General features: G+C 43.5%; 116 protein-coding genes, 8 tRNA genes, 1 rRNA gene and 1 pseudogene (1 of these 126 cut by a window edge). 54 read left to right on the forward strand and 72 right to left on the reverse strand.

Features of this window, described 5'->3' with window-relative positions:
- Together FYJ39_RS10705 and FYJ39_RS10710 are read right to left on the reverse strand one after the other, a co-directional pair.
- Positions 1-624: the 5' portion of a carbohydrate ABC transporter permease gene (locus FYJ39_RS10705; RefSeq protein WP_154472460.1), read on the reverse strand. It extends 267 nt beyond the left edge of the window; the window shows 624 of its 891 coding nt (coding positions 1-624); the start codon lies at positions 622-624; its stop codon lies beyond the left edge, outside the window.
- A gap of 154 nt (positions 625-778) precedes the next feature.
- Positions 779-2,128, reverse strand: a complete 1,350-nt coding sequence (locus tag FYJ39_RS10710; protein ID WP_154472461.1) for a carbohydrate ABC transporter substrate-binding protein — start codon at positions 2,126-2,128, stop codon at positions 779-781.
- A gap of 630 nt (positions 2,129-2,758) precedes the next feature.
- On the opposite strand from FYJ39_RS10710, the gene FYJ39_RS10715 reads away from it, so the two are divergent.
- From FYJ39_RS10715 to FYJ39_RS10760, 10 genes are all read left to right on the forward strand, one after another.
- Positions 2,759-3,031: a TnpV protein gene (locus FYJ39_RS10715; RefSeq protein ID WP_268890671.1), complete on the forward strand. Its 273-nt coding sequence runs from the start codon at positions 2,759-2,761 to the stop codon at positions 3,029-3,031.
- A gap of 225 nt (positions 3,032-3,256) precedes the next feature.
- The gene (locus FYJ39_RS10720; RefSeq protein WP_235919800.1) at positions 3,257-4,396 is read left to right on the forward strand and encodes an AAA family ATPase; all 1,140 of its coding nucleotides are present in this window, start codon (positions 3,257-3,259) and stop codon (positions 4,394-4,396) included.
- On the forward strand, positions 4,389-5,039 hold the full coding sequence (locus FYJ39_RS10725; RefSeq protein ID WP_154472463.1) for an RloB domain-containing protein: 651 nt from the start codon (positions 4,389-4,391) through the stop codon (positions 5,037-5,039). The genes FYJ39_RS10720 and FYJ39_RS10725 overlap by 8 nt, the downstream gene beginning before the upstream one ends.
- Before the next feature lie 209 nt (positions 5,040-5,248).
- Positions 5,249-6,142, forward strand: a complete 894-nt coding sequence (locus FYJ39_RS10730; protein WP_154472464.1) for a Fic family protein — start codon at positions 5,249-5,251, stop codon at positions 6,140-6,142.
- A gap of 110 nt (positions 6,143-6,252) precedes the next feature.
- Complete coding sequence (locus FYJ39_RS10735; RefSeq protein WP_154472465.1) at positions 6,253-6,618, forward strand: hypothetical protein; 366 nt, start codon at positions 6,253-6,255, stop codon at positions 6,616-6,618.
- A 111-nt stretch (positions 6,619-6,729) separates the two neighbouring features.
- Entirely contained in the window at positions 6,730-9,042 is a 2,313-nt protein-coding gene (locus tag FYJ39_RS10740; RefSeq protein WP_154472466.1) for a TrlF family AAA-like ATPase, read from the forward strand.
- Positions 9,043-9,076: 34 nt separating this feature from the next.
- Positions 9,077-9,733, forward strand: a complete 657-nt coding sequence (locus FYJ39_RS10745) for a GIY-YIG nuclease family protein (RefSeq protein WP_154472467.1) — start codon at positions 9,077-9,079, stop codon at positions 9,731-9,733.
- A 73-nt stretch (positions 9,734-9,806) separates the two neighbouring features.
- The gene (gene hsdR, locus FYJ39_RS10750) at positions 9,807-13,085 is read left to right on the forward strand and encodes a type I restriction-modification system endonuclease (protein ID WP_154472468.1); all 3,279 of its coding nucleotides are present in this window, start codon (positions 9,807-9,809) and stop codon (positions 13,083-13,085) included.
- On the forward strand, positions 13,082-14,512 hold the full coding sequence (locus FYJ39_RS10755) for a class I SAM-dependent DNA methyltransferase (RefSeq protein WP_154472469.1): 1,431 nt from the start codon (positions 13,082-13,084) through the stop codon (positions 14,510-14,512). The genes hsdR and FYJ39_RS10755 overlap by 4 nt, the downstream gene beginning before the upstream one ends.
- Positions 14,512-16,083, forward strand: a complete 1,572-nt coding sequence (locus FYJ39_RS10760) for a restriction endonuclease subunit S (protein WP_154472470.1) — start codon at positions 14,512-14,514, stop codon at positions 16,081-16,083. The genes FYJ39_RS10755 and FYJ39_RS10760 overlap by 1 nt, the downstream gene beginning before the upstream one ends.
- On the opposite strand, the gene FYJ39_RS10765 is transcribed toward FYJ39_RS10760, so the two are convergent.
- A complete protein-coding gene (locus tag FYJ39_RS10765; RefSeq protein WP_328597542.1) occupies positions 16,076-16,684 on the reverse strand; it encodes a restriction endonuclease subunit S in 609 nt (202 codons plus the stop codon). The genes FYJ39_RS10760 and FYJ39_RS10765 overlap by 8 nt on opposite strands.
- A gap of 61 nt (positions 16,685-16,745) precedes the next feature.
- Between FYJ39_RS10765 and FYJ39_RS10770 the strand changes: the two genes are divergently transcribed.
- Positions 16,746-17,555 carry a tyrosine-type recombinase/integrase gene (locus FYJ39_RS10770; RefSeq protein WP_154472471.1) on the forward strand — a complete coding sequence of 270 codons (810 nt, stop codon included), beginning with the start codon at positions 16,746-16,748 and terminating at the stop codon, positions 17,553-17,555.
- 42 nt (positions 17,556-17,597) lie between these two features.
- On the opposite strand, the gene FYJ39_RS10775 is transcribed toward FYJ39_RS10770, so the two are convergent.
- Positions 17,598-18,905, reverse strand: a complete 1,308-nt coding sequence (locus FYJ39_RS10775; RefSeq protein WP_195840415.1) for a restriction endonuclease subunit S — start codon at positions 18,903-18,905, stop codon at positions 17,598-17,600.
- A 421-nt stretch (positions 18,906-19,326) separates the two neighbouring features.
- Between FYJ39_RS10775 and FYJ39_RS10780 the strand changes: the two genes are divergently transcribed.
- The 13 genes from FYJ39_RS10780 (at position 19,327) to FYJ39_RS10825 (ending at position 28,998) form a co-directional block, all read left to right on the forward strand.
- Positions 19,327-19,713 (forward strand): hypothetical protein, encoded by a 387-nt coding sequence (locus FYJ39_RS10780; RefSeq protein ID WP_154472473.1) that lies wholly within the window; start codon positions 19,327-19,329, stop codon positions 19,711-19,713.
- Positions 19,710-19,859, forward strand: coding sequence for a hypothetical protein (locus FYJ39_RS20490; protein ID WP_195840416.1), 150 nt, complete (start codon positions 19,710-19,712; stop codon positions 19,857-19,859). Before FYJ39_RS10780 ends, FYJ39_RS20490 begins: the two co-directional genes overlap by 4 nt.
- Positions 19,860-20,109: 250 nt before the next feature.
- Entirely contained in the window at positions 20,110-20,376 is a 267-nt protein-coding gene (locus tag FYJ39_RS10785; RefSeq protein ID WP_235919801.1) for a hypothetical protein, read from the forward strand.
- 138 nt (positions 20,377-20,514) lie between these two features.
- Positions 20,515-20,841, forward strand: coding sequence for a hypothetical protein (locus tag FYJ39_RS21675; RefSeq protein ID WP_456236683.1), 327 nt, complete (start codon positions 20,515-20,517; stop codon positions 20,839-20,841).
- A gap of 9 nt (positions 20,842-20,850) precedes the next feature.
- Positions 20,851-21,123 (forward strand): hypothetical protein, encoded by a 273-nt coding sequence (locus FYJ39_RS21680; RefSeq protein WP_456236684.1) that lies wholly within the window; start codon positions 20,851-20,853, stop codon positions 21,121-21,123.
- Between the two features lie 43 nt (positions 21,124-21,166).
- Positions 21,167-21,517 carry a hypothetical protein gene (locus FYJ39_RS21685; RefSeq protein WP_456236685.1) on the forward strand — a complete coding sequence of 117 codons (351 nt, stop codon included), beginning with the start codon at positions 21,167-21,169 and terminating at the stop codon, positions 21,515-21,517.
- Between the two features lie 347 nt (positions 21,518-21,864).
- The gene (locus FYJ39_RS10795) at positions 21,865-22,530 is read left to right on the forward strand and encodes a PBECR4 domain-containing protein (RefSeq protein WP_154472474.1); all 666 of its coding nucleotides are present in this window, start codon (positions 21,865-21,867) and stop codon (positions 22,528-22,530) included.
- A gap of 1 nt (position 22,531) precedes the next feature.
- Positions 22,532-22,846 (forward strand): transposase, encoded by a 315-nt coding sequence (locus FYJ39_RS10800; protein WP_154472475.1) that lies wholly within the window; start codon positions 22,532-22,534, stop codon positions 22,844-22,846.
- A gap of 78 nt (positions 22,847-22,924) precedes the next feature.
- Positions 22,925-23,704, forward strand: a complete 780-nt coding sequence (locus FYJ39_RS10805) for a hypothetical protein (protein ID WP_154472476.1) — start codon at positions 22,925-22,927, stop codon at positions 23,702-23,704.
- Positions 23,646-24,542 carry a hypothetical protein gene (locus FYJ39_RS10810; RefSeq protein ID WP_154472477.1) on the forward strand — a complete coding sequence of 299 codons (897 nt, stop codon included), beginning with the start codon at positions 23,646-23,648 and terminating at the stop codon, positions 24,540-24,542. Before FYJ39_RS10805 ends, FYJ39_RS10810 begins: the two co-directional genes overlap by 59 nt.
- Before the next feature lie 15 nt (positions 24,543-24,557).
- Positions 24,558-24,812, forward strand: coding sequence for a hypothetical protein (locus tag FYJ39_RS10815; RefSeq protein WP_154472478.1), 255 nt, complete (start codon positions 24,558-24,560; stop codon positions 24,810-24,812).
- Positions 24,813-25,292: 480 nt separating this feature from the next.
- Positions 25,293-27,368, forward strand: a complete 2,076-nt coding sequence (locus tag FYJ39_RS10820) for a hypothetical protein (protein WP_154472479.1) — start codon at positions 25,293-25,295, stop codon at positions 27,366-27,368.
- Between the two features lie 388 nt (positions 27,369-27,756).
- Positions 27,757-28,998 (forward strand): IS256 family transposase, encoded by a 1,242-nt coding sequence (locus FYJ39_RS10825; RefSeq protein ID WP_154472480.1) that lies wholly within the window; start codon positions 27,757-27,759, stop codon positions 28,996-28,998.
- A 336-nt stretch (positions 28,999-29,334) separates the two neighbouring features.
- Here FYJ39_RS10825 and FYJ39_RS20910 read toward each other — a convergent pair whose 3' ends face one another.
- The 3 genes from FYJ39_RS20910 to FYJ39_RS10835 form a co-directional block, all read right to left on the reverse strand.
- Complete coding sequence (locus tag FYJ39_RS20910; protein WP_235919802.1) at positions 29,335-29,736, reverse strand: DUF4357 domain-containing protein; 402 nt, start codon at positions 29,734-29,736, stop codon at positions 29,335-29,337.
- 9 nt (positions 29,737-29,745) lie between these two features.
- Entirely contained in the window at positions 29,746-30,156 is a 411-nt protein-coding gene (locus FYJ39_RS20915; RefSeq protein ID WP_235919803.1) for a GIY-YIG nuclease family protein, read from the reverse strand.
- 252 nt (positions 30,157-30,408) lie between these two features.
- Positions 30,409-32,469, reverse strand: a complete 2,061-nt coding sequence (locus tag FYJ39_RS10835; RefSeq protein WP_154472566.1) for a glycoside hydrolase family 13 protein — start codon at positions 32,467-32,469, stop codon at positions 30,409-30,411.
- 220 nt (positions 32,470-32,689) lie between these two features.
- On the opposite strand from FYJ39_RS10835, the gene FYJ39_RS10840 reads away from it, so the two are divergent.
- Complete coding sequence (locus FYJ39_RS10840; protein ID WP_328597547.1) at positions 32,690-32,971, forward strand: transposase; 282 nt, start codon at positions 32,690-32,692, stop codon at positions 32,969-32,971.
- A gap of 194 nt (positions 32,972-33,165) precedes the next feature.
- Here the strand turns inward: FYJ39_RS10840 and ftsH are convergent, their stop codons facing one another.
- The 20 genes from ftsH to FYJ39_RS10940 form a co-directional block, all read right to left on the reverse strand.
- On the reverse strand, positions 33,166-34,980 hold the full coding sequence (gene ftsH / locus FYJ39_RS10845) for an ATP-dependent zinc metalloprotease FtsH (RefSeq protein ID WP_154472481.1): 1,815 nt from the start codon (positions 34,978-34,980) through the stop codon (positions 33,166-33,168).
- Positions 34,981-35,011: 31 nt separating this feature from the next.
- Positions 35,012-35,545, reverse strand: a complete 534-nt coding sequence (gene hpt / locus FYJ39_RS10850; RefSeq protein WP_154472482.1) for a hypoxanthine phosphoribosyltransferase — start codon at positions 35,543-35,545, stop codon at positions 35,012-35,014.
- Positions 35,546-35,549: 4 nt separating this feature from the next.
- On the reverse strand, positions 35,550-37,043 hold the full coding sequence (gene tilS, locus FYJ39_RS10855; protein WP_178258447.1) for a tRNA lysidine(34) synthetase TilS: 1,494 nt from the start codon (positions 37,041-37,043) through the stop codon (positions 35,550-35,552).
- A gap of 122 nt (positions 37,044-37,165) precedes the next feature.
- Entirely contained in the window at positions 37,166-38,584 is a 1,419-nt protein-coding gene (locus FYJ39_RS10860) for a SpoIIE family protein phosphatase (protein WP_178258436.1), read from the reverse strand.
- A gap of 106 nt (positions 38,585-38,690) precedes the next feature.
- Positions 38,691-39,008, reverse strand: a complete 318-nt coding sequence (locus FYJ39_RS10865; RefSeq protein ID WP_154472483.1) for a septum formation initiator — start codon at positions 39,006-39,008, stop codon at positions 38,691-38,693.
- A gap of 3 nt (positions 39,009-39,011) precedes the next feature.
- On the reverse strand, positions 39,012-39,392 hold the full coding sequence (gene yabQ / locus FYJ39_RS10870) for a spore cortex biosynthesis protein YabQ (protein WP_154472484.1): 381 nt from the start codon (positions 39,390-39,392) through the stop codon (positions 39,012-39,014).
- Positions 39,393-39,511: 119 nt separating this feature from the next.
- Positions 39,512-39,799, reverse strand: coding sequence for a sporulation protein YabP (gene yabP / locus FYJ39_RS10875; RefSeq protein ID WP_154472485.1), 288 nt, complete (start codon positions 39,797-39,799; stop codon positions 39,512-39,514).
- A gap of 82 nt (positions 39,800-39,881) precedes the next feature.
- Complete coding sequence (locus FYJ39_RS10880) at positions 39,882-40,121, reverse strand: RNA-binding S4 domain-containing protein (protein WP_154472486.1); 240 nt, start codon at positions 40,119-40,121, stop codon at positions 39,882-39,884.
- A 3-nt stretch (positions 40,122-40,124) separates the two neighbouring features.
- Complete coding sequence (locus FYJ39_RS10885) at positions 40,125-40,400, reverse strand: HU family DNA-binding protein (protein WP_154472487.1); 276 nt, start codon at positions 40,398-40,400, stop codon at positions 40,125-40,127.
- A gap of 98 nt (positions 40,401-40,498) precedes the next feature.
- Positions 40,499-40,879, reverse strand: coding sequence for a MazG family protein (locus FYJ39_RS10890; protein WP_154472488.1), 381 nt, complete (start codon positions 40,877-40,879; stop codon positions 40,499-40,501).
- A gap of 14 nt (positions 40,880-40,893) precedes the next feature.
- On the reverse strand, positions 40,894-41,514 hold the full coding sequence (locus FYJ39_RS10895) for a V-type ATP synthase subunit D (RefSeq protein ID WP_154472489.1): 621 nt from the start codon (positions 41,512-41,514) through the stop codon (positions 40,894-40,896).
- 93 nt (positions 41,515-41,607) lie between these two features.
- A complete protein-coding gene (locus FYJ39_RS10900) occupies positions 41,608-43,005 on the reverse strand; it encodes a V-type ATP synthase subunit B (RefSeq protein WP_154472490.1) in 1,398 nt (465 codons plus the stop codon).
- A 15-nt stretch (positions 43,006-43,020) separates the two neighbouring features.
- Positions 43,021-44,787 (reverse strand): V-type ATP synthase subunit A, encoded by a 1,767-nt coding sequence (locus tag FYJ39_RS10905; RefSeq protein ID WP_178258440.1) that lies wholly within the window; start codon positions 44,785-44,787, stop codon positions 43,021-43,023.
- 1 nt (position 44,788) lies between these two features.
- On the reverse strand, positions 44,789-45,370 hold the full coding sequence (locus tag FYJ39_RS10910; RefSeq protein ID WP_154472491.1) for a V-type ATP synthase subunit E: 582 nt from the start codon (positions 45,368-45,370) through the stop codon (positions 44,789-44,791).
- Between the two features lie 68 nt (positions 45,371-45,438).
- Complete coding sequence (locus FYJ39_RS10915; RefSeq protein ID WP_154472492.1) at positions 45,439-45,747, reverse strand: V-type ATP synthase subunit F; 309 nt, start codon at positions 45,745-45,747, stop codon at positions 45,439-45,441.
- A 4-nt stretch (positions 45,748-45,751) separates the two neighbouring features.
- Positions 45,752-46,186 (reverse strand): ATP synthase subunit C, encoded by a 435-nt coding sequence (locus FYJ39_RS10920; protein ID WP_154472493.1) that lies wholly within the window; start codon positions 46,184-46,186, stop codon positions 45,752-45,754.
- Positions 46,187-46,230: 44 nt separating this feature from the next.
- Positions 46,231-48,171, reverse strand: coding sequence for a V-type ATP synthase subunit I (locus tag FYJ39_RS10925; protein WP_328597544.1), 1,941 nt, complete (start codon positions 48,169-48,171; stop codon positions 46,231-46,233).
- Positions 48,164-49,207 carry a V0D/AC39 family V-type ATPase subunit gene (locus FYJ39_RS10930; RefSeq protein WP_154472494.1) on the reverse strand — a complete coding sequence of 348 codons (1,044 nt, stop codon included), beginning with the start codon at positions 49,205-49,207 and terminating at the stop codon, positions 48,164-48,166. The genes FYJ39_RS10925 and FYJ39_RS10930 overlap by 8 nt, the downstream gene beginning before the upstream one ends.
- Before the next feature lie 4 nt (positions 49,208-49,211).
- Positions 49,212-49,523, reverse strand: a complete 312-nt coding sequence (locus FYJ39_RS10935) for an ATPase (protein ID WP_178258442.1) — start codon at positions 49,521-49,523, stop codon at positions 49,212-49,214.
- Positions 49,524-49,696: 173 nt separating this feature from the next.
- Positions 49,697-50,740 (reverse strand): SH3 domain-containing protein, encoded by a 1,044-nt coding sequence (locus FYJ39_RS10940; RefSeq protein ID WP_154472495.1) that lies wholly within the window; start codon positions 50,738-50,740, stop codon positions 49,697-49,699.
- A 265-nt stretch (positions 50,741-51,005) separates the two neighbouring features.
- Here FYJ39_RS10940 and trmB point away from each other — a divergent pair, with 265 nt between their 5' ends.
- From trmB to FYJ39_RS11025, 18 genes are all read left to right on the forward strand, one after another.
- Positions 51,006-51,653, forward strand: coding sequence for a tRNA (guanosine(46)-N7)-methyltransferase TrmB (gene trmB / locus FYJ39_RS10945; RefSeq protein WP_154472496.1), 648 nt, complete (start codon positions 51,006-51,008; stop codon positions 51,651-51,653).
- Positions 51,654-51,760: 107 nt separating this feature from the next.
- Complete coding sequence (locus FYJ39_RS20495; protein ID WP_178258444.1) at positions 51,761-51,910, forward strand: hypothetical protein; 150 nt, start codon at positions 51,761-51,763, stop codon at positions 51,908-51,910.
- A 109-nt stretch (positions 51,911-52,019) separates the two neighbouring features.
- Positions 52,020-52,092: transfer RNA gene (locus FYJ39_RS10950), tRNA-Lys, on the forward strand.
- A 492-nt stretch (positions 52,093-52,584) separates the two neighbouring features.
- Positions 52,585-53,001, forward strand: a complete 417-nt coding sequence (cdd, locus tag FYJ39_RS10955; RefSeq protein WP_154472497.1) for a cytidine deaminase — start codon at positions 52,585-52,587, stop codon at positions 52,999-53,001.
- An 18-nt stretch (positions 53,002-53,019) separates the two neighbouring features.
- A complete protein-coding gene (locus FYJ39_RS10960; protein WP_154472498.1) occupies positions 53,020-54,552 on the forward strand; it encodes an ABC transporter ATP-binding protein in 1,533 nt (510 codons plus the stop codon).
- On the forward strand, positions 54,542-55,660 hold the full coding sequence (locus FYJ39_RS10965) for an ABC transporter permease (RefSeq protein WP_154472499.1): 1,119 nt from the start codon (positions 54,542-54,544) through the stop codon (positions 55,658-55,660). The genes FYJ39_RS10960 and FYJ39_RS10965 overlap by 11 nt, the downstream gene beginning before the upstream one ends.
- Complete coding sequence (locus FYJ39_RS10970; protein WP_154472500.1) at positions 55,657-56,610, forward strand: ABC transporter permease; 954 nt, start codon at positions 55,657-55,659, stop codon at positions 56,608-56,610. Before FYJ39_RS10965 ends, FYJ39_RS10970 begins: the two co-directional genes overlap by 4 nt.
- A gap of 27 nt (positions 56,611-56,637) precedes the next feature.
- Entirely contained in the window at positions 56,638-57,963 is a 1,326-nt protein-coding gene (locus FYJ39_RS10975; RefSeq protein WP_154472501.1) for a pyrimidine-nucleoside phosphorylase, read from the forward strand.
- An 11-nt stretch (positions 57,964-57,974) separates the two neighbouring features.
- Positions 57,975-58,640, forward strand: coding sequence for a deoxyribose-phosphate aldolase (gene deoC, locus FYJ39_RS10980; protein ID WP_154472502.1), 666 nt, complete (start codon positions 57,975-57,977; stop codon positions 58,638-58,640).
- A gap of 42 nt (positions 58,641-58,682) precedes the next feature.
- Positions 58,683-59,816 carry a BMP family lipoprotein gene (locus tag FYJ39_RS10985; protein WP_154472503.1) on the forward strand — a complete coding sequence of 378 codons (1,134 nt, stop codon included), beginning with the start codon at positions 58,683-58,685 and terminating at the stop codon, positions 59,814-59,816.
- A 130-nt stretch (positions 59,817-59,946) separates the two neighbouring features.
- The gene (gene add / locus FYJ39_RS10990) at positions 59,947-60,921 is read left to right on the forward strand and encodes an adenosine deaminase (protein ID WP_154472504.1); all 975 of its coding nucleotides are present in this window, start codon (positions 59,947-59,949) and stop codon (positions 60,919-60,921) included.
- 4 nt (positions 60,922-60,925) lie between these two features.
- Complete coding sequence (locus FYJ39_RS10995) at positions 60,926-61,654, forward strand: Crp/Fnr family transcriptional regulator (protein ID WP_154472505.1); 729 nt, start codon at positions 60,926-60,928, stop codon at positions 61,652-61,654.
- 19 nt (positions 61,655-61,673) lie between these two features.
- A complete protein-coding gene (locus FYJ39_RS11000) occupies positions 61,674-62,498 on the forward strand; it encodes a purine-nucleoside phosphorylase (protein WP_154472506.1) in 825 nt (274 codons plus the stop codon).
- A 218-nt stretch (positions 62,499-62,716) separates the two neighbouring features.
- Positions 62,717-62,789: transfer RNA gene (locus FYJ39_RS11005), tRNA-Lys, on the forward strand.
- Between the two features lie 99 nt (positions 62,790-62,888).
- Entirely contained in the window at positions 62,889-63,587 is a 699-nt protein-coding gene (locus FYJ39_RS11010) for a TIGR01906 family membrane protein (protein ID WP_154472507.1), read from the forward strand.
- A 144-nt stretch (positions 63,588-63,731) separates the two neighbouring features.
- Positions 63,732-65,279 carry a D-alanyl-D-alanine carboxypeptidase family protein gene (locus FYJ39_RS11015; protein WP_154472508.1) on the forward strand — a complete coding sequence of 516 codons (1,548 nt, stop codon included), beginning with the start codon at positions 63,732-63,734 and terminating at the stop codon, positions 65,277-65,279.
- Between the two features lie 86 nt (positions 65,280-65,365).
- Positions 65,366-66,475 (forward strand): sensor histidine kinase, encoded by a 1,110-nt coding sequence (locus FYJ39_RS11020; protein ID WP_154472509.1) that lies wholly within the window; start codon positions 65,366-65,368, stop codon positions 66,473-66,475.
- Positions 66,476-66,477: 2 nt separating this feature from the next.
- Positions 66,478-67,170, forward strand: a complete 693-nt coding sequence (locus tag FYJ39_RS11025) for a response regulator (RefSeq protein ID WP_154472510.1) — start codon at positions 66,478-66,480, stop codon at positions 67,168-67,170.
- A gap of 68 nt (positions 67,171-67,238) precedes the next feature.
- Here FYJ39_RS11025 and FYJ39_RS11030 read toward each other — a convergent pair whose 3' ends face one another.
- Complete coding sequence (locus FYJ39_RS11030) at positions 67,239-68,201, reverse strand: 3'-5' exonuclease (RefSeq protein WP_154472511.1); 963 nt, start codon at positions 68,199-68,201, stop codon at positions 67,239-67,241.
- 225 nt (positions 68,202-68,426) lie between these two features.
- On the opposite strand from FYJ39_RS11030, the gene FYJ39_RS11035 reads away from it, so the two are divergent.
- The gene (locus tag FYJ39_RS11035) at positions 68,427-68,981 is read left to right on the forward strand and encodes a biotin transporter BioY (RefSeq protein ID WP_154472512.1); all 555 of its coding nucleotides are present in this window, start codon (positions 68,427-68,429) and stop codon (positions 68,979-68,981) included.
- Between the two features lie 17 nt (positions 68,982-68,998).
- On the opposite strand, the gene FYJ39_RS11040 is transcribed toward FYJ39_RS11035, so the two are convergent.
- From FYJ39_RS11040 to FYJ39_RS11095, 12 genes are all read right to left on the reverse strand, one after another.
- The gene (locus FYJ39_RS11040; protein ID WP_154472513.1) at positions 68,999-69,826 is read right to left on the reverse strand and encodes a MerR family transcriptional regulator; all 828 of its coding nucleotides are present in this window, start codon (positions 69,824-69,826) and stop codon (positions 68,999-69,001) included.
- 221 nt (positions 69,827-70,047) lie between these two features.
- Positions 70,048-71,181, reverse strand: a complete 1,134-nt coding sequence (locus tag FYJ39_RS11045) for an NAD(P)H-dependent flavin oxidoreductase (protein WP_154472514.1) — start codon at positions 71,179-71,181, stop codon at positions 70,048-70,050.
- Entirely contained in the window at positions 71,181-72,911 is a 1,731-nt protein-coding gene (locus tag FYJ39_RS11050) for an acetyl-CoA carboxylase carboxyltransferase subunit alpha (protein WP_154472571.1), read from the reverse strand. Before FYJ39_RS11050 ends, FYJ39_RS11045 begins: the two co-directional genes overlap by 1 nt.
- Before the next feature lie 65 nt (positions 72,912-72,976).
- Entirely contained in the window at positions 72,977-74,335 is a 1,359-nt protein-coding gene (locus FYJ39_RS11055) for an acetyl-CoA carboxylase biotin carboxylase subunit (RefSeq protein ID WP_154472515.1), read from the reverse strand.
- Positions 74,336-74,386: 51 nt separating this feature from the next.
- Positions 74,387-74,812, reverse strand: a complete 426-nt coding sequence (fabZ, locus tag FYJ39_RS11060) for a 3-hydroxyacyl-ACP dehydratase FabZ (protein WP_154472516.1) — start codon at positions 74,810-74,812, stop codon at positions 74,387-74,389.
- 89 nt (positions 74,813-74,901) lie between these two features.
- A complete protein-coding gene (gene accB, locus FYJ39_RS11065; protein WP_154472517.1) occupies positions 74,902-75,387 on the reverse strand; it encodes an acetyl-CoA carboxylase biotin carboxyl carrier protein in 486 nt (161 codons plus the stop codon).
- Positions 75,388-75,420: 33 nt separating this feature from the next.
- Entirely contained in the window at positions 75,421-76,659 is a 1,239-nt protein-coding gene (fabF, locus tag FYJ39_RS11070; RefSeq protein WP_154472518.1) for a beta-ketoacyl-ACP synthase II, read from the reverse strand.
- 25 nt (positions 76,660-76,684) lie between these two features.
- Positions 76,685-77,425 (reverse strand): 3-oxoacyl-[acyl-carrier-protein] reductase, encoded by a 741-nt coding sequence (gene fabG / locus FYJ39_RS11075; RefSeq protein WP_154472519.1) that lies wholly within the window; start codon positions 77,423-77,425, stop codon positions 76,685-76,687.
- A 34-nt stretch (positions 77,426-77,459) separates the two neighbouring features.
- The gene (fabD, locus tag FYJ39_RS11080; RefSeq protein WP_154472520.1) at positions 77,460-78,401 is read right to left on the reverse strand and encodes an ACP S-malonyltransferase; all 942 of its coding nucleotides are present in this window, start codon (positions 78,399-78,401) and stop codon (positions 77,460-77,462) included.
- A 12-nt stretch (positions 78,402-78,413) separates the two neighbouring features.
- Positions 78,414-79,364 (reverse strand): enoyl-[acyl-carrier-protein] reductase FabK, encoded by a 951-nt coding sequence (gene fabK / locus FYJ39_RS11085; RefSeq protein ID WP_154472521.1) that lies wholly within the window; start codon positions 79,362-79,364, stop codon positions 78,414-78,416.
- A gap of 189 nt (positions 79,365-79,553) precedes the next feature.
- Positions 79,554-79,787: an acyl carrier protein gene (gene acpP, locus FYJ39_RS11090; RefSeq protein ID WP_154472522.1), complete on the reverse strand. Its 234-nt coding sequence runs from the start codon at positions 79,785-79,787 to the stop codon at positions 79,554-79,556.
- 47 nt (positions 79,788-79,834) lie between these two features.
- On the reverse strand, positions 79,835-80,797 hold the full coding sequence (locus tag FYJ39_RS11095) for a beta-ketoacyl-ACP synthase III (protein WP_154472523.1): 963 nt from the start codon (positions 80,795-80,797) through the stop codon (positions 79,835-79,837).
- Between the two features lie 272 nt (positions 80,798-81,069).
- Between FYJ39_RS11095 and FYJ39_RS11100 the strand changes: the two genes are divergently transcribed.
- Positions 81,070-81,339, forward strand: coding sequence for an AbrB/MazE/SpoVT family DNA-binding domain-containing protein (locus FYJ39_RS11100; protein WP_154472524.1), 270 nt, complete (start codon positions 81,070-81,072; stop codon positions 81,337-81,339).
- Positions 81,340-81,386: 47 nt separating this feature from the next.
- Here FYJ39_RS11100 and rsmI read toward each other — a convergent pair whose 3' ends face one another.
- The 14 genes from rsmI to FYJ39_RS11170 form a co-directional block, all read right to left on the reverse strand.
- The gene (rsmI, locus tag FYJ39_RS11105; RefSeq protein WP_154472525.1) at positions 81,387-82,238 is read right to left on the reverse strand and encodes a 16S rRNA (cytidine(1402)-2'-O)-methyltransferase; all 852 of its coding nucleotides are present in this window, start codon (positions 82,236-82,238) and stop codon (positions 81,387-81,389) included.
- Positions 82,239-82,305: 67 nt separating this feature from the next.
- Positions 82,306-83,121, reverse strand: coding sequence for a tRNA1(Val) (adenine(37)-N6)-methyltransferase (locus tag FYJ39_RS11110; protein WP_154472526.1), 816 nt, complete (start codon positions 83,119-83,121; stop codon positions 82,306-82,308).
- Positions 83,111-84,040 carry a PSP1 domain-containing protein gene (locus FYJ39_RS11115; protein ID WP_154472527.1) on the reverse strand — a complete coding sequence of 310 codons (930 nt, stop codon included), beginning with the start codon at positions 84,038-84,040 and terminating at the stop codon, positions 83,111-83,113. Before FYJ39_RS11115 ends, FYJ39_RS11110 begins: the two co-directional genes overlap by 11 nt.
- Positions 84,041-84,206: 166 nt before the next feature.
- Positions 84,207-85,196, reverse strand: coding sequence for a DNA polymerase III subunit delta' (gene holB, locus FYJ39_RS11120; RefSeq protein WP_154472528.1), 990 nt, complete (start codon positions 85,194-85,196; stop codon positions 84,207-84,209).
- A 326-nt stretch (positions 85,197-85,522) separates the two neighbouring features.
- Positions 85,523-85,738 (reverse strand): transposase, encoded by a 216-nt coding sequence (locus FYJ39_RS11125; RefSeq protein ID WP_328597545.1) that lies wholly within the window; start codon positions 85,736-85,738, stop codon positions 85,523-85,525.
- A gap of 79 nt (positions 85,739-85,817) precedes the next feature.
- On the reverse strand, positions 85,818-86,759 hold the full coding sequence (locus FYJ39_RS11130) for a sugar-binding transcriptional regulator (protein WP_154472529.1): 942 nt from the start codon (positions 86,757-86,759) through the stop codon (positions 85,818-85,820).
- A 34-nt stretch (positions 86,760-86,793) separates the two neighbouring features.
- Complete coding sequence (locus FYJ39_RS11135; protein ID WP_154472530.1) at positions 86,794-87,447, reverse strand: L-ribulose-5-phosphate 4-epimerase; 654 nt, start codon at positions 87,445-87,447, stop codon at positions 86,794-86,796.
- A 69-nt stretch (positions 87,448-87,516) separates the two neighbouring features.
- Positions 87,517-88,530, reverse strand: coding sequence for a transketolase family protein (locus FYJ39_RS11140; RefSeq protein ID WP_154472531.1), 1,014 nt, complete (start codon positions 88,528-88,530; stop codon positions 87,517-87,519).
- A gap of 2 nt (positions 88,531-88,532) precedes the next feature.
- Positions 88,533-89,447, reverse strand: a complete 915-nt coding sequence (locus FYJ39_RS11145) for a thiamine pyrophosphate-dependent enzyme (protein WP_287847599.1) — start codon at positions 89,445-89,447, stop codon at positions 88,533-88,535.
- Positions 89,448-89,461: 14 nt separating this feature from the next.
- The gene (locus FYJ39_RS11150; RefSeq protein ID WP_154472532.1) at positions 89,462-90,121 is read right to left on the reverse strand and encodes an orotidine 5'-phosphate decarboxylase / HUMPS family protein; all 660 of its coding nucleotides are present in this window, start codon (positions 90,119-90,121) and stop codon (positions 89,462-89,464) included.
- Positions 90,122-90,160: 39 nt separating this feature from the next.
- A complete protein-coding gene (locus FYJ39_RS11155; RefSeq protein ID WP_195840417.1) occupies positions 90,161-91,096 on the reverse strand; it encodes a phosphotriesterase family protein in 936 nt (311 codons plus the stop codon).
- Between the two features lie 73 nt (positions 91,097-91,169).
- On the reverse strand, positions 91,170-91,472 hold the full coding sequence (locus tag FYJ39_RS11160; protein ID WP_154472534.1) for a PTS sugar transporter subunit IIB: 303 nt from the start codon (positions 91,470-91,472) through the stop codon (positions 91,170-91,172).
- 30 nt (positions 91,473-91,502) lie between these two features.
- Entirely contained in the window at positions 91,503-92,846 is a 1,344-nt protein-coding gene (locus tag FYJ39_RS11165; RefSeq protein WP_195840418.1) for a PTS transporter subunit IIC, read from the reverse strand.
- Between the two features lie 50 nt (positions 92,847-92,896).
- Positions 92,897-93,358 carry a PTS sugar transporter subunit IIA gene (locus FYJ39_RS11170; RefSeq protein ID WP_195840419.1) on the reverse strand — a complete coding sequence of 154 codons (462 nt, stop codon included), beginning with the start codon at positions 93,356-93,358 and terminating at the stop codon, positions 92,897-92,899.
- 697 nt (positions 93,359-94,055) lie between these two features.
- On the opposite strand from FYJ39_RS11170, the gene FYJ39_RS11175 reads away from it, so the two are divergent.
- From FYJ39_RS11175 to FYJ39_RS11185, 3 genes are all read left to right on the forward strand, one after another.
- Positions 94,056-95,015 (forward strand): FecCD family ABC transporter permease, encoded by a 960-nt coding sequence (locus tag FYJ39_RS11175; RefSeq protein ID WP_154472536.1) that lies wholly within the window; start codon positions 94,056-94,058, stop codon positions 95,013-95,015.
- On the forward strand, positions 95,016-95,774 hold the full coding sequence (locus FYJ39_RS11180; protein ID WP_154472537.1) for an ABC transporter ATP-binding protein: 759 nt from the start codon (positions 95,016-95,018) through the stop codon (positions 95,772-95,774). It abuts the gene before it with no gap.
- Positions 95,775-95,946: 172 nt separating this feature from the next.
- On the forward strand, positions 95,947-97,059 hold the full coding sequence (locus FYJ39_RS11185) for an ABC transporter substrate-binding protein (protein WP_154472538.1): 1,113 nt from the start codon (positions 95,947-95,949) through the stop codon (positions 97,057-97,059).
- 14 nt (positions 97,060-97,073) lie between these two features.
- On the opposite strand, the gene FYJ39_RS11190 is transcribed toward FYJ39_RS11185, so the two are convergent.
- Positions 97,074-97,865, reverse strand: a complete 792-nt coding sequence (locus tag FYJ39_RS11190) for a helix-turn-helix domain-containing protein (protein WP_154472539.1) — start codon at positions 97,863-97,865, stop codon at positions 97,074-97,076.
- A 263-nt stretch (positions 97,866-98,128) separates the two neighbouring features.
- On the opposite strand from FYJ39_RS11190, the gene FYJ39_RS11195 reads away from it, so the two are divergent.
- Positions 98,129-98,812: an alpha/beta hydrolase-fold protein gene (locus FYJ39_RS11195; protein WP_154472540.1), complete on the forward strand. Its 684-nt coding sequence runs from the start codon at positions 98,129-98,131 to the stop codon at positions 98,810-98,812.
- Between the two features lie 39 nt (positions 98,813-98,851).
- Here the strand turns inward: FYJ39_RS11195 and FYJ39_RS11200 are convergent, their stop codons facing one another.
- The 6 genes and pseudogenes from FYJ39_RS11200 to thrS form a co-directional block, all read right to left on the reverse strand.
- Positions 98,852-99,448: a nucleoside/nucleotide kinase family protein gene (locus tag FYJ39_RS11200; protein WP_154472541.1), complete on the reverse strand. Its 597-nt coding sequence runs from the start codon at positions 99,446-99,448 to the stop codon at positions 98,852-98,854.
- 47 nt (positions 99,449-99,495) lie between these two features.
- Entirely contained in the window at positions 99,496-100,959 is a 1,464-nt protein-coding gene (locus FYJ39_RS11205) for an aminotransferase class I/II-fold pyridoxal phosphate-dependent enzyme (protein ID WP_154472542.1), read from the reverse strand.
- 280 nt (positions 100,960-101,239) lie between these two features.
- Complete coding sequence (gene pnuC / locus FYJ39_RS11210) at positions 101,240-101,956, reverse strand: nicotinamide riboside transporter PnuC (protein WP_235919805.1); 717 nt, start codon at positions 101,954-101,956, stop codon at positions 101,240-101,242.
- 196 nt (positions 101,957-102,152) lie between these two features.
- Positions 102,153-102,629: a pyridoxamine 5'-phosphate oxidase family protein gene (locus tag FYJ39_RS11215; protein WP_288215818.1), complete on the reverse strand. Its 477-nt coding sequence runs from the start codon at positions 102,627-102,629 to the stop codon at positions 102,153-102,155.
- A gap of 501 nt (positions 102,630-103,130) precedes the next feature.
- Positions 103,131-103,760 (reverse strand): superoxide dismutase, encoded by a 630-nt coding sequence (locus tag FYJ39_RS11220; RefSeq protein WP_154472545.1) that lies wholly within the window; start codon positions 103,758-103,760, stop codon positions 103,131-103,133.
- A gap of 261 nt (positions 103,761-104,021) precedes the next feature.
- A pseudogene (gene thrS / locus FYJ39_RS11225) lies at positions 104,022-105,722 on the reverse strand (threonine--tRNA ligase); the annotation flags it as partial.
- An 872-nt stretch (positions 105,723-106,594) separates the two neighbouring features.
- On the opposite strand from thrS, the gene FYJ39_RS11230 reads away from it, so the two are divergent.
- Together FYJ39_RS11230 and FYJ39_RS11235 are read left to right on the forward strand one after the other, a co-directional pair.
- Entirely contained in the window at positions 106,595-107,008 is a 414-nt protein-coding gene (locus FYJ39_RS11230; protein ID WP_154472547.1) for a DUF3842 family protein, read from the forward strand.
- Positions 107,005-107,238, forward strand: a complete 234-nt coding sequence (locus FYJ39_RS11235) for a hypothetical protein (RefSeq protein ID WP_178257865.1) — start codon at positions 107,005-107,007, stop codon at positions 107,236-107,238. The genes FYJ39_RS11230 and FYJ39_RS11235 overlap by 4 nt, the downstream gene beginning before the upstream one ends.
- A 153-nt stretch (positions 107,239-107,391) precedes the next feature.
- Here FYJ39_RS11235 and FYJ39_RS21510 read toward each other — a convergent pair whose 3' ends face one another.
- Complete coding sequence (locus FYJ39_RS21510; protein WP_154472548.1) at positions 107,392-107,508, reverse strand: IS3 family transposase; 117 nt, start codon at positions 107,506-107,508, stop codon at positions 107,392-107,394.
- Positions 107,509-107,720: 212 nt separating this feature from the next.
- Positions 107,721-109,523, reverse strand: a complete 1,803-nt coding sequence (locus tag FYJ39_RS11245) for a DUF5050 domain-containing protein (protein WP_154472549.1) — start codon at positions 109,521-109,523, stop codon at positions 107,721-107,723.
- Between the two features lie 315 nt (positions 109,524-109,838).
- On the opposite strand from FYJ39_RS11245, the gene FYJ39_RS11250 reads away from it, so the two are divergent.
- The gene (locus FYJ39_RS11250; protein WP_154472550.1) at positions 109,839-109,988 is read left to right on the forward strand and encodes a hypothetical protein; all 150 of its coding nucleotides are present in this window, start codon (positions 109,839-109,841) and stop codon (positions 109,986-109,988) included.
- A 209-nt stretch (positions 109,989-110,197) separates the two neighbouring features.
- Here FYJ39_RS11250 and FYJ39_RS11255 read toward each other — a convergent pair whose 3' ends face one another.
- Together FYJ39_RS11255 and FYJ39_RS11260 are read right to left on the reverse strand one after the other, a co-directional pair.
- Positions 110,198-110,449: a coiled-coil domain-containing protein gene (locus tag FYJ39_RS11255; protein WP_154472551.1), complete on the reverse strand. Its 252-nt coding sequence runs from the start codon at positions 110,447-110,449 to the stop codon at positions 110,198-110,200.
- 199 nt (positions 110,450-110,648) lie between these two features.
- Positions 110,649-110,810 (reverse strand): Arc family DNA-binding protein, encoded by a 162-nt coding sequence (locus tag FYJ39_RS11260; protein ID WP_154472552.1) that lies wholly within the window; start codon positions 110,808-110,810, stop codon positions 110,649-110,651.
- A 192-nt stretch (positions 110,811-111,002) separates the two neighbouring features.
- On the opposite strand from FYJ39_RS11260, the gene FYJ39_RS11265 reads away from it, so the two are divergent.
- Positions 111,003-111,179, forward strand: coding sequence for a hypothetical protein (locus tag FYJ39_RS11265; protein ID WP_154472553.1), 177 nt, complete (start codon positions 111,003-111,005; stop codon positions 111,177-111,179).
- 280 nt (positions 111,180-111,459) lie between these two features.
- Positions 111,460-112,074 (forward strand): site-specific integrase, encoded by a 615-nt coding sequence (locus tag FYJ39_RS11270; RefSeq protein ID WP_154472554.1) that lies wholly within the window; start codon positions 111,460-111,462, stop codon positions 112,072-112,074.
- Positions 112,075-112,276: 202 nt separating this feature from the next.
- Here FYJ39_RS11270 and FYJ39_RS11275 read toward each other — a convergent pair.
- The 7 genes from FYJ39_RS11275 to FYJ39_RS20500 form a co-directional block, all read right to left on the reverse strand.
- Positions 112,277-112,349 (reverse strand) — tRNA-Phe (locus FYJ39_RS11275).
- Positions 112,350-112,355: 6 nt separating this feature from the next.
- Positions 112,356-112,428: transfer RNA gene (locus FYJ39_RS11280), tRNA-Lys, on the reverse strand.
- Positions 112,429-112,460: 32 nt separating this feature from the next.
- Positions 112,461-112,534 (reverse strand) — tRNA-Met (locus tag FYJ39_RS11285).
- A gap of 51 nt (positions 112,535-112,585) precedes the next feature.
- Positions 112,586-112,667: transfer RNA gene (locus tag FYJ39_RS11290), tRNA-Tyr, on the reverse strand.
- 43 nt (positions 112,668-112,710) lie between these two features.
- Positions 112,711-112,783: transfer RNA gene (locus tag FYJ39_RS11295), tRNA-Val, on the reverse strand.
- Between the two features lie 38 nt (positions 112,784-112,821).
- Positions 112,822-112,895: transfer RNA gene (locus FYJ39_RS11300), tRNA-Asp, on the reverse strand.
- Between the two features lie 69 nt (positions 112,896-112,964).
- Positions 112,965-113,073, reverse strand: a 23S ribosomal RNA gene (locus FYJ39_RS20500); the annotation flags it as partial.

A 113,073-nucleotide genomic window follows, 5' to 3' on the forward strand; every position in this document is an offset into this window, starting at 1 on the left:
TGTAATCGTGAAAAACTGAGTGATCTTACCCGCTCCCTCAAGACTTGCGGACTCATACAGGCTCTCCGGCACATTAGCCATACTCGCCATATACATGACCATATAATATCCGATCGCCTGCCAGACCATCGCGATCACAATGCTGTAGATAACGATCTTTTGATCCCCCAGCCAGAGTACCGGATTGTTCGCTCCTCTGAACAGATTGAGAAATGAATTTAAGAGTCCCTGATTCGGATCATAGATGGCTGAGAAAATAGCGCTGATAACAACAACGGACAAAATATTCGGTATATAGAAAATCACACGGAAGAATGTCTGCCCTTTCAGTCTTTCTCTCGATAAAATATAGGCGAATATCAGAGCCAGCGCAAATGTAATGATCGTAACCATAACAATCAGCAAAATAGAATTCTGAAATGCCTGATAAAACCTGTCGCTCTGAAACAGCATCTTGAAATTGTCAAGCCCTACGAACTTCTTATCCGCCGTGTAGCCTCCCCATTTAAACAACGACATTCTAAAAATATCTATCGTAGGGATAATCATAAACACGATAAATAAAATCGCTGCCGGGGCAAGACAGTAGAAAACGAACAACCCCTTACCTTTTCTTTCTTTCATTGGCTCATCTCCAATTCTTTCTTCTCACTCCCAACTGCAAAATTGCCGTGGGATAAAAACAGGCGGTGAAACTGTTTCACCGCCTGCCTCACCTATAAGCCTTCTTTCAAACTTTGTGTCAAACCTTTTGGAACATCCGGAAACTTATTCAGTTTTACTGCAATGCCGCGCGAAGCTTATCGCTGTCAGTCTTGATCCGATCGATCCATTCCTGCTCTGTCTTATCGCCTGTTACCAGTGAATTGATCGGATCAAAAAATGTTGTCCTTGTAGTAATCCCTTCTACCGGCTCCGTAGTTGCAAATGCATCCATAACAGCAACCGCGCCCGTGTCATAGATAGAATAGTAAAGTTTTGCGTCTCCGTCCAGTTTGTCCGACATACCTTCGATCGGCTGTACTGCTCCGCCTTTTTCTGCAAAGATTGAAGCCGCCTCGTCAGAATACATATATGCGATGAACTCTTTTCCAAGTTCCTGGTTCTCCGCTCCTGCCGGCATCCATATCTGCTCGAAGAATGTGTAGGAAGCTCTCTCTCCGCCTGCTTCTGCTGCCGGAAGAGCTGTGAATCCCCATTCAAACCCATCTGCTCTCGGCGCGTCTGCCATCTCGCCGATCACCCAGTTACCGTTCGGCATGAACAGCGCTTTGTTGTCAAGCACAAGCTGCTGGTTCTTACGGAAATCATTGTCGTTTGCGTTTGCCGGAGTTGTCTGCTCTGTATATGAAGCAAGTTTTACCACGATATCAAACGCCTTTTTCGCCCCATCTGTATCCCAGATCCCTTCTTCATATTTCAAAGCTTTCTGGAAATCGTCCGCTCCCATTGTTTCATGCAGCAATGCATAGAGGAATGCATCGGAATAACCGGATGTAGGATATGTAAACAGCGCGATTCCTTCCTCTTTCGCCTTGTCGCCAAGTTCCCACATCTCTTCCCATGTCTCCGGTACTTCCCAGCCTTTTTCTTCAAAAATTCCCGCGTTGTAGAACAGACCGCATGGTCCGTAGAACATTGGCATCAAGTATGTCTTTCCGTCTCCGTATGGATTCGTAATGGAGTTTTCCACAAAGCCCGGAAGAATCTTATCCTTTACGGCAACATCCTCGCCCGGCACTGTCATATCAAGCACGTCTGTCATTTCGACAAGGTTTTTGTCTTTTATAAAAGTCTCTGTCAAACCTGACTCTGCACCAACCGCTCTTAAGATTACATCCGGATAATCTCCTGATTTCATCTGTGGAGTGATGATATCTTCAAGCTTTTTATCAATCGTCAGTTCAACTGTAACGCCCTCATGAGATGCCTCGAACGCAGCACATACAGCTTTCCACATATCCTGTCCATATGCCGTCTCTACCGCAGAGACCTTCAACACTTTGTTCTCCTCTAAGCCGCCTTTGTCCGCATCGTCTCCCCCTTTGTCCCTGGAAGAACTGCATGCCGAAAGCCCGAATGCCATAGAAGCTACAAGTAGCAAACTGATCAGTTTTTTCTTTTTCATAATTTTTTCTCCTTCACTGATTCATTTGTCATAACTATTGTATCTATAATAGATAATATATTACTTTCCTACTTGTTACAATCTTCTTTCTTGTTCTATTTTTTATAAATCTTGCTTTATTCATTTTTGTCAAAATTCTACCCGCCGCTTTTTCAAAAACGTAGACTCCTTATTTCTTGTTTATATATTTTCTTTAAATTTACGCTTGTATGCTTATTTCGGGTTGCAAACGTACAGATGATATAATGGACATAGAGAAAACAAGGCGGTCACAGCCCACGAAAGAGCCAGGAGAACGCCTGCGGATATTGCGTGAGAGTGTTAAGCTGTCACGGCAAGATATCAACCGACCCTCGAAAAAGCCTTTAAAATCAACGTTTTTCGGCACTCAAGACCCCTCAAGTACGCCATTTTGTACGCCAAATTTTTTGAAAATCCCTGATATGACAGTACCTGTTTTGAACATAAAAATCCGGTATTTCGCCGTGAAAAAATCATAAAATCACGGAGGATTTCAACATGAAAGAACATAAAAATTATGAAGTTTTAAAGTACAATGAGCCTGCATTTGCAGGGGCAGGAGACTATTTGATTCCGTTAATCAAGTTACAGCCTGTTGAAGAAAAGTAGCTGGGAAAATACGGACGAATGCGCAGAGCATTCCTGAAGGAACATAATCCAATACTTTTTGATGACTTGGTACTGACGGAGCAGCTGTTTCCTCATCTGTGTGAAGTACAGGAGATTGCGGAGAAAAGAGTGGAAGTCATTATGAATGGACTGCTTGAAAAGAATCCGGCACCGGATAAGGAAACGGATGCTATGGCTTGGGTAAGGCATATAAATATGCTGAAAGCAATGGCGGAGGAAGTTGTGGTTAGAGAAGTAATTTATAGCGAATAAATCATTTTCAGAGCCGGCTCTGTGTAGTAAATATGGAAAATCAGACTTTGGTTAATAAAAATGTCTATAAAACGAATAAAAACTTGCGACTAAAACAAAAATGTGGTTTACAAACGATATTTTTGAGATATAATATAAGTGAATAAGCAAATTGCGAGGTGCTGTATGCTGATATATTATCGTTTTAATAATTTTTGTTCATTTAATTGTGAAAGTGAGTTTTCCATGAGCGCACCAACCGGAAAGGTGAAAAAGCGTTTTCCGGACAACTACGTGGAAACTGCAGAAGGATTTGATCTGCTGAAATCTGCAGTGATCGTTGGTGAGAATGCCGGTGGTAAATCTAACTTTATCAATAGCTTAAAATATTTGAAGTCTTTGTTTGTAACCAACAGTCAGGTGAAGTCTGTTCGTCCGTATGTCAATGCGGCAAGTCTGAATGAGGAAAAGAATCCTGTTCAGAAGTTTGAACTGTGTTTTAGAGCAGAGAATGGGAAGGTCTATATTTATGAGCTTCATATCAACGAATATAGTATTCTTCTTGAAAAGTTGCAGGTTTTGAAAAAGAGAAAAGGAACTCCGGATACAATCTTTGAAATCAGAAGAACAGAAGACGGAGCATGGAGAACGATAGCTCAAAACATCAATGGCTTATCTGCAAGCATGAACAAGTTTTTGCTTGGAGATGGTACAAAGGCGGGAATGAATATCGGTCTTATTGTTTCCAGATATGCGTTGCTTGGTAATGAAGATGCAATGTCTGTAGTCAACTGGGTAACAAACATGTTGTATCCAGAGGCTTTGGTTGCTGAACAGTCAGAAGATGTAATCAAGCAGGATGCCGATATGCGTATTCTGGAAGATGAAAGATACTTGGAAATATTCCGTATGGTAGACTACAGTATCTGCGGTATCGAGCTTGATAAGGAAAAGCCATATAGCAAGACAATCATTATCCGTAAGGATGAGAATGGCAATCTTTTCAGAAGAGAACTGCAGATGGATTCTACCGGTGTTCGTGAGTTCTTTGCATGGGCGGTACACATTTTCCGTGTGGTATATGAGAATAAGATTGTGTTTGCAGATGAAATGGATCGAGTGCTGAATCCGATTCTTTCTGACCGAGTGATCGCATTTGTGAACGGAGCAGAGCATAATGGCCAGTTTATTTTCTCTACCCACAATGTGCTGCATCTGGATTTGAAGACCTACATGAAAGAGCAGATTTATTTCGTTACAAAGAACAGAGAGCAGCTGACTTCGGAAATGTATTCTTTGTCTGATTTTCCGGAAGTTCGTTATGAAACGACTAAGATTTATGAGTTTTATATGAAAGGCATTCTGGGAGGTACAGCATTTGAGTAGACCGGAACGTAAATTACAAAAACGATTTGTTGTTTTCTGTGAAGGCGATACAGAATACAACTATATTGATAAAATGAGAAAGCACCAGGATGTGCAGATTGCATTGAAGCCAATCAATATGCACGGTGGCGGTTATACTAACTTCTTAAAGAAAATAAAGACAGAATCACAGACAAATTGTTTGGCAAAATTCATCATCGTGGATGCCGATCGTCTGATGAAGCATCAGGGTGAAAAGGACAGTTTTCTGCAGTTGGCTGAGTATTGCAGACTACAGAATAAGAAGGGAACGATTCCTCATTTCCTGATTGTGAACAATCCGGATTTTGAGTATGTAGCTTGTCTGCATGTGCCAGAGTACAAGGGACAGGAAGTGACAAGGTTCCTGCAGACGGTTCTTGGATTCCAGTCTTTGGAACAGTTTAAAAAGAACACGGAAGTGTATGAGTGCCTGAATAATGGCGAACGTTCTTATCAGGTCCTGATTCAGAAGATTCAGGGCAAAGATATGTTCGTAAAGAATACATATTCTGTGAAGAAAAAGAATTTTGAAATTGCTATCAGTCGAACAGATGTAAAATGGGAACTGCTTGACCGTAAGGGCAGCAACATGGAAGAATTTTTCAATGTGATAGACTGGTAAAAGATGATAAGCTTCTGATTGATAGTGTTTACTGCCAGTCAGAAGCTTTTTATTTGGGCTGCGGATATTTGGAGAGAAAATTAAAAATACCGGAAACGGCAAAAACAAAAGAAACAATGGGATAAAAGTTTGATATATTGCCGATGATGTGATATACTATATCATAGTAAAATGTAAATTTTGATTTGATTTATAACGGAGAAGAGCAGATGCGATACCTTTCAGTTACTGAAATAGCGAAAAAATGGGATGTGTCGGAGCGCAGCGTAAGAAATTACTGTGCTCAGGGACGTGTGAACGGTGCATTTCTTACCGGTAAGACTTGGAACGTTCCTGAAAATGCAGAAAAACCAGAACGTTCCAACAAGAAAAAAGAACAGCCAATTACATTGCTGGATATTCTGCAGGAGCAGAAAGCGAGCAAGTATTCCGGCGGCATTTACCATAAGACACAGATTGATTTAACATACAACTCCAATCATATCGAAGGTAGCCGTCTGACCCACGATCAGACCAGATATATTTTTGAAACCAACACCATCGGCGTAGAAAAAGAAGTGCTGAATGTGGACGATGTGATTGAAACAGCAAATCACTTTCGCTGTATTGATATGATTATTGATAATGCAAAGGCAGCTTTGACAGAGAAGTTTATCAAAGAACTGCATCTGATCCTAAAGAATGGAACCAGTGATTCCAGAAAAGATTGGTTTGCTGTAGGCGATTATAAAAAGGTACCAAACGAAGTCGGTGGTATGGATACTGCACTTCCGGAAGAAGTTGCCGATAAAATGAAAGCGCTGCTGACAAAATACAACGGAAAAGAAAAAAATACTTTTGAAGATATTCTGGATTTCCATGTAAAGTTTGAACGAATCCATCCATTTCAAGATGGTAATGGTCGTGTAGGCAGACTGATTATGTTTAAGGAGTGCCTGAAATATAATATTGTTCCGTTCATCATCGAAGATAATCTGAAAATGTTCTATTATCGTGGATTGAAAGAATGGAACAATGAAAAAGGCTATCTGACAGATACTTGCCTGACGGCACAGGATAAATATAAAGCATATCTGGATTATTTTAGGATTGAATATCGTTAATAAACAGTTAGTTGTTGTAATATTTGCAATAAGTGTGAAAATTCATTGGTTATTAGTGATGTTCGCCATAGTTTTAGGGAATGTTTGCGCTAAAAAAGGAGAATAGTTTTATGGAACATTACAATAGAGGTTCTGAATGGAGAAGATGGGATCTGCATATCCATACACCTGAAACACAAAAGAATGATCAATATCAAGGTGAGACAGTAGAAAAAAAGTGGGATAAATACTATAAAGATATAAATGATTATATTGGAGATGGAACAGATCCGTTGAAGAATATTGCGGTGCTCGGAATAACGGATTATATGTCCATTAAAAATTATAAAAAAGTAATAAAAGATGACAGGTTACCTAAAAGTGTAAAAATGGTAATTCCTAATGTGGAAATGAGGATTGCACCGATTGCAAAGAATTCACCGATTAATATTCATTGCTTGTTTAATCCTTGTATAGCCGATCAATTGGAAAGTTGATTTTTTTCACGTTTAAAATTCAGATACAATGATAGGGATTGGGGAGCTACAAGCAGTGAGTTGATTGCTCTTGGACGAGAATATTCAGAAAATCCTAATTTGGCGGAGGACGTGGCATATAAAAAAGGAATAGAACAATATGTTTTGTCGTCAAGTACATTAGTAGAGGTGTTCGAATCGGATCCACAATTAAGAAAAGATACTATTATTGCTATTTCAAATAGTGATAATGATGGAGTGAGTGGGCTAAAAACGCATTCCGAATTTTTGACAGACAGTGGATCCCAGCTGGATGCGACTCGAACTCAGTTGTACCGATTAGCGGATATGATTTTTTCGTCAAAGCAAGCTGATCGAGACTATTTTTTAGGCAAAAAGGTAGATGATGAAGCTACTGTTATAAAAAAATATCGTTCCTTAAAACCATGTATCCATGGATCTGATGCGCATACAAATGATAATATATTTGAGCCGAGTCAGAATAAATATTGCTGGATTAAGGCAGATCCTACATTTAATGGATTGTGTCAGTTGCTATATGAACCAGAGCAGCGTGTTCGTATTTCTCAGACGAAGCCGGAGGTAAAGGCTGATTATCAGGTGATTGAACATGTTGAAATAGAAGACGAGGACTTTGCTAAAGAAGCAATTGTGTTCAGTGATAAACTAACTTGTATTATTGGGGGTAAATCAACAGGAAAATCTTTGTTGTTAAATAATATTGCAAGGACTATTGATAAAACTCAAGTTGATGATAAAACAGAAAAAACCAAAGCAAATGGAAAACTGATATCAGAAATGAAAGTATATTGGGCAGATGGTTCTGTTGTATCTACATCAAAGCCAGACTCAAAACACAAAATCGTATTTATTCCACAAACGTATCTTAATCGCTTGAGTGATGAGCATGAAGAATTAACGGAAATTGACGAAATTATCCATGATATTCTTATGGTAAACCCTGAAATGCAGAAATCATATCACATGATGGAAAAGGAATTGTCAGAATATAAAGTGACTCTTGATGGGAAAATATTTGTGTTGCTTCGAGCATATTCGGATTGCAAAAAAGTGCAGGAAGAAATAACAAATATTGGTACATATGATGGGATTATAAAGGAAATTGAAAAATTAAAGAAACAAAAAGATGGTTTATCTGCGGGAACATCATTGACGGAAGATGATATACAAAAATTCGATAAAGCTCAAAGTACCTTAACTCAGATTAATGCAAAGTTGAAAAAATTAGAAGCGGATATAGAGTTTATTTTGGCTACAGATTCGGTTGTGGAAATCATTTCTGTTCCAAGAGATATTTCAGATGAAACAAAGAAAATGTTTATTGATACCGCTGAAAATATTAAAGCAGTTGCAATAAAAGAGTGGAACGTTCATAAAGAGAAAATACATAAAGAACTTGAATTTCAAAAAATGCAATTACTTGATGAAAAAAATATCAGTGAAGGAATTATTAAATTAATAGAACCTAAAATTGCAGAGAATAGTGCAATTAAAGAATTGACGGAAGCAATTTTGAAGGAGGAGAAAAAGCTATTTGATTTTAATGAAAAAACAAAACGTTTAAAAGAATTAAAATCATTCTATGAGTCTCTTGTAATGGAAACATCAGAAGCATTTACATCATTTATGGCTATACATCAAAAATATGCGGAAGTTGTTAATAGAAATAAAGATATATCAACAGATGGACTTGAATTCTCTGCTTTGACACAATTTAGAGGAGAAGCTTTTTCAAAAAAATTAGGTGAGCTTTTTGACAGAAGACAGTTAAAAGCTCATAGAGACCTATTTGATATTGATGATAGAATTCTGATAGAAATGATAACTGTTGATAAACTAAAAGCTTTAATTGCATTTACTGTAGAAGAAAAAATAAAGCTCACAAAAGGTCGTACTACAGAAAGTGCTCTAAGAAATTTGCTGGACGATTGGTTTAATACAGCATATCAGGTTAAAATGGATAATGACGGAATCGAAGAAATGTCGCCAGGAAAAAAGGCATTAGTGCTTCTTAAAATGTTGATTAATTTAGCCGAAAGTGAATGTCCAATATTAATTGATCAACCAGAAGATGATTTGGATAATAGATCTATATTTGATGAACTAATTCCTTTTATCAGAAAAAAGAAGGCTGTACGTCAGATTATTATTGTTACTCATAATGCAAATGTTGTATTAGGAGGAGACGCAGAAGAAATAATAGTTGCAAATCAAACAGGAAAAAATGCTCTGAATAAAGCATATCGATTTGAATACAGAAGTGGTTCAATTGAAAATGATTTGCCAATTATAGGTGAAGAGAAATATGTTTTAGGATCACGAGGTATACAACAACATATTTGTGACATTCTCGAAGGTGGTAAAACGGCATTTGATTTGAGAATGCATAAATATCGTATGTAAACTGTAGTATACGAAACGAGTAGGAGAAAAGAATATGAGTAATAAAGGTGTAATATACATTCTCACAAATCCTTCTTTCCCAGATTATGTGAAAATAGGATATGCAGATGATATAGACAAACGATTGAAGCAATTAAATCGCAGCGAATGTATTCCGTTCGCATTCCGAGTATATGCTACATACGAAGTGAACTCAAGATTGTCAGATTTGAAGCTTCATGCGATTATTGATAAGTTGAATCCGGACTTGCGATCTATTGATGATTTTAATGGACAGAAAAGAATTCGTGAGTTCTATGCAATGAAGCCGGAAGAAGCCTATGCAATTTTGGAAGCAATGGCAGAAATCCACGATTGCAAAGAAAATCTGAAACTGGTTGCCCCAAGTGATGTAGAAGCACAGGAGGAACAGTTGGCACAGGAAATTGACACAGAAAGCCATGAAAAAGCGGAGAATTTTTCTTTTACTAAATGTCAGATTCCTGTTGGAGAAGAAATCGAATACTATGATGATCCAAATATTAAGTGTAAGGTTGTTGGTGATAGAAAAGTTGAATATCAAGGAAAGGAAATGTCGTTGACAGCTGCTGCAAAACTTATATCTGGAAAGAAGTATTCCATAGCTGGCCCGAGGTTCTTTAAATATAAAGGCGAGTGGCTAAATGATATTAGAGCACGAATAGGATTTTAAATTTTTTTACAAATGATGTTCCGATAATATTTTATTATCAGAACATAAGATAAACGGGAGGAGGACTAAGTAAATGGCTTCCAATTTCAAATTTTTAGAAACAGAATTTCCGGTTCTTGCTAATTTTGGTGATTTGGCGGAACAGTATTGTTATACAGATCCGAACTCATGCTTGATGAAGCTGGGTATGATTGGCGAAACAATCGTAAATTTAATGTTTACATATGATAAGATTCCTGTGCCTTATGATAATTCTGCAGTGAACCGTATCAATGTGTTATCGTCTGAAGGTCTTTTGACAAGAGATTTGACTGATATTTTGCATGCGCTTCGTAAAGTGAGAAATAAGGCTGTTCACGAAAATTATGCTGAAAGCTCAGACTGTCCGGTTTTCTTACAGATGGCACACAGCTTGTCTGAATGGTTTATGCAGACTTATGGTGACTGGAATTACCAGCATCAAGATTTTGTTATGCCTGTAAAGGAAGAACAGAAAACAGAGAAGATTATCGTTTTGAGCAAAGTCCAGGAAGAAGAAAAAGAAGAAGAACTTACAAAAGCAGCTATTGCCTGTGCTGAACAGGCTGAGCAGGTAGATAAGAAAGTTCGTCTGAAACAGGCTAATAAAATGGCAAGTCAGCGTCAGAAGTCTGAGGTTGAAACTCGCTATATGATTGATGAACAGCTGCGTCAGGTGGGCTGGGAAGCCAATACACAGGAAATCCGTTATGCAAAAGGCGCAAGACCAACGAAAGGTCATAACATGGCGATCGCTGAATGGCCAACAGATTCTACTGTTAGCAAAAAAGGCTATGCAGATTATGCACTGTTTGTAGGGACAAAACTTGTTGGTATTATTGAGGCGAAAGCTGTACATAAGGATATTCCATCTGTAATTGATTATCAGGGTAAAGATTATCCAAGAAATATCCGTAAAGAAGATGTTGAATATCAGATTGGCACTTGGGGAGAATTTAAGGTTCCGTTTACTTTTGCAACAAATGGAAGACCTTATTTGGAGCAGTTCAAAACAAAATCCGGCATTTGGTTTCTGGATTTAAGAGAGCCATCTAACGTTCCTACTGCATTACACGGTTGGATTAGCCCGGATGGTATTATGGAACGTCTGGAAATGGATATTCAGGCGGGCAATGATTCGTTGAAGGCAATGCCGTATGACTTATTAACAGATAAAGACGGTCTGAATCTGCGTGAATATCAGGTGAAAGCAATCAAAGCAGCCGAAAAAGCAGTTATTGATGGTCAGAGAGAAGTTCTGATTGCTATGGCAACAGGTACAGGTAAAACTCGTACTGTTCTTGGCATGATTTACCGCTTTTTAAAGACAAATCGTTTCAAACGTATTTTATTCCTTGTTGATAGAACTTCTCTGGGAGATCAGGCTTCAGATGTTTTTAAAGAAGTAAAACTTGAAGAACTGATGACCCTTGATGAAATCTATAATATTAAGGGATTAGACGAGAGAACAGTAGATAAAGAAACTCGTATTCAGGTTGCTACTGTTCAGAGCATGGTAAAACGTATTCTTTATAATGAAAGTGATGTAATGCCGGCGGTAACAGATTTTGACTTGATTATTATCGACGAGGCCCATCGTGGTTATATTTTAGATAAAGAAATGGGTGATGTAGAAGTTCTGTATCGTGACCAGCGAGATTATCAGAGTAAATACCGTACAGTAGTAGAATATTTTGATGCTGTAAAAATCGCACTTACTGCGACACCAGCATTACATACAACAGAAATTTTCGGACAACCAGTATTCAAATATACTTACAGAGAAGCTGTTATAGAAGGGTATCTGGTAGACCACGATGCACCGCATCATCTGGAAACAAAACTCAGCACAGGTGGTATTCATATTAAAAAAGGTCAGACAGTAACAATCTATGACCCTAATACTGGAGAAATAACCAACAGTGAATTATTGGAAGATGAACTGGATTTCGATATCGAAAACTTCAACAAGCAAGTTATTACTGAAAATTTTAATAGAACTGTACTGGCTGAAATAGCAAGAGATATTGATCCGGAAAATCCAGAAGAGCAGGGAAAAACTCTTATTTATGCGGTTGACGATCAGCACGCAGATATGATTGTTTCTATTTTGAAAGAAATATATTCAGAAACTGGTGTTGATAATGATGCTATTATGAAGATAACTGGCAGCGTTGGCGGTGGTAATCCTAAGAAGGTAGCAGAAGCAATCAAGCGCTTTAAAAATGAGCGTTTTCCAAGTATTGCTGTTACCGTTGATTTGCTGACAACCGGTATTGATGTTCCGGAAATCACGACATTGGTATTTATGCGTAGAGTAAAATCCCGTATCCTTTTTGAACAAATGTTGGGACGTGCTACAAGATTGTGTCAGAAGATTCATAAAACACATTTCGAGATTTACGACCCTGTCGGTGTTTATGATTCTTTGGAACCGGTAAATACTATGAAGCCTGTTGTTACAAATCCTACAACTACATTTACACAGCTGCTGGATGGCTTGGAAGAAGTGGAAGATAAAGATGTTGTGCAGGCTCAGATCAACCAGATTATTGCAAAGCTCCAGCGTAAAAAGCGCCGTATGAGTGAAAAGACTATGGAGCAGTTTATCAGCATGACTGATGGAATGGATCCGACTCAGTTTATTATTGATATTGAAAGACGAAATCCAGAAGATGCAAAAAAACGTCTGCTTGCATATAGAGAAATGTTTGCATATATTCAGCAGACAAAAGCTAATGGCGGTAATCCGGTGGTTATTTCCGAGGAAGAAGATGAATTAACTGGCCATACAAGAGGTTATGGTAATTCTGAAAAGCCTGAAGATTATCTTGATGCTTTTTCTGAATATGTTAAAACACATATGAATGAAATTGCTGCATTGAGCATCGTTTGTACCAGACCGAAAGATCTGACAAGGGATGCGCTGAAAACATTAAGATTAACTCTTGACAGAGAGGGCTTTACAACACAACAGCTGAATACGGCAATATCAGAGCTTACCAATGAGGAAATTGCTGCTGATATTATTAGCCTTATTCGTAGATATGCTATTGGTTCTGCGTTGATTAGCCATGAAGCAAGAATACGCAGAGCAGTAGATAAATTGAAAAAAGCTCATAACTTCTCAAAACAGGAGATGAGTTGGATTGGACGTATGGAAAAATATTTGATGGAAGAATCCGTATTGAATGTCCAAGTATTTGATGAAGATAGTCGTTTCAAGAGCTTCGGTGGATTTGCGAAAATCAACAAAGTGTTCCAGAATAAGCTGGAAAATATCGTTCTTGAATTAAACGAATATCTTTATGATGACGGAGGTAGAGTTGCATGACAACACAAGAAATTGTTTCAAAGCTGTGGAATCTCTGTAATGTGCTCAGAGATGACGGTATCACATATCATCAGTACGTAACCGAATTAACCTATATTTTATTCCTGAAAATGGCGAAAGAAACCGGTGCGGAATCCCAGATTCCAGAAACCTATCGTTGGGATAATCTTACATCCAAAAGCGGTATTGAACTGAAAAAGTTCTATAAAGAACTGCTTTCTCATCTTGGTGAAAACTGCACCGGTCGTGTGCGTGAAATTTATCAGGGGGCGGCAACAAATATTGATGAACCGAAAAACCTTGAGAAAATCATTACAACTATTGATGGTCTGGACTGGTTTTCTGCAAGAGAAGAAGGTCTTGGTAATCTTTATGAAGGTCTCTTGGAAAAGAACGCTAACGAAAAAAAATCCGGCGCAGGCCAGTATTTCACCCCTCGTGTACTGATTGATGTAATGACAAAACTGGTGAAACCACAGCCGGGTGAACGCTGTAATGACCCTGCCTGCGGTACATTTGGTTTCATGATTTCTGCCAGCCAGTATGTGCGTTCACAAACTGATGATTTCTTCGATTTGGATGCAGATACCGCTAAATTTGAAAGAGAAGAAGCATTCACCGGTTGTGAGTTGGTGCATGATACACACCGTCTGGCACTGATGAACGCCATGCTGCATGATATTGATGGTAAAATCACTTTAGGCGATACTCTGTCCAGTTCAGGTATGAGCATGAAAGATTATGATGTTGTATTAACCAATCCCCCGTTTGGTACTAAAAAAGGTGGTGAGCGTGCAACACGTGATGACTTTACATTCCCTACAAGCAACAAGCAGCTGAACTTCCTTCAGCATATTTACCGTAGTTTGAAAACTAACGGCAAAGCACGTGCTGCAGTAGTTCTCCCGGATAATGTTCTTTTTGCTGATGGCGATGGTGAACGAATCCGTCTCGACTTGATGGATAAATGTAACTTGCATACAATCTTACGTCTTCCTACTGGGATTTTCTACGCTCAGGGTGTTAAAACTAACGTACTGTTCTTTACACGTGGTAAAACAGACAAGCATAACACCAAAGAGGTTTGGATTTATGACTTGAGAAATGATATGCCATCTTTCGGCAAGACAAATCCTCTGAAATCAGAACATTTCGATGATTTTGTGGAATGTTATGCTGATGGTGATCTGAGTAAACGTAAAGAAACATACAGCGAAGAAAATCCAAACGGCAGATGGCGTAAATTCACTATTGAAGATATTCTGGCTCGTGATAAGGCAAGCTTGGATATCACATGGATGAAATCAGATTCCGGAACTGATGATTATACTCTTGCTGAATTGCTCGATATGATTAAAGAAAAATCTAGCAATATTGCAAAAACAGTTGCAGAACTGGAACAGTTAATAGGAGAGGTGGAAGAATAATGGATACCAAGGCATTAAGACAAAAGATTCTTGACCTTGCTATCCGTGGTAAACTTGTGCCACAGGATCCTAATGACGAACCGGCATCGGTTCTTCTGGAAAGAATCCGTGAGCAGAAGAAGCAAATGGTCAAAGAAGGGAAACTCAAAGCAAAGGATATTAAGAACGATTCTGTTATCTTTGTTGGTGAGGATAGTTTGCATTATGAGAAGTTCGCTGACGGTAGCGTGAAATGTATTGAGGATGAAATCCCTTTTGAGTTGCCAGATGGGTGGGCATGGGCGAGAATATTTTCTATCACAGAAGATTTACCGTATGGAACTGTAAAAAAATCAATGCAAACAGGTCTTGTTGCAGTATTGCGCATGGGAAATATTCAATCCGGTGAAATTGACTATTCAGATCTTGTGTATTCCTCAGATATTGACGATATTAAAAAATATACCCTTGTAAAAAATGATTTACTTTTTAATAGAACAAACAGTGCGGAATGGGTAGGCAAAACTGCTATATATCGTGGAAATATGCCTGCAATTTATGCGGGTTATCTCATAAGGGTGAGAGCATTTATTGATTCAGAATACTTGAATGTAGTAATGAATAGCAGTTATGCAAAGGCTTACTGCAATTCAGTAAAAACAGATGGTGTAAATCAATCGAATATTAACGCACAAAAATTAGGAAATTTTTTAGTGCCTATTCCGTCTCTTGTCGAACAGAAGCGTATCTCATCCAGTATTGTTGAATTTATTCCAAGAATTTCGATGATTCAAGAAGAAAAAGAGCATATAGCAGATTTGGTTCTGCAAACAAAATCCAAAATTCTCGACCTTGCCATTCGTGGTCAACTTGTACCACAGAATTCGGATGATGAGCCTGCTTCTGTTCTGTTGGAACGTATCCGTGCAGAGAAAGAAGAACTCATCAAACAAGGCAAAATAAAGCGTGATAAGAAGGAATCTGTCATCTTCAAAGGTGAGGATAACTCTTATTATGAGAAGATAGGAAAAACAATCAAGTGTATTGATACAGAAATTTCTTTTGAAATACCAAATTCATGGTTGTGGTGCAGGCTTGATTCTATCGGGAATTGGCAAACTGGTTCTACACCAAGTCGAAGAAATGATGAATACTACGGTGGAAGTATACCATGGATAAAAACAGGTGACTTGAACAACGGATATATTATTGATATTCCAGAATATATAACAGAAAAAGCACTTAATGAAACTGCTGTAAAATTGATCCCTGCTGGTACGGTACTTATCGCAATGTATGGAGCTACTATTGGCAAAGTAGGCATAACCACTTGCGAAGCGACCACTAATCAGGCTTGCTGTGCTTGTTGCAATCTATACGGTGTATTGTCTGAATATCTTTTTTACTATTTACAATCACAAAAAGAAAACTTTATAAATATGGCAGAAGGTGGAGCGCAGCCCAATATATCAAAAGAAAAAATAGTCGCTACACTTATACCTGTTCCACCGTATGAGCAACAGATACAAATAATAAACATAATCAAAATATTTAACAAGCATATAGAATCAATAGAAAAAAGCCTCAACTGAGGCTTTTTTCTATTGGTAGAATTGTATTAAATAACAATTCAATTTGGTTTGCAATTACTTGTTGCTCTTTTAATGGCGGTATCGGAACAAGAAGTGATTTAACACTATCTAATTTAAGATTTTTGACTGTTGACCCCACCGCCAGCGAACTTAATGAATTATACATTGTAGACGAGCTAAGAAGATAATAAAGATAATCTTGTTCAAATGCGTCCTCTGTATTACCAATAACAAGCCAACCGTCATGAATACAACCCTCCGTTTTGAGAATATATGGTCGTCCAAAACTCATAGAATTAGTTAATAAGAAATCACCACTTTTTACATATCTTGTTTTTGTTAATCCGTCAGGACGAATTTTTTCTTTAGTGCAATAAATATACTTGCCACCTTGTTCTGTATCTCCTATTTTAATCCAATTCAAACCATTATCATCATTGGTTAAAAAAGCTTCTATAGGGCGTGGTGACCCACCTCTGGCGACTGTGCATATATTTCCTAAACGTTCATATTCCCATCCGTCAGGTAAATCAAATGGAATCTCATTATTGATACAGCGACTTTTACCATCGAAGAACTTCTCATAATAAGAGGAGTTCACACATTGCACCTCTATAATTTATTCAGCGAATTATCGCAAATAAACTATGGAGGTGTCTTTTATGAAGACAAAAATTACATTTGAGGAATATCTGAAAAAGGATAACCTCGCTGAAAACAGCATCGAATCTTACCTGTGGACAGTAAATTATTTTACTGCCAACTATGAACAGATATCATCGGAAAATCTGCTTGCATACAAAGGTTATCTGATGGAACATTTCAAGCCTAAGACTGTCAATTTAAGAATACAGGCTATGAACAAGTATCTGGATTATCTGGAAAAGCCACAGCTCAGGCTCAAAGCTGTAAAAATTCAGCAGAAAAGCTTCTTAGAAAATGTAATCAGCAACGCTGATTACAAGTTCCTGAAGCGTCAGTTAAAGAAGGACGGGAATATGGAATGGTACTTTGTAGTTTGGTATCTTGCTGCTACTGGAGCACGTGTGAGCGAGCTTATTCGTATTAAAATCGAACATGTGGAACTTGGCTATTTTGATTTATATACGAAAGGTGGAAAGCTTCGTCGATTGTTTATTCCTAAGAAATTGAGAGAAGAAACTATTGCATGGCTGGAGGAAACAGGACGTTCTTCCGGCTATTTGTTTTTGAATCGTTATGGTGATCGCATCACTACCCGAGGTATTTCACAGCAGCTGAAGAACTATGCTGATAAATATGGCCTTGATAAAAAAGTGGTTTATCCTCATTCATTCCGTCACCGCTATGCAAAGAACTTTCTCGAAAAGTATAATGATATTGCTTTGCTTGCCGATCTTATGGGGCATGAAAGCATTGAAACCACCCGTATATATTTGCGCCGAACCGCCAGTGAACAACAGGCTCTTGTAGACAAAATTGTAACATGGTAAAAGCACAGCCGCCCTTGCAACATGAGGGCGGCTGTAGCATTTTTATAATAATGATTTTTCTATTGTGTTGAGTATTTGAAACAAAATTTTTACTTTTTCAACGATTCTCAATTGTTCATTATATGGCGGTAATAAAATTTGTATATCCTCTATAAATTTCGAACTTATATTAGGTTGCGCTCCACCATATGCATTTTTTAAGATGAAATCTTGCATTCCTCGTAAATAGATATCTCTGTATCCAACACAAAGAATTGTATCGTCTTTTATCCTAACGTTGCCAACACGTTGATTTAAATATGCAGGGAGATCGCTTTTGTATACTCCCATCTTTCCGGTTGTAGCACCAGACATTGCAATAAGCAAATCGCCTTTTTCAATCACAAAACGTTTATCAACCTCTTGATTCCAATAAACACACTCTTCTATAGAAATTGTTTCATTTTGTATATCGGAGATTCGAATAATTGGAGTTCCATTTTGTGAGAAATTAGAGCTTTTAAATGCATATCCATTTCTCACTTCACAAACATCTTTTAAAGCAATTTCACTCCATCCATCTGGAATCTCATCATAATAAGAGTTATCCTCACCTTTGAAGATGATGGATTCTTTCTTATCACGCTTGATCTTACCCTGTTTGATGAGTTCTTCTTTTTCTGCACGGATACGTTCCAACAGAACAGAAGCAGGCTCATCATCCGAATTCTGTGGCACAAGCTGTCCACGAATGGCAAGGTCGAGAATTTTGGACTTGGCTTGCTTAATTGTTTCGTGGAGAGAACTTTTTTCATTCTCCATTGTAATGACAAAATTAAATATCAAATTAATTTTATTAACAATACGAATTTGCTCATTATGCGGTGGAATAGGAATCAAATACTGTGAAAAAAAATCTTTGCCGACACGTTGTTGACCGACTGCACCAGAAAATGTCTGAACTCCTCCTTGAATAAATGATTCCATTTTAGCAATCCATAACAGGTATTCATTTGATATAGTTCCATCAAGCGTTCTTAAAATATGAAGTTCAGTTGTTCCAGCACCATAGCCATTTACTAATTTTTTAAAAATAACCGATTTTCTATTTTCAAAACATGGCGTAATTTTAGCAATACCAATATCATTTTCTGCAAAATGAGTAAATCCACTTTTTACATTATTCCAAGTTCGAACTTCATAGGTGTGAGTATTAACATATCCTTCAGAAATCATAGGCATAGGAATAAAAGAAACTTCTAAATCATCAGCAATATTATTTCGTGGATTTATGATACAAATTGTTCCAATTCTCGCCCATGCCCACCCATCTGGCAACTCAAAAGGGATTTCATCCTCAATACATTTCACGCTACCGTCAGCGAACTTCTCATAATGCAAACTATCCCAGAGGAATCATCCAAGATATGTTCACGAGTTATAATGGGAGCAACAACAAGAAAGCTAGTAAAATAAAGGGTTTCTTGATGTTCTAGTCCTATTTCATTGACCACGAAATAGTGTACTCTTGCGCAAGATACAACAGAATACTTACTAACCAATGTATTCAGAAGATGAGGTGTTTTTACACATAGAATGCAAGGTAGGACTAGTTGGTAAATATAGTGGAACAACCACGCAATTTGATATTTGCTGATTAGGTCCTGCCTATTTTTGATTATACAAAAGAATTAGGCAATTATAAAGAAGAAATTTTTAAGACCGAATTAGCTCTGATAAATCTATCAGCGTATCCGGTCCTATTTTATTGGGAAGGAGAGAGCAGATAGCAATGACAAAACGAGAGTTAATTCAGTTCATGAACGAGCTGGTGGAATTAGCCAGCGAGGAAAACAAGTCAAGGGTAATCTTGGTAAAGGAAAAGTTTATCAATGACTTTGAAAGAAGCTATGAGTACGAAAAGGAGGTTCAGACAGAGATTACAGAACTGTCACCATACTATATGGCGGCAATGCCGGATTTGATACAGGAAGAAATCAAGGCAAAGGTAATCGCTGCATTGTCAGAGTATGGTGAGTGTACCCCGGAAAATGTGGAAAGAGCAATGAATTCCAAAATCTATGACTTAGACGACTTGATTAATATTAAGGAATATGTCAGTCGTATGGAGGAGGAACAGCGAAAGAAAGCAGAGCAGAAACGGGGGAAAGGCAGATGATAAAAGCAATTATCGGTATCGGAGTTGTATTAGTGTGGATTACATTCTTTGCGCTTGCTAAAGCGGCAGGTATGGCAGATAGAAGGTTAGAAGAAATACAGAGGCTTTACGCCGAGCGAGAGGCGGGTGTTATCTGTGGGAATTAACATAAGAGTGCAAAAATCTCCGAAGCCGAGAACTGTTGTGACGGCAGCGACAAAACTGGAAAAAGATTTGAGAAGTTGTATGCGATGCGGATATTTTCATGGTAACAATCGTCAATGCATAGCAAAGAAATGTGTTAAGGAAAATGTGAAACAACCGGTCATAACGGAGGAAGAAAAGCAAAATGTATGAAAGCGGTATTAGGACTGATTAAGAAGAAACCAAGAGTTATCGAACAGGAGGAAAAGAAAGATGGATAGACATATTGAAGTTGTAGGTGTGGATCACGGCTGGCCGGGAATGAAAACAGTTAGTCAGGTATCCACAACCGGAGTAAAGGAAATCACAACGGAACCCGCTTTTTACAATAATGTGGTAGAGTTCAATGGTTCTTGTTACAAAGTAGGTGGTAAGCGACCCGTAGGGTTGCCTCTTACAAGATTTGGAGCTGAGAAGCAGGATTTTATCGACTACTTATCAAAGGAAAAGGAAGTTGCTTTTAGATTTGATAATGAATAGTATCGTATCAAACTTGCAAGATCTTATGGTATCAATCAGGTATCGAAAAATATCAATATCGAAAACCGTAAGAAGCTGATTAACGGTAACGGGTTTGTGTTTGGTGTACCGGGTAGTGGTAAGTCGCACTTCTGTAAAATGGAATTGGGACAGGTCTTTCTCGGTGAGGAAGATGAGATTATCCTTATCGATCCGATGAATGAGTATTTTGACATCGCACACACCTATGGGGGAACGGTAGTAAATATGTTTACCTACACGGACAACTACGTGAACCCTCTTGATATGGATGTCTGGAGTCTTGACTTAAACGACAGTAAGGGAATGATCCGCGAAAAGGGTGAGTTTATGCTCGATCTTTGTGAGCAGTGTATGGGTGAGAGCCTTAACTCTCGTCAGAAGTCCATTATTGACCGATGCGTAAGAAAGCTCTATATCGAGATTGCAAGAAGCAGGGAGAAATAGGTGCCTGTTATGCCAGACTTTTATGATATTTTGATGAACCAGCCGGAGGAGGAAGCAAAGGATATAGTGCTTTCCTTAGAGCTTTTTGTAAATGGTTCGTTAAATATCTTCAATCATCAGACCAATGTGGATGTGGATAATCGTTTTACAGTTTATGGTATCCGTGACTTGGGTACGGAGCTTAGTCCTATCACAATGCTTGTTATGATGGAGAGTATCCGGAACCGTATTATTGAGAATGGTAAGAGAGGAATTGCAACTTGGCTCTATATTGACGCTTAATTCAGAGTATTCTGCGAAGTATTTGCAGCAGCTCTGGAAGAAAGTGCGTAAGCAGGGAGGTTTATGCACAGGTATTCCTCAGAATGTGATCGATCGTTTGCAGAACTACACAGCAACCACAATGCTTGCAAACTCTGAGTTTGTGGCTCTCTTAAAGCAGGCAAACACAGACAGTTCCAAAATGGCAGAGGTTATTGGTGTGTCAGAGGCACAACTTAGATTCGTAACCAATACCCAGAGTGATATGGGACTTATGAAGTGCGGAAATGTAGTGATTCCTTTTGATAATACCATTGAAAAGGGTACAGACCTTTATAATCTCCATAACACCAACATCCATGAAAAAATCGCTATGGAAAAAGCAAAAATGCAGTTGACAACGGTTGATTTTTAGGTAAGATGGCAGGTGATAAGACGGAGTAAATCATGCAGGAAAAGTAACCAAAGTGTATATATTCCGGCGTATCAGCATAGAATAAAAATGTAATTGCATTTTTGCTGGTTTTAGTGTAGAATGTAATTAGGAAAGCTGTGCATCAGCGGTGGGTTGACACCTAAAATCTGATACGTTTTCCGAACGTAGGTGTCGGAGGTTGGCAGGCAACGGAAAAACCTGTTATTTTCCAGACATAGGTGCTGGAGGTTGGCAGACAACGGAAAAATCAACCATGATAAGGGAATGTTTGGTGCTGCGGCATGAACATTCCCTTTTCTAAATATTACGGAATTAAGGGTTTGGTTATGGACAAAAGACGTGCAATTCATATAATGACAAAAGCGGCTGAAATATACAGGGACAATCTTGAGGATCAGAAGGTATTATTTCTTTATGGTCTGCCTTCGGATGTGAAAAAGCAGTTGCAGACAGAAGGAAAAATTTTGTCATCCATACAGGGGTACGAGGTGGCTTTTCACAGATACAATTTCCTGCATTTAACCGGAGTTAAACTAAATAAGGGTGGAACAGCTTCGGCAATCCATTTTTACCAGAAGTGTTTGGATAAGAGATTGACAGAAAATGATTTTGCTTTTGCAAAGGACGGTTCTACGGGACAGAAACTGGATATATTGGAAAGTATGATGCAGATAAAAAAGAATGTAACAATGATAGGAGAATTTACAGACAGAGGTCCTAAGTTGTATGCAGAAAAGGCAGCTGGTAATGTGTGTGGGTGTATCGGCTTTGTGCAGGATAAAAACACAAAACTGAATGTGCCTAATACGCTGTTGAAAAAAGATATAAGAGATGTGACAGCACAGCCTACTTATAAGGTGTTTGCTGTAATATCAAAGCATTATACGGATGATAAGTATTCACAGCTTGCCAAACTTGATAAGAGGATTGATTTAAGCGAATGTCACTTTAGAGAGGAAATAGAAAATCTAATAGAAAGAGACAGGTTGTAGTATGTCAGGCAAAAATCATAAGATGGTAAATGGCAGACTGCTTCAGACGGATAAAAAGTTTTCTTCCTTAAAGGAAAAGCAGAAAATAAAAATTGCGGAGTGGATTTATGAGGCATACCGTAAATGTTATGTGCAGTCAGGGAAGATACCTGCTAAAAAGAATGATAGTGAAATTTTGTCCGATGTATTTGTCAAAATTGAAGAAGAACAGATTTGGATTCCGGATAGGGAAATATATGCTTATTACCATAAAAGAAAAGGTAAGCTGCAAAAACGCTTGGAAAAGGAATTTTCCATAGAACAATTAACAGAATAAGGGTAAGAATCAACGCATCTAAGCCAAATGGTTTAGGCGCTATTTTTTTACCCATTTTTAAGGCAGGTGAGAGAGAAGTTGGACATTAAAAAAGTGGATGACAAGCCTATGGTCATTCATACCAAAGAAAAGACAAAGCTGCATATTAAGCAGGAGCCGGAGGCAAAAATCAAAGGCAGAAATGTACTTGTGGTTGATAAAACTCCTAATGCTGCGGGTGTGGATAAGGAGGTTATTAAAAAATCATCCGCAAAAGAAGCTGTCAAAAAATCCATGCAGAAGGAAAATGAAATGTATGCACAGGTGCGGAAGGCAAAGCAGGATAGGGAAAAGGCTATCGGAAAAAAGAATGAAACTGTGAAAATGGTTGCTTCTGCTGGCGCAATGGCAGCTCTAGACCAGATGGAAGGCGGTAATGAAGTCTATGAGTCTTATCAGGTAGCAAGAACGCTTTTAGCTCCGGCAGAAAGTGCAGCAGATGCAGGCAGACGGTTATACCGTTCTCAGGTAGCCAAAGCACAGGCAAAGAAGATTAAGAAGGTACAGGCTGGGAAGAAAATCGGTAAAAAGACCGTCAGGGATAGTGCTACGAAAACTGCAAAATATACAGTTAAGAAGGTGGCAAAAGAGGCTGCGAAAGAAACAGCCAAAGAGACTGCAAAAATTGCAGCAAAGGAAACAGCCAAAGCCACAGCGAAAGTGGTAACTACCACAGCTACGACAACAGCAGGTACAGCCATTTCGCTCGGAGTGGGTACAGCAATCGGTCTTGCGGCTGGTGTTGTAGGTTATGCAGACGGTGTGGAAATTAACAGAGAATTGGAAAGGCACAGAAAAGAACAGCCTTATGACGATTGAGGATTATTTCAAGTATTTAGACCTCGACAAATTTGAAAGCAGAAAAGATGTGGCAGAAGCAAAGTTGGAGCTTGGAAAGACATTGGGAGATGAAAAGGAATGGAGTGAACATTACTTTGTGGCAAATGTATCGGTATCTGCAAGATTCTGTACGGATGATGGACAGCTTGCAAGATTTCTCGGAGGTTTTTATAACAGTACGTACCAGCAGGTTTTGTTTGATAAAAGTATGTGTTCCGGAGAGTGTCTGGATAAGCTTTCTGAGCTTGGTATGGATGTAAAAGGCAGGGTAAGCATTGGTAGTCTGTCTTATACCAGAATGGATGCAGTTTTTGAGCAGGGGCAGACACTTCACAATCTAAACAGAACTGACTACCGTGTAATGGAAAAGCTGTCTGATAAGAATCTGCTGCTTATGGATATTAAGACGGGGAATTTTGTGGTGGCTCAGGGAACCAACCTATTTGCAAGACATCCTCGTGGAGAAAAAGCTGCGGAAACTAACAGTCTGATGGGAATTGAATGGGGACAGGGCTTGTATTTAGGCAGTACACCGTTAACCATAGATTTCCGTCATATCAGACAGGAGTATGGAACGAAAAGAACCATAGAGGACATCTATCAGTATCGTGAGATGTTGCAGGACAGATTTCGTCTTTATACCAGAATGGAAAAGGACGAGCTTTTAAGTGATGAGGCGAGGGAAGCCATTATGCTTGTGGGCTGTAAAGAGTTTGGGACAAGTGATTATGAGCATTTCAGAAAAGGCTTGCAGGAAGGTCTTTACGACAAAGGGGTTTCCGAAATGATGGAAAATCAGAAAGAAAAATCAAGATAGTGGAGGATGATGAAAATGGAAAAGCAGATTACAGCAAAGGAAGTCCGTAAGGATATGGAATATCTTGTGAAACTGCTTCACAAGGAATGGGAGCGTAGCGGTAAGACAAAGGCTGTTGTTACGGTACAGCTTGAAGATGTGCCGGAGATTAAAAAGCGTATGGCGGGAGTGATTGCGGATAAGCAAAAGCACCTTGATTTCTGGGAGTTTAATCCACCTCGAAACCAAGTACCGGTGTTGTGGTATGTTGCCGTAAAACAACCGGTCTAATTTGTTGTTAACGTCGATATTTTTTTGTATAGGCACTAGCGTAAAGAAATGGGGAAAGAAAGCGACGCTATAAGTATCGCTCCTTGCAACCCCCATGAGGTGTCCAAGTTGTTCCTCAGCATTGCACTATTCTCCCCATCAAGGTCTTTCCGCACCATTCTGTCGTCAATAATGGTGTGGCGGTTCTGGCAGGTTTGACCCCGACATCATATTTATATAGAAAAATGTGATAGACTAATGGGAAAGATATTTAAGAAGAATGTCTTGACAAAAATAACTTCTGTATGATAGTCTAAATAAGTATATATTTACAGATTTCAAATTATGTAGCTACTCGCTACTGAAATGACTAAATTCTGTGCAATGGGTAAAAATAATAATGGGGCAGTGTACCCATTAATTTGAGTTATATATGTCCATAGCGTCTAATTTGGTCGTTTATGGACTTTTTTATTGTGAAAAATTACGGAGGTGAAGCTTGTGAGTATTTATAAGAATTTGCAACCACATGTGCATGTACTAAAGTTGACCGGTGGTACGGGAGATGGTAAGACAGAGATTGCAACGGTGTTTGCATCCAAAGAAGCCAGAACGGTATTATTAAGAGGTGTTGGGCGGACAAATTCAACTTTGAAGGAACGTTTATTAGTATATTCCGAGGAGTATGCAGATAAGCTTTTAGTTGCTGTAAAGTTAAATGTGGAACCATATGACAAGTTGAGTATGAGCGATCTGTTTGTTTCATCTGTGGCAAAGGTAGTTAGAAGTCAGGGAAAAGTAGTAGATTCTGTTGTTGGAAAAGACGAAGAAGAATTGAAGAAATATTTGATTCAAGAAATGCAGGCAAAGAATAATGCAAAAGCTGTACTATCTTTTTTGACAGAGGAACAGAAAACAAAGATTATAAATGATTTGGTAGATATATACCATAGTTATTATATGTCAGAATACAATTATGAAATATATAACAGTGTTAGAAATAATCTGCCAGAAGGCGAAGCGAAGGATAATTCCACAAAATTTTTATCGGCATTAAAAAATGAAGTAGAACGAATGATTGATATACAGGGAGAAAAAGTACGTGAAAGCCTGTGGGATGTTCTGGATGAAATAAATCAATCGCTCCATGAAGTGTTTTTTGAGTATTTCTGTAAAAGTGATATTTCAGAAGATGGCTATTATTATAAGGAAATTTATTTAGACAGTCCGGATGAGGCATTTATAGATGCAATGTTTACCGCCAACGATATTCAAAATGGTCAGAGACTTTCTTTGGAAGTGTTTTGTAATGATATAGTTATTTACATTCCGGTAAGTCAGGCGATAACTAAAATAATCAGATCAAACGGGAAAACAAATGCTGTTTTTAAGGATAACAGGGACAAAGTTGTATTTGGTATTTTTGACACGAGGGGACTTTTCCATGCAGAAAATACAGAAGACGATAATGCCGATTATCTGAATGATTTATTATATCAGGGAGATGCGGATGCATTATTAATGGTAGTTCCTCTATTTGGAGATTCTAATGAGAAAAAAATACAGGAATTGTATAAAACTGTTTTTGCTACTTACAGTAAACAGATACCTGCTTTTATGATACATAATAAGGTGGATTTGTTTGTAGACTCCATTCGAAAAGATAGCTATATGGATGATCCTCTTTCAATGGATATGGAGTTGGGGCAAGAGTTATCAAGTAAAGAAATTATAAGCGCTATATCGGCAAGAGAACAGGAGCTGCGAGAGGAAATACAAAATGCCCAGACAAAATCCAGACAAAATTTGAAGATTAAGTCATTATCCTGCTATTTAAAAAGAGATGGCTCAATGCAGGAAGAAATTGTCAAAAGATATAACATATCAAATGTAATCATGACCATATTTGCAGATACAGCCGATTATCTTGAAAAATCAGCAGTTAAAATTCCGGTAAAAACAGACAGACCGGAAAGCGAAGTGGTTGTCAGAATTGATAAAGCAAGATTAGCTGAAATTGTTCATGAGTATCTGTTGAAGGATGTAACGAATAAGAAAGTGTTTGCACCGGGACTTGAAGATTTAAGATTAAGTATTGGGAAAACACCACATGGAAATTCCTATTATGCATTACGTAGAAGGTTGAAATATGGAGATGGTTATACATGTAATATTGACGAATCGTATTATTATAATTGCAAGTCCTTTTCCATAAATTTTACAGCCAATTTACGGAATTTTGTTTCTACAGATATGGCTAAAAGGATTGTAAAGGAAACCATGAAATTATCCGGTGGATATTTTACAAAGGATAAGGATGAAGAAGAATTCTATTATATTGTAGAAGGCAGAATATTCCCGAAGATGTTTGTGGGACAGATGTTATATCATAAAGCAATGCTAAGTGCAGAGCAGGAAGCAGTAGGATTTATGGCGCGATTCCAAAAGTTTCTGAAGAATAGTCAGCGATTTTTTGATAGTGGAAATTTGGACGAGCAAGCATATGTAGATGCTATGTATCATGTAGTCTATGAGGCAGCTCAGAGAGCATTGAATATGAATGTAACTTTGAGGTAGCTTATTATAGAGCCTAATCTTTGTCACGAGTACGAAACTACCCGTTTCGGAAAGAAGGGGATGAAAACAAATTAGGATTAATAAGAACGAGTGTTCGATATATTATATGAGTATGACGTAGTATATACCGTCAATTTTACGATCAGCACTGCCAGGGCATTTTTGGATGCGTCGGAACTCCTGACAGAATAGCTTGCGAAGGTTTATTCCCTTTCCTTTGACAAATACAAAGATGTGAAAAATTTTTGTATCAAAAGGAGAGATAACATGTCAGATTATCAAGAAGTGGTAGAATTTAGGTGTAGGAGAGTCTATGAAAGTTTTTCTGTAAATAAAGATTTAAAAGGTCTTCTATGATAAAATATTAAATTATAGGAGGCCTTTTAGTATGGCAAGAGAAAAGAAACCCGTACACAAAGTACAAATGACTGAGGGAAAGCGTAACATCATCCAGATGCTCCTGCAAGAGTATGACATTGGATCCGCACAGGATATCCAGGATGCCCTCAAAGACCTTCTTGGTGGAACCATCAAGGAAATGATGGAAGCTGAAATGGATGACCATCTGGGATATTCCAAATCAGAACGCTCCAATAGCGACGATTACCGTAATGGCTACAAATCCAAGCAGGTAAACAGCAGCTATGGCAGCATGGAAATTCAAGTTCCTCAGGACCGTAAATCAACCTTTGAACCGCAGGCAGTGAAGAAACGCCAGAAGGACATTTCTGACATTGACCAAAAGATTATCTCCATGTACGCAAAGGGAATGACTGCCAGGCAGATTTCAGATACACTGGAGGATATCTATGGATTTGAAGCATCGGAAGGCTTTATTTCTGATGTGACGGATAAGATTATGCCACAGATTGAAGATTGGCAGAACCGACCTCTTTCAGAGGTATATCCGGTATTGTTTATTGATGCCATTCACTACTCAGTCAGAAATAATGGGGTTATTCGCAAGTTGGCAGCATATGTAATCCTTGGTATTAACAATGATGGTTACAAGGAAGTTCTTACCATCGAAATCGGAGAAAATGAGAGTGCCAAGTATTGGCTTTCTGTTTTGAATGGCTTAAAGAACCGAGGCGTAAAGGATATCCTGATTATCTGTGCAGATGGTCTGACTGGTATTAAAGAAGCCATTTGTGCAGCTTATCCAAAAACGGAATATCAGCGCTGTATCGTCCATCAGGTCAGGAATACCATGAGATATGTGGCGGATAAGGATAGAAAGCCCTTCTGTACGGATTTGAAGACTATTTATCAGGCACCCACAGAAGAAAAGGCATTGGAAGCCCTGGAGCGTGTTACTGAAAAATGGAGCGAAAAATATCCGAATTCCATGAAAAGCTGGAAACTCAACTGGGATGCCATTTCTCCGATTTTCAAGTTTTCAGCGACTGTCCGAAAGGTTATCTATACGACTAATACCATTGAAAGCCTGAATGCAACATACCGGAAATTGAACCGTCAGCGCAGTGTTTTTCCAAGTGACACAGCATTGCTGAAAGCCCTCTATTTGTCCACCTTTGAAGCAACGAAAAAATGGAGTATGCCCATTCGGAACTGGGGACAGGTCTATGGTGAACTGAGCATTATGTACGAAGGCCGACTACCGGAATAAGAGAATTCACCTTAGTTTCACAGGCGGATTTTCCGCCTGTTCTTGACATGCAGCGATAGTTGTTGTTATAAATAAAACAAGGGCTGAACATCCCAAAAGGTACTTTCAGCCCAGTTATATCATAGAAGATCGTATTTACAGACTTTTCTTCACACACTCTCTGGGTTTTTAACTCTGGAAGAGTGATTTAACCTTGGAATATGCCCTGATATTCGATTTTATTTTTATCCAAATCCATCTTTGCGACAATCTTTTGCGGTTGACTGTCTATATATTTTTTAATTAGGGTGCAGTCGATTTTATGCCCTCCGTTATCAAATAAATGTACACATACTATCACTTGCGGAACAACTCATCCAATATTTTTCCGTCCTTGTTCTTCCATTCGACCCAACCATTTGTGCTACCGCCAAGAACGAACATGGCAGCAGAGCTGGGAGAGGTAAAGGAAACAGATACATTCAACTTGTGCTTACCATCAATGTCAGAAATATTACCGTTTTGAATTGCAATCTGCCGCTGTTTTTCAACGTTGTGGGAGTGGCATCTACGACTCATATCAACTTCAGAACCTTCCAGAACATCAAATTTTTCTCCATCGTAAACCCCAAATGCTTTAATTCCATTTCTGGTCGTGTGCAGAATATTTACTTCGTTCAACCTTGTTTTAGAATTCTCCATCTTATAGCCCTGCGTAGCCATGATAAACTTGATTTCTTCGTATACTTCTTTAATCAAGGGCAAATCTTATTCATCGATTTCGTACTTTGGATTAATTGTGTTTTCTACCTTGTACCGCTTGGATTCCGTGGCCTTATTGATGGCATAAGCTTCAAGACCGCTTATCATATCCAAGGAGAAGGTTTTGCTGTCTGCCAGGAACATAATTGCCTTATTCCAGAAATCTTTGGAACGATTGTGATCATCCAGTCTGCTGACACCGTTTCTTGTTTGACCTACATAGATCTGAGCAATCTTGTTATCGTCATTTTCGCTGATGAGGTAGTAAATTCCGGGGCGATTGATGCCAGCTAGCTTTTTGGCTTCTGAGAGCAGCGGACGAGGAATTACATAGGTAGTCATTGTAGATAAATGGCGACGAATGGATCTAATACCATCCGGCTGACCATTGTGATATATAATTTCAAGCCATATCATGAAAGTATTCCGTTATTATCGTTGTGTGAATATCAAGAAAAAGAAACTCTACGACAAGAAAGCGGTCAAGAAAGACTGGATTGAGATTTAGTTGTCAGCTACACCACAAAAGCGATTATGAACGATACCGCCATGGAACGTCTGATTGATACGCTTATGGAATTGCAAAAAAGAGAGCACCCGGCTGCCAGGAGTACTGGAGCTGCCGCAGGATAAGCCTGAAATCAGAGGCAGCTTGAAACGATCGGTCTTCTACAGATCCGGCTCATCCGCAAACCGCGTATTCACCACGGGATAGAAATCCTCTGGCCTAGAAATCAACACAGCCGCGCTATGGGCCGGCATTTCTATTGTTAATAACCCTCTCCTTACGTGGTACATCATAATTCCCGCGTTGTATCCCTCCTCCACAGTAAGCATAGGTCTTCCCAATACCATATCATCTGTGATTCCCAGCTGCCACACTGGAACCTCCACCCTACGGCTGTCCGGACTGTTGCTGACAATTACTACGCCATGGTACTGCCTGTACATACGGCCATATGCGATCAGGTGATGCTCTGCCAGAAGAGGCTTTATAGAGCCCAGCCGGAAAACGGGAAGCCTCTTGTGTATTCCCGCCATATACCGGTGGAACTCAATCAGCTCCAAATTCTCATGCCCCCATGGATAGGTTCTCCGGCTGTCCGGGTCCGTCCAGCCGCATACCCCAGCCTCGTCCCCATAATACAGAGTTGGCGCACCCGGCCAGGTCATCTGAATCACCACGGCCTCACGAAGCACACAGAGCTTTACATTTTCCTCCGCCTGTCTGCCCCCCATGGTTCCTATTCTTCCCACTGTCTGATTGGTTCTTGTAAGGAACCGGGAATGGTCATGGTTGGACAACTGATTCATGGCTGTCATGACCGTATTGGTCTGCATCCGGCTCATATGGTAGCTCATAGCATTAAAAAAGGCTTCCCCATCTCCCCAGAGACTGTCATTATAGCTGTCACTGTGCTTTTCCATTCCTGTCAGAAACCAGGTCAACGGCTCCATAAATGCATCGTAATTCATGATGGAATCCCACTGGTCTCCCTCCAGCCAGGGAGCCGGATCTCCATAGTGCTCCGCCAAAATCAGAACATCTGGATTCACCGCTTTAACCGCCCTGCGAAACTCCCTCCAGAATTCATGATTATACTCAGCCGTATGGCCCAGATCCGCAGCTACATCCAGTCTCCAGCCATCTACCGAGTATGGAGGCGAAATCCATTTCCTGGCTATATGCAACACATATTCCACCAGCTTTTCCGAATTTTCATAATTCAGCTTTGGCAGGGTATCGTGCCCCCACCATCCGTCATAGGTTCGATTATCAGGCCAGGCCCCCTGGCTCTCATCATGGAAACGAAAAAAGCCGCGGTAAGGACTGTCTCCTGACTCATAGGCTCCTGGCTCATAATCCCCAGCGCGGCGGTAAATCCCCTCCACATCCAACCATTTATTAAAGGAACCGCAGTGATTAAACACGCCGTCCAGAATGATCCGCATCCCTCTCCTATGGATTTCCTCTACAAACCTGACAAACAAATCATCGCTGGCCTTCAGATTATCCTTTCCCGCACTGCGTACCACATATTTCTCCGCTTTTTCATTATCCACGGCATTTTCATCCACCAGACAGCCCCCATCCCTTATGATTCTTCCAAAATGAGGGTCAATATGCTCATAGTCCTGACAATCATACTTATGGTTGGAAGGTGATACGAAAACAGGATTCAGGTAAATAACCTCCACACCCAGACTCTTGATGTAATCCAGCTTATCCCATACTCCCTGTATATCTCCGCCATAAAAGCAGCCCACATCCATGGCAGAGGGAAGTTTATTCCAGTCCTCTATGTGCTGTACCGGCCTGCCGATATAAACATACTCGCAGGTTTCCACATCATTGTTTGTATCTCCGTTGCAAAACCGATCCACAAAGATCTGATACATAATCGCACCCTTGGCCCAGTCCGGTGTATGAAAGCCTGGGGTTATTTTAAAATCAAAACAAGCCTGGCTGTCCATGGTTGCTCCAAGCCTGTTAAACAGACAGACATCCTGTCCGGCCTCAACCTTAAAGTGATAACGTACCTGTTCAGTGCCTGCTGTAATCTTATACTCATAATAATCAAACAACTGGTCAGACTCCGCCTTAGTCATCTCAGCCTGGGTATTGTCCGTCACATAGTATACATGCTCAGCATTGCCCCTGGCTGTCCTCATACGAATTTTTACATCCTGATAAGCATCTGGCTCCATCGGACATCTGTAATCCTCCATCTCAGAAGAAAAAAGAGCGTCTCTGTTAATCAATCCTTTTATATTGTCTCCCACGGCTGATATCCTTTTCTGTGTTTAGTCAACTATCCACGACCTAAAGGTCTGGAAACTTTTATTCAGGGTCATTGAACTGCCAAAATGCAGATACATTGCGGTCTTTCGTCATAACAGGCTCTGCAGCATTGCGAACAACGGTCAGGCCCTCTAAGGCTATGAGATTATCGCTATGGAAACAGACAAAGACCACCTTGATTTTCTGTTAAGCTACGATACTACTGACAGAGTACGCAACATTGTTAAGCCTGTTAAGCAGGAAACTGCACACCATCTATGGAAGAAATATCCTGATTTCTTGCCGGAACAATACTGGAAGAAGAACATCTTTTGGTCTTACGGATATTTTGCCTGTAGCATATGGGAAGAATCATCTGCAGCCATAGAAGGATATATTGTAAGCCAAGGTTATTTTTCTCAGAGGACTCCAACACACTCAACTGGCTAACGTCATTAAATTGAAAAGCCTGGCGGGGTAGCCAGACTTTTCAGGAGAAGGTATTTCGTTTCTTATGGGGTGTAGCAAAAACTATATAATGTATTGGGGGGGTTACGTCTATTATAATAGCACAGGACAGATAAAAAGTGTGCACAAAGATAAAAAATTTTACGCACACTTTATAGTCAAAAATAACAATCCTGTTAGGAAGCCGGTGTAAATAAAGCCTCAAATTCCTGCTGGTTAATCTTTTCCTTCTCTATCAAAAGATCCGCGCAGGCGTGAAGCACATAATCATATTCCTTGATAATACTCCTGGCCTTCGTATAGCATTCATCAATAATCCGTTTTACCTCGCTGTCAATGGTGTCTGCCACCTCATTGCCGTAAGATTTGGTATGTGCCAGATCGCGGCCAATGAATACCTCATTTTCATCCCCGCCATACTGGATCATGCCTACCTTGTCAGACATGCCGTACTGAGTCACCATGGCTCTTGCAATCTGGGTTGCCTGCTTTATATCCTGGGAAGCGCCGGTGGTAATATCATCAAATACCAGCTCCTCCGCAATTCTGCCGCCCAGATCCACCATAATATGCTGCATCATACGCCCCTTTGTGTTAAAGGTCTCATCCTTCTCAGGCAACGGCATGGTATAGCCAGCTGCTCCCACACCTGTAGGAATAATAGAAACCGTATGAACCGGCCCAACCTCAGGCAGAACATGGAACAAAATGGCGTGACCTGCCTCATGATAAGCAGTGATCCGCTTATCCTTATCAGAAATTACCTTGCTGCGCTTTTCAGCTCCGATTCCCACCTTCACAAAGGCACGGTCAATGTCACTCTGCTTAATAAATCTGCGGTTCTCCCTGGCTGACAGGATAGCGGCCTCATTCATCAGATTCTCCAGATCCGCTCCTGTAAAGCCAGAGGTGGTCTGAGCCACTCTGTGAAGATCCACATCCTCGCTGAGGGGCTTTTCCTTGGAATGAACCTTTAAAATATCCTCACGTCCTTTTACATCCGGGCGCCCTACCGCTACCTTCCGATCAAACCGTCCCGGACGGAGAATAGCCGGATCCAAAATATCCACACGGTTAGTGGCAGCCATTACGATAATTCCTTCATTCACTCCAAAACCATCCATCTCCACCAGAAGCTGGTTTAGTGTCTGCTCTCTCTCATCATGACCACCGCCCATACCCGTTCCTCTGCGGCGGGCAACTGCGTCAATCTCATCAATAAATACAATGCAGGGGGAATTTTTCTTGGCGTCCTCAAACAGATCCCGGACTCTGGAAGCGCCCACGCCTACAAACATTTCCACAAAGTCGGAGCCTGAGATAGAAAAGAAGGGAACCCCCGCCTCACCGGCTACCGCCTTAGCAAGAAGGGTTTTACCAGTTCCGGGAGGCCCTACCAAAAGCAGTCCCTTAGGGATTCTGGCCCCCACGCTGGTGTATTTCTGGGGATTTTTAAGGAAGTCCACTACCTCCTCCAGCTCCTCCTTTTCTTCAACCAGCCCTGCCACATTTCCAAAATTCACCTTGCTGTCCCGGCTCATTCGAGCCCGGCTTTTTCCAAAATTCATCATCCTGGCATTGGCTCCGCCCCCGCTGGCATTGCGGTTCATTACCATGATAATGATCACCACTACAATGATGGAAAGCGCAAAGGGCAGGATAATCGTCACCAGATAATTCTCCTGGGGAACATCTAATACCGTATATTCCGTATTATGATCGTTTAAAAGCTTCTCCGTATCCTTTACATCTGTAACATAAAGACGCTTCACCTCGCCAGTTGCCAGCGTCACCGCCACTTCTCCCGTAGGAGTTTGAGGATTCTGGCGAATGACCGCTTCCGCCACCTGGCCATTTTCCAGCATCGCGATAAAATCCTGATTGCTGACCTTATCCGCCTGTCTTGCATAGGGCAGCCGCACTGCCGTGACGATTAAAATCAGCATCAGGAGAATAAATATAAAACCTCTGAATGTCTGCTGCTGTCTCAACAAATTGCCTCCTTAGACCTTACTTTTCTGTTTATTTACCAACCAGCTCCACCACTCCGATATAGGGCAGGTTACGGTATTTCTGGTCATAGTCAAGACCATATCCCACCACAAATTCATCTGGTATGGTAAAGCAGGTATATTTCACTGTCACCTGCTTCTTTACCCGTCGCTCCGGCTTATCCAAAAGCGTACACAGGGTTATGCTCTTTGGCCCTCTCTGCTTGAGAACCTCAATTAAATAGGCCAGGGTTCTACCAGAATCAATGATGTCCTCCACGATGAGTACATCCTTTCCCTCCAAAGGTTCATCCAAATCCTTTACAATCCGCACCACACCGCTGGACTCCGTCCCTGCCCCATAGCTGGAAACAGACATAAAATCCATAGATACGGGCACAGTCAGCCTTTTTGCCAGCTCACAGGTAAAGAAAACCCCGCCCTTTAAAATACAGATAAGGTGAATCTCCCTGCCTGCATAATCCTCACTGATTTGTGCCGCTACTTCATTGATGCGTCTATCAACCTCCTCCTCTGTCAGCAATACATGAATTTTATCTGCCATCCTCTTATCCTCCGTTATTATTGTTTACTTCTTTAGCCGGGTAAATGGCGCAGGCCTCAAATATACGCTTTGTATCTGCCTCTATCTTATAGAACTGGCTGATACGGTAGCCCATAATCCACATCACATGGCTCCCATCTGCCAGAAGAGGAATCTCATCCCGCATCTGTCTGGGTATTTTTTCATCAATCATAAACCGCTTTACTGTCTTGGTTTTTCCGTCTGACAGAGTAATAAAATCCCCTGTTTGCCTGGTTCGCACCACGGGCGTATCTTTTATTTTATCATAGTCGAACCATTTCGTATACATTTTTTTCGGAAATTCTGCTCCTTTTTCACAAGAAAATATCCTGGTCTTTACCTGGGGGCATATGAAGCCGCGCTGCTTCCCCTCGAAAAAAGAGAACCCCAGGAATACCCCCTCATATTCTTTCCTGGCAGTAAGATAGTATGGAAGCTTTACCTTCCTGCCCACAGGACGCAGAAAAAGCTCCAGAACCTGCTGTACATGGCGCTCTCCCAGGTTCCTGGCATGCCCCGAAAGGGTTTTTAAAAGCTCCAGGACAATATAGGAGCGGATAATCTCCGGCTGGGCGAGGAACTCCTTTGCAGGGATCAAAATCCCCTCTGCCCCAGCGTCTCCGGCCTCCCCCAAACTCTCTGTATTCAGTTTCTGGCTCTGCCCTCCATCAAAAGAAGCCCTTACAGGTACAGCAGGCTCTCCCCCTCTCACATAGCGTTTAATCCACAGATCGGCCTGCTCCCTCAGGTATTGATCCGCCTGGTCCGCCAGCCGTCCCAGACGCAGTATATTTCCTACTGCGCCTTGGTTTACCTCACTCTCGATCTGGGGCAGAATCCTGCTTCGAATACGGTTACGGGTATAACAGCCTTCGCTGTTGGTAGAATCTTCCACAAAGGAAAGCCCCTTTTCGGACAGCCACTGAAGAATCTCCCCCCTTGGTTCGTCCAGCAGCGGACGGATAATTCTTCCCCTTACATAAGGGATACCTCGAAGGCCATGAAGCCCGCTTCCCCGAAACATATTATGGAGAATCGTCTCCGCCTGGTCATCCCTTTGGTGGGCCACAGCCACCCGTACCAGGCCCGGTCCTTCCTCCGGCTCTTCTTCCTCCCAGGCCGCCGCCTCCCGCTCAAAAGCCTCATACCGTAGATACCTGCCCGCTTCTTCCTCAGACATCCCTTTTTCCTCTGCCAGTTTTCTCACATCCACTCTTATGATATGACAGGGGACACCCAAGGCGGAACATAGCTCAGAAACGAATTCCGCGTCTCTGTCTGCCTCCCCCTCTCGAAGCCCGTGATGGACATGAACCGCCCGAAGGCAAAGCTTAAGGCTTGCACGCATCTCTTTTAACAGAGCTAAGAGGCAGACGGAATCTGCCCCTCCTGAAACTGCCGCAATAACCCGGTCTCCCGGCTCCAGCATATGATATTCCTTCACGGTTTTCCTGAACTTCGCTTCAAACCCTTCCACTTCATTCCACCTGCAAATACGCTTAATTACCAAGTCTCTCTTCCATAAACAGAGCTTTCCTTATATCATTCCTATACTATACCCGCATTTTCCTCTCTATGCAAGACCGGCCAGGAGAAAATTCAGCTCTTTCTTCTCCACAAGCCTGCCACCAAAGCCGTCATATCATCTCTTGGGGCCGGTATGCAGGACACAGCAAACTCCAAAATCCGATCTGCCAGCTCCTGGGGCGTCATCTCCCCCAGACTTTCCAGAAACGCTCCCATAGCCTGCTCTTTATCATCTCCTGGCAGAGCGTCCAGCACCCCGTCCGTTACCATTACAACCTGATTGCCCTCCCACAGCTTTCTGGACAGCAGCACAGGCTCCACTCCATTCATCACTCCTACAGGCACCTCCCCTGCCGCCAGTATCTCCACCCCCTCCTCACCAAGGATAAATGTAGGAACCGCTCCCAGCTTCATCACCTCAAGAACACCCGTATGAAGATCGATGCAGCTCACATCCAGAGTAGCAGGATGCTGCTCCGCCCCTGCCAGCAAAAGAACGGTATTCACCAGCTTAAGAGCCGCCCTGGTAGAAAATCCGGTTTCCAACAGCTGCTCTGTCAGCTCCACCACCTGCCTGCTCTCCCTGGAAGCAGCTTCCCCGCACCCCATACCGTCAGAAAGACTCATAACCACCTGACTTCCCTGGCTCTCACAGAAGGTATAGTTATCCCCGGAGCACTTCTCGCCCTGCCTGGGAATTCTGGACGCGCCGAACAGAATCCGGTAGCCTCCGTCCTCCAGAAAGCGCACAGTTCCATACTGCCTGGTGATAATACTCCGGCTGTCCCTGGCCGGACTCCACCTGGTTCCCTTCATCACATCGCTCATAAGCTCCGCAGCGTCTCTGGCCGTAATACACCGTCCGCCGCTTGTCCTGACTGTGAGAAAAGCTTCCTTCTGTCCATTCTCATACTGGAGCAGCAAAAGCTTTCCTACTGTCATATGATAACGCCGGAACTGCTTCTTCAATATGTATTCGTACTCCGCCGAAATATCCGTAGCCTGATCGATCTGGTGGGAAAATTCCTCTAATATCACTGCCATCTCACGAAACTGGGATATCACCGCGTCTCTACTCTCCAGAAACCGGTTCTTCCAAGACAGGTTCATGGTAGCCCGTCCTAGGCTCCGGTTCAAATGTCCCAGATAGGCCTCCCGCTTTCTGCACCTGGTCTGAAACATCTTAGGCATGTCCTCAAAATCGATCCGTCCCTTTTGCTCAAAGGCTCTCAGAAGGTAATACAGATAATAACTATCTTCCTTTTCGCTGTCTGCATATAGGTTGCACTTACTGCAATCCTCGCACACTAAGGCAGCAGAGGACTGCAGTGCTGACAATCCATCCTCCCTGGTAAGCTGTCCCTGGCTCTCTATTTCGTCATCAAAGGCTTTGGCCAGCTGGCTTAAGGACTGAGCCATATCTCCCAGTCTTCTGGCAGTATAATAATTCACATCCGAATTAACCGATACTTCCTTCTTCCTTGAAAACACAAAAAATCCCTCCTCGCTTTGCGTAACATACAGTATACGCACCAGGAAGGGAAATAAATGTCGCTTTATGTACTGTTTTTCTGAAAATTATTCGCCGTTTTTCGCATTACCGGGAGGGCTTTAACAAAAGCTCATCCGGCTTTACTAGCCCCAACTTTTCCTTGGCTACTTCCTCGGCGTACTGCTTGGTCTTTACATATACTTTGTATTCCTGAAGCTCTTCGGTTCTTTTCTTTTCTAGGCCTACCTGGGAATTTAGATTTTCTTCCCTTATACGGTAGCCTTCATCAGACCGCTTTAAATCAGCCCCCTTTATATTAATAGCAATGGCAAGGCACATCACAACTAAGGTAATCCCCATAATCGCCATCCGGTTTGCCCACTTGTCACGCCTTACACGCCTCGATTTTCCATAGGATTTCATCTATCACTCACCAGTTCTTCCCGACTTCTGTCTCTGCTCCTTGTCCATTGGATTCTTCTTACATTTCATTTTAAAGCATTTTCCAAGCATTTTCAAGCACTTAAAAAAAAATCTGCTGACCAGGCGGTCATATAAAAGCATGCCTCCGAACACTCCTATAATCACATAGGCTCTGAATACTCCGTCATTTTGTTCATACAGAAGGATAAATGTCACAAAACCTGCATAAAGCCAATACAGAAAATCCTCCAGCCCTGTCCAAAAAGAGCCGTGCCTGATAATCAGACGGAATACCCGCAGCGTATCATAGGCCAGCATCAGCCAGGCCCCTGTTATCAAACTCAGCACCATCAGCCAGCCTTCATACTGAATCCTGACGCTCATATTCTGAAACTCCTCCTTATGAACACTTAATGACTTTTAACGGACGGCATTTCATAGCTTTGCACAACAGGTCATGATGTGCCTTTGCCGCCTCTGCCTTAAAGCTTTGCTTCCATTCACTACTTAAATAAGCGTGTAAACAAGGACTCGCCTGATTTTCTCAAAGCCTCGTTAGAGCTATACACCATACTATCAATGGTTCCTTCAATATCCACCTCACCTTTTTCCAGAGTTAGACGGCTGACATGAAGCTCTTTTCCTTTAATCGTCAAAAGCCCCATATCCGTGTCCAGAACAACGGCATTTTCATCAAAAGATACCACATCACAGATACCTGTTATATTTCCCGCAGACCGGTTCTGCAATATAAGCTTATGCTGGCGGCTGCCTCCGATTTTTTCTTCCATGCAAAAACCTCCCCATATATCTAACCTAAGTTAAATATATGGGGAGGTTGGCCATTCTATGACTTTTAATTGAACTTCAGTCTCAAATATAACGGTAAAGCTCCTTGACCTCATCCTTCTTCACAGTCTCCTGCACCTCCAGAACCTCCACTCTCACAGCTTTGGTCCCAAACTGAATTTCAATGATATCACCAGGCTTTACATTAAGGGATGCCTTGGCCGGCTTGTCATTCACCAGCACGCGTCCGGCATCGCAGGCCTCATTCGCTACTGTTCTGCGTTTAATTAAGCGGGAAACCTTCAGAAATTTATCCAATCTCATGGATTATTTGTTAACCTCATCCTTTAAAGCCTTGCCAGCTTTGAATTTTGGAGTCTTGGAAGCAGCAATCACCATTGTGTCTCCGGTTTTGGGATTTCTTCCCTCTCTTGCCGCTCTCTCAGCTACCTCAAATGTACCAAAGCCTACCAGCTGAACCTTGCCGCCTTTAACCAGTTCTTCAGATACTGCATCAGTAAAAGCTTTAACTGCCTTCTCCGCGTCTTTCTTAGAAAGCTCTGCTTTCTCCGCTACTGCTGCGATTAATTCTGTCTTGTTCATCAAATTTTCCTCCTAAATATGGTCGGGGCAGGCCCCGGATTCGTTACCCTTTAATGTCTAGTGTACTTAATCATTTATAGCCTTTTTACTATAATTTGTCAAGGTTTTTTGGCTTTTTCCTGCATTTTTATCTGATTCCAAAGAGCCACTCCCTCCTCCACTGAATTTACCTTCATATTTCCGAAAACATGGGGATGTCTGCGCACCATTTTCCGGCATAATCCGTCAATCACCTGGCTGATGGTAAATGCCCCCTGTTCCTCCGCTATCTGGCTGTTTAACATTACCTGAAGAAGCACGTCACCCAGCTCCTCACAGAGGTTGTCCATGTCCTTATTATCCACAGCCTCAAACACCTCTCCGGCCTCCTCGGCCAGGCATTTTTTAAGACTTTCAAAGGTCTGCTCCCTGTCCCAGGGGCAGCCATCCTCAGAACGCAGCCTGGCAATAATCCTTCGAAGATCATCAAACGTATACATAGGAACCTCTCCCTTCACCCCCTGACCTTCGTCCTCTTAATTACCTTCAATCTGGTAAATTCCTCTCTCTCCTTTTCCTCCAGGGCATTGGAAATGGATTTACTTAACTCTGTATAATGAGGAATCGTAATATTTTTCAGGGCATTGGCCCGCTTCTGTGTTTTTTTTATGGAATTAGCCAGGCGGTAGGCAGAATTTTCCACCATAGACAGCCTTATGGTCAGCTCCTTTACTTTCTCAAAATGATATCTGGCCTCGTCCAGGGACTCGGTAGTGTTGTAAAAGCCATAAGTTAGCGTCATAGGCTGCTCTTCATGCTGCACCAGGGGAATCTCCGTTCCCATAATGCTTCTGGCTTTAATTCTTACCCGCTTATCCACAGGTACAGAAGCGCCGATTTCCTGAACATAATGAATACCCAGCTCAATGTTAGCATTTTGAAGGGCTGCATAGGCTGCCTTAAAGGTGGTATCAATCTCCGACTGAATACCCTTGGCCTCGTCTATCAGGCTCATCAGCTCTCGAATTAAGATATTCCGCTTTTTGTCCATAAGCCCATAGCCCATATTGGCCAGTTTTAGGGAATTCCTGGCCAGTATAAGGTTGCCCTTTGTAGGAAACGTATTCGGATCCATTTACATCCTCCTTCATAATGCGCAGGCTGCGGCCTCTCTTGCCACCCGCCCGCGATGCATGTCACTGGCTCTTAGCGGGCGTCTCTTGACCGCTTAGTGCAGTGACTCCCCCTCCTGCTCCGGCTTATAATACTGATCCAAAATCTTAGTATCTATACGATCCAGCTCTGCTCTGGGCATCATCCCCAGCAGTCTCCAGCCGATGTCCAGAGTTTCCAGAACCGTCCGGTTCTCATGGGGAGACTGGCCCACGAACTGCTCCTCAAAGGCCCTTCCAAACTCCAGGTACTTCTTATCAATGGGCGACAGCTCATCTTCACCAATAACAGATGCCAGGGCTCTGGCGTCTCCTACCTTGGCATAGCAGGAGAAAAGCTGATTCGCCACATCCTGGTGATCCCCTCTGGTATAGCCCTCGCCGATACCATCCTTCATAAGACGGGACAGGGAAGGCAGCACATTAATAGGCGGATACACATTCTGGCCGTGTAACTGGCGATCCAGTACGATCTGACCCTCTGTTATATACCCGGTTAGGTCAGGAATGGGATGGGTAATATCATCGTTGGGCATGGTAAGAATCGGAATCTGGGTCACTGAGCCCGGCCTTCCTGCCACAATTCCCGCTCTCTCATAAAGCGAAGCCAAATCACTGTAGAGATAACCTGGAAAGCCCTTTCTGGAAGGAATTTCCCCCTTGGAGGAGGAAACCTCACGCATAGCCTCCGCATAGGAGGTCATATCCGTAAGTATAACCAAAATATGCATTCCCTTTTCAAAAGCCAGATATTCCGCTAAGGTCAGGGCTATCTTCGGCGTAATCAAACGCTCTACCACCGGATCATTTGCCAGATTTACAAACATGGCCACATGCTCCGACACACCGCTCTCCTCAAAGGTTCTTCGGAAAAAATCAGCCACATCATACTTAACGCCCATCGCCCCAAATACGATGGCAAACTTCTCGTCGGAATGTTCCCCCAGGGAAGCCTGCTGTACAATCTGGGCGGCCAACTGGTCATGGGGAAGGCCGTTTCCTGAGAAAATCGGCAGCTTCTGCCCCCGTATCAACGTAGTCAGTCCGTCGATGGCGGAGATACCGGTTCTGATATAATCCCTTGGGTACTCTCTTGTCACCGGGTTTAGGGGCTTTCCATTAATATCCAGCTTCACATCGGATATAATATCCCCCAGCTCATCTATAGGCTGTCCGATACCATTGAAGGTTCGGCCCAGCATTTCCTCCGATACCTGAATTTCCATGGGATGCCCCGTAAGCCTTGTATGGGTATTTCTCAACGCCATGCCTTCCGTACCCTCAAAGACCTGTATGATAGCCTTATCACCGTAAATTTCAATAATACGTCCGATTTTTTGGACATTGCCCCCTACAGTCATCTCCACAATCTCGTCATAAGCCCCATTCTGAACGCCCTCCAGGACGACCAAAGGGCCATTGATCTCACTTAAACCAAGATATTCTATTGCCATGCGTCCGTCCCTCCTCTATGCATTCCGCTCCATTACACGATTGTAGAATTCATCGATCAGCTTCATATATTCCTGAAACATCTGCGGCTTGTCATTCGGCACATCATATTTGATGGAAATAATTTTATCAAAAATATCCTCCTCCTTAAGGACAGACATAGGCATACCCATAGAAATCAAGGTTCTGGATCTCTTATAAAGGTACAGAATTACCTCCATCATTTTAAATTGCTTCTCCAGCGGCACACAGGTATCGTCCTTATGAAATGCATTCTGCTGCAGAAAGCCTACACGGATTACCTTGGCTATTTCCAGCACCAGCTTCTGGTCGTCCGGAAGAACATCCGCCCCAATCAGCTTTACAATCTCCATCAGGCTGCTCTCTTGGTTCAGAATTGCCATCAGGCGGTTTCTGTTATGCACAAATTTTTTATCTACATGATCCATATACCAGGGGGCCAGATCGTTTATATACTCTGAATAGCTGGTAAGCCAGTGGATGGCAGGAAAATGCCTCGCATAGGATAGAGATTTATCCAATCCCCAGAAGCAGCGCACAAAGCGCTTAGTATTCTGAGTCACCGGCTCGGAGAAATCACCTCCCTGAGGAGACACCGCTCCGATAATTGTCACAGAGCCTTCCGTTCCATTCAGATTCTGCATCATGCCCGCCCGCTCATAGAAGGCCGACAATCTGGATGCCAGATATGCGGGAAAGCCCTCCTCAGCAGGCATCTCCTCCAGACGTCCTGACAGCTCACGCAGCGCCTCTGCCCACCGGGAGGTAGAATCGGCCATAATAGCCACATGATATCCCATATCCCTGTAATACTCAGCCAGTGTAAGCCCTGAGTAGAGGCTGGCCTCACGGGCAGCCACAGGCATATTAGAGGTATTGGCTATTAAGGTTGTCCTGTCCATAAGAGGATTGCCGCTTTTAGGATCTATCAGCTTTGAAAACTCTTCCAAAACCTGGGTCATCTCATTCCCCCGCTCGCCACAGCCAATATAGATAATTACATCCGCATCCGCCCACTTCGCCACCTGATGCTGGGTCATGGTCTTTCCTGTACCAAAGCCGCCCGGAATGGCAGCCGTCCCTCCCTTAGCCAGAGGGAACATGGTATCCAGAATACGCTGTCCTGTAATCAGCGGCTTCACAGCAGGAAACCGTTTGGCTGCAGGCCTTGGAATACGGATGGGCCACTTCTGAGTCATCGTCAGCTTTCTCTCGGTTCCATCCATCAGCTGCAGGGTTAAAAGCGGCTCCTCAATGGTATACAGTCCATCCGAAACCACATCCAGCACATAGCCCTCAGTATCAGGAGGAGCCATCACTTTATGAACGATGGCTCTGGTCTCCTGAACTTCCGCGATGATAGCGCCCGGCATGAGCCTCTCGCCCTTTTTCACCGTCAAATGTGTATCCCATTTCTTATCCGTATCCAGACTGTTTACCGATATACCTCTGCTTATATAATAGCCGCTGCCCTTTGCAATCTCCGTTAAGGGCCGCTGAATGCCGTCAAATATATTGTTCAATATTCCCGGAGCCAGGGTTACAGATACGGGAGAGCCTGTGCCTATCACTATTTCCCCCGGCTTAAGGCCGCTGGTTTCCTCGTAAACCTGAATGGTCGTCTTTTCCGAAGTAAGTCCAATGACCTCCCCCACCAGATTTTCCCTGCCCACATAAACCATCTCGTTCATCTGAAACCCAGGATCTCCCTGGAGGGAAACGACAGGACCATTGATACCGTATATCACACCCGTCTTAGCCACTTTACTTACCTCCTAATTCAAATTTAAACTCATGGCGGGCCTCACGAAGCTTAGTCTCAAATGAGTTATCAATGAGTATGTGCTTATTAGGCAGAACCGCTCTGGTACCGCCTGAAAAGGAATACTCACTTATTTTGATCATAGCATTATGATGAAGGGCTATCCGCTGTACCTTGTCCGCATCAGACGGATCCATGTAAATCACCACTTCCTCATCTCCCGCAAACTCCTTGGCAGCCTTCACCTGCCGCTCCAAAAGCTGCTGATACTCCTGGGTTTCCATAAAGTTAGCCAGCCTGTCCCTCAGCTCCACGAAAAGCTTATCCTTAAGCTCCTCCTGCCTGCGGCTCAGCTCACGCTTCAAATCCAGCTGTCCGATGGAAAGCCGCTTATTGATCTCCCGCTCCAGCTTTTCCGTCTCAGCCTCCACCTGCATCCTGGCCCGGCGCTTCCCGTCGGCAACATGCTCCTCATAGGTAGTCTCCAGGGCGCTCATATAATCATCCAGCATCTTCCCGCTGCGCTCTCTGGCATCCGTCATACAAATTTCCTGAAAATGCTTTAGCTTCTCCTCTGTTGTCAAGCCCCTCACCTGCTTTCTATTTAAATAATGACGCTTAGGCCCCTCTGCCCCCCTCCGGAAAGGAACATTTACAGCTTAAGCCCTATGGCCTCATTTACATAAGAGGTGATAAAGTCCGCCTTGCGGCCGGTCCCATGGCGGTCGGGAATCTCCACAATCAGAGGAAGCTTTCTCTCCAGCTTCACATTATCAATTATCTCCGGAAACTCCCTGCCGAACTTCTCAGTCAGCAATATAATGCCGATGGATTTATCAGCCAGAACCTTATCAAGAGCCTCTTTTAGCTCCTGCCTCTCATGAACCACCATGCCCTCCACCCCGGCCAGCCTCATGCCAGTCAGAGTGTCAATATTGTCACTTATGAGATACATCTTCATAGTCTTACAGCTGACCCAGAATCATAAAAGAAATAATCAGGCCATAGAGACACACACCTTCGGCAAGACCTACGAAGATTAAGGATTTACCAAGTATGGAGCTGTCCTCGCTGATTGCTCCCAGGGCAGCAGAAGCTGCCGCAGACACAGCGATACCGCCTCCCAAGCAGGAAAGCCCTGTGGACAAAGCGGCAGACAGATATCCCATCCCAGCGGCAGAAGCCTTTCCAGCTGCTGCCGCTCCCTCAGCCGCCATGGCATTCCCGGAAAACATAAGCACAGCCGCAAAGGCCAATGTTCCAAAAAACATAAGCAAATTCACAGCCAGAGCCGTCTTATACCTTCCCTTCGTCCTCTCTCCCGCCGCAAAGGCCCCGAAGGGAACTGCTACGCTTAAAACCAGCGCTGCCGTAAGTGTCATCTTTACCAATAAACTCATCTCTCATATCTCCTTTTCATATCCTATTTTTTACCGGTCTTTGTCTACCGCTGCTGCACCGCTTTTCCATATGGCTCAAAGGCACGTCCGCTTCCCCGGTAAAACCGGCTGAACAGCTCATAGTATTCCAGACGAAGCACCTGGATGCCTACAATCAGCCCCTCCATGCCGCAGACAAACAGGTTTCCTCCAATTACGATTCCCCAGTTTACCGAACCGCCTGCCTCTGCCCCTGCAAGCATCAGCACTACCTGCATCATAGCCGCATGGCTCACCGCAAAAGCGCCCACCCGGACAAATGACAGAGTATTTGAAAAATAGCTTAAAAGCACCTCAAACAGCTCAAAAATCCCCTGGGTAATGAACATGCCCACACCGCCCTCGATTCCTTCCGACTTCTTTTCTACAAATGCAGTCAGCGGCTCCTTAAAAAATATAATAAGCAGCGGAATCACAAACATTACCACCAGGATGAAAGCAGCCGGAAGGGGCTTGCCTGTCATAAACAGCACAACCACAGAAGCCAGCGCAAAGTAGAACACCAATCCCGCCACGCCGTTGGTATCAAAATAAGTTCTCTCCACATCATGGGAACGGAGGCTGTTGATAATATTGAACACCATGCACATGAGAATAATTCCCATACCAATGGCAATAGCCACTACAAACACCGTGTTCAGTCTCCCGATAAAGGGCAGATCCGTCATAGCCTGCTGGGGCCTCAGCCACACAGGCTCCAATAAATCCTCAAATCCGAAAACGCTGCCGAACAGCAGGCCGAAGATGACGGAGAACACACCACAGCAGGATATGATTCCTGCCAGACGAAGCTTCTTAAACCGGTACAAAAGGTATCCGCCGATCAAAAGGCACAGCCCCTGTCCCGCATCACCGAACATAAATCCAAAGAGAACTGAATAAGTTACCGCAATGATAATGGTGGGATCCAGCTCTGTATAGGAAGGCAGGCCATACATCTCCACAAACATTTCAAAAGGCTTAAACAGCCCCGGATTCTTCATCTTGGTAGGAGGACTGCTCATAATATTATCATGATCATCCTCAATGATACAGAAGGTATCCTCGTCATTTTCCACCTCCTTCTGCAGGCTTTTGGCATCCCCTTCCGTCATCCAGCCGCAGAGAATATAGAAATTGTGATTATCATGCTTTGTAAGAGCTGCAAGCTTTCTCACATCATAGTTGGTGGAAAAAGAGGAAATCCGGTTCCAGGCAGCGGTCAGTTCCTCCTTCCTGCTGCTTACATATTCCTGTATCTCCCGCTCGATCTGGTCAATCTGACTTTGCCGCTCCCGTATCCGGCTGTCCAGCACATGGCCTGCCTCCACAGGAGTTCCCTCATATTCGTCCGGCAGGTAGCACCGCTCAAAATGCATAGACGCATAGATAGCGTCAATCTTATCCGCCAGCTTTTGAGGCACAAAGTAAACGACCCACACATAATCCGTTTCTTCCTCACATTTAAACATCACCGCATCAATGGTGTCATAGACGAAGGCTGAAAATTTTTCATAATATTCCCTGGAAATACGGCCGAACCGGAACTTAATGAATTGAAACTTCAGGATGTCCTTTACATTGTAATTCAGCCCAATAAAAGGAGCGACCCTATCCCTGGATTCCTGTAGCTCATTCCTTTGATCCGCCAGCTCATCCCTACGGGCTGTAAGCTCCTTGAGTCTCCCATCCAGCTCCCGGATTACCTCCACCGCTTTCTCCAGGGAAATACTCCCGCCGCAATGCTCCGGCAGCAGGTTTCCATATCTCTCCATGAGGACTCCTGCCCTGGCAAGCTCTTCTTTGTAAGGATTTACCTCTATATAAGGCCTTAAGTCCTTTACTGTCTTAAGCTCCGACAGGGCATTCTCCAGGTGAATCTCATACCTTGACAGATAGGTGTCCACCACCCGGTCAATATCTCCTTTCGGCCCTGTAATGTTTAGGAACCTCATCTTTTCAATCACGTTTTAACCCCCTCTCGTCATTTGCTCCCACTCCGTAGCGTATCTTCTCAATGGTATTGACGATACGCCTGATTTCTCTTTCCTTGAGATAGAGATAGGAATTTAATATGGCAATGGAATACGGGTCTTTTCTGCTGGTCATCTCATACACCTTATCAACGATTTCCCTGGTAAGGCGATCCATATCCGGCTCGTCATCCAAAGGAAGCTTCCCCAGACGTCCGTACCAGCATTGTCCTATGAGGCTGTAAAGCTGGGGCAGGCCCTCGGCCTCCGCCATCTGGCTGATTTCCTTTCTGGTCAGATGAAGCTGAACAGGAATCAGGCAGGCATAGATCTCTCCGGCTGGCAGGGCGTAATACTTCTTCGCCCGGCAGAGCCACTGAAGATTCAGCATATCCATTCTGGCTCCAAAACACTGGGTCAGGATTTCCCGCTCCTTTTTCGGAAGGTATTTATCCTTCATTCTCCACATAGCTCTAAAATACAGCATGTCCAGAGCCGTCTCGCAGGCGGGCAAAGTTATATTCCCCTTCTGAAGCATGGCGTTTAAAGTCCCATAGTAAGGAGAGCCTTTAAGACCGGCAATCAATTCCTCCATAGATCCAGACTGTGACAGTGCCATCAGATCCAGTCTCGAATGGCGCTTGAAAAAGTCCTCAAAAAGAGACAAATCCTGACGCTGATCTCTTCTGCCAACCACATTCCTCAGACAAGTCTTTAAGATACTGATTTCATAGTTCATAAAATACAAATCCAGAAAATGTCTCTGCTTTATATTGGCAAACTTGTAAAGCTTGGCAAAATCCTGGTACAAAGACCAGTTCAGACGCTGTTCAATCAGCCCTCTGTGAAGCTCCCTATCCTCTGCACCCTCGAATATCTTCTGGTATGGCAAAAACCTTCTCAGATATTGAACCGCCTCAGGCACAGTCTCCAGAGACGACATTTCCTCAAACTGCCGTTCTCTCAGATGCCAGCGCTCCATCGCCTTTACCTTTGTGGCAATGCCGCTGTAAGTAATCAGGCCGGCCATACGATCACTCCTTTATCATCTGCTGAAACAGCGCCTTTACATAGCTCTCATGGCACTGATTGTAATTTTCATCCAGCTCCTCCAAAAGCGCCTTGTATTCAGCCGTCTGCTTAGCCAGGAGGACGTTCATATCCGCTTCCTTTTCCTTCTGAATCCGGGCTATTTCTTCTGCTGTCTCCTTTTCCAATTCAGCGTCAAAGGAAGCCGTCCGTTTTTCCATCTCCACGGCAAATGCCTTCTTGCGGACTCCCGCCTCGTCCATGATGGCATCGGCAGCTTCTTCAATCTCTGATAATTTGTCAATTACTATATCCACACGGCAGTCCCCCTTTCCTATTCATTCCTTCATGATACTACTTTTTTTCTAAAAATCCATAGAATTTTCAAAATTAATCTTTTTTTTTAACATTTTCTTTGCACAGAGACGAAGTAAAGGGGAAGAATATAGTTCTGTTCTTCCCCTTTGTCATCTTTTTATCCTATCTATTTCTATTCCTGCTGCTGTACTGTTTCCTCCCCCTCCCGCAGGCTCTGGGTTTCTGCTGCCAGCTCCGTCCGCTCCAAATACTGATTGGAAACGTAAGCCTCCTTACCATCATAGTTAATAACCGCCCAGTCGTCGTTATAACGCTTCACATATTCTACCTCCGTGCCATTGGCAAGCTGTACAAGAACCGTACTGCCAGCGTCGGTAGAAGGAGCGGAGCGTACATTAACCCCGTTGCCCTTTATCTTATAAACAGCTGCCGCCGGCTCTGTTTCCGGCTGCGCAGGCGGTTCATTGGGTGCAGTGGGAGGCGGAGCTAAGGCCGCTGTGGTCACTGTGGGAGCAGTAGTGGTCACATCAGGCTTTTTATCCTTGCCCGGTATAAAAAATTTTATGATCAAAACCAGGAGAATCACCACTAAAACCGGAATCAGCAATCTCAGCAAATAAAACAGGGGAGGCACTCTTCTACGCTTTTTTCTCCTGCCTGTTCCTTGCCTGGCAGCGCCCTGATAGGCATTTCTCGTCCCCTGCCGGGCGCTGCCCTGCCTGTTTCCTGTAGAACTTAAGCCTCTTTGTCCGGAGCGCTGCCCTGAGGCAGAACGTCCAACCATCCTGTCACGGGACGAGGTAAATGAGCGCTGGCCTTGTCCGGGTCTCACCATTTGGTTCCCGGACGAGCTCCTTCCCCGCAGCTCATTGGCAAACCCATAGACCTCCTGGGTCAGCAGCTTATAAGCCTTATCCGCGTCGTAGGGCGTATTGTCCCCTTCATGAACTGCTTTATTACCCAGTATTCGAATGGTATGATAATTGTCCTTCATGGTTCTGCTGATTAACCGGCTCTCAAACAGCTGATCAATGGTATCCGCCAGATCCCCCTCCACCAGGCACGCCCTTTCGGCCATGCACCGGACCATACATTCTAAAACCTGCCTTGCCTTCACCATTACAAGGTTGTACTCATTTCGCCCCAGCAGCCCTTCTATTTCCTTGACTCCTTGCTGAATCTGCTGCCAGCTGGTCGTCCGCTCAAAATTCGACATAAGCTTTCCTCCTTAGTATGTGCAGATCTCCGCCTATTATGTATAGTATAATCGATTTTTTCCAATTTTGCACTATTTTTTATAAAAAATCAGAAAAATAAGAAAAAAGTAAATTTTCTTGCAATAGGCCGGTTCAAATGATAAAATAATGACCGCAACTGCTTGCAAAATCAGTCCCGCAAGCTGCCTGTAATGCAAACAGCGTCTCTTATCCTGACAGACCTGAAAGGACAGGAAAAGCGCCGGGGGAAAGGAAGGAAACTACATGCGATTACGCCATATTAAGGGGGCCGAGTCTGTCATTGCCTCCAGCCCTTTTGTCATCCATGAGCCTGAGAGAAAGCGCGGAAGCTGGGCTGACGTATTTGGCAACAGCAATCCCCTGGAACTAGAAGTTGGCATGGGAAAGGGCCGCTTTATTATGGAATTGGCCTCCTTACATCCAAATACCAATTATATCGGCATCGAACGCTATTCCAGCGTGCTTTTACGGGGACTTCAAAAAAGGGAGGGGCTGGAGCTTTCCAACATTTATTTTATGTGTATTGATGCCAGAGATCTGACGAATATATTCGCTCCCGGTGAGGTGAGCCGCATCTATCTGAATTTTTCCGACCCCTGGCCCAAGGATCGCCATGCCAAGCGCAGGCTTACCTCGCCGGCCTTTATGGCTGTCTATGACAAGATACTTGCGCCTCAAGGCACAGTGGAATTCAAAACCGACAACCGGGGATTGTTTGAATATTCCCTGGAGGCTATCCCCACTACCGGCTGGGAGATTTGCGAGCACACCTTTGATCTGCACAGCAGCCCCATGATCCAGGGAAATGTAATGACGGAATATGAGTTAAAATTTGCCTCCGAGGGTAAGCCTATTTGCAAACTCATTGCCAGACGGAAACCTAAAATTTAAGCATCCATCTGATGCCGCTCAGGCAAAACAGGCCTGGCTTTTGTCACCATCTTCCGGGAGGGCTCATATTTTAATAGTAAGAATATCGTTAGTAAGGAGACGGACCTATGGCGCTCCCTCCCGCTATTACCCGAAAGCTGCTTCAGGCCACCAGCGACAAGACAGATTTAAACAAGAAAGCCCTCCGCCTCAGCCATTCCTTTCAGGAAGTGAATAAGCTTTTAGGCTCCGGCGTTAAGAAAAAGGACAAAAAATAACAGGATAACGCTTTCTGTGAATTTTTTCCCGAAAGGTGTTGACTTTTTTGCTCTAAGGCGATATAATGGCGTTCGTGTCACCGGTAAGGTTTCATGTACAATAAGCTATGCGCCTTTAGCTCAGTTGGTAGAGCAGTAGACTCTTAATCTATTTGTCCAGGGTTCGAGTCCCTGAAGGCGCAGGAAAAAGGTCTGATTTTGCAGATATTGGAAGCTGCGGGGTCGGACTTTTTGCTTTTGTTTCTGTTCCCTCGTAGCCCTTCGGTCCAAACTGAGCTTTAAACTACGGCCTCCTTCCTTATTATCTCCCCAAGGCTTTATACCATCCGCAAACCTGCAGGGTGCCGCCTTTTGGCTGATGCCTGCAAACAAAGAACTTCTCTGCGGAAGAAATCCCCATGTCCCCCAGATGAACTATGCAATGCGCACAAAAATACCACAACAAAATAACAATTTTCAACAAATCGGATACGGGTTTGAACAAAAAGGACACAAGTCCTTTTTTGCCTGCCCTATTCCGTTTATAATTTATTTATAACCATTTATAATATATATAAATAGTAAGAATTTACGATATTTTTCGCAAGCCAGGGAATGGGACATGCCCAGAGGCTCCAAAATAACGAAGAAGGGCAGACAGCTTTAAAAGACAGAGAAAGGGAGAGGATATTTCTATGAATGATAACGAATTGCTCCAGGAGGCCAAAAAGGCAAGGCTGAAGGCATACACCCCCTACTCCGAATTTCAGGTAGGAGCAGCTTTACTTGGAAAAAGCGGGACCGTTTACCATGGGTGTAATATTGAAAACGCGGCTTATACGCCTACCAACTGCGCAGAAAGAACCGCATTTTTTAAGGCTGTGTCTGAGGGCGAAAGGGAATTTGAAAAAATTGCCATTGTGGGAGGAAAAGCCGGGGATTCCGGAGACGTCTTATGTGCGCCCTGCGGCGTGTGCAGGCAGGTAATGATGGAATTTTGTAATCCCGATACCTTCCGGATCATTCTGTCAGACGGCCCTGAAGCATGCAAGATCTTTACTCTGAAGGAACTGCTGCCCTGTGGTTTCGGACCAGCAAATTTAGATAACTGAAAGGAAAGGAGGCACAGCATGGACTATGTAATTGAGATGAACAATATCACAAAACGGTTTGGCAGCTTTAAAGCCAACGACAATGTGACGTTGAAGGTTAAAAAGGGCGAAATCCACGCGCTGCTGGGAGAAAACGGAGCCGGCAAATCCACCCTCATGAGTGTTCTGTTCGGCCTGTATCAGCCGGAGGAGGGACAGATCAAAATCAATGGCAGGGAGGTTAAAATCAACAACCCCAATGACGCCAATGCACTTGGAATCGGAATGGTGCATCAGCATTTCAAGCTGGTACACAACTTTACCGTACTGGAAAGCATTGTATTGGGCAGAGAGACCACAAGGGGCTGCGTTCTTCAGATGGAGGACGCCAAAAAAAGGGTGATGGAGCTAAGCCAGCGATACAAATTTAAAATTAATCCGGACGCTTATATTTCGGATATTACAGTCGGAATGCAGCAAAAGGTAGAAATATTAAAAATGCTTTACTGCGATAATGACATCCTCATTTTCGACGAGCCTACCGCCGTACTTACTCCCCAGGAAATCACAGAGCTGATAAAGGTTATGAAACAGCTTGTAGCAGAAGGGAAATCCATCATTTTTATAACACACAAGCTGAATGAAATCAAGGAAGCCGCCAACCGCTGCAGCGTACTCAGAAAGGGGAAATTCATAGGAACCGTAGAGGTTTCTGAAACCTCCAAAGAGGCCATGTCCGAGATGATGGTTGGAAGAAAGGTTAACTTTATCATTGACAAAAAAGACCTTCGGCCAGGGAAACCTGTTCTGGAGGTTCAGGGCATGACCATCAAGGCAAAGCACGGAGGGAAGGAGGCTGTAAAAAACGTCTCCTTTCAGGTTCGCGCAGGGGAAATCCTTACAGTAGCCGGAATCGACGGCAATGGCCAGTCGGAGCTTGTATATGGAATAACAGGCATGACGCCCATTGACGGGGGAACTATCTTTTTGAATGGAAAGGACATTACGAAAGAGAGCATTCGCCAGAGATGCCTGGACGGCATGGCCCACATTCCTGAGGACAGGCATAAGGACGGGCTGGTTTTGGATTATACCCTTCAGGAGAATCTTATTTTACAAAGCTATTATACAGACCGGTTCCAAAGACATGGTTTTCTGAAATTTGACGCTATAAGAGCCTACGCGAAGGGGCTGATTCAACGGTTCGATATCCGATCCAGCCAGGAAGAAAAAAGCATCGTCAGAGGAATGTCAGGAGGAAATCAGCAAAAAGCAATCATAGCCAGAGAGCTGGATCGCAATCCAGAGATCGTAATTGCCGTACAGCCCGTCCGCGGTCTGGATGTGGGTGCAATCGAATACATCCACAGGCAGCTGATTGCGCAGAGAGATGCCGGAAAGGCAGTGCTTTTGGTATCCTTGGAGCTGGACGAGGTTATGAATGTAAGTGACAGGATTATCGTTATGTACGAAGGCGAAATCGTTGCGGATGTAAATCCCAAGGAAGTAACGGTAGAGGAGCTTGGATTGTACATGGCAGGAGCAAAAAGGAGTGTGCCCAATGAAGCGTAAAAAATACAGCATTTTTCAGGGAGAAGGAATGTTAAACTTTAGTTCCTCCATTCTCGCTATCATATGCGGGCTGGTTTTTGGATGGATCATTTTGCTGGTCAGCAACCCAAGTCAGGCCATGGGAGGATTCATGATGATACTTCAGGGCTGCTTTACAGATGGGATTCAGGGAATCGGACAGATGCTTTACATAGCAACGCCGATTATCATGACCGGTCTGTCTGTAGGCTTTGCCTTTAAAACCGGCCTGTTTAATATTGGCGCCTCAGGGCAATTTACAGCAGGGGCCTTTGCCGCTGTGTTCGTAGGAGTAAAGTTCACCTTTCTGCCGGAAGGCATCCACTGGATGGTGGCGCTGCTGGCAGCAATGGCCGCGGGAGCGCTGTGGGGGCTTGTGCCGGGTATTTTGAAGGCATTTATGAATGTGAATGAAGTAATCGCTTCGATTATGATGAACTATATCGGAATGTATCTTGTGAACATGCTGATTCAAAAAACGGTTTACAACCCAATCAAAAACCAGTCCCAGGCAGTAGCTGCCGGGGCCAACCTCCCCAAGGCGGGGCTGGATAGGATCTTTCCTCAAAGCAGCATTAACATTGGAATCCTGATTGTTATTCTGGCCGTCATTATCATTTATATTATTTTAAATAAAACAACCTTTGGCTATGAATTAAAGGCCTGTGGGCAGAACCCCAACGCGAGTAAATATGCAGGCATCAATGCCAAACGAAACATTGTGCTTTCTATGGCAATCGCAGGCCTGCTGGCGGGACTTGGAGGCGCTCTTTTGTATCTGGCAAACTCAGGAAAGTATCTTCAGGTTCTGGATATACTTTCCCCGGAAGGCTTTTCAGGAATTTCCGTTGCTCTTTTAGGACTTTCCAATCCCATCGGAATCCTGTTTGCCGGATTATTTATAGGCTATATTACCGTTGGCGGAAGCAATATGCAGCTATTTAACTTTGCGCCGGAAATCATTGATATGATTATTGCGGTCATTATATACTGCGGAGCCTTGTCCTTACTGTTTAAACATTTTATACACAGGCTTCAGGAGAGGGCAGCTATAAAACCAGGCGCTGTCAATAAGGAGGGGAACGAATGAATATCGTTTATTTTATTATGCAGCAAACCATGTATTTTGCAATCCCGCTTCTTATCGTAGCCATTGGAGGAATGTACGCAGAGCGAAGCGGTATTATCAACATTGCTCTAGAGGGCATCATGGTAATGGGAGCCTTTGCCGGGATTTTATTTATCAATCAGTGCCAAAGCGTAATGAGTGGTCAGGATCTGTTGTTGCTTGCGGTTTTAATCGCAGGCGTAACCGGAGGAATCTTCTCCCTGCTCCATGCCTTCGCGTCCATTAACATGAAGGCCGATCAGACAATCAGCGGCACTGCCCTTAACCTGTTCGCGCCGGCATTTGCAATCTTCGCGGCCAGAATGATTCAGGGCATCCAGCAGATACAGTTTACAGATACCTTTCAGCTTAATAAGGTTCCTCTGCTGGGAGATATTCCTGTAATAGGACCCCTATTCTTTCAGAAAAGCTATATTACAACCTATATTGGGCTTCTGATTTTCGCAGTAGCCGCCTTTGTTATCAAGCGGACAAAGTTCGGTCTCAGGCTGCGGGCCTGCGGTGAGCATCCGGGCGCGGCAGACTCTGTAGGTGTTAATGTATATCGAATCCGCTATGCCGGCGTTATCATCTCAGGCATCCTGGCAGGAATCGGAGGGCTGGTATTCGTGGTTCCTACCTCAACGAACTTTAACGCAAGTGTGGCAGGTTACGGATTTCTGGCTATTGCGGTTCTGATATTCGGACAGTGGAGAAGCAACAAGATTTTTATGGCTGCCTTCTTTTTTGGAATCATGAAAACGCTGGCAAGCGCATATTCCGCAATCCCCGTATTAAAGAGCCTGCCAATCCCCAATGAAGTTTATAAAATGATTCCTTATATCGCAACCCTGATTGTGCTTGCATTCGCATCTAAACATTCTCAGGCGCCAAGAGCAGAAGGAATCCCTTATGATAAGGGAAGCAGATAACGTATGGTTTGAAAGGGAACAAAGATTATGAGAATGTATGATTTAATCATGAAAAAAAGAAACGGAGCGGCCCTTACCGCAGAGGAAATGCAGTATATGATAACAGAGTATGTAGCAGGCCGCATACCGGATTACCAGATGTCGGCATTTTTGATGGCTGTGTACTTTAAGGGAATGTCAGAGGAAGAAACCCTTGCAATGACTCAGGCGGTAGCTCATTCCGGAGATATGGTGGATTTGTCTGGAATCGAGGGAAGCAAGATCGACAAACACTCTACCGGAGGCGTGGGGGATAAAACGACCCTCATTATCGCCCCCATTGTGGCAGCCTGTGGAGCCAAGGTTGCTAAAATGTCCGGAAGGGGCCTAGGTCATACCGGAGGTACCGTAGACAAGCTGGAATCTATTCCGGGAATGCATACCTCCCTGGACGAGAAAAAATTTTTTGAAATAGTCAATCAAACGGGGTTATGCGTCATCGGACAATCCGGCAATCTGGCGCCGGCAGATAAAAAGCTGTATGCGCTTAGGGACGTGACCGCAACGGTTGACAGCATCCCTCTGATTGCGGTATCCATTATGAGCAAGAAACTGGCTGCCGGAAACGACGGCATCCTCCTGGATGTAAAAACCGGAAGCGGAGCCTTTATGAAAACAGTTGAGGACTCCATCGCCCTGGCAAAGGAAATGGTATCCATCGGAGAAAACGCCGGCAAAAAAACCGTGGCTCTGATTACGGATATGGATATTCCCCTTGGACATAATATTGGAAACAGTCTGGAAATTATCGAGGCAGTAGAAACCTTGAAAGGAAAGGGCCCTTCGGATCTGACAGAGGTTTGCCTGCAGCTTGCGGCCAATATGCTATTCCTTGCCCACAAGGGAAGCCTTAAGGAGTGCCGGAATATGGCACAGCACGCACTGGACAGCGGAAAGGCGCTGGAACGCCTGATTGCAATGGTAGAAGCTCAGGGCGGAGATGTATCTGTTATCAGAGATACTGGAAAATTTCCAAGGGCTCCCTTTGCTCATCCAGTCTTTGCGAAAAAAACCGGATACATCACAAGTATGAACGCGGAAAGCTGCGGCATTGCCTCAGCAATGCTGGGCGCTGGAAGAGAAACAAAGGAAAGTCAGCTTGATTATGCAGCAGGTATTATTATAAACAGCAAAACTGGCGATTATGTAAAGGAGGGCCAGATCATAGCCACCTTGCACGCATCCGATGAGAGCCTGTTTGCGGCAGCTGAAAAGAGGTATCTTGAGGCCATTCAGATAGGCGATGAAAAACCTGAGGAAAAGCCTCTGGTCTATGCCAGAGTTACAAAAGAGGATGTAGAAAAGCTATTTTAAAGGAGAAGTATATGAAAACGCAAGAAATCTTAAGCCATGTGGATCATACTCTGCTGAAGGCCTTTGCAACCTGGGAGGATATTCAAACCCTTTGTGAGGAAGCAATCAAATACCAAACAGCATCCGTATGTGTTCCACCCTGTTATATCAAACGAATTCATGATACCTATAAGGACAAAATCAACATCTGCACCGTTGTAGGCTTCCCCCTGGGATACAGCGCCACAAAAGCCAAGCTTGCGGAGGTCAGGCAGGCCCTGGAGGACGGCGTAAATGAGGTGGATATGGTCATCAATATTACGGATGTGAAAAACGGGAATTATGATGGTGTGACAGAGGAAATCCGCGCCTTGAAACAAGCAGTTGGAGATCGGATTCTGAAGGTCATTATTGAGACATGCTATCTTACAAGGGATGAAAAGATCGCTATGTGCAGGGCTGTTACGGAGGGTAAGGCCGACTATATCAAGACCTCTACCGGCTTTGGAACCGGCGGAGCGTCCATGGAGGACGTGCTCCTCTTTAAGGAGCATATCGGCAATCAGGTAAAAATCAAAGCTGCCGGGGGTGTGAAAAGCGTAGAGGATATGGTGGCCTTTATAGAAGCTGGCTGCGACAGAATCGGAACCAGCTCTGCCATAGCGCTTATCAAAGGGCAGCTATCAGACAGCTATTAAAAAGGCGCATATAAGCAGCCTTTAAATAAGGAGGATATTAAAATGAAAAAGAAAATTATGAGTTTGTTTTTAGCAACGGCAATGGTGGTTTCAATGACTGCCTGCGTACAAAAGCCAGGGGCTGCTTCCAGCGGAGGGACTGCTTCCAGCGGAGAGTCTGCTGCGGCAGGAAACACAACGAGCGGCTACGAACTGGCTTTGATTACAGACGTAGGAACCATTGATGACAAATCCTTTAATCAGGGCTCATGGGAGGGACTGGAAAAATACGCAAAGGACAACAACATCTCCCATAAATATTATAAGCCCACAGAAAAATCAGATGAAGCCTGCTTAAATGCAATCGAGCTTGCAGTAAAGGGCGGCGCAAAAGTAATTGTAACCCCAGGCTTTTTGTTTGAGGTTCCAATCTATCAGGCGCAGGAAAAATATCCGGATGTCAAGTTCATTATTCTGGATGCGGCTCCAGTTGACCCGGAGGGAAATCAAGTTATTAAGGACAATGTCCTTTCTATCTTCTACGCAGAAGAGCAGGCAGGCTATCTTGCAGGCTACGCAGCAGTGGAGGAAGGCTACCGTCAGTTAGGCTTCATGGGAGGAATTGCGGTTCCTGCTGTAATCCGTTTTGGTTACGGCTATATCCAGGGTGCTGACGCTGCCGCAAAGGATCTGGGCCTCGCACCAGGAGATGTAACTGTAAAATATACCTATGTAGGCAACTTCGACGCTTCTCCGGAAAATAACGCAAAAGCTGCGGCCTGGTATAATGAAGGAACCGAGTGCATCTTCGCGTGTGGCGGCGGAGTTGGAAACTCAGTTATGAAGGCTGCTGAGACAGCTGGAAAGGTAGTAATCGGCGTAGATGTAGACCAGTCAGGTGAATCCGCAACCGTCATTACCTCTGCTATGAAGAATCTTGGAGGCTCTGTTTACTCCGCCCTTGATTCTTACTATAAGGGTACCTTTGAGGGAGGAAAATCGGTTACTCTGGATGCGTCCTCTGACGGAATCCAGCTGCCAATGGAAACCTCTAAATTTAAAACCTTTAATCAGGAACGCTATGATAAATTATATGAGGGCTTAAAAAATGGCGATATTAAAGTAACAAACGACACGGTAGGAGAAAATGCTACTGATGTTCCCACAGAAATTGTTACCGTTGATTTAATCAAATAACACAGCAAATTTAAGGAAGGAGTCCCAGGCATTTTTTATGACCCAACAGGAAATGCCTGGGTTTTCCTCTTTCCATCTAAAAGCGATACGTTTCATCTCTATTGTGTGAATGAAAAAGGAGACAGATACTATGCTGAACAATGAAATATTGCAGCTTCCCAAAATCGATCTTCATTGTCATCTGGACGGCTCCCTTCCATTAAAAAGTATATGTGAGCTTCTGAAAAGGGATGTTAAAGCCCATCAACTGCAGGCAGGTGAACACTGCGGAAATCTTGCGGAATATCTGGAAAAATTTGAGCTTCCCCTCAGCTGTATGCAGACGAAGGAAGGCATCAAAAAAGCCAGCAGGGATTTTCTGCTGGAGACGGCAAAGGAGCAGATCCGGTATATCGAAGTGCGCTTTGCCCCGCTGCTGTCCGTCAACGAAACCCTTAACTGCCGAGATGTGATAGAAGCAGCTTTAACCGGACTTAAGGAGGCCAAGGCAGCCTGCGGCGTCCACTATAACGTCATTGTCTGCGCCATGCGGCATCACACTCAAAAGCAGAATCTGGAAATGCTAAAAATCAGCAGAGAATTTTTAGGTTGCGGCGTATGCGCCGCAGATTTAGCCGGCAATGAAGCGGCCTTCCCTATGAAACATTACACCGAGCTTTTTGAACAGGCAAAACGGTGGGGTATGCCTTTTACCATCCACGCAGGAGAGTGCGGAAGCGTTGAAAACGTAATTACCGCAGTAGAATGTGGGGCGGCGCGTATCGGACATGGAATTGCATTAAGAGGAAACAGAGAAGCCATAGGGCTTTGCAGGGAGCGGGGGATTGGAATTGAGATGTGTCCAATCAGCAACATGCAGACGAAAGCCATAGATGATAAAACAAATTACCCGATCCGGGAATTTATGAACGCAGGCTTATGTGTTACAATTAATACGGATAACCGGACGGTAAGCAACACAACCATTACAAAAGAGCTGGAATTTATACAAAGGAATTACGGGATTCAGGATGATGAGATAAGGCTTCTAATGAGAAATGCCGTTTCTGCAGCCTTCGCGGAGGATTCAGTGAAAGAAGAACTGTGGAAAGAACTGCAGAGGTAAGATTATGGAATGTAAATATTTACAGCAGGCATTACCTTTTTTGGCGGATATTGACAAGGACCGCAGAGAGCAGTTTGAACAGTATTTTGAAACAGCGCCTTTATGGCTGCTGGAATCCATTCAGATAGAACGTCTTGGAAAAGATGTGATATTTACCAGGGAAAATACGCCGGTAGATACTATATATTTTATAGGCAAAGGCAGAGTCAAAGCCATTGATTACCGTATCTATGGAATCGCCTATGATTTTATGCGGTTCGACAAGGTTTATGCCCTGGGCGGTATGGAAATCATCATGGATTTAAAGGAATACTGCACCACACTGGCTACAATTACCCCATGTACCATAGCGAAAATTCCGAAAGCAAAGTTTGATAAATGGGTAAAAACAGACATCAGGGCATTAAGAAACGAGGCAAAGCTGGTTGGTGAATATCTTTTAGAGCAGAGCAGGCGAAGCAGGGCATATTTATTTCTTCAGGGGGCGGACAGGCTAGCCATGTTTTTTATTGAGGAATATGAAAAGTATGCAAAAAAGGAAGTTCTGACCATCAGAGAAACCAGACAGGAATTGTCTGACGCAACAGGGCTTTGTGTCAGAACCATCAACCGGGCTGTAAAAAAATTTGAGGAACAGGGAGATATCTCAAGACAGGGAAATAAGCTCTTAATTAGCTGGGAACAATATCAGAAATTAAAGGCTGTTGTTTCCTCCATTATAGGGCAAGCATAAAAGGAGAAAAACTTAAATTATGAACGTGCAATATCAAAAATTGGCCACATGCCTGGAAAGCGTAAGAAAAAAAATAAATTTTAAACCGGAAACTGCCTTGATATTAGGCTCCGGGCTTGGAGATTATGCAGATGAAATCCAAATAGAACAGACCATTGCGTATACAGAAATTGAAGGATTTCCTGTTTCCACCGTAGCCGGACATAAGGGGAGATTTGTATTTGGATATATTCAAGGGGTTCCTGTGGTAATTATGCAGGGCCGGGTGCACTATTACGAAGGCTATCCCATGTCAGACGTGGTTCTTCCAACACGGCTTATGGGGATGCTTGGAGCAAAAAAGCTGATTCTGACCAATGCGGCAGGCGGACTGAATTATGAATTTCAGGCCGGAGATTTTATGATGCTTACGGATCACATTGCCATAGGCGTTCCAAGTCCACTGATTGGGAGTAATTTAGATGAGCTGGGCCCAAGATTTCCCGACATGAGCCAGGTTTACAGCGAAGAGTTTAAAAAGGTCGTGAGAGATGCGGCACAGACAGTAGGAATCAGCCTGAAAGAGGGCGTGTATGTTCAACTTACCGGCCCGGCTTATGAAACTCCGGCTGAGGTGCGTCTATGCAGAGCCCTGGGAGGAGATGCCGTTGGCATGAGTACTGCCTGCGAGGCAATCGCGGCAAGGCATATGGGGATTGAAATATGCGGTATTTCCTGCATTACGAATATGGCAGCAGGAATGTCAAAGGGAACGCTGAATCATGGAGAAGTACAGGAAACGGCAGACCGGGTATCGAAACAGTTTAAAGAGCTGATAACAGAAATTGTACGAAAATCCCGGTAAACCACGAAAGCAGGTGGGTGTCTCAAACTTCATATAGCTTTCGGAGATTGTACCTAAAGCGGGCTTGGGGCGCCCTCCCTCATTGCTGGCCACAATATAAATATTTACTGACACAAAGGCAAAAATATATTTTGTTAAAATTTAATTTAATTCTTGACATCCTTCCCCATTACGCTTATAATAATGGACATGTCAATCAACCAAACAATGCAACATAAGCGCCTTTAGCTCAGTTGGTAGAGCAGTAGACTCTTAATCTATTTGTCCAGGGTTCGAGTCCCTGAAGGCGCACTAAAAGGTCTGACTTTGCAGATACAGGAAGCTGCGGGGTTGGGCTTTTCTTTGTTACATGAATATGTTTCTATTACGATCAAACCCACAGGAGGCCCTATGAAATATTTACACCGATTATCTGGAATCACCACTGCGTTCTGCTTAATGATTATCCTCTTCATCACCTCCGTGGAGGCAGTAATCTACTGGACTCCCGGATATTTTGAACAAGAATACACAAAATACAATGTACTGGACAGACTTCCTCCAATGACTATGGAGGATCTTCTGGACGTCACCAGCCAAATGATGGATTATCTAAAAGGCCGCCGCCAGGATCTTCACGTTATAACCACCATGGGTGGAGAGCAGCGTGAATTTTTCAACGAGAGGGAAATTGCCCACATGGAGGACGTCCAGGCTCTCTTTCTGAAAGCCATATTCATCCGCCGCGTCTGCCTGGGCCTTTCCGCCGTCCTTCTGCTTTTTATGGCTTTTACCAGAGCCTGGATGAAGCGTGTCCTGTGGCCCTCCCTCTGTGCTGGCACCGGTCTGTTCTTTGGAGCCGTCACAGTCCTGGCTTTAGTTATATCTGCTAATTTTACAAAGTACTTTGTCCTATTTCACCATATCTTCTTTACCAATGATCTGTGGATTTTGAATCCTGATACCGATATGCTCATCAATATCGTTCCGGAAGGCTTCTTCATGGATACTGCCGGCAGGATTGCCCTTCTCTTCGGATTTCTTTCCCTCCTTCTTTTTGGAATCTGCCTCGCTCTGACTATGAAGCATATGAAAAAAGAAAGGGGATAATTTTATCAGTCTTTACTTAAGGACAGAAATATTTTATACTATTTCTTATAATATGCCGTGTGTATTCCCTTTTACCGGAAATTTCTGCGGCTGGTTTGCGCTTTTGCGCGCCCTTTGTGATTCACAGAATTGGAGAATATTTGGATGAAGCGATTGTTAATGCTCCTTATTTGCATCTGCTTAAGCGTGGGCCTAGTGCCCGTAGCAGCGCTGGGAGCGCCCCTCTGGCCAACAGATGTGTCTATCCAGGCAGACGGCGGTGTCCTTATGGATGCAGACACAGGAACCATTCTATATGGCAAGAATGAAAATCAGCCATACTATCCGGCCAGCATTACTAAAATGCTGACAGCCCTGATTGTGCTGGAGCACTGTTCTCTTGACGAAATGGTATCCTTTTCGCATGATGATGTATACAACGTGGAGGCAGGCTCCAGCAGCGCAGGTATCGACGAGGGAGACGTCCTTACAGTGCGCGACTGTCTCTATGCTTTGATGCTGGCCTCTGCCAATGAAAGCGCTAACGCCCTGGCCTGTCACGTGGCCGGCTCCAGGGAAGCCTTTGCCCAGCTCATGAACGAAAAGGCCAGCAGTCTTGGATGTACAGGCAGCCATTTCACCAACCCTAGCGGTCTTAACGATGAAGACCACTATACAACCGCCTATGATATGGCCCTCATTGCCAAAGAAGTTATTAAAAACCCGGAGTTTCTCACCATCAACAATACGCGGAGCTACCAGCTTGCTCCTACTAAAAGAACCCCGGAAGGTGGTTATGTTGCCAATCACCATAAAATGCTCAATAAAAATGAATCTGTATACTATCCAGGCGCTTTTGCGGGAAAAACAGGCTATACCTCCCTTGCAGGCAATACTCTGGTAACCTGTGCCCATAAAAACGGCATGACGCTCATTGCAGTTGTCCTCAATGGACACCAATCCCACTATTCTGACACGAAGGCTATGTTCGACTTCGGCTTTCGCAATTTCCACTCCTTTCGGGCTGTGGACTACGAGACGAAGTACTGTTCTCTGGAAAATGATATGACCATCGGAGGTATGACTGCCCAGAATAGCATTTCTCTTCTCCTTGCTCCCGAAGGACGGATCATCCTTCCTGAAGGCGCGGAGTTTAAAGATGCGGAGTCTGCCCTGACCTTTGAACTGCCAGATCCATGTCCCAAGGACGCCGTTGCCCTCATCCGCTACACCTACAATAGCAGAGAGGTAGGAGCCGTATATCTGTATTCAGAAGCCTCAGATCTGAAATCCACGGCCCCTTCCGCTACTTCCTATCAGGCTACAGGGCTGCAGCCGGACAGCGATGCGCAAACGGATGGCGCAAGTCAGAAAAGTCCTCCCTCTAAGGCTCCCACAAAGCCGGATATTATCTCTAAGGAAGGCACCGCCTCCAGTATCAGAATTCCGGTTAACGCCTGGACAATGGCGGGAATCGCCCTTTCTCTGTCCCTGATCATCGCTGTAGTGGCTGCAGTGAAACTTCACGTTAAGAAGCAGGAGGAAACCGATCTTCTTCTACGCCGCCAGCGCAGACTGGATCGGCTGGAGGATTTAGGATATTCCTCTGACGATTTTGAACAGCTGATGGCAGAACGCAGAATTTCCTTCCCCTCCTCCCTTCAGAAGCAAAAGGGCAGGAAAATACGGCGTAAAAAGTCCTTTTTCCGTTGAATTTCCTATATATATGCATTATAATAAAAAAGTCTCATCTTAAAGTATACAAAAGCATGTAACCGATACTAAAGGGGGGTTACAGGATGAAGGGTTTCCATATAAACTCCGAACATACGAAACGGGCTGTTATGAATTTGATCAGGAATCTACCCATTACCATTGAATACATGGCAGCAGCTACCCTGGTTTCCACCTTGTTTTTCCATTTCAGTAAAAATGTTACTAATATTTCCATTATCTATACGTTGGCTATCATATTGATCGCCAGAGCCACCAGCTGCTACGGGGCAGGAATCGTAGCTTCCCTTTACGGAGTTTTCTGGGTCAACTTCGCGTATACCTATCCTTATATGTCATTTAACTTCACCCTGAAGGGCTATCCCATCACCTTTGTTGGAATGACCCTTATCTCCTGCCTTACCAGCAGTATCTGCATTATGCTTACCAAGCAGAATGTCCAGCTTAAGGAGCAGGAGCATATACTGATGGAGGCGGAAAAGGAGACGATTAAGGCCAACCTTATGCGGGCCATGTCCCATGATTTGCGCACCCCGCTGACCACCATCATTGGCTCCAGCTCCTTATATCTGGATCAGGAAAAATCTATGTCAGATGGGGATAAACGGCAGCTGATCCTAAATATTGCGGAGGATGCCCAGTGGCTTCTCAATATGGTGGAGAATCTGCTTTCCATTACCAGAATTCAGGACGAGCGTGGGATTGCCTCTGTAGCCAAAACCGAAGAATCCCTGGAGGAAGTTATATCCGAAGCTGTCATACGGTTCAGAAAACGGTTTCCTGACGTGCCGGTCCGTGTTTCAATCCCGGAATCTTTTATTACCGTTCCTATGGACGCAACCCTGATTGGACAAGTAATCAATAATCTTCTGGAAAATGCGTATTTCCATTCCGAAAGCAAAGGGCCCATCGACCTGGTTGCCATCCCCAAGGGGTCCTACATCTCTATCTCCATCAAGGATTACGGAAAAGGCATCCCACCGGCGCTTTTAGATACCTTATTTGAGGGAGGCGGTATATACAAAAACCAGACAGGGGACGGACACAAAGGCATGGGGATAGGACTGAGCATCTGTAAAACCATCATCAATGCCCATGGCGGCGAAATTCATGCAGATAATCACGAGGAAGGAGCCCGTTTTACCTTTACCTTACCAGATTGGAGAGAATATTAATTATGAACATCAACGCAAGCATTATCATGATTGAAGACGAGAAGAATATTTGCAGCTTCATAGAAAATGTCCTTACTCCTCAGCATTACCAGATTGCCACTGCTGGAACTGGTACGGAAGGGTTGAAGCTAATTACCGCTCTAAATCCAGATCTGGTGCTTCTGGATCTGGGGCTCCCTGATATGGACGGACTGGATCTGATAACTGAGGTAAGATCCTGGAGTTTGGTTCCCATTATCGTCATTTCCGCCAGAACAATGGAACGAAGCAAGGTTGCGGCGCTGGATATGGGTGCAGATGATTATCTTACTAAGCCTTTTGGCGCCAATGAGCTTTTGGCCCGTATCCGAACAGCTCTGCGCCACAGCCAGAAGGCTGTTCAAGTCCCCGTCAAGCGCTATGAGGTGGGGGAGCTGCTTATAGATTTTGAACGGCGTTTAGTAAAGGTTAAGGGCAAGGAGGTTCATCTGACTCAGATAGAATATAAGCTGGTGTCTCTCCTGGCACAGAATGCCGGAAGAGTGCTGACCTACGAATCCATTATATCAAAAATCTGGGGGCCCTACGCTGACAGTGACAACCAGATTCTCAGAGTCAATATGGCCCATATCCGCAGAAAGCTTGAGGAAAATCCAGGAGAACCCAAGTATATCTTTACAGAAATCGGTGTAGGCTACCGGATGAAGGAGGATTAATGGCTTCAAAAGCCGGCTTGCCAGGGTGGAAGCCAGGCAGGGCAGGCTTTTTGCTGAACTGATTAAACTCACGCATGTTTCCGGCGGTTTCTTGTGCTTCGGCGTCTGCGAACATCCTCCCTTTTTTGAAGCAACTGCTGAACATCTCCCTCCCATGCCGTCCTTATGGTCTTAACAGCATAGTAGTTCTCATCCTCCGACCGCTTCACACGTATCTTTCCCCGTATATAGCCATGCTCCGGGCAAACCGCAATGCACAGATAAAATCTCTGCCCATAGGGAAACCAGCGGATTTTCTTGCGCAGCATCCGTTTGCACTTAACACATACCACATCCGTCACAGCCTTGTCCTTCATAATATCTTCCCTTGTTTCAAATTCCCTGGAAACAAACTTGGAGTATTCTGGAAACTGAAACATAAATTCTTCCCCTCTTTTGCTAGGAAGCCTGTAATAATCCACAGAAAAATACGCCCCATAGGCCTCCATGTCCAGAGCTGCAAAAATACATTTCGTATAGTGCGCATCATCCAGTGCCCGGTGAAAGGGGCGATCCGCCTCCATATGCTGAAGCTGCACCGCCAGATCCAAAGAGATCCTGTTTTTACCGTCCCCATGTTGAAGACAGTACAGCTTTTGGATATCATAATAAAGGAGAGGCACAGGAAATGAAATCTCCAGTCCATAATAGGCCATATTTCTCTGAAGCTCTGTCAAATCCATGGAGCCCCAGGTACAGAACATAAACTCCGCCTCACCGCACCACTCCATAAAAGCCTTCATAGCTTCCGGAAACGACACCCCTTCCTTAAGCAGCCTGTCTATATCCATATGAGTTACCTCTGAGCTTTTAAAATGCATCTCCCTGTAAACCTGAGGCTGAATCAACCGATGAAACTGCCCCAGCTCCTGCAAGCAACTATCCAGCTTCACAGCGCCTATCTCAATTATCTCAAAAGGAAGATGCTCCACAGAGTCCGCCTTACCGCCTGGGCTCTGATTCCATTCAAGGTCAAACACAATGTAATTCATAGCTTCATCCTGTCATTCACCATTGTCTAACTACTCATCTATCATACCATATCAGAGGACTAATGGAAAGGGGATTTCCTTTGGCATTTCCGGATCAGAGACGGCAGGATGAAAAGAAGATTCATTGAATTGTTAACCTTAAATTATTCAAAGTTGACAATCGTTTATAAAAACTATATAATATACTACATATAAAAATATAGCTTAACGTATCAGGAGGTACATATGAAAACTACGTTTCAGACCAATGAGCTGACAAAAATAGCTCTGTTTTCTGCGCTGATATCCGTATCAGCCTACATTGCTATCCCCCTTCCATTTTCCCCTGTAAGTCTGACTGCCCAAACCTTTATCATCAACCTTATGGCTCTGCTTCTCACACCCCGTCAGACTATCTGCACCCTTCTTCTCTATATTCTGCTTGGCCTGATTGGCCTTCCAGTGTTCTCAGGAGGCGCAGGAGGACCGGCCAAGCTGTTTGGACCTACAGGCGGATACATTTTCTCCTGGCTTATCGCAGTGCCCTTGATGGCCCATTTAAAAGGCTCCCGCTACCACTTCTACCGATACTGTGCCGTCACAATCCTGGCGGGTATGCCCATCATCTATCTCCTGGGAACGGTTTATATGAAATATCTCACCGGGATGGATTGGGCTGCAGCCTTTACATCTGCAGTTCTCCCCTTTATTCCTCTGGATCTTTTTAAGTGTGTCGCGGCCTCACTGGTAGCAAAGCCTGTACAGTTAAGCCTGTCGGCTCTGGAAAACAGCCGCTCCTGACAGACTGGTTTTCTTTTCTATTCTGACTCTCTGAGCGGTATATACAGCTCCTGACAATATGTAACCTTTTCCCTTGAAAAAAATGTTGTCATATTATTCGAATATACACGCTCCTCTGCCTTTAGACCGCGGCGCCGGCCCCACAGAACCATCTTCTGAATCATTCCCATATCCGGCAGCACATCCTCTGACTGGGCTACCATATAGATACACTCCGCCTCCTCCGTCAAAGGGTAACGGGAGCCGTCAAAGGCATCTCCTAATTCCCCTTCCAGCCTCTTATAAAGAAGTAAATCAGTGCCCTGGCTGATGAGGCTCTTTTCCGTGTATGTAAGAACATTATAAAAATAGGTCATATCCAGCCCCGGCACTTCAGAGGACAGGCGAAACCACTCCCTAAGCCCCTCCTGAAGACTGGCGCAATGCTCCATTACATAGGCTGCCGGAAACCGCTTTACAGAGCACTGATCCAGGCATTCCTCAATTCGACTAATATCCCGCGCTACCAAATCCAGCCTTGTTAAAGCTTGCTGGTGTCTCATAACCGCCTCCTGCTCCTCTGCTCTCCTCTGTGTAATATGATTTCGTATAACAGGCAGGGAGTTCCTTCCGCTCATCAGACCCTCCAGCTCCTCCAGGCTGGTATTCATTTTTCTATGATAAAGAATACACATCAGCTTATAAATATCATCTTCTGAGTAATAACGGTATCCATTCTCTTTTTTCCTGGCGCTGATAATGCCCTTTTTCTCATAAAACCTCAGGGCGTCTCTGCTTAAGCCCACCATCTGGGCTACGTCTCCGATCAGATATTCCACCTGCTCACTTACTGCCGCTTTCTCCATTAAAAAACCTCCGCCTTTTTTCATGCTTCTGCCTATATATTAAAGGCGGCTGTCTTTAAGGTCAATGGAAGCAAGGAAAGCGCAAGAGAACCGTAATAAAAATGAAAAGGTTCCCCTATTCCATACCCTTTGGTGGATAATGTGGATAACTTGGGGATAACTTTGTTAATTTTATGGGGATAGTCATGGATAAGTCAAAAAAAACAGAAAGAGAGCTGGTTTTATACCAGCTCTCCCATTAGCTCCTTTATGACGTTATCCACAGTTTCAATTTTTTTTGTCCTGAACGCATTGCTTCCACAGAACAAAAGTGCATTATCCACATCTCCAATGGCTGCATTTACAAGGGCCGTTGTAATACAGTAGGGAATGGTTTTAATATCACATTTCTCAAGACATTGGTAGCAGGCTTTGATGGAAGGCCGGTTCCCATTCTTTATCCGGCTTAAGAAGGGATTTAATATAGCCCTTCCAGGCATCCCCACCGGACTTTTGGTGACAACAATATCCTCCTTTGAAGCCTTGATATAGGCCTCCTTATAAGCCTGAGAGGCGTCGCATTCCTCTGTGGTGACAAACCGGGTTCCTACCTGAACCCCTTCTGCCCCCAGCCCGAACTGGTGAAGCACATCCTCATGGGTATAGATCCCTCCGGCGGTTACAACAGGAATATGGCATCTGTACTTAGCTCCATACTCCTTAACTACCTGAATAATCCCTCTTACTTCCTTATCAAAGGTTTCCCTGTCATAGGTAGCAGGCACATCTGTGGTATCTGCCCCATACTCAGACAGCTGTTCCCTGGAAAATCCCAGGTGTCCCCCTGCCAGGGGTCCCTCTACTACAACCAGATCTGGCGCTACGTGAAATTTTCTGTCCCACATTTTGCAGATAACCATGGCAGACTTGGCGGAGGATACGATAGGTGCCAGCTTAACCCTGCGCTTTGGCTCCCTCTCCATCTCATGATAGGCAGCCTCAACATGCTCTGGAAGCGTCACTGGAAGACCTGCCCCAGATATAATAATATCGGCTCCCGACTTCACCGCCTCCTTTACCCACAGGTCGTAGCGCCTGGTAGCCACCATAATATTAAAGCCGATTACACCCTCAGGCGCAATCTCCCTGGCCAGCTTCATCTCCCTGCCTATGGCCCTGAGATTGGCCTCTACAACATTCTTCTGAAAATCAGGTTCCCGAAAGCCAATCTGTGCAGATGAAATAATTCCCGCACCCCCGGCTTTAGCCACAGCTCCTGCCAGCCTGTGCAGACTGATGCCTACTCCCATTCCCCCTTGAATTACAGGCTTCTCAACTACTAAATCACCAATCACCAATGGCTTTAACTCTGTCATTACATTCTCCTAAATCTCTGATACCTGTGTTCTGTCAGCTCTTTGCGTGACATAGCCAGATATTTATGAAAAAACTCTGTCATAGCCTTATCCATGTGCTGGGTCAGATGGTTAAGGCTTTCTGCTGAGGCAGGCTCAGCCTCCGGTACAATCCTCTCAATCAATCCCAGCTTAAGCAAATCCTCAGCCGTAACCTTCATAACCTTGGCTGCCTCAGGAGCCTTCTTGCTGTCCTTATAAAGAATGGAAGCAAATCCCTCTGGTGAGAGAATGGAATAGATAGAATTTTCCAGCATCCACACCTCATCTGCCACGGCCATAGCAAGAGCTCCGCCGCTGCCTCCTTCTCCGATTACCACAGAAAGAATCGGCACCTTCAAATCCGACATCTCAAACAGGTTCCGGGCAATGGCCTCTCCCTGTCCTCTCTCCTCAGCCTCCAGGCCGCAGAACGCTCCCGGCGTATCCACAAAACAGACCACAGGGCGTCCAAAGGCCTCTGCCTGCTTCATAAGCCGCAGGGCCTTACGGTAGCCCTCAGGAGAAGGCATACCAAAGTTACGCTTTAGATTATCCTTGGTGTTCTTTCCCTTCTGCTGTCCGATCACGGTTACAGGCATGCCGTGAAACATTGCGATTCCGCCCACAATCGCTCCATCATCCTTATAATAGCGGTCTCCGTGAAGCTCGATAAATTCATCAAACATAGCGTTAATGTAATCCGTTGCCACCGGGCGATCGGATCTTCTGGACAACAGCACTGTATCCCAGGGAGTTTTTCCACCAGCTTTTCCACTTTTAGAAGGCTTATCCACTTCCACACCAGCAGTTCTTCTTACATAAACCGGACCGGCCCCTGGCTCCATCTGACGGCTTCTGTGCATATATAAAAGCTGGCCAAGCATCTTTTTCTGATCCCTGCGCTCCACAATCTTATCTACAAATCCATGTTTCAGCAGAAACTCCGCTCTCTGGAAGCCCTCCGGAAGCTTCTGCCCGATGGTCTGCTCAATCACCCTGGGCCCTGCAAAGCCAATCAAAGCTCCAGGCTCCGCAATGATTATATCTCCCAGCAAGGCAAAGCTGGCCGTAACCCCTCCGGTGGTTGGATCAGTAAGAACGCTGATAAAAAGCTGGCCTCCTTCATGATGACGCTTTAAGGCCGCAGAGGTCTTAGCCATCTGCATCAGGGATACAATCCCCTCCTGCATCCTGGCTCCTCCCGAACAGGCGAATAGAATCACAGGAAGTCTCTCCCTCGTAGCCCGCTCTACCGCTTCCGTAATCTTCTCACCAACCACCCGGCCCATGCTGCTCATAATGAACCGGGCGTCACAGACTCCCACTACAGCCGGATTGCCATTAATGGTTCCCTTTCCGGTTACAACTGCTTCGTTAAGCCGGCTCTTTTCCCTCGCAGCCAGGACCTTCTTCTCATAGCCTGGAAAATCCAGAGGATTCGAAAAGGGCATCTCCTTATTCCATTCCTCAAAGGAGCCCTCATCCAAAAGCATTTCAATCCGGCGGTATGCATGAACACGGAAATAGCCGCTGCACTTTGGACATACGTAATAGTTATTTTTTACGTCTTCCACATAAATTGGCTGACCGCATTTATTGCATTTACGCCACAGCCCCTCCGGGATCACCGGCTCCTGGCCTGAATCAGACTGGGGCTTATATTTCGTATCTATCTTCGTATATGTTTTTTTAAACATATTCCGCAACATAGGCAGTATCCTTTCCTTCATGCCCAGGCCTGCTTTTACGCATGCCCATTAACGCTTAACCTTAACTAATACGAACGCACATACTCAGGGAACTCCTTTTCAATAAAGCCCGTATCCGTATCTCCCTTCTGGAATGTGTCGTTTTCCAAAATCTCATACTGAAAATTGATGTTAGTCTCAATTCCCTCAATGATCACCTCGCCCAAAGCGCTGCGCATCTTGGCTATAGCCGACTCCCTGTCCTTATCAAACACAATCAGCTTCATCAGCATGGAATCATAATTGGCAGGAACCCTATAACCGGCATAAATATGAGAATCTACCCTCACTCCGTTGCCTCCCGGAATATGAACATTGGTGATCAGCCCCGGACATGGCATAAAGTTCCTGGAGGGATTCTCCGCATTGATGCGGCACTCAATGGCATGGCCTTCTATGGCTACATCCTCCTGGCGCAGGCTTAAGGGCTCTCCTGCCGCCACCCGTATCTGCTCTTTAATCAAATCCATACCTGTCACCAGCTCCGTTACAGGATGCTCCACCTGAATCCGGGTATTCATCTCCATAAAATAAAAGTCCTTATTCTTATCCAAAAGAAACTCTATGGTTCCTGCATTTTCATATCCTACAGCTCTGGCGGCCTTTACGGCAGTTTCCCCCATTTTCTTGCGAAGCTTAGGGGAAATAGCCTCACAGGGCGCCTCCTCCAGCACCTTCTGGTGACGTCTCTGGATGGAGCAGTCCCGTTCTCCCAGATGGATTATATTGCCGTGCTTATCTGCCATAATCTGAAATTCCACATGCTTTGGCTTTTCAATGTATTTTTCTATATACATGGTGTCATCGGAAAAGCCCTTTACTGACTCCATCTGGGCCGCATTGAAGTGCTCCCTAAAATCCCCGGCGCTTCTGGAAATCCTCATCCCCTTTCCTCCGCCGCCTGAAGATGCCTTTATCATAACCGGAAAGCCGATCTCCTTTGCCATGGCAAGGGCTTCCTCTGCCTCATGAACCGGCTCCCTGCCGCCTGGCACAACGGGCACTCCCGCATCTATCATAGTCCTTCTGGCCTCTGACTTGTTGCCCATCTTATGGATGATTCCAGCAGACGGCCCTATAAAGGTGATATTGCACTCAGCACACAGCCTGGCAAATCGGGCATTTTCCGAAAGGAAGCCAAAGCCCGGATGAATCGCGTCGGCCTTCACCGCTGCAGTAGCCGCCAGTATCCGCTCTATATTCAGATAGCTCTGATTTGAGGGCGCAGGCCCGATACAGATGGCCTCGTCAGCCAGCAGGGTGTGAAGGCAGTCTCTATCCGCCTCGGAATATACAGCCACAGTCTGAATCCCCATCTCTCGGCAGGCCCGGATAATGCGGACTGCAATCTCTCCTCGATTGGCAATTAAAATTTTGTTAAACATCGACATTTTCCCTCCCTTCCCGTATCCCCACATCTGTTGCGGGATATATAACTAACCAACCATAAATGTAAGCTCTGCTGTCACAGCCAGCCCGCCATCCACCGTGGCAGTCGCCCTTCCGATTCCCAAGGGCCCTTTTTGCTTAATAATTTCACATTCCAGCCTTATCTTATCTCCCGGCCCTACCTTCCGTTTGAACTTCGCCTTATCAATACCGCCGAAATATGCAATCTTTCCCTTAAAGCCTTCCTGGGACAAAATGGCTACCGCGCCGGTCTGAGCCAGCGCCTCAATTATTAACACCCCCGGCATAACCGGCTCCTGTGGAAAATGTCCCTTGAAAAAAGACTCATCGTAGCTTACACATTTATAGCCTACCGCCCGCACCCCCGGCTCCAGCTCCTCAATACAGTCCACCAGTAAAAAGGGGTGCCTGTGGGGAATAATTTCCTCTATCTCCTTAATTCCCATTAACATATAATCCTTACCTCCTCGTTATAAGCCAAAAGGCCCTGTTCCTGTCTCCTGCAACCGGTTGTCTCCACTTATCGGCCTGCCTGTACGCCCTAACTGATACGGAACAGAGGCTGGCCGTACTCCACCACCTCCTCATTATTTACAAGGATTGCTTCTACCACTCCGTCGTATTCACTTTCTATTTCATTCATCAGTTTCATAGCCTCGATGATTCCCAGCACCTGTCCCTTCTTCACCCTATCCCCTGCCTTTACAAAGGCATCCCCATCTGGTGAGGATGCGCTGTAAAAGGTTCCTACCAGCGGAGAGGTGATGACCTTGTCAGATCCAATATCCACAGAAGCTGCCCCTGCTGCAGGCGACGTCAAAGCTCCCTGATCTGCCGCAGAAAGGTCCACTCCTGCCGTCCCGCCCATGCCGGGAACCGTCATCACAGGCGCTGTCACTGCCATTACCTGGGGCTGCTCTCTTTCGCATTTTAAGGAAAGCTTTATATTGCCTTCTTCCAGCTCAAAGCTGGTAAGCTTATTGTCGGAAACTGCCTGAATTAATTTTAAAATATCGTCTATATTCATAGCCCATACCTTCTTTCTGTTACTAACTGAACATTACCCTCTGAACTTCTTTACAATCAGGCTGGCATTGTGTCCGCCAAATCCAAGGGAATTGCTGATAGCGGCATTCACCTCCATGGATACGCCCTCGCCCTGGGTATAGTCCAGATCACAGCCCTCGCCCGGCTTCTTAAGACCAGCAGTTGCATGAACAAAGCCATCCTCAATGGACTTCACACAGGCGATAAACTCAACTCCGCCTGCCGCTCCTAAGAGATGTCCGATCATAGATTTGGTGGAATTGATTTTCACCCTTTTGGCGTGATCCCCCAAGGCTCTCTTTATGGCCAGCGTCTCAAAGAGGTCATTGTGGTGGGTACTGGTGCCATGGGCATTGACATAGTCAAGCTCCTCCGCCTTCATCCCCGCGTCTGACAAAGCATTTTCCATGGCCCGGGCAGCGCCGCTTCCGTCCTCAGCAGGGGAGGTGATATGGTATGCATCGCAGGTCGCGCCATAGCCTGCAACCTCTGCCAGAATCCTTGCGCCTCTGGCCTGTGCGTGCTCCAGAGACTCCAGAACCACCACGCCTGCGCCCTCACCCATAACAAAGCCGTTTCTTTCCTCGTCAAAGGGAATCGATGCCCTCATTGGATCGCTGGTGGTATTTAATGCTGTCAGGGCTGTAAATCCGGCGATACCAATCGGAGTAATGCTGGCCTCAGATCCTCCTGCCACCATTACGTCCGCCTCGCCATACTGGATCGAGCGCATGGCCTCGCCGATGGAATGGGTCCCTGTGGCACATGCTGTTACCACATTAAAGCACTTTCCCTTAAGCCCGAACTGAATGGCTACGTTTCCTGCGGCCATGTTGCTTATCATCATAGGCACCAAAAGAGGATTCACCCGGCTTGGCCCCTTTTCCTTCATCTTCAAAACGTCCTTCTCCATGGCCTGGAGTGAGCCAATGCCGGAGCCTACGCAGACGCCTACCCGGTAGGGATCCTCCTTCTCCATATCAATGCCTGCCTGCTCTAAGGCTTCCCTGGAGGCAGCTACCGCAAATTGAGAAAAGGCTTCCATCCGGCGAGCCGCCTTTTGATCCATATAATCCTTTGCATGAAAGCCCTTTACCTCCGCCGCCAGCTTACATTTAAAATCAGTTGTATCAAAATAAGTAATAGGGCCGATTCCTACCGTCTTGCTTTTAAGCCCCTGCCAAAAGCTTTCCACATCGTTTCCAATGGGGGTGATGGCACCCATACCTGTTACTACCACTCTCGTCTTCATACGCTCACGCTCCTGCTTTATAATCCTACATTGCCATACCGCCATCGATGCTGAGCACCTGGCCTGTAATATACTTTGCTTCATCAGAGGCCAGAAAAGCAACTGCCTCCGCAATATCCGCCGTCTCCCCCAGCTTCTTCATCGGGATCTGCTCTATTATGGACGCTTTTACGCTGTCGCTGAGCACATCCGTCATATCCGTTACAATAAATCCAGGCGCTACCGCGTTCACTGTAATCCCTCTGGATGCCAGCTCTCTTGCCGCCGACTTGGTCAGGCCGATAACCCCTGCCTTGGCTGCGCAGTAGTTCGCCTGACCTGCATTTCCCAAAACGCCTGATACCGATGAAATATTAATAATTCTTCCTGCCCTTTGCTTTAGCATCTGACGGGAAATATGCTTGATACAGTTAAATACACCTTTCAGGTTGGTGCTGATAACTGCATCAAAATCCTCCTCGGACATCTTCATAAGCAGGTTATCCCTTGTGATGCCAGCATTGTTCACCAGGATATCCAGACGTCCATATTTTTCCACTACCTCTGCCAGCATGGACCCGCAGCTCTCAAATTCGGCAACATTACACTGCACTGCCTCCGCTTTGCCTCCTGCTGCCTTTATCTCATTTACCACATCCTCTGCTTTCGCAGCAGAGCCATTATAATTTACGATTACAGCCGCTCCCTTAGCTCCCAGCGTTAAGGCTATCTGGCGTCCAATACCACGGCTTGCGCCTGTTACTAATGCAATCTTGCCTTCCAGCATAAGCTTCTTCTCCTTTCGATGGCAGATGCCTGCCCTATATCCCTTTACGCTGCTCCTGCCGCAGCTCTTCCACTACCGTATCTATATCTTCCATTTTTTCCACATTCATGGTTCTCACTTCTTTATTGATTTTCTTCATAAATCCGGTCAAAGTTTTTCCCGGTCCAATCTCAATGAAGGTATCCACGCCGTGGGCAATCATTGTCTCAACGCTCTGCTGCCATCTTACGGAAGAGGAAACCTGCTTTGTAAGCAGCTCCCTCACCGGCTCAGCCGTTGTGACAAACCTTGCGTTTACATTGGCTACATAGGGGATCGCAGGAATGCTTATAACCACTCTTGCAAGGATCCTTCCCAGCTTCTCCCCTGCATCTGTAAGCAGGCCGGAATGGAAGGGTCCACTTACATTTAGCAGGAGCGTTCTCCTGGCCCCTGCGTCCTTAAGCCTCTCACAGGCTTCCTCTACTGCTGCCTTCTTACCTGAAATTACAATCTGCCCCGGACAGTTGTAGTTGGCAATCCATACGCCGTCCATTTCTCTGATTACTTTCTCTATTACAACCCCATCCAGGCCCAGGATTGCCGCCATCGCTCCCTCTCCTACCGGAACTGCCTCCTGCATAAGAATTCCTCTCTGACGCACAGTAGTAATAGCGTCCTCCTGTCTCATGACACCTGCCGCTACCAGCCCGCAGTATTCTCCCAGGCTCAGGCCCGCAGCCACATCTGGCCTGACACCTCTCTCCTCAAGCACCTTCATCATGGCAATGCTGGTGGTCACCATCGCTGCCTGGGTATATTCCGTAATATCCAGCCGGTCATTCTTCTCAAAGCAAAGCTCAGCCATAGAGAAGCCTAAAAGCTCGGAAGCCCTGTCAAACACGGCCTTCCCAATCTCTGTCTGTTCATAGAAGTCCTTACCCATACCGGGCACCTGGGCTCCCTGTCCCGGAAATATAAATGCTATTTTGCTCATCCTCTTACTCCTTTAAATGTGCTGGCCGGCCGTACACAAATCCCAGTGCATCAGTCTGGAAGCCTCTCCCATCATTTCTTCTATCATTTCCTTACAGCTCTGTCTCCTGGACACCATTCCCGCAATCTGTCCGGCCATTACCGTTCCTCCGGTAACATCCCCCTCCTGAACCGCCTTGCGCAATGTGCCTAAGGTAAGGTACTCCAGCTCCTCAAAGGATTTTCCTTCCTGCTCAAGCCTTGTGTACTCCCTGGTCATCTGGTTTCTTAAGCATCTCACCGGATGTCCATGGGTACGTCCTGTTACAGCAGAGTCGATATCTTTAGCCTTGATAATCCGCTCCTTATAATTTTCATGCACAATGGATTCATCAGCAACCACAAATCTGGTTCCCATCTGAACCGCTTCGGCCCCCAGCATAAATGCTGCCGCAATGCCTCTTCCGTCACCAATGCCGCCTGCTGCGATTACAGGTATGGACACCACATCCGCTATCTGAGGAACCAGAGTCATAGTGGTCTGCTCACCGATATGGCCGCCGGACTCCATTCCCTCTGCCACTACGGCGTCAGCGCCGTATTTTTCCATGCGGCGCGCCAGGGCTACGCTTGCAACCACAGGAATCACCCTAATTCCGGCAGACTTCCACATATCCATATATTTTTCAGGATTACCTGCTCCGGTGGTGACCACCTTGATTCCCTCTTCCACAACTACCTTTGCCACATCCTCTGCGTGAGGGCTTAAAAGCATGACATTCACACCAATGGGTTTCTCTGTCAGAACCCTTGCCTTGCGGATCTCATCCCGAACTGCCTCGCCCGGAGCATTGGCCCCGCCGATCAGTCCCAGCCCTCCTGCCTCAGATACAGCTGCAGCCAGATGATGCTCTGCAACCCAGGCCATGCCTCCCTGAATAATCGGATACTTGATTTCAAGCATTTCTGTAATTCTAGTTTTCATTCTGTTACCTCCGGTCTCTGTTCGGTGCTGCATCGGTCGAGGTTCCGACCTGCCCCGCCTGGTGTCCCCCCTTATAAAGCCGGAAAACCGGATCGGTGGGATTAGCTCCAGCTTCCTTTTTTATGTGCTTATGAAGGAAACAGCGTGCAAAGCCTCACACGCTGTCATTTTCCATTTCCACCTGTGGATTTATGCCTCTACGCCTTGATTTTTTAAATATGCCATGACCTCTCCTACAGTTGTCAGCTGCTCCAATTCCTCAGCAGGAATCTCTACAGAGTACTCGTCCTCTAAAGCCATAACCAGCTCGAACAGATCTAGGGAATCAGCGCCTAAATCCTCTTTAAAGGAAGATGCCTCTGTAATGGTATCTGCCTCTACACTCAGCTGCTCCGCAATAATTTCCTTCATCTTCTCTAACATGTTCATTTCTCCTTTTATATTTTTATATTATTTTATCATTTCCCCTTTTACCACTCTAACAGGGTAGCTCCCCATGTAAGGCCTGCCCCAAAGCCTGAAAGCACAACCTTGTCGCCCCGGCTCAGCCTTCCCGCCCTGTTCATCTCATCCAGGAGAAGGGGAACAGAACCACTTGAGGTATTGCCATAAAACTCCATATTCACCGGAAACTTCTCTAAATCCACTTTAAAACGTTTTGCTATAGACTCGATTATACGGTAGTTGGCCTGATGAATGATAAAGTACCGCACAGCCTCCGCCGAAACCTTTGTCTCTTCTAAAAGCTGTCCGATGCACTCCGGCACCCTCTTCACTGCAAACTTAAATACCTCCTGGCCTTCCATAGACATATATCCCAACTCCGGCTTCTTTCCTAAAAGGAAATTTCCGTTGGTTCTTGCGCCGCAGGTTAGCACCTGACCCTTTTTACCGTCAGACCTCATATGTATGCCCATAATTCCCTTTACATCTGCTGTTACCACAACCGCGCCCGCGCCGTCCCCAAATAGAACACAGGTGCTTCTGTCTGTCCAGTCGATCAGTTTGCTTATAACATCTGAGCCGATAACCAGAGCCGTCTTATATATCCCGCTGCTAATAAATGCATGAGCTGTATTCAACGCAAATACAAAGCCGGAACAGGCTGCGCTTATATCATAGCAGACTGCGTTAACCGCCCCGATCATACCCTGAATCTCGCAGGCTCCGCTGGGAAAACAGTAATCCGGCGTGGAGGTTCCAAGAAGGATCAAATCAATCGCTTCCGGCTCCACTTTCGCCTGCTCCAGGGCCCTCCGGGCTGCCCTGGCTGCCATCTGGGACGTACCCTCAACCGTTGCGATCCTTCTTTCGCCAATTCCCGTTCTGCTGCGGACCCACTGGTCGCTGGTCTCCACTATCTGTGCAAGGTCATTATTCGTCACTATCTGCTCCGGCACATACGAGCCGGTTCCTATGATTCTTGTTGTCATTCCTTTTACCTGTCCCGAATCCATCCAGCAATCAGCGGACTCACGCCTTCCTTTTTCTATTGAGAAAACTTTGAATGTCAAAGTAATACTACCGGATCGTTTCCTGTTTGTCAAGAAATATTTTTCTCCCTATTTCGCGTTTCTTCTCCGATCTTTACTAACTTCTTACATTTCTTACCAATTTCGTAGCCTTATACGATTGACTTTGCATACAAAATTTGTTAAGTTAAAGTTGTAAAAGAAGGCATTCCATTTAAAAGGGGGTGTAACAAATGAAGACCACTGGTGTTATCCGTAAGCTGGATGAATTAGGCCGTATCACGCTTCCCATCGAATTGAGAAGAAGTCTGGATTTAGATGTAAAGGATGGTTTGGAAATTACCGTCCAGGATAACTGTATCATCCTGAGAAAAGCAGAATGTGCCGATATTTTTACCGGCAGCACTGAGGATTTGCTGGATTTTGAAGGAAAAAAGGTTTCCAGACAATCTATTATCGCTCTAGCCAAGCTGGCCGGATTAAATGTAAGTGAATCACTCTGAATGTACATAGAAAAAGCCCGGTTCAGTCCCAGGCTTTTTCTATTCTCTTATTCAGTTAGCAGCTGCTGGTACACCTCCCTTTTGCTGATCCCTCTATCCCTGGCCACAGCCTTCATAGCCTCTTTTTTGCTCTGTCCCCTGGAAAGGTAATAGCCCAAATGCTCCTCTATGCTCATCTGCTCCCAGGCTTTTATCTCCTCTTTTTTTATCTCCTCCGGAGCCTTTCCATCTATCACTATCACACACTCGCCTTTCGGCTCTTCCGCTTCATAGTGATCCAAAGCCTTTTCAAAGGTCGTCTGACAGGCCTCCTCATGCTTCTTAGTCAGCTCCCGGCACACGGTAATCCTGCGCTCTCCCAAAGTCTCATAAAGCTCCTTTAACGTCTTAACCAGACGGTGGGGAGCCTCGTATACAATAATTGTCCTTGTCTCGGCTGCCAGCTCCCTTAAGATCCTCATCCGCTCCTTCTTGTGACTCTTTTCATTGGGGAGAAAGGCCTCGAAGCAGAATCTTCTGGTGGAAAGCCCTGACAATGTAAGAGCTGTAATACAGGCCGATGGCCCCGGAAGGGAGGTAACTTCAACCCCGGCCTCATAGCATTGCCGCACCAGTTCCTCCCCGGGATCGGATATTCCAGGAGTACCTGCATCTGTTATCAGGGCAACATCAGACCCAGCCTTTAGCCGCCCTACCAGATATCTGGCCTTCTCTTCCTTATTATATTCATGGTAGCTGGTCATAGGGGTCTTGATCTCAAAATGATTCAGCAGCTTAATACTGTGGCGGGTATCCTCTGCCGCAATCAAATCTACTTCCCTCAAGGTTCTGAGAACCCTTAAGGTAATATCATCCAAATTCCCTATAGGCGTTGCGCACAAATATAGTTTGCCAGCCATATCCTTCTCCCTTCCAACTACTGCTCTACGCAGTATATATGAACATGTAATGCCTGACCGCCGGCATTTAATAGCCGTAGGTAGTGCGGATTTCCTCTGAATACTCTCCCTGCTCATTAAACACGATAACCGGCGCCTCCACCTTAAGAAGAGCTCCCCCTCCTCTGACAGCCTCTATGAGAACCATATTAGCCTCTCTGTCCGCGTAAGGATGAACCAGCTTCATCCGTTTCGGCTCCAGTCCGTTCGCCTTCATAGTCTGTATAATCTCTATCAGCCGTCTGGGCCTGTGAACCATATAGAACCGCCCGCCCGGCCTCATCACCTTCGTACCCTCCCGTATCACATCCTCCAGGGTACACAGCACCTCATGGCGGGCAATGGCTTTCCCATCACTTGGATTCTTAAGCCCGTGGGCGTCATTCATATAAGGCGGATTGCTGGTGACTACATCAAAAGAAGCCAGTGCAAACAGCCTGCTGGCCTCCTTAATATCCCCTGTGACAATCTCTATCTTATTCTCCAGATGGTTGTAAGCCACACTCCTCCTGGCCATATCCGCAGACTCCTCCTGGATCTCCAGGCCGGTAAAATGCTTTCCTTCTGTTTTAGCAGTCAGAAGGATAGGGATTATTCCCGTACCTGTTCCCAGATCCAGAACCCGCTCTCCCTCCTTAACCACAGAAAAACCCGATAAAAGCACGGCATCCATGCCAAAGCAAAAGGCTCCCTTCCTCTGGATAATGCCATAATGGTTTCTCTGCAAATCATCGATCCGCTCGTCATCCCGCAAAAGCACAGGGCCGGCCTGGATCCAGTCATGCTCTTTGGCCTGTGCCTCTGCTTTCCCCTCCGTCCTTCTCTCAGACACTCTAGTTATCATCCAGCTTCGACTTTCCTTCCCTCTTTTCCAAAGCCTCCAGCTCCTTCAGAGCGGCTTCCTCAAAAGCCGGCTTCTCCTTATCACCGCCCTTGCCCTTCTTTCTTCTGGGCTTGAACCGCAGCTGCTCCACCTTATATTCACGGATTTCCTTCTCATCCTTCTCTACAACCACAATCACCTTAACCAGCTGGCGGAGCACATTCACACTATGAACCTCTCCCTTTAAGCCATCGTTGGTAGTAACATGATCTCCAACATTTGGAAGCCTGCTGTTGAGAACCTCATAGGTTTCCTCCTCGTTCTTAAGGCAGCACATCAGCCTTCCGCAGACGCCGGATATCTTAGTAGGATTCAGTGAAAGATTCTGCTCCTTGGCCATCTTGATAGACACAGGAATAAACTCCGACAAATAAGAGTGACAGCACAGTGTTCTTCCACATATGCCAACTCCCCCCATAATCTTTGTCTCGTCCCTCACCCCTACCTGCCGCAGCTCAATTCTGGTCTTAAACACGCTGGCTAGATCCTTTACCAGCTCCCTAAAATCAATACGCCCGTCAGCAGTAAAGTAAAACAGAACCTTATTATTGTCAAATGTATATTCAGCATCGATCAGCTTCATTTCCAGATTGTGTTTCTTAATCTTTTCCTGGCAGATTCTGAATGCCTCCTTTTCCTTTTCCTTGTTCCTGACCTCAACGCTCTCATCCTCAGCGGTAGCCATGCGGATAACCGGCTTTAAAGGCGGCACTACCTTGGATTCCTCCACGTCCCGGCTGCCTAAAACCACATATCCAAACTCAATCCCTCTGGCCGTCTCCACAATTACATGATCCCCTGTTTTAATCCTGCGGCCTGCCGGGTCAAAATAATATATCTTACCTGCAGTGCGGAACCGCACACCAATTACTGTTATCATATACAAATCTCCTTCTTATACCGGCCTCTCTTAGCTGAGCCGCCAGAAAGCTTTACCGGAACTGTTCCCTTCCTAATCTCTGCTATATGCTCAGCCTTCAAATGCCATCTATCCATCTCATATATTCCAGCTGCACCTGAAGTCCCATTTAAGTCCCCCGGTCAGTCTAATTCTCCTGCATCGTCAAAAGCATAAGCTCCATAGTCAGCTCCATATTTACATTCGCTCTCAGCCTTACTCTGGCTTTGTCAATAGCCTCCAGTATCCGCTCCAATCCCTCATAGCCACTGACTGTGCTCATCTGTTTGATAGAAGAAAACTCATTCTTAAATATTAGCAGGTTAATATCCTTCGTAGTCTTATACATCAGCACATCCCTGTACCACATCTGCATAAAGTCCAGGCAGATGCTTATATCCAGCTTTTCATCCTTCAGCTTTCGGATATAATCCAGAAGCTCTGATATATCCGTATCCTTTAAATGCTTCAGCAGATAAAGAACCTCTGAGTACATCTGCTTAAACTCCTCCGAATCCGCCAGATAAATTGCCTTCCCCAGATTTCCTCTGGCAAAAGCCGCGTAAATCTCAGCCTGGCTTTCTTCCACTCCTGCGGACTGTACCAGATACTCCTTAACCACCTCATCCTTAAGCGGCCTCAGCTTAAGCTGCATGCATCTGGACAATATGGTTGGAAGAAATCCTTCCGGGTTGGTCGTCAAAAGCAGTATTACTGCATAGGAGGGCGGTTCCTCAATGGTCTTAAGAAGAGCGTTCTGTGCCTGAACCGTCATCTTCTCCGCCTCATCCACAATATAAATCTTGTAGTAGCTGCTGTAAGGACGCACCATAATAGTATCATTGATCTGTTCCCTGATATCGTCCACTCCGATATTGGCCGGCTTCTCATGGGTCACATAAATCAGATCCGGATGGTTTTTACTCAACACCTGCTTACAGGCATGGCACTGCATACAGGGCTCTGCCAGCCCCTTTTCGCACAGCAGGCTGAGAGCAAAGGCATTTGCCAGGGATTTCCTGCCCATTCCTGCTTCCCCGCTGAGAATATACGCATGGGAAACCTTCCTCTTCTGCACCGCATTCTGAAAATGCTCCTTTATCTGCTCATGGCCTAATATTTTGTCAAATCCCAGCATCCTGACAATCCCCCTTGTTGAGGCGTCCCGCACATATTTAACGTGAGGTTGGCTCATTCAAATGTACGAGGTTAGTATAACATAAGTTAAATTTTATGTATACCCTTAAGTTTTTCCATCTAAACTCCTTCAAATACGGCACTCACCACTGATACTCCCACCGCGGCACCCTATAGCAGTTTCCGGTAAAATACTACATTCATGTAATACAATATTACCCAAGTCACCTAGCCTCTGTTACTGGCCAGCGCCTAAAGACGCTGGCTTTCACTTTGTTCAAGCCTTATCGCCTTTGACTCGTGGCTGCCCTTAAAAGGGCATTCGTATTACCGGCTCCCCTTAAAAGAGTTCTCGTATTCTTTTACACTAAGTTTATCCATCGCAATATCCTGCTTCTCTTGCTCTTGAATATACTTTTTTATGGTTGCCTCGTTAAGCCCCACCGTGCTCACATAGTATCCCTCTGCCCAAAAGTGCCTATTTTGTATGGGATAAACTATTTGCTTTATATTTCGCACGCTTCGCGAGCTCAACAGGATCACGACCCATAAAAATATGACTGGAAATAGATATATCTGTTCCCAGTCATCCCCAGCAGCTAAGGCTAAACGGCCTTAATTTTCAACTGTTTTTGAGAATTGCTTCTGCACAGCTTTTATCAATAATAATCACATTCAGATAACCGCCTTTGGTAACGGTACAAACCGCTTCCGCTTTCTTCGCCGTAACCGCAACTCCAATAGAAAGATTATTTCCCTTCAGACATTCAAGAGCGATCGATAACACACGGTAATTAAATTCTGTCAGCTCGCTTCCATCTTTTCTCAAAATGCGAGCAAGAAGATGTGCCGATGCCCCTTGCTCCATCAGGCTCTTTCTTCCTTTTTCATCCAAATACCCTGCTCTGGAAAGACTACTGCTCTCATTTAGAGTTCCTATACCTGTTATATATACATCTGCTCTGGATGCAAGCTCCAGCGTCTCACGAACCGCCGGAACCTGCCAAAGCTCCTCAACCATATTCGCATTTGGCAAAATGGCCGGACCAAATATACAATAGCAGGAACCGCCAAACTTTGATGCCAGAGTGTATGCCACATTTGACCCATCAAATTTACTATCTGGCCCTCCCAGACCTCCGGCTAGCTGCACTACTTTAAAATTCTCAACCTTATGAGGCTCAATAGAATTGGCTAATGCATTCATTGCCCTTCCCCATGACACCCCAACTACATAATTTTCACGTACCACGCCAGATAGATATTCCGCTGCCATATGGGCAGTTTTCTCAAGGATTATCCCTTCTTCTGTCTCATGAGTATCAACGACGATAGCCTCTTTGATACCTAATACCTTGCGAATCTGATTAGAAAGCTTCACATCAACATCTTCCGCTATATTAATCTTTATCTCAACAATATCCTGGTTCCTCGCATCATCCAGCAATCTTGAAACTGTCGGACGCGATATACCGACAGCATTCGCAATTTCCTGCTGAGTCATATTTTGAAGATAATACAACTCAACAACACGTATCATCTGTGCTCTCTTTGTAATATCCATATGGTTTTGTTACCTGCCTTACTTTATAAAAGCATTACTTTTTTATACCCTGACCATATGTACGATGGTATATCTCATATCCTCTTTTTACCGTTTCATCAGAAAGAGGAGTTATATTCCCCCTGCACATCGCATAATGGACAGCCTGTGCGGTTTCTTCCAGCACAACAGCATTTTTTAACGCTTTTTCTGAATTCGTTCCAATCGTAAATACCCCGTGATTCCTGATCAGGATCACTTCACCATCCCCAATTTTCTCTACAATCTGTTTACCGATTTCTTCTTCTCCAATCGTAACAAAGTCAGAAACCGGAACGCGGCATCCAAAAACAGCCGCTGAAGTAGTAGTATAAATTTCAAGGGGTATGCCGCTGACAGCAAAACTGGTCGCATAAGGAGAATGGGTGTGTACGATTCCATTTACATCCGATCTATGACGATACACATACAGATGTGATTTCGTGTCAACAGATGCATTCATTTTTCCTTCTATTTTATTGCCGTCCAAATCGACCACAACCATACTTTCCGGTGTAAGCTCTGAAAACAGCACGCCGCTTGGTTTTATCACCACATAATTAGTTTCCTTATCTCTGGCGCTGACATTACCACTTGTCCATAATACCAGACCATTTTCCGCCAATGCCTTATTTTGCCGGCATACAAGCTCTTTTAATGCCTCCAGCAATGTTTTCTCCTCCTATCATAACATATTTTTAGATTTTTTAATACTCATTTTCTTCCTTTATAAATAACTTTACAGGGCATCCAGCCTTGCGTCCTTAATAAATTCTTTTATCGGCTCCAGCGTCAATTTTGCAATGTCCTCTTCAGAGACAGCAAGACTTTTACCCAGTAGTTTCTCAATGGTATCTACAATTCCCCTTGTATTAAGGCCGAATTTATTCATCAGATAATCCTTAGAAGCTCCCTGAGCATATGTATCCGGAATTCCTATCTTGGTAAGCTTTACACCAAGACCATTTTCTGCTATCATGTCGGCAACTGCTGTTCCTAACCCTCCGATAATTTGATGATTCTCCACTGTAACAGCCAATTTTGACTCCTTTAAAGCCTTTAACACCTTGGGATCTGTAAACGGCTTCAATGTAGAAACATGTAGATGTTTTACAGAAACACCCTTTGCCTGAAGCAGCTTGACAGCCCTCATAGCTTCCTCTGTACAGATTCCACTTGATAAAATCGTAATATCACCGCCTTCACTCAGAAGTCTTGCGCTGTTAAAACAAAAAGGCTCATCTTCAGGAAATAATCTTGGAATATTTCCTCTCAGCATACGGATATATACCGGACCATGAATGTCGTCTGTAGCATCCAGAACGGTTTCTACATCTGTAGCATCACCTGTTTCAAATATCGTCATATTCGGAACGCTGCGCAACACCGAAATATCTTCAATCGCTTGGTGGGTCACGCCTCCTGGTGTCATAATTCCCGGAAGAAATCCTATAAGCCGTACCTTCAGATTTGGATAGGCTACTGACATAGAAAGCTGATCGTAGGGACGGCGGTATAAAAATACTGCAAATGTATGAAGAAATGGTATATAGCCTTCCCTTGCCATTCCACCAGCCCAACTCAGCATATTCTGTTCCGCCATACCCATTGAGACGAACTGATCCGGCAACTCTTTCTTAAATTCTGAGATTTCGGTAGAACCCGTTAAGTCTCCTGACAGTACCATTACATTGGGTCTTAAACGTCCATAGCGAACCATATTCTTTGAATGTGGATTTGCAACGTAATCCATTATTACCTCTCCCCTTTCTCCATCTGTGCCAGAATTGTCTTAAACTTATCTATCTCATAATCCTTTAACCTAACAAAATGCAGATGAGGTTTACGAGCATCCAATTCTGGAATTTCCTGCGTCGTATTTGTGTAACACAGTACTACCAATGGCTTTCCATCTGTCTTTGTCAGACTTGCCCGATATAATGACTCCGGATCATGCCCATTTACCGTTACACACTCGGCACCAAAGCCTTTAATTCTTCCGGTAATAGGCTCAATATTCATAACATCCTTCGTCCATCCATCATACTGCTGCCCATTTACATCAACATAAATAACCAGATTATCCAGCTTATAAAATACGGCTGCCTGGATTCCTTCCCATGTCTGTCCCTCTTCCAGCTCACCGTCAGACATAAAAAGGAATACCCTTCCGTCCTCCTGCTTCCGTTTCCTGGAAAATGCAATTCCTCCGGCTTGACTGATCGCCTGTCCAAAAGAACCTGTAGTTAACTCAAAGCCTGGTGAATGTTCGGCTCCAATTTGTTCCACTGTACTGCCGTCTACATTAAACTGAAACAGTGATTCGGGAGACATCCTGCCGGATTCAATCAGCGCTGCATACACCGCAACCGCATAATGTGCAGGAGAAATCAAAAGTCTGTCATATCCGGCAATAACCGGACCATTATAAGCCCGTCCTGTTATATAGTCTTTGTTAGTCTGGCCGGGAACGCCATTAAACCTCGGCGCCTCATACGGCGCCTGGCTTTCTCCCAGTTTCATAATACCTCCATAGAGCGATGCGAGAATCTCTGCACTGGACAATGCCTGGCTTAAATAGCAGCCATTTTTGACAATGGTAATTTCCAGCACACGTTTTCTAATTCCCTTTGCCATATTACGTACTTTTTCTACATCAAACTGTGCCACTTTTATTCTCCTCCTTAGTCTGGATGAAATGCTTTTTTAATCGCGTCCTGATAATTCTTCGCAGCAGCAAGGGGATCCGGAGACTTACATATCTTTCTGCCTGCTATAAAGCAATATACTGGTATATCCTTAAACAATGGGATGTCAGATACATCCAATCCTCCGGTAATACTCAGCTCAAATCCCATTTTGGCCAGCCTCTGCAATTCATTCAGAGTTTCATTGTCCCATTTTTCTTCTGTCTCCACGACCTCGCTGGAGCGATGATAAATCAACTGCCGGATACCCAGGCTTCTAAAATAGGAAAGCCTCTGATCATCATATCCCACGTTGATTTCTACCTGTACATCTGTTCCCCGGCGTTTTATTGATTCATTCACTACGGCTTCTATTGTATCCTCAGATGCATCGCTCATAACAGTTACCCAGTTGGCACCTGCATCATAAGCCATAGCTGCCAGTTTACCTCCAGCTTTGATAATTCTGATATCTGCCAGAATGAGATGAGATGGATAAAGAACTCTTAATTTTCTAACAGCCTCCATTCCTTCTTCCAGCACCAGCATAGTGCCGGCCTCAATAACATCTATTTCTTCTGATACCTTCTGGGTTACTCGAAAAGCTTTTTTCAAATCTGGCATATCCAATGCCAGTTGCAGTTTTGGTTTTCTCATTCTTTTACTCCATACAAGATTGCTTTTATTTTGTCATGACTATTTAACCATCTGATACATTCTGGCCGGATTGTAAATCATGAATTTATCAACATCAGACTGTGCCACACCCTCATCCAGCAAGCGGGGAATAAATTTTTCCTTAATGAAGTTAAAGCCTGGCCCATACCCATACACTGTGTGGTGACTTCTTCTGCCCATATCATTGCTGAGCATCAGTTGATCTGCAAAACCATCTGCAATAACATTCTTAATGAGAGCAACTCGTATGGAATCTGGATAGTACTTAGCCTTTCCTGGGCCATCATAAATCAGGCTGACCTTCTTCTCCAGCATTTTCTTGTGATACCAGTAATCCGGGAACCGATCCACATGGGCTATGATGGCCCTTGTCAGATCAAAGTGTTCATCCTCCAGAATTTCAATGATCTCAAGTCCCATAGTTCCTACTCCGGTATGGAAATGCAGGCAGGCTCCTGTTTCTGTTGCCGCCCTTGCACCGGCTCTAATAACCTTTTCCTCGACGGCAGAAATATAATTATATGCGGTTCCTGCCTTGATCCATCCAGCCTTCACAGAAGTTCCGTCCATACCAATGGTTACATCTTTAATGAATCCCTCTGCTACCTCATCAATGGTCTTTCCGGCCACATCCTGCTTCATTGTTCCATGTTCTTCACAAATATATCCTGTACACGCTACTACATGAACCCCAGATTCCTGAGAAGCAATTACCATGCCAGGAGTGTTCCTTCCCCAAGATTTCGGAGTAGTTTCAATTAGCGTTCCGCCTCCGGCTGATTTGAAAATTTTACACATTTCGATTGCTTTTTCAATGCTGTCAAGTTTATGATCATCCTCAACCTTGCTTCCCATTCCCTGAGGATTGGTCAAAATATGCTCGTGTGCAAGTGTATAGCCCATATCCTTTGCATCAATATCTCCTAACACAGTTCTTACTTTACCCTTACTCATATCATGTTCCTCCATTTTATATTTGTATATTTTTTATATTGTTCTTTCGCATAAAAACAAACGCTTTCCTAAATTATTCTTTTAATGCATAAGGAAAATGTTCTTTAATAGCCTCCAGCAAAGACTCGGTAACACCCCTAACATCAATCAGATTCTTTGTTTCTATCAGAACCGCATTAGATGCAGGAAGCATTCTTGACCACTCAGGACTTGTAATTATTAAATCCGTTGTAGCAATATATGCCATAGCTTCGCTGAATGCACAGGACTCAATAGACGCTTGAATGTGGTGTTTTTCACAGATATTCTTTAGGTTAACTTTCATGATAGTACTGGTTCCCATTCCATTTCCGCATATACATAAAATATTCAACATATTACAAAACTCCCCTCCTAAAATATTTTTTTATCCTGCTACCGATATTCCCAGCATACTCCCGATTGCTTTAAACACTGCTATGATCGCTACCCAAAGAGTTGCATAGTCAGCGCTTCCCTGCCACCAGGTCAACTCCATTAACTGCACTGCAAGGGCAGATCCAACAATCTGAATAATACCGTTAACAGTACAGATAATTGATGCTGCCTTCCATCCCCCAAATTTGTTGGCAAAGATTGCTACTGTCGCATTATCGAAAAACAGTGGAATAAAGCCAGGAATCAGGAATATCGGAGATTTAAAGGCTATAAGACCTAGTAATCCTATAATCTGTCCCAACGTACCAAACAATAACCCCAATACAACCGACTTCGGTGCAAAGCCGAAGATAGCAGCACAGTCAACACCAGCAACCGCACCAGGCAAAAGCTTTTCAGAGATACCCTTAAAAGACATCATCAGCTCGCCCACAAACATACGCACTCCGTAAAGCAAAACAACGATATTTGCCGTCAGAGTAATCGCAATCCAAAGTGCAAATACAATCGTATTTTTATAAGTTGACTGCTTGTATGCCTCTAATCGAAGCCAGTTGATGTTCTCTCCTCCAATTAAGCAAAAGATAATTACTACTGAAATCAACATAACAAGTGCTGTTGCTACAATGCTGTCCTGTAAAAAATTTAACGAGCTGGGCAAAGTTTTCCTTTCAATATCATCTTCTGAATTGCCAATCTTAGGTGCTATCTTGTATGCCAGATAGCTGGTGACCATCTGCTGGTGAGCTACTGTGAAATCCGCTCCTGTAATTTTATGAGTCGGCTCAATAAGAAGTGTGGAGCAAATCCCCCAATACAAAGCAGTTACAGCGGCAGCTATAAAAATCGTAGGAATCATTCCTAGTCCTAAGAATCTCCACACGATATACGTACTGATTCCTGCCTGTACGATCATTGCATTTCCGGTTAGATACACCGCTCTGATCCTCGTATATTTTCTTAATGCCACCAGAAGCAGGTTCATAATAAATGCTACCAAAAGCGTATAAATTCCCCATGCAGCTCCAGTACCGCTTCCCATAACCGCATCCATTTTTTCATATCCTGCGGTCATTGTAGGATATGTATTTAATCCAGCTCCCTGAATACCGGTTGCATTTGTCATAGCAGTCAATAAAAAACCAAAATTAGTAATCAATGCGCTGGAACCCATACCCATAGCAAGAATTCCAACAGAAGCCTTCAGTGCTCCGACTATCGCTTTCATAGGCTTTGCTTTCATAGCAATGTAGCCAATCAATACGACTATTGCCATCAACAAAAAGGGCTGTCCAAAAATTTGTTTTAATAACAAATCCAAAATATAATCCATACAGTAACCCTCCATCTTTGCGTTAAATTTTTTCACTTCATAAAATCTTTTCAGATATCTTCTAACAGTTCATCCAGCCTCACCAGATCCTCCTCGTTTTCTACCGCGGTAAGCTCATCTACTATCCCTGGCTTCAGTAACATTAAAGCAAGCTGCTCCATATTTTTTAGGTGCTCATCATGATCCGATGATGCAAGCGCGAAGAAAACCTCTGCATTCTTATCGGGATTGCCTGGTTCAAATTCCACTGTCTGCTTTACCTTCATAAAACTAATAGCGGTATTGTTTACTCCAACTGCCTTTTCCTGAGAATGAGGCATAGCAATATGAGGTGTAAAAACAATATATGGTCCGTATTTTTTTACACATCCAATTACAGCATCCACATATTCCTGAGTTATAGAACCATCCTCAATTAGAGGTTCACATGATGCCTGAACTGCATCCTCCCAATTATCAAACTTTTCGTGGAAACTGACTCTTTTTTTTTCTACAAGTTCTTTTAGCAGCATAGTATCTCTCCATCCATAGTCTTCTGTTTTTTGTCATCCGTTTCTCTGTTGTACACAAGCAATAATAACCAACACTTATGATCCCACATCCATATGATTCATTAATTTCCCTCCCTTCTTCAAAATGCGCAATTTGCTTGATCTGACTTTTCTGGCTCTTTAAATCCATTTAAATTAATTCAGATTCAAATCTTTCCTCAGCTTATACCTGTTTTTATAACCATTAAATATAGCATCGATGAACCTTTGTATTTTACATTTGTTCATTATTTTGATCATTTGTTCTTCTTTTTTAAGATAACACGTTTCAACAAAGATTGCAATATTTTTTTTCATTTTTTATACATTATTATGCTTAGAGTATTGAAAGGAAATCCCCCGGTCTGTTCAATAAGAATATTACTAACCTACCAGTCAATAGCCTTATTGTACTCTGAGTTATTTTCAGTTTTCAACGAATCAAGGAGAGACTTATCATGCTTCCTGAGCAACCGGAATGCGGACTCTGCATACTTATTATTTCAAAATTTTTAATAATCGTCCAACTATTTAACAATCGTCCATAGACAAAACGTAAATTAAAATTTAATATTTCATTCAGATAGTCTACACTAACCTACTGAATGGAGGTGCTTTTAGAATAAAACGAACAAAGCTTATTGTATTTGTTTTAATTCTGGCAGCAATAGGGTCAGCTATGATTACTCTATGCATGGGCGCAGTCAGGATTCCGATTGCTGATACCTTCCGCATTTTGCTGGAAAAATTATATATAGGTATAGGCTATGAAATTTCTGTATCTTATGAACAAATTGTATGGCAAATTCGTATGCCGAGAATTATTCTGGGGTTCTTTGCCGGAAGCGGGCTGGCGCTTTGCGGCTGTGTGATGCAGGCGCTTGTTCAAAATCCTATGGCAGACCCGTATATCCTTGGCATTTCGGCGGGAGCAACTCTTGGCGCAACTTCTTCCCTATTTCTCGGTCTGGGTACGATTTCCGGAATATGGGCGTTTCTAGGAGCAGGAATAGCATACTTTTTAGTTCTGATGCTATCTTCGGCTGATGGAAAAACCACATCTGTAAAGCTGATCCTGTCAGGGATGATTATAAATGCGCTTCTTACTGCTTTTTCAAATTTTATTATTGCAATTACAGGAGACGCAGATGGAATAATGTCAATCAAATTCTGGACAATGGGTTCTCTTACAAGGGCAAACTGGAACAATATAGGGGTGATAGCAGTGATTGTTGTATCGGCAATTCTGTTTTTTGTGATTCAAGCGAAAACCCTGGATGGCCTTATGCTGGGGGAAGAGGTAGCCACAACCATCGGAATCAATACCTTTCGGTGCAGGCTGATTTATTTACTTGTAATCTCTCTGCTTACAGGCATATTAGTGTCTATTTGTGGAACCATTGGATTCATGGGCCTTATTATTCCCCATGTGGCAAGAGCGCTTGCAGGAACTGGACACAAAGGTCTGATACCGATTGCAGCTCTGACAGGCGGAATTTTTATGCTGTGGGTGGATGCCGCTGCCCGCAGTCTGATTCCTAACACAGAATTGCCTGTTGGAATATTTACAGCCTTCATTGGCGCTCCATTTTTTGTATATGTGGTGGTAAAGAAAAAATACGGATTTGGAGGAAATTGAATGAATCTGACAGCAAAAGACGTAGAGGTATCGATCTCAGGAAAAAAAATTATCCGAAATTTATCCGTCCAAATTCCCAACCGGAAGTTTTCAGCTTTGCTTGGCGCAAACGGCAGCGGAAAGACGACCCTTTTAAGAGCAATTTACCGAACGCAAAAAATGGATAACGGAGTAATCTATCTTAACGATCTGGACATATCTAAATTTTCTGGAAAAAAGCTGGCCAGAAAACTAGCTGTTATGGGACAGTTCAATCAAATCAATTTTGATTACACTGTTATGGATGTTGCTCTGATAGGCAGATATCCCTTTCATTCGCTTCTTGAACAGGAAAAGGAAAAAGACTATGAAATTGCTTTGGAGGCATTGGAAAAAGTCGGAATGAAGCAATATAGAGAGAGAAATTTTCAATCTCTGTCCGGTGGAGAAAAGCAGCGAGTTATTCTTGCAAGAGCGCTCACCCAGTCTCCTCAGATTTTGATTTTAGACGAGCCCACAAATCACCTGGATATCCGATACCGGCTTGAAATATTGTCTATTATCAAAGAACTTAATATTACCGTCCTGGCAGCCCTTCATGATCTGGGACTTGCAGTGCAGTTCTGCGATTATCTCTATATGATGAAACAAGGAGAAATCGTAGCAGAGGGAAAGCCGAAACAAGTCATCAATCACGATACCTTATGGGATATATTTGAGGTAAATGCAGAGGTATATCCAAGTCCTGTAAACGGAAAGCTCATGATTCAATATGTATGAGGGCCAAAATGTAACGTACGATACGCCTGCATGTCAAAACATAACTTTTGAACCCGTAAAGATATGAGAAGCAGACCGATCCGGAAGGATTGCAAAATACCTTTTGACCAGCATCATATGTATAAAATGATAGCAAGCATAGTAATACATTAACACAGAAAGAGGAACAAACATGTATAAAAAGAAATTGGCAATTACTTTAACCATAGCATTTGCATCAGCACTACTGTCCACAGGCTGTGGACCGGCTACAAAGACAGCAGAAAAAGCCACCTCGCAGGCAGAGCCGGTATCCCAAACTACCGCAGCAGGGTCAGAAGCAGCAGCTCAAATTACCGAAACATCGGAAGCTGCATCCCAAACTACTGCAACAGCCCAAGCTGCAACCGAAACGGTCTATCCATTTACCATGACTATTTACGACGCAGATGGCAAGGAAGTAGAAATAACCTTTGACAAAGAGCCGGAGCGCGTACTTTCCACCCAACTTTCCATGACAGAAGCATTAATTAAACTGGGACTAAAGGATAAAATCATCGGAGTGTTTGACAACGATAATGCACTAAAGGGAGAGATTGGGGAAGAAATCGCAGCCTTAAACAGTCTTGGCGATAAAAAATCCGTATCAAAAGAAACAATCATAGCCGCAGAACCGGATATTATCCTTGGAAAAGGTCCGCTCATGTTTACGGACACCTCCATTGGAACGGTACAGTCCTATCAGGAATTGGGAATCCCGGTTTATACAGAGCTTGCAAGCGCAAACATCGATCAGTCGTTGTACAACATTGCAGAAGATGTACGTAATATCGGAAAGATTTTCAATGAGCAGGCCGCAGCAAACGCATACGCAGATGAACTTCAGGAGAGAATGGATCGTTTGATGGAAAAGGTTAGAGGGCAGACTGGAAAAACTCAAAAAGTCCTGTTTATGGCCGGCTATTCGGATGGAAGCTTTGCTGCATTTAACTCGAAGATGAGCAGTTGTATGTTAGAGGCTTTGAATGCAGAAAACGTACTGGATAAGGGCGGAAATGACCTGACAATGGAAAATTTGATTTCCATGAATCCAGATATAATCGTATATATACATGCAGACCGATATGCCAAGACAGATAAAACAGCAGTGGAACAGCTTCTTAACAATACCATCATTCAAGACGTCTCTGCGATTGCCAATAGAAAGGTAATCGAGATGAATTATGATGATATTATGGACTATGGGGCAAGAATAATTGACGCTTCAGAAAAACTCTATGATTTCATGTACGGCACTGAATCCTAATGTAGAAGGCTGTCTCATTTCACCAGGCGGTTTGGGGGAAAGCCCATCCGCCTTTTATAAATACGGCTGAAATAGCAGGCATCCTTATAACCCACCAGACATGCCGCCTCCGAGATTGTATAGTCACCGGAACGAAGCAGCTCAGTGGCAATCTTTATCCTGTAATTGATCAGATAGTCAATCGGCCGAATCCTTTTATATTTGAAAAACAGGTAGCTAATGCGAGCAGGTTTTTCATTTACATACTCAGCAAGAGAGCGCAATGTGACAGACTGTTTATAGTTTACCGAAATATAATTTAACAGATCCTTCATTATCTGATTTTCATTATAGACTAATTCAGGCTTGAAATCTGAAAAAATCTCATTGAAATAGCCGGCAATCAGTCCTTCCAGCATATACTGCGCTTTGATATCGGTGTCAGGATTCATTTTCAAAATCTGATGGAGAATGGAAATAGTTTTGTCAGGATTCTTTAACTTCCGGGAAAAAAGCAAATGTTGATCGCTCTCATAATACATATTAATATAATGAAAATCCTCATTTTCAAGAGCAGAGAGCGTAAGCATTTTGTCAGGACAGCCATGTAGAAAAAGACCACGCTTTGCCATAAATGGTTCATCCTCAAAGGAAAAAATCGCCCTACCGGAAACAGGAACTATAATGGCGCTTTTCATCGTTTTATAGCTGTTGCTTTGTCCGGCCTTTAATGTAAAGCTGCGAAATCCCAAAGAAGAAAGTTTTCCCTGATTGTATTGCTCAAATAGAATATCCATCGAATCCTTCAAAACAGTTCTCCGGTTCATTGCTGCGCCTCCTTTCTCCCCTTCTGCATGTATAGGGAAATATAATTCTATTAGACTTAAATATAGCACACTACAAACAGGAATGTCTACTTGAAATTCCAGCACGATCACGGAAGGCACCGTGAAGATACAAACTTCTATTTATGCTTCGCAAAGCCCTATGAAGCCTGAATATAACGTGCTTTCAGTCCAGGCTTGACAGGGCTTGCATCAATCTGGCGAATCCAAAACTCAACTACCTAAACTATTAGTGGAAAAATCATATGGAAGAAATCATAATCGGAAAACATAAAATTTGTGTGGAGCTCCCCATAAGAGGGCTAAAAGCAAAGGGAAACAAAGCCGTCCTTATTAATGACGGAGAGATGGTTCGAGATCAACAATTAAAGTCAGAGCTGGCGATTTTGTTTGGTTTAATCCCTAACAATCGTCTTTATGAGTATACACCGTGGAAGGAAAAAGCAATAAAAAAAGGCGTTCCAGATTTTGGAGGTGGATTGAGGCAGTACCACCAAAAATTAATATCTGAGATTATACCGCAGCTTGACCGGAAATATCATCTGGATATGTTCCATTTGGCTTATGGAGGATTCTCATTGGGAGGTTTGGCTGCTGTTACAAGTTTGTGGCATACCAAATCCTTTCAATTCATTTTTTCCATCTGTGGTTCCTTCTGGTACCCCGGATATATAGATTTTATGTCGGAGTGTGATATTATAAATAAAAAAGCAAGAATTTTACTCATCAATGGTAAGAAAGAAGGTAAGGCTCACGGCAACCGGCTTGAAAGCGCTGCTCTCTGCGCACAGCAAGCACACCATTATCTTTCAAGCCGCTTGGATACGGTGTCAATGATGGATAAGTATAACCATCACGACCGAAAAGAAGAGCGTCTTCAAATTGCAATGAACTGGCTTGACAAGAGCTTCTTAGAGAACGGATCATAATGATTGCGAAATCCAGAAAGCTTCATAATTAACCGCCTCCTAAGTATTGTGAACGCTCATATCCTGTATATCCCCTATAATTTCCTTTAAGCAATCCTCCAGACTCACATTCTCATACCATTGCTCAATTCCATGGAGCTTAAGCTTCTCCTTTTTAAAATCCTCCTCATCCGCCAGAAACCGTCTGCACATTTCTCTATACTTAGGCACTTTCTGTTGCTGCTCCCGTTCCAAAGCCCGTTTAAGCCTCAGTCCATCCTCTACATGAATATAAAGGGGAACCAGCGCATCCCTGCCATAGAATTCTCTCATCTTACCGTAGGACTCCAGAGTCCCTATCACCAGGTAATCCCCTTTTTCCAAATCAATCTGACCATCATTCACTGTAAAATAACTCCAGGGGCCAAACACCGTTTCATAAGTCCTGCACTCAATCAATGTTCCCTTTTTCCTGCATTCCTCCAAAAACTTCTGGTTCACAAAGAAATATTCCACTCCCTCCTGCTCACCCTCCCGAATGGGACGGGTAGTATACATAGTCATGGTTTTTAACCTAGGAAGGCGTTTACAAAGCTGTTTGAACACAGTATCCTTTCCCGAAGCACTTTTTCCCATCACATAAAATATCTTTCCCATTCCTTTAAACCTCACCCTCTATTTTACCCCTGACAGACTAAATCCCTTTACTCTCTATCCACAATTCTTATAGTCTGAAGCTTGATGTCTCCAACCCCTTGAACCGGAAGCTTCTTATCTATATATGAAAGAATCAAATGTAAAATCTCTTTGCTAATATATTCCCCCGGCACTAAAACAGGGATACCCGGCGGATATATATATACAAACTCTCCTGAAATAGAACCTGCGCTCTCCTTCAAGGCAATGGACTTCTTCCTCCCATCCATCGCTTCAGAAATCGTCATGGCAACAGCATTTGGCCTGCTGTAGATACAGCTGCCTTCTTCAAAGAAAGCAGCTCCCTCTGCTCCCCTTTCCATAGGGCCTATTCCTTCATCTATCTCTAAAAGAGCAGTTCCCAGTCTTTCAAAACCCATCTCCCTGTCCATCGCTGTAGTAATGGCAGTCACATAATCTGCTCCACACATCTCCATTTCCAGATGATACTTATCTCTCAGCCGTCGCTTAAGCCAGACTCCGCTTATGCCTGCTCCTGCTGTAGATACAACTACTTTCGTACGATCCAGATCAAAGACTCCAAACCGCCCCTTAACATCCTCCTTCACCAGCCTCAGCTTCTTCATATGTTCCAGACGCTTCCTCAGCTTTTCCAAAGCCTTTATAAAAGGCTCCATACTCATCCCATTCATCTGAAAAATACTGTTCTCAATACTTGCCATAAGCAGGTAGGAGGGACTAGTACTCTGGTATATTTTAAGATATTGGTGAATCCGATCCACATCCACGTAGGACCCTCCTCCCGGACGGTTGTATTTTATATGAAGAAGAGCTGTCTGAGTCAAGCTTGGCAGTGTCTTGTGAACACTTTGAACTACAACATCTGCTCCCAGCTCCAGAGCTGATACAGGAAAATCCTTCCCAAACCGGAAGTGTGCCCCATGGGCCTCATCCACAATGAGAGGAAGGCCGGCTCTGTGTACTGCCTTCGCAATCCCTTCTATATCCGATACGACTCCGTCATAGGTAGGAGAAACGATAAGTACTGCTTGGATGTCCATGTATCTGTCCAGTATCTTTTCCACATCCCCAGGATGGATTCCTCCCTGTATTCCAAAACCGGGAATCTCCTGTGGATAAACATAGGATGACCGAAGCTGCTGAAGATAAATACCATGATACACTGCTTTATGGCAATTTCTGCTTATCAGAATCCTGCCCCCTCTGGTTACGCTTCCACAGATAGCTGAAAGCAGTCCACAGCTGCTTCCATTTACCAGATAGCAGGTCTGATCCGCTCCATAAATTCCAGCTGCCCATTTCATGGATTCCTTTAATATACCTTCTGGATGATGCAGATTATCGAACCCCTCTATTTCCGTAATATCTACCTTAAAAGGATTAAAAAATTCTTCCGCGCCTCTTTGCTTATGTCCAGGCATATGGAATGGGTATATATCTGAATTTCCATATGCCCTTAATCTGTGAATCAGCAAATCCTCTTGTTTCATATCCCTTACCTTCCAAATCCACATGGTTGTAACATTTAAGACAGGTAACATTAGCTTAAACCCAGTAAAATCAATGCGTCTGGGTATTTGTCCCCAAAAGCCTACACCCCTTATTCCTCCTCTGGCTTATTAGTTTGTTTCAAAATAGCCATATCTAAAAATCGTTCTCATCAAATAATTTTTCCAAGCACTTTTAGTATACACGAAAACAGGGCTTATTCCTACCCCTTAATTTTCATCCCATATCAACGTATAAAAAGGGGATTCGTCTGCTCCAATGTCAATTAGTTATGTTTTTTAATCGCACTAATTTATTCTCATGTTGCCTAATTTTCATCCTTTGCCAACTTGTGAAACCATACATATCGTTTGCAAAAAATACAACAAAACATACTATGACCGAAATATACCTAATATCATATATACTTGCCAGTACCCATAATATAATCAACACAATATCATTAGCAGCATAGGCCAATGCAAAATATGGACTTCTCCTAAAAGTAAGATATACAGCAAGAAAACTTGTAGTAACAGAAATTGTACTCGGAATTACGTTTGCAGTATTGAAATATTCTAAAATAAAATAGAACAGCAATGTAATAGCCAATGTGCCAATCCACATATACAAATTTTCTCTTTTGCTTATATCGTTTACCTTAACCTCTGCTTTATTTCCATTGTAAGGGTTTCTTAGCCATGATATTAAGGCAAATATAGCCATTGGCATTGTCATTCCAAGATATGTAATCATCTCTCCATAATAAGCAAAAGTGTAAGAAATAATTCCATATAACAGACTAAATACTACCATAAGCAACTGACCGAATGGATTTCCCTTTGCATTAAAAATCAGTGATGTCACACCTATTAACGATGCACACAAAGTCATATAATTTGTTCTATCAAAAACACAGAACGATATAATAATAACTATTACAGAAATAATCCATAAAACAATTTCAGACTTGGAAAAATAATTCATCAACTTTGACATACTAACCTCCAAAAAAATAAACATCCGCATGCACATCTTCAATGACCTAACGATGTACAAACGAATGCTTTACGCATCTACTACCCGGTGGCAGATTTTATTCTATATTAACATTGGTTATTATAATCTATGATGTAACAAAAAGCAATAAAACGTTCAAATAATCGCATTTTTTATGCTCTTCTTAATGTTTCTTTTATGATTCGTTTACAATTTTACCTGTTATATGTTCTGGACGTAGTTCATAGCATAGTGTCGCATTCCCAAATTTTTGAATCTCTGATTCTATGTATTCAATGTCTGGAGTATATTTCAAACTAAGTTTTTTACAAACTTCCATTGACTCTTCATAATTTTCAACGACATGCATCTTACCAAAAACAATGACACTACTGATATTTAATGCCCATTCACCAGCATTTCTATAGCCAGAATCATAAACACAAAATGAAACCTTATTATTTGCCGTCATAGCATCTATCTTGTGTCCTTTTTTTCCACTATGAAAATATAAATAACCATTTTCTTTATTATACCAATAATTTATTGGCAAACCATATGGATAACCATTATCTCCTATAACAGACAAAACACCACGTTTCTCAGCGTCTAATACTTCTATTACTTTATCCACAGGCAGCTCTTGTTTTTTTCTTGCAATTTCTCTAAACACTTTTGAGCCCTCATCAAACTTCATATTTGTCATTATATTTTTATAATATCATATTACTTTAAACGTGTCATTTTAAGGTTTCCTTAAAATCTATCCGAAAGATAACACTTTCCATGCTATTTGCTCTACGTCTCCTTCGGTACACAGCGGTTTAATCAACTTAACAAGTAAGAGAACACTTTTTGCTACGTTCTCTTTTCCTTTTTGGCAAAGACATTTTGTGCCCCTGTGTATGCGTAAATCATGGGTATTTGCTGCTTATTTATATGTGGTTCCTGTCCGCCAAATCAAGGGTTAGCCCACAGCTTCCTTCCGATTCCACCTCATGATGGATACCCTTGCCATTCAGCTATCCATTTCCCACTACCTGGGCATGTTCGGGACTTGCATCCATTAGAGCCCGTCCATGGTGGAAGAAAAACGGCATAGTCCCTTTGACTATGCCGCATGCTGTAACCATAATTATTATTAAAGCACCTGTCCTATTCTCTCTTTATTAAGTCAATCTTCTTCTCTGCCTGCTAATCCTTTAAGCCTTTCTCTAACTGCATTCCAGTTTACGACATTAAACCAATTATCAATATAATCTCCTCTAAGATTTTGATACTTAAGATAATAGGCATGCTCCCAAACATCCAGAGGAAGAATTGGATACGCACCAGCTGACAAAGGATTATCCTGATTGGGAAGAGCAAATATTTTCAGGCTTCCAGAAGAATCTGCCGACATCCAGGCAAATCCTGAACCAAACTGTCCCAGAGCCGCAGCCTTCATCTCCTTTTTCCACTTATCCTCCCCTCCGAAAGCTTCAGCAATCTCATCAGGAATCTGCTGACCTGCAGGAGCCATCATATCAAAGAAAAGAGCATGGTTATATACGCCGCCTCCGTTATTCCTTACAGCAGCTCTAATTGCATCAGGAAGCTCCTCCAGCCCGGACAAAAGCTGCTCAAGGGTTCTTGAATGATATTCGGGATACCCTTCAATAGCTTTATTTAAATTATCAACATAGGTTTTCAAATGCTTGTCATGGTGATAATGCATGGTTTCTTTGTCTATATAAGGCTCCAGTGCATCATAAGCATAGGGAAGCGGTGGAAGTTCAAAGGGGTAGGTTGCATTTAAAATCATAGTATATTCCTCCAATCTGTCCAATAGACAATCCTCACACCTTTCCATTAATTATGGAAAAGTAAAAAACAAATTAGCGTACACTAACTTTTTTAATAGTATACCATAACTTCCAAACAATTCTATGTTGCATTTGCAACATATTTTACTTTATCCGAACGATCGATGTTGACACTTTCTTGTTCTGCTATTAAGTCATTTAGAACCATGCTTTTAGTTTAGAGATATGCTATCACATTTCTATTTTGTATTAGACAATCCTTATTTTTCTCTTGTTTTGATTCTCCTCTTTACATCTTCGATAAAGTCATCCAGCTGTGCCGTTCCTAGATCTCCCTTATCCCTGCTTCTGACCGTAATGGCGCCCCCGGCAGCCTCCTTCTCGCCCAGAACCAGCATATAGGGAACCTTCTCTAGTTGAGCCTGACGAATCTTATATCCAACCTTCTCATCCTTGTAATCAAGCTCTACACGGATACCTGCTTTCTTTAGCTTCTCATATACCCCTGCGGCATAATCCATGGATTTCTCCGATACAGGGATTACCTTTACCTGGACCGGAGCCAGCCAAACAGGGAACTTACCTGCAAAATGCTCAATGAGTATCCCAATAAAGCGCTCGATAGAACCAAAGCATACACGGTGAATCATAATCGGCCGCTTCTTGGAACCATCCTCAGCTGTATATTCCAGCTCAAATCTTTGAGGCATCTGAAAATCCAGCTGAATCGTGCCACACTGCCAGGTTCTTCCCAGAGAATCCCTTAAATGAAAATCTATCTTGGGACCGTAAAATGCTCCGTCTCCTTCATTTACAATATACGAAAGGCCCATGTCCTCCAGAGCCTTTTTCAAGCCATTTGTAGCCAGCTCCCAGTCCTCGTCAGAACCCATGGAATCCTCAGGCCGTGTGGACAGCTCCACAAAATATTCAAAACCAAATTGTGTATAAACCTCATTGATCAGCTTTGTTACACCCTTGATCTCATCCTCTATTTGATCATCTCTCATAAAGATATGGGCGTCGTCCTGGGTAAAGCAGCGTACGCGCATAAGACCGTGAAGCTGTCCGCTCTTCTCATGACGGTGAACCAATCCCAGCTCACCTACACGCAAAGGCAACTCACGGTAAGAATGAGGCTGATTTTTATATACCAGCATACCGCCTGGACAGTTCATTGGTTTAACCGCAAAATCCTCTTCATCAATAAGCGTAGTGTACATATTATCCTTATAATGATCCCAATGCCCAGAATTCTCCCATAGCTTACGGCTTAAAATAATAGGAGTGGAAACCTCCTGATATCCATCTCTGTAATGGATCTCACGCCAGTAGTCAATCAGAGTGTTTTTCAGAGTCATTCCCTTTGAAAGGAAGAATGGGAAGCCTGGTCCTTCCTCCACAAACATAAACAATCCCAGTTCCTTACCCAGCTTTCTGTGATCCCGTTTCTTAGCCTCCTCCATCATAGTCAGATATGCTTCCAGATCTGCCTTATTTGCAAAAGCTGTACCATAAATTCTAGTAAGCATTTTATTCTTCTCGCTGCCTCTCCAGTATGCGCCTGCAATACTGGTAAGCTTAAATGCCTTAACTCCCTTGGTATACATAATATGAGGGCCTGCACACAGATCTACAAATTCGCCCTGCTGATAAAAGCTTATGGTTTCCTCCTCTGGAAGATCCTCTATCAGCTCCACCTTATATTGCTCAGATTTATCCCTCATGAAATCTAAGGCTTCCTGTCTTGGAAGTACAAAGGGCTTAATAGGAAGATTCTCCTTTACAATTTTGGACATCTCCTCCTCCAACTTCTCTAAATCCTCCGGTGTAAAGCCTCCCTCTCTGTCGAAATCGTAATAAAATCCGTCATCAATAGCAGGTCCGATAGCCAGCTTTGTCTCAGGATACAGTCTTTTTACAGCCTGAGCCAGTACATGGGATGCAGTGTGGCGAATGGCCCTTAACTCATCCCCGGCCTCTTGAACACTTCCATCAGGTAAAATAATCTTCATAATCAATCTCCTTTTCTTTTCTGAATATTTAAGATAATTGTGAAATTCTGAAAGCCTTATAAAACCTAGCTTTTTTAAACCTTTTTTATTTCTCTCCTCACCAAATTATAGATTTTTATGTGTCCTGCACAAAATTTTACAGTTTAGCTTTCATTTCTATGCAAAATATAAAGTCTGGTTAGTGAATTTCACAATTACCTATCTGAATATTTTCTGAAATATGCCAGGAGCATGTCCTTAACAACCTAGGAGAGACAAAAAACCCCTGGACATATTTCTTGTCCAAGGGTGCATATACACGGTTCCACCTTGTGTTTCACTCAATTAGCCCTTAACGCGGGGTACGGTATCATTTCCCTGCGCTATCTACACAGTTCCCTGATACAGCTCAGGACTGGTCTTCATCAATCTTCGGTATGCGTTCCTTCCACCTTAGGGTCCGCTCTCTGGTTACCTCACGATTCATTACTGGTTCCTTCAACGCCTTTTTATTGCATCTCTGCTGATCTTGATTATAACATCTGATCAGGATTTGTCAAGACCGGCGCTGGCTTTTATTACAATAAACCCATTAGTAGCTGCATCTTGGTTTATGTTATTTGATCAAGCAAAAGCTAATCTCATTTACTGTCTATCTATTTCTCCGTTTGTCATTTAAATAATTATATACTGGCCGGTTTATCCAAACTTTTTAATCCTTCATTTATATTTATCCACAATTTGCTTCTGTTTTTTTCATTGATGTGGATAACATTTACTTTTTTCTCTAATTCTGTTAAAATAAATTTTTAGAAAATCATCAGAGAGGATGAAAATTAATGAAAATAGTGATTATAGACGGTCAGGGAGGCAGAATGGGAAAATCCATTATTGAGCAGCTTCACTCTCTCTATCCGGAGCTGGAACTTTATGGCATAGGAAGCAACAGCATTGCTACCTCCGCTATGCTTAAAGCAGGAGCAGCCTACGGATCTACCGGGGAGAACCCTGTTATTGTTAATGTCCAGGATGCAGATATTATAATTGGACCTGTGGGAATCGTTATGGCTAATTCCCTTCTGGGAGAAATCACTCCTGCTATGGCCACAGCCATCAGCTCCAGCAAAGCATACAAGATACTTATACCTGTAAACCGCTGCAACCATTACATTGTAGGCTGTCAGAATCTTAGCCTGTCAGATTACATCAATATGGTATGTGAGGAAGTAAGAAAGGAAGTAAAGCTCCAGTGAGAACTGTAGAATTTAAAATGGAACGCCAGGGTCTGGTAAAAGAAGGAGATCGTGTAAAAATTGTCGAACGGGAAGGAACCAGCAGCTACAGCTATATTATTGATCCGGCTGTGGCTATGTCAGGATGCTTTGCAGCCAGGGATCGTATAAAGTCAGAATACGGAATAGTAAAAGAAATCCGTGAAAACTCCAGAGGTTTTTATGTAATCGTAGATTTGGATGAAGAATAATTTTAATATATTAATCAAACGAGGATTTATCTGCCTCTAATAGGGTTTTGGGGAAAAATTCCAAAGATTATGTAAATCTCGAAACTGATGCAAGATAAATGAGGTTCTCCCCAAAAGTCATACTTTATTAGCGGGACAGTTTGGGCTGTTTCGCTATTTCTGTACAACCAAGAGTTTGCGTCTGTATTGTACAGGACTCATCCATCCCCATTTCTCTTTCATTCCATATTCGTTGCAGTATTTGATATACTGTTCTATTGCGAATTTCAATTCTTCGCAGCTATATTATACAACACTGTAATAACAATTAAACCATTTATTTCCAAAAAAATCAGTTATCGAACAGTGTCTCAAAATACTGGTTTATTCCGTTTTAGCCACTATATCCTTAACTCGTTGCCTCCCTTCAAAAGGAGTTTATATTACTAGCTCCTTTGAAGGGATTCTCATACTCATTTACACTCAGCTTATCATTGCTTAATTTAACCTAAAGGAATAATCTCTACCACATCTTCCGTTTCCTTGGGTACCACCGTAGACGCTGTTGTATCCCCCTTAGGTCCTTCCGTACTGATAACCGGATCTCTGTTCATTGGAGGATAAATGGGCGCAACTGTTTTTTCCTGCTGGGTGGGAGCTGAAGATTCATGCGGCTCTATCGTCATGCCTTCTCCTTCACCCCTATCTACCCTTGTTCCTTCCTCCATCTGATTCTCCTCTGTCATAAGCAGACTACGCACAGAAGCATCCAGTTCAACCCCTTTACTCCAAAGGGTACTGATTATACCTTCAGTCCTGCTCCAACTGCAGTCCTGCCATTGAGCCGTCAGCTTGCCATTCTTCACCATCACCAGCTGCAATCTGTCATTTCCATTTACATACCTCCCGGTTCTCACTTCTTTGTCTTCAATTTTATAAATACTTCCACTTAAGGTAATTGCAACTACCTCTCCATAGGCTTGATTCCAAAAATCAGGATAATACTCACCGTAAATTTCTCCCTCATCTTCATAATAATACATTACTTCTATAGATCCCGGAAATTGATCTGAAACTTTCTGCTTATTTTCCCCTTCCAGACTGCTCTTGAATATTTGACTGTACCACTGACCACGTTCATCCTTATCCACATAAGCGCTAAAATAAATCTCCTTATCCACAATACAGTAGCTTTGTACACCGTAAGGCTCCTTAATTATTAACTTGCCTCCCTCCTGATTCTTAATACTGACAGCAGAATGATTCCCACTTCCACTAAGATAAAAGATCTTTCCGTCAATCACAGGCTGCGCCCGTTCAACTGACATAATTCTTCCGTCACTCTGGATCTTATACATTCGGTCACCAAGGGTAATGCTGTCTCCTGTCTCGGAAACAGCAGGCTTACCATCCTCATCCACCAGATAGCAGGCGTCATTTTCTATTATAACAGAATATCTGTCATCTCCTGTAGCATACTCAGTTCCTGAGGAAGCTGTGTAAATCTTTCCCCCTTGAGCATAAAATATCATATTATCCACAACAAGATAGCCATCTACATTATCTGCTACCAATTCCTTTTTATTGCTTCCCGGTATCATTCGAAACAGCTTATTACACAGAGCATATTCATTCTGGTCTAGAAAAGATAACTGACTTTCCTCCACCTTTGGAAGAAAGTACAGATAATCCCCATAGGCCTTCATTGAGTCCTTTGTAGTCCTTTCAGGATTTGAAGCATTTCCCAGAACCTTTATTTTGTTCTCTACTGCCTTCCTATACTGAATCACCCTAAATGGACTGTTATTTCCCTCCTCCTGTTCCTGAAGAAAGCACCAAAAAGCATTTGTCTTTACCAAGCTGTCCAAATTTTCTCCAGTCGACTCCGGAACAAAGTTCCAGTCCCTCTGTATGTTTTGAAGATAACCCTTTGTATCGTGAAGTGTAAAAATTTGTCCCTCCTGCTTTAACTCTCCTGTAACCATATAGCCTTTATCCCCAAAATAGTAGAGATATCCGTCTATATTCAACCACTGATTTTGTGCATACTCATTCTTCTTTAGAAGATACTTCCATCCCCTATCTGTCTCATTCCATCCAATCCCTTCTTCCTTTTTTACCTCTATGTCAATGACAGGTGATTCTTCTTTTTTTGTAAACTCCAAATTTTCATAATCACTTTTTATTTTGCCAATGACATTAATCACCGTATAAATCGCAGCTATCATTACTATAGCTGCCGCTAATATGAGGAATATACTTTTTACATCTGATTTCTTTTTTGGTCTTCTACGCCTGCTATCCATCTATTTTACCTCTTAATATTAATATATCTGATGATTTAAATTTTATTTATAGTATCAAAATTCTTTCTTTTTTACAATAAAGGAAACCTTACAAAATAAAAAAAGCATCTATCCTACCAAGATAAATGTTTCTCATGCCTAAAGTTGGAATCAAACCAACGACACAAGGATTTTCAGTCCTCTCCTCTACCAACTAAGCTATCTGGACATCTGATAAGCATGCCGGGATTCGAACCCGGAACAACTTGATTTAAAATTAAAATATATTATGTATTGTCCTATTATTGTTTTATTTTATTCTTAAGGAGGTATTATATGAGGACTAATTTTGGAAAAAGAAAAGGTGGATATGTAAAAAAGCCTAAAGCACGTTTGTCTTTGTGGGTTTTGCAGGAATTTTATGACCGTCTGGAAGCGGATTCTAACCGCTATGGCATTATAAAAACTGTATGGTTCAGAAAATGATTCTTAATTATTATCGCTCTCTTGACGTGTCTCTATCAACTGCCAGAAAACGCTAGGTATACCCTTGGCCTTCGGTATTCTTTCGGCGTTTCTGCTCTGATTTGTAACACATGGTTGTAGTGGCTCCGGCTTGGCCTGGAATTTACTGAGGCAAGAATTGTGTTATATAGTAATAATATATCCCCGGTATAGTGCCGGGGATATTGCTGTTATTGGGCTTTTGGTAATATGCCTTTGGCTTCCAGGACTTCTACTAGTGTGTCTATGTCCTGCCTGGTTTCTCTGAATCCTTTTTTCATTTGGTATTCTAGGTTGTCGATTCTATTGTTTAGATTACTGATGCGGTTGTCAAGATTTCCTATGTCGTTTTCTACGTTTCCTAGGCGGTTGTTGATTTTATCTAATTTAAGGTTGATTGGTTCTAATAGCTGTCTCATTGCTTCAATCGTCTCATTATCCATTTTTATGCCCTCCTTGATATATTTTGCTTTAGGCCTTTAAAACTGCTTCTTGTTCATTCTGGTGCGTTTTAAAGCTATTAATATTACTCTTTTTTTGTTTTTTTATTACTATATCTGCGGCTGCTTCTCCCACTGCCACTCCGGATACTATTTTTAGGCCTTTTATAATTGCGTTTTCCTTGTTTGACTTTTCTTCAATCTAAATTTCCCCGTGTTCCTGTTCATATGATTTTATTCTTTGTTTGATTAGATATACTATTTCTTGTGTGCTACTTCTTTCGTTTTCACTTTCTATATATGCTATTTTGTCTAATATTTCTTGTTCTGCTCTTATTACAAATTGTGGTTTTTTAGAAGGCATTCTTATTAATCCTCTTTATTTTACAAGAATAATTAAGTTTCACTTTGCTAGCACCTATGGTATTCTGGTATGACAAAGATGCTAGCATATAGCTATCTTTTATCTAATTCTTAGATAGTAGGTAATATGTATTTTATTGTACCATTTATTTATTAATCAATGTTTATTTACTGTCTTAACGGAGGTTTTATAATGAGTAAAGAGGATAAAACATATTACATTGGTTTTCTTAATTCCTTTTCAGATTCTGACTTGCCGGCGTTGTTCCGTTTCATCCGTAAGATGACCGATACCCCAGATGTTGTTCAGTCTGAAGCGATTGATTTCTTTGGGGAACTTGAGGATATCTGCCATTTTCTGGTCTGGTAACGTTTTACAAATATTGTGGTTTCTGGAATATGCCACCCCCCCCCCCCCTTGTCAGTTAATATTCCTATATTTCTTTAGGCAAGCAATATAGTGACTTGAAAATTGATGATTATGATTCATTTCGGACTTTTTTAAGGCCTGTTGATAATATTTATTATTTTACTGATTCTTGTGTGGAACATTCCAGAATTGAGTTTATCGGTGAAGGATTTAGAACCATTGTTGCTGGTAAGTATAATACTTTTCCAGATAGTAAAGATAGAAAGTAACATTTTTCACTGTGCAAACCGCTTTTGATAAATTGATTCGTTGCAAGTCTCTTTATAATTTCTTTCGCGAAACAATTAGGGATTATGATAACATAGTCAGTATCTTTATTCGCTATATAGATTCAGGCATAGAGTACATTTCTCTTTCTCTTGATGTTGTAAAAGATTATATTTTATTATCCACTAATATACGGTATTTACTTGACTTTGCAAAATGCTCTGTTTCCTGGCTGAATGTTAGAAACAAGTCTATAATAACCCTTATGCTGGATTCTGGGCTTAGACAAAATGAAATTTGTACCTTATTTAAAAAAGGCTTAGATTTTGACTGTAATGTATTGCAAGTTACTGGAAAAGATTCTAAGAACCGTTTGGTGCCTTTGGGGTATATTTCCAAAATGCTATTACAGGATTATCTTTCACAATACCCATACAAGGATGTGGACTATGTGTTTTGTGACAGAATGGAAAATCAAATTTCTAAAAACGTAATCAAAGTGTTTATGAACCGTTTGAGACACCAAGTTCTTTTTGATATTTCTTCACATAAATTAAGGCATAATTTTGCTACTAATTTTGTACAGATAATTACCGCAAAACTGGAAATACTGGTGTCTACGATTTAAGCATTTTAATGGGTCATGAAAGCATTGAAACAACAAAAAAATATGAGCACTTTGCACATGAAATAATTGCAGCAGAAAACTCTAATTCTCATCTTGATAACATATATCTGAAATAGTCACTTTGGGGATAAACTTTCAAGAACAACGTATTTGCGTACTTTTTAGGCAAAAAAAGCACTTATCTATAACGATAAGTGCTGAGTGCCCAAAGTCGGAATCGAACCAACGACACGAGGATTTTCAGTCCTCTGCTCTACCAACTGAGCTATCTGGGCATCTGATGAGCGTGCCGGGATTCGAACCCGGGACAACTTGATTAAAAGTCAAGTGCTCTACCGACTGAGCTACACGCCCTAATACTAAATTTTATTATTTAATAACAAAAATTGCGGGGGTAGGATTTGAACCTACGACCTTCGGGTTATGAGCCCGACGAGCTTCCAGACTGCTCCACCCCGCGCTAATATATAATTATAAATACTTAGAAATACTTTGTCAACAAAGATTTCAATGGGCGAAGGTGGATTCGAACCACCGAAGCTATCAGCAGCAGATTTACAGTCTGTCCCCTTTGGCCACTCGGGAATTCGCCCTTATTATACTAGTATATACATACCTTTCAGAAAAATACATCAATGGGGCCTACAGGGCTCGAACCTGTGACCCTCTGCTTGTAAGGCAGATGCTCTCCCAGCTGAGCTAAGACCCCGACAGATTCTTCATTCAGCATGTATTAACAAATAAAAACGACCCGGAACGGATTCGAACCGTCGACCTCCGCCGTGACAGGGCGGCGCTCTAACCAACTGAGCCACCGGGCCATTTCAACTATGAACATACCCTAAAAACCACATATTGAACAAAAGCAACCTTTCCCAACCTCTTCCTCTCTGGATAAGCCCTCGACCGATTAGTATTAGTCAGCTCCATGCATTGCTGCACTTCCACCTCTAACCTATCTACCTTGTCGTCTTCAAGGGGTCTTACTTCCTTTCGGTT

The sequence above is a fragment of the Clostridium porci genome (assembly GCF_009696375.1).
Lineage (GTDB): Bacteria > Bacillota > Clostridia > Lachnospirales > Lachnospiraceae > Enterocloster > Enterocloster porci.

What these genes read in the sequence shown, in the direction of transcription:
- FYJ39_RS10755 (WP_154472469.1), top strand. Translation starts at nt 13,082, where the DNA reads ATGACAACACAAGAAATTGTTTCAAAGCTGTGGAATCTCTGTAATGTG.
- FYJ39_RS11115 (WP_154472527.1), bottom strand. Translation starts at nt 84,040, where the DNA reads ATGATAACAGTAATTGGTGTGCGGTTCCGCACTGCAGGTAAGATATAT.
- FYJ39_RS11205 (WP_154472542.1), bottom strand. Translation starts at nt 100,959, where the DNA reads ATGAAACAAGAGGATTTGCTGATTCACAGATTAAGGGCATATGGAAAT.
- FYJ39_RS10940 (WP_154472495.1), bottom strand. Translation starts at nt 50,740, where the DNA reads ATGTCGAATTTTGAGCGGACGACCAGCTGGCAGCAGATTCAGCAAGGA.
- holB (WP_154472528.1), bottom strand. Translation starts at nt 85,196, where the DNA reads ATGCTGGGATTTGACAAAATATTAGGCCATGAGCAGATAAAGGAGCAT.
- FYJ39_RS10880 (WP_154472486.1), bottom strand. Translation starts at nt 40,121, where the DNA reads ATGAGATTGGATAAATTTCTGAAGGTTTCCCGCTTAATTAAACGCAGA.
- FYJ39_RS11175 (WP_154472536.1), top strand. Translation starts at nt 94,056, where the DNA reads ATGATTACTCTATGCATGGGCGCAGTCAGGATTCCGATTGCTGATACC.
- FYJ39_RS10835 (WP_154472566.1), bottom strand. Translation starts at nt 32,469, where the DNA reads ATGGAGGATTACAGATGTCCGATGGAGCCAGATGCTTATCAGGATGTA.
- FYJ39_RS11255 (WP_154472551.1), bottom strand. Translation starts at nt 110,449, where the DNA reads ATGGATAATGAGACGATTGAAGCAATGAGACAGCTATTAGAACCAATC.
- fabZ (WP_154472516.1), bottom strand. Translation starts at nt 74,812, where the DNA reads ATGTTAATGGGAATTAAGGAGATAGAGGAAATTATTCCCCACAGGCAC.
- FYJ39_RS20490 (WP_195840416.1), top strand. Translation starts at nt 19,710, where the DNA reads ATGATAAAAGCAATTATCGGTATCGGAGTTGTATTAGTGTGGATTACA.
- FYJ39_RS11055 (WP_154472515.1), bottom strand. Translation starts at nt 74,335, where the DNA reads ATGTTTAACAAAATTTTAATTGCCAATCGAGGAGAGATTGCAGTCCGC.
- FYJ39_RS10915 (WP_154472492.1), bottom strand. Translation starts at nt 45,747, where the DNA reads ATGAAGATGTATCTCATAAGTGACAATATTGACACTCTGACTGGCATG.
- FYJ39_RS10730 (WP_154472464.1), top strand. Translation starts at nt 5,249, where the DNA reads ATGCGATACCTTTCAGTTACTGAAATAGCGAAAAAATGGGATGTGTCG.
- FYJ39_RS11050 (WP_154472571.1), bottom strand. Translation starts at nt 72,911, where the DNA reads ATGTTGCGGAATATGTTTAAAAAAACATATACGAAGATAGATACGAAA.
- FYJ39_RS10865 (WP_154472483.1), bottom strand. Translation starts at nt 39,008, where the DNA reads ATGAAATCCTATGGAAAATCGAGGCGTGTAAGGCGTGACAAGTGGGCA.
- FYJ39_RS10800 (WP_154472475.1), top strand. Translation starts at nt 22,532, where the DNA reads ATGTCAGGCAAAAATCATAAGATGGTAAATGGCAGACTGCTTCAGACG.
- hpt (WP_154472482.1), bottom strand. Translation starts at nt 35,545, where the DNA reads ATGGCAGATAAAATTCATGTATTGCTGACAGAGGAGGAGGTTGATAGA.
- FYJ39_RS11010 (WP_154472507.1), top strand. Translation starts at nt 62,889, where the DNA reads ATGAAATATTTACACCGATTATCTGGAATCACCACTGCGTTCTGCTTA.
- FYJ39_RS11155 (WP_195840417.1), bottom strand. Translation starts at nt 91,096, where the DNA reads ATGAGTAAGGGTAAAGTAAGAACTGTGTTAGGAGATATTGATGCAAAG.
- FYJ39_RS10710 (WP_154472461.1), bottom strand. Translation starts at nt 2,128, where the DNA reads ATGAAAAAGAAAAAACTGATCAGTTTGCTACTTGTAGCTTCTATGGCA.
- fabK (WP_154472521.1), bottom strand. Translation starts at nt 79,364, where the DNA reads ATGAAAACTAGAATTACAGAAATGCTTGAAATCAAGTATCCGATTATT.
- FYJ39_RS11220 (WP_154472545.1), bottom strand. Translation starts at nt 103,760, where the DNA reads ATGATTTTAAATGCAACCTACCCCTTTGAACTTCCACCGCTTCCCTAT.
- FYJ39_RS21680 (WP_456236684.1), top strand. Translation starts at nt 20,851, where the DNA reads ATGCCAGACTTTTATGATATTTTGATGAACCAGCCGGAGGAGGAAGCA.
- FYJ39_RS10995 (WP_154472505.1), top strand. Translation starts at nt 60,926, where the DNA reads ATGGAATGTAAATATTTACAGCAGGCATTACCTTTTTTGGCGGATATT.
- rsmI (WP_154472525.1), bottom strand. Translation starts at nt 82,238, where the DNA reads ATGGCTGGCAAACTATATTTGTGCGCAACGCCTATAGGGAATTTGGAT.
- FYJ39_RS11150 (WP_154472532.1), bottom strand. Translation starts at nt 90,121, where the DNA reads ATGAGAAAACCAAAACTGCAACTGGCATTGGATATGCCAGATTTGAAA.
- FYJ39_RS11265 (WP_154472553.1), top strand. Translation starts at nt 111,003, where the DNA reads ATGAGTAAAGAGGATAAAACATATTACATTGGTTTTCTTAATTCCTTT.
- FYJ39_RS11260 (WP_154472552.1), bottom strand. Translation starts at nt 110,810, where the DNA reads ATGCCTTCTAAAAAACCACAATTTGTAATAAGAGCAGAACAAGAAATA.
- FYJ39_RS11015 (WP_154472508.1), top strand. Translation starts at nt 63,732, where the DNA reads ATGAAGCGATTGTTAATGCTCCTTATTTGCATCTGCTTAAGCGTGGGC.
- FYJ39_RS11020 (WP_154472509.1), top strand. Translation starts at nt 65,366, where the DNA reads ATGAAGGGTTTCCATATAAACTCCGAACATACGAAACGGGCTGTTATG.
- fabG (WP_154472519.1), bottom strand. Translation starts at nt 77,425, where the DNA reads ATGCTGGAAGGCAAGATTGCATTAGTAACAGGCGCAAGCCGTGGTATT.
- FYJ39_RS10965 (WP_154472499.1), top strand. Translation starts at nt 54,542, where the DNA reads ATGAAGCGTAAAAAATACAGCATTTTTCAGGGAGAAGGAATGTTAAAC.
- FYJ39_RS10975 (WP_154472501.1), top strand. Translation starts at nt 56,638, where the DNA reads ATGAGAATGTATGATTTAATCATGAAAAAAAGAAACGGAGCGGCCCTT.
- FYJ39_RS11165 (WP_195840418.1), bottom strand. Translation starts at nt 92,846, where the DNA reads ATGGATTATATTTTGGATTTGTTATTAAAACAAATTTTTGGACAGCCC.
- FYJ39_RS10785 (WP_235919801.1), top strand. Translation starts at nt 20,110, where the DNA reads ATGGATAGACATATTGAAGTTGTAGGTGTGGATCACGGCTGGCCGGGA.
- FYJ39_RS10930 (WP_154472494.1), bottom strand. Translation starts at nt 49,207, where the DNA reads ATGGCCGGCCTGATTACTTACAGCGGCATTGCCACAAAGGTAAAGGCG.
- FYJ39_RS10970 (WP_154472500.1), top strand. Translation starts at nt 55,657, where the DNA reads ATGAATATCGTTTATTTTATTATGCAGCAAACCATGTATTTTGCAATC.
- trmB (WP_154472496.1), top strand. Translation starts at nt 51,006, where the DNA reads ATGCGATTACGCCATATTAAGGGGGCCGAGTCTGTCATTGCCTCCAGC.
- yabP (WP_154472485.1), bottom strand. Translation starts at nt 39,799, where the DNA reads ATGGAAGAAAAAATCGGAGGCAGCCGCCAGCATAAGCTTATATTGCAG.
- cdd (WP_154472497.1), top strand. Translation starts at nt 52,585, where the DNA reads ATGAATGATAACGAATTGCTCCAGGAGGCCAAAAAGGCAAGGCTGAAG.
- add (WP_154472504.1), top strand. Translation starts at nt 59,947, where the DNA reads ATGCTGAACAATGAAATATTGCAGCTTCCCAAAATCGATCTTCATTGT.
- FYJ39_RS10770 (WP_154472471.1), top strand. Translation starts at nt 16,746, where the DNA reads ATGAAGACAAAAATTACATTTGAGGAATATCTGAAAAAGGATAACCTC.
- FYJ39_RS10885 (WP_154472487.1), bottom strand. Translation starts at nt 40,400, where the DNA reads ATGAACAAGACAGAATTAATCGCAGCAGTAGCGGAGAAAGCAGAGCTT.
- FYJ39_RS11140 (WP_154472531.1), bottom strand. Translation starts at nt 88,530, where the DNA reads ATGGATTACGTTGCAAATCCACATTCAAAGAATATGGTTCGCTATGGA.
- FYJ39_RS11245 (WP_154472549.1), bottom strand. Translation starts at nt 109,523, where the DNA reads ATGGATAGCAGGCGTAGAAGACCAAAAAAGAAATCAGATGTAAAAAGT.
- acpP (WP_154472522.1), bottom strand. Translation starts at nt 79,787, where the DNA reads ATGTTAGAGAAGATGAAGGAAATTATTGCGGAGCAGCTGAGTGTAGAG.
- FYJ39_RS10815 (WP_154472478.1), top strand. Translation starts at nt 24,558, where the DNA reads ATGGAAAAGCAGATTACAGCAAAGGAAGTCCGTAAGGATATGGAATAT.
- FYJ39_RS10895 (WP_154472489.1), bottom strand. Translation starts at nt 41,514, where the DNA reads ATGGATCCGAATACGTTTCCTACAAAGGGCAACCTTATACTGGCCAGG.
- FYJ39_RS11160 (WP_154472534.1), bottom strand. Translation starts at nt 91,472, where the DNA reads ATGTTGAATATTTTATGTATATGCGGAAATGGAATGGGAACCAGTACT.
- FYJ39_RS10900 (WP_154472490.1), bottom strand. Translation starts at nt 43,005, where the DNA reads ATGGCAATAGAATATCTTGGTTTAAGTGAGATCAATGGCCCTTTGGTC.
- fabF (WP_154472518.1), bottom strand. Translation starts at nt 76,659, where the DNA reads ATGAAGACGAGAGTGGTAGTAACAGGTATGGGTGCCATCACCCCCATT.
- FYJ39_RS11040 (WP_154472513.1), bottom strand. Translation starts at nt 69,826, where the DNA reads ATGGAGAAAGCGGCAGTAAGTGAGCAGGTGGAATATCTGATCGGAGAC.
- FYJ39_RS11170 (WP_195840419.1), bottom strand. Translation starts at nt 93,358, where the DNA reads ATGCTGCTAAAAGAACTTGTAGAAAAAAAAAGAGTCAGTTTCCACGAA.
- FYJ39_RS10795 (WP_154472474.1), top strand. Translation starts at nt 21,865, where the DNA reads ATGGACAAAAGACGTGCAATTCATATAATGACAAAAGCGGCTGAAATA.
- FYJ39_RS10920 (WP_154472493.1), bottom strand. Translation starts at nt 46,186, where the DNA reads ATGAGTTTATTGGTAAAGATGACACTTACGGCAGCGCTGGTTTTAAGC.
- FYJ39_RS10735 (WP_154472465.1), top strand. Translation starts at nt 6,253, where the DNA reads ATGGAACATTACAATAGAGGTTCTGAATGGAGAAGATGGGATCTGCAT.
- deoC (WP_154472502.1), top strand. Translation starts at nt 57,975, where the DNA reads ATGAAAACGCAAGAAATCTTAAGCCATGTGGATCATACTCTGCTGAAG.
- FYJ39_RS11100 (WP_154472524.1), top strand. Translation starts at nt 81,070, where the DNA reads ATGAAGACCACTGGTGTTATCCGTAAGCTGGATGAATTAGGCCGTATC.
- FYJ39_RS10780 (WP_154472473.1), top strand. Translation starts at nt 19,327, where the DNA reads ATGACAAAACGAGAGTTAATTCAGTTCATGAACGAGCTGGTGGAATTA.
- FYJ39_RS11035 (WP_154472512.1), top strand. Translation starts at nt 68,427, where the DNA reads ATGAAAACTACGTTTCAGACCAATGAGCTGACAAAAATAGCTCTGTTT.
- FYJ39_RS11230 (WP_154472547.1), top strand. Translation starts at nt 106,595, where the DNA reads ATGAAAATAGTGATTATAGACGGTCAGGGAGGCAGAATGGGAAAATCC.
- FYJ39_RS11195 (WP_154472540.1), top strand. Translation starts at nt 98,129, where the DNA reads ATGGAAGAAATCATAATCGGAAAACATAAAATTTGTGTGGAGCTCCCC.
- FYJ39_RS10985 (WP_154472503.1), top strand. Translation starts at nt 58,683, where the DNA reads ATGAAAAAGAAAATTATGAGTTTGTTTTTAGCAACGGCAATGGTGGTT.
- FYJ39_RS11030 (WP_154472511.1), bottom strand. Translation starts at nt 68,201, where the DNA reads ATGAATTACATTGTGTTTGACCTTGAATGGAATCAGAGCCCAGGCGGT.
- yabQ (WP_154472484.1), bottom strand. Translation starts at nt 39,392, where the DNA reads ATGAGCGTCAGGATTCAGTATGAAGGCTGGCTGATGGTGCTGAGTTTG.
- FYJ39_RS10825 (WP_154472480.1), top strand. Translation starts at nt 27,757, where the DNA reads ATGGCAAGAGAAAAGAAACCCGTACACAAAGTACAAATGACTGAGGGA.
- FYJ39_RS10720 (WP_235919800.1), top strand. Translation starts at nt 3,257, where the DNA reads ATGAGCGCACCAACCGGAAAGGTGAAAAAGCGTTTTCCGGACAACTAC.
- FYJ39_RS11025 (WP_154472510.1), top strand. Translation starts at nt 66,478, where the DNA reads ATGAACATCAACGCAAGCATTATCATGATTGAAGACGAGAAGAATATT.
- FYJ39_RS11200 (WP_154472541.1), bottom strand. Translation starts at nt 99,448, where the DNA reads ATGGGAAAGATATTTTATGTGATGGGAAAAAGTGCTTCGGGAAAGGAT.
- FYJ39_RS21675 (WP_456236683.1), top strand. Translation starts at nt 20,515, where the DNA reads ATGGAATTGGGACAGGTCTTTCTCGGTGAGGAAGATGAGATTATCCTT.
- FYJ39_RS11095 (WP_154472523.1), bottom strand. Translation starts at nt 80,797, where the DNA reads ATGACAACAAGAATCATAGGAACCGGCTCGTATGTGCCGGAGCAGATA.
- FYJ39_RS11000 (WP_154472506.1), top strand. Translation starts at nt 61,674, where the DNA reads ATGAACGTGCAATATCAAAAATTGGCCACATGCCTGGAAAGCGTAAGA.
- FYJ39_RS10760 (WP_154472470.1), top strand. Translation starts at nt 14,512, where the DNA reads ATGGATACCAAGGCATTAAGACAAAAGATTCTTGACCTTGCTATCCGT.
- fabD (WP_154472520.1), bottom strand. Translation starts at nt 78,401, where the DNA reads ATGAGCAAAATAGCATTTATATTTCCGGGACAGGGAGCCCAGGTGCCC.
- FYJ39_RS10745 (WP_154472467.1), top strand. Translation starts at nt 9,077, where the DNA reads ATGAGTAATAAAGGTGTAATATACATTCTCACAAATCCTTCTTTCCCA.
- FYJ39_RS11130 (WP_154472529.1), bottom strand. Translation starts at nt 86,759, where the DNA reads ATGGATATTACAAAGAGAGCACAGATGATACGTGTTGTTGAGTTGTAT.
- FYJ39_RS20915 (WP_235919803.1), bottom strand. Translation starts at nt 30,156, where the DNA reads ATGATATGGCTTGAAATTATATATCACAATGGTCAGCCGGATGGTATT.
- FYJ39_RS10890 (WP_154472488.1), bottom strand. Translation starts at nt 40,879, where the DNA reads ATGTATACGTTTGATGATCTTCGAAGGATTATTGCCAGGCTGCGTTCT.
- pnuC (WP_235919805.1), bottom strand. Translation starts at nt 101,956, where the DNA reads ATGTCAAAGTTGATGAATTATTTTTCCAAGTCTGAAATTGTTTTATGG.
- FYJ39_RS11250 (WP_154472550.1), top strand. Translation starts at nt 109,839, where the DNA reads ATGAGGACTAATTTTGGAAAAAGAAAAGGTGGATATGTAAAAAAGCCT.
- FYJ39_RS11185 (WP_154472538.1), top strand. Translation starts at nt 95,947, where the DNA reads ATGTATAAAAAGAAATTGGCAATTACTTTAACCATAGCATTTGCATCA.
- FYJ39_RS11180 (WP_154472537.1), top strand. Translation starts at nt 95,016, where the DNA reads ATGAATCTGACAGCAAAAGACGTAGAGGTATCGATCTCAGGAAAAAAA.
- accB (WP_154472517.1), bottom strand. Translation starts at nt 75,387, where the DNA reads ATGAATATAGACGATATTTTAAAATTAATTCAGGCAGTTTCCGACAAT.
- hsdR (WP_154472468.1), top strand. Translation starts at nt 9,807, where the DNA reads ATGGCTTCCAATTTCAAATTTTTAGAAACAGAATTTCCGGTTCTTGCT.
- FYJ39_RS20495 (WP_178258444.1), top strand. Translation starts at nt 51,761, where the DNA reads ATGGCGCTCCCTCCCGCTATTACCCGAAAGCTGCTTCAGGCCACCAGC.
- FYJ39_RS11110 (WP_154472526.1), bottom strand. Translation starts at nt 83,121, where the DNA reads ATGATAACTAGAGTGTCTGAGAGAAGGACGGAGGGGAAAGCAGAGGCA.
- FYJ39_RS11190 (WP_154472539.1), bottom strand. Translation starts at nt 97,865, where the DNA reads ATGAACCGGAGAACTGTTTTGAAGGATTCGATGGATATTCTATTTGAG.
- FYJ39_RS11045 (WP_154472514.1), bottom strand. Translation starts at nt 71,181, where the DNA reads ATGACAGAGTTAAAGCCATTGGTGATTGGTGATTTAGTAGTTGAGAAG.
- FYJ39_RS10960 (WP_154472498.1), top strand. Translation starts at nt 53,020, where the DNA reads ATGGACTATGTAATTGAGATGAACAATATCACAAAACGGTTTGGCAGC.